This window comes from Mesorhizobium sp. M1E.F.Ca.ET.045.02.1.1 (assembly GCF_003952485.1).
Classification (GTDB): Bacteria; Pseudomonadota; Alphaproteobacteria; order Rhizobiales; family Rhizobiaceae; genus Mesorhizobium.
Genome location: NZ_CP034447.1, coordinates 5,016,052 through 5,128,776, shown reverse-complemented (window position 1 = coordinate 5,128,776; position 112,725 = coordinate 5,016,052). Strand labels below are relative to the sequence as shown.

Sequence of the window (112,725 nt, the reverse complement as noted above, 5' to 3'; positions counted from 1 at the left end):
GGCACCGAGATCCTGACAAAGGGCGACCGTTGGACGAAGGCCAAGGAGGCGGAACTTTCCGCGGCGCTCTCGAAGCGGCGGCGCGTCGTCCTGGTGATGAAGAACGGCACGGAGACGCCGGATTACTTCCGCCTCGCAGCTGACGGGGTAGTCGAAGTGGGGCCGATCCCGCCGCGGCACGTCATCGCGGGGGCGAGGCTCTGTCTCAAGACGGAGATCACGCCGGAACAGGCCAAGTTCATCGCCACAATGCCCTTGTCAATCATCGGCGCCACGCTGCGCCCGGGCAGGTCCGTCGCTCAAGCGATCAAGCTGATGGCGCAGGCCAATGCGCCAAGGGCGGCCAAAGACATTTCTGGCCCGACGCTCGACGACCTCCACGGCCTCGGCGAGGCGGGCGAATGGGGCCGCGAACTGGCGATTGACCTCGCCGACTGGCGGGCCGGAAGGATCGGCTGGGCGGACGTGGATCGCGGCATTCTTGTGTCCGGGCCGCCCGGAACGGGCAAGAGCACGTTCGCGGGCGCTCTCGCCCGCACCTGCAACGTCCACCTCGTCCTTGGCTCCCTCGGCCGTTGGCAGGCAAAGGGCCACCTCGGTGACCTTCTGAAGGCCATGCGGGCGGCGTTCGACGACGCAAGAAAGAATGCGCCGTCAATCATCTTCATCGACGAGATCGACGCCGTCGGCGACCGCGAGAAGTTCAACGACCACAACGCACAGTACTGCACGGAGGTGGTGGCCGCGCTGCTCGAGTGCATCGACGGCGCGGAGGGCCGCGAAGGCGTCGTCGTGGTCGGAGCCTGCAACTATCCTCACAAGCTCGATGCCGCGATCGTCCGTGCCGGCCGCCTCGACAGGCATGTCCGCATTCCCCTGCCGGACCAGAAGGGCCGCGAAGGAATCCTGCGCTGGCACCTGCAGGGGCTGCTTGCCAAGGCCGACCTCTCGCAAATCGCCGGGAGAACCGAAGGCTGGACTGGCGCCTCCCTCGAGCAGCTCGTCCGCCAGGCGAGACGGCGGGCGAGGCGGGCGCGCCGCGACATGACGCTCAACGACCTTATGTCCGAGCTTCCCGCTTTGGTTCCCATTCCGCCGGAAATGCGCCGCCGGGTGGCCGTCCATGAGACCGGACATGCCATCGTCGCGCTCGCGCTGGCGTGCGGCGAACTCGTTTCGGTTTCGGTCGAGAGCGCCATCGTCCGGAATCCCGAACTGTTCCAGAACGGCGGCGGGGCCCTCATCAGGGATAAGGGATTCAAGGAACGCACCCAAGCCCAGCTGCTCGACAGCATCGCCGTCAGGCTTGGGGGCATTGCGGCCGAGGAAGTGGTCTTCGGGGAGCGGTCGGCGGGCGGCGGCGGCGGCAGGGGTTCCGATCTCCACACGGCCACGCTTTCGGCGTTGGCGTTCGAGGCATCCTACGGCCTTGGCGAAGGCTTGGCTTACCTCGCCCCTGACGACGAAGAGGAACTCTTCTCCGCATTACGGCTCGACCGCCTCCTGCACGTACGTGTCGACAAGACGCTGCTGGAGCAGTTTCAGCGGGCGAAGCGGATCATCGAACGCGAGCGGCTGGAGGTTGATCGCGTCGCGGAGGCTTTGCTCGTCAAGGGGACGCTCGATGCCAGCGAGGTGGTCGAGCTGATCGCGCAGCAGCCGCGGCTCAAGCTGGTAGACGGTGATGACAGGAAAACAGGATAGATGCCGCGTAGCATGGCCCGGCTCTATATTGGCAGCGAGCCATAGAGTGCGGCCTATAATGCGCGAGCGCCGGCGGTCGCGCGCCTGGGACGGGACGAGTGGCTCGGGTGGCGGTCGGACAAGGATCGAGGAGTGGGGAATTGAAGGATTTCATTGGACGGGTTCGCCGTACGTCGAAACTCGGCATCCTCGAAGAAATCCTGGCTTCCTCGAAAAAGTCCTGGCTGCGGAGGCTCTCGTCCGAAACGGGCTTCAGAGCGTCGCGTCATTTCGCGGAAGCCAAGAACGAAAGGAGTCGCTGGCTGTGATTGCACGATGTCGGCAATCGGTTTAATAACGGGTCGAGTGGTTTAATATTAGATCGATTGTTTTGATATCTGAACGATCGACCCGATGTGAAATATGGGTCCTCCGTGGCGAGAACGGTTCCACAGAGCGCGATCAGAAATCCTCTCGACCTTGTCTTCGGGGTCGACTCGAACGTGCGGGTCTTGCGCGTGCTTGTCCGCCATGGCGGGTACCTCTCCAGTTCGGATATCGGTCGTCGCGCCGGGATATCGAAGAGCAGCACACGCCTGGGCCTTATCTCGCTCGGGGAAGCGCGCGTCGTGTCGGCAGAGGGGTCAGGGTACAACCGACTGTACCGCTTGAATGCCGAACACTACTTCTCCAAAGCAATCGAGGACCTCTTTGCTGCCGAGGAACGTCGGTTCGCAGCCATCATCGATGCCGTTACCGATAGTCCTGGTGACAAGAAGCAGTTCGTCAAGAGCCTGTGGGTGTACGGCAGCGTTGCGCGCGGAGAGGACCGCCTGGGAAGTGATCTGGATGTCGGGGTAGTCACGGGATCTGCTGACCTCGCGGCGGTTGTCGAGGTCGTTCGGGACAGCCTTGCCATTCATTCCGAGCGTCTGGGCCTCACCCCAAGTGTCGTTGGCCTCGATATGGAGGATGTCAGCCGTCTTGCCCGTGACGACGATCCTTGGTGGGCGAGCGTGGTCAAGGATGCTATCGTGCTGGCAGGCAGGCAACCCGAGGAACTTCCGTCGCTGGCTGGAGCGGACGCACACGGTTAGAACCGGATCCACCAAGAGAAGGATGCTTCCTACGCGTGCCAGGTCACAATGCGCGGACACCGGATGACGGACTGATCTGGGACAGCGCCGTCCGTACGTCGAGACGCCGACGATGCCCGGCCAGAAGACGGCGATGCCGCTCCCGGCAAGCATCTGACGTTACTTTCTCTCGAACGTCCGTGAGATGATCGCTGCCAATTTGTCGGCCAGCCGTCGAGGCCTTGCGACGAGCCGCTGAGCACCAGATCCGTTTCGCCTAGCTGCGACAGCTTCTGGTCCGCCAAGGCACCTTGCCACCCTGCTTAAGCGCGCGCAGCTGGGCGTGTTCCACTACATTGGTGCGATCCAGCCAGGATTGCCGTTGGTAGCGTAGGCTTGTCCAACTCAGCCGAAGCCTTTCAGCGGGAGCGGTGGTCATGGCATGGTTATTGGATGAGGCGCCACGAATCCTTTGATACGACGGGTCCAATAACGAAACCGCAAGATTTCACAGGCTATCGGTTGCGAGATGTAAGTCACTAAGGGGAAGCTTGATTATGCCTTTGCAACATCCTGAATACGAGAAAGAAAACGACGAGGCCGCCAACGCCCTCCAGTACGAAGAGCGCTTGGTTGATCAGGGCGCGGATGGCGAAATCTATTATGTCACAGGTACATATGAGACGCCGGACGCGGAGAAGGGAACCTTCATTTTGATTCCCGACAATACCAAAGAGCGGCACACATTCGTCGGCAAGCAAGGCGACGCTCACAAGAGGCTCGGAGAACTGAACTCGCGCCCGGGATGAGCGGCGGCGTACGCCTCCGCATTCCCGATACGGACCGGATTCATCTCGCCTCGCGCGCGCATGTCGACGAAGATCGGATCATTTAGGTCGAGGAGTGCGCCCTCGCCCCATTCGGCTTCGATCGCCAGTCCCGTCCGGGCTACTTCCAGCCACCGTGCGTACTTCGCCCTGACCTCTTCGGAGGTGGACGTCGCCAGGACGGCATAGCTGGACCTGAGGAGGCGATCCAGGGTGCGGACGCTTCCCGACAATTCGAGCGAGGCAAGAACTTCGAGCTTCTCCGCCTCGCTCGTAATGTAGAATTTCCGGCTGCCGTCGGTCATTTCTCTCGCTCCCCTTAACGTGTGAACTCGCCAAGGGTCGTGCGTCGTTTCGCAGACGTCAACGGTTCCTGTCGCTGTCGTTCTCGACAGACCCGGGTCACCAGCCGATCAGAATTTGGTTGCCATCCATTGACGCCCCTCGCGTTTGCGGAAACGCCGTTAACCAAGTTCGCCAAAAAGACAAATCAGTTCTCAGAAAGCGTTTGCACCTTCCTTGTCGACGCTATATCCGCCTCCCACTCGCGGGCCTGTCTCACCAGGTCCGCCCAAGAGGAAAGATGACTATGACGATGAACATATCGATAGCTGTGCGGAAGGTCCGCGAAGCTCAGGGCTGAGGCCCCGGTATGTTCTGCCGGGCGTCAAGTCCGGCTTTTTGGTCCCTTCACTATCGAGCGACGGCGAAGCGGTCAAACCGCGGCTTCGCGCGTGAGGCTTCGCGACTTAGCGGTCGCGCAGTCCCCGCCGCTGCCCGTGTTGGTTCGCCCTTCCATCGGCTAGCGGGCGCTCGCCGCCCGCTGGCATGCGCACGCCGACAAGAAAGGGAAACTGAAATGCGTTGCCATAACCTGCTGCTAACCGAAGCGTTGAAGAACTACAGCCACGGATTCAAGATCGGGCACGGGCCTATCCTCGCCCACCCGTTGAAGAGCATCCGTAGCTCGGGCGGGGGCTTGTCCATACCGATGACGCTTCACGTGATTGGGGGCGGAACGCCCCTGCCCTGGAAATTGAGGACGGCGTTGCCAACCGTGTGCCGCAGCCGAAGAAGCGCGACTCCAAGGTCGGCTTCGTCGTCGACCCGTTCCGCAAGCGGAGGGTCTGGTACGAGAGTGGCCTCGAAGAATCGGTAGCGTACTTTCTTCTCGCAAAACCCGAGACGCTGGAGCTGCGCGAGCAGCAGAAGGTGCAATTTTTCCAGAATGGGCAGAGACGCACGTGCTGGATCGACTTCATCCAGCGGGCGCCGGGCGGCAGGATCGCGTATGCCGTGAAGTACAAGATCGACGTCGATGAAGACCTGCGCGAGACCCTTCGGCTCGTGTGCGAACAGGTCGGCGACCGCATTGCCGACGAGTTCCGCATCTTCACCGAGGAGGCCCTGACCCTCGCACAGATCGAGAACGCCAAGGACATCGTGGCGTACGCAGCGGACTACGACTTCGAAGCCCAGACGACCGTGGCCGCTGCGTTGCCAAAACTGCCCGCTCGAACTTCGCTCCGCGAGATTGCCCAAGCAAGCGGACTTGGCGAGCGCGGCCGGCGTGCGGCCGTCACCTTGATCCAGAAGGGCCTGCTGGCGGTCCCTGCCAACGTCCGGCTTGAGGATCAAGCAATCCTTGTCAACCACGGCGCCCGCGAAGGGCGCCGTTAATCGATTCATCACGGAAGCTTGATAGTGCAAAAGAAAAACAACAAGAGGGGGGAGGCGTGAAAGTATTGAATCCTGCCTCGGCAACAAGAGCCGAGAGAGCCCATCTGTTTGGCCGCCACGATCGGCTGCTCATCGATGGCCAGTCCTTCAGGGTCGAAAGGAAGGTCAAGGACACGCACGTGCTCCAGCCCGTGACAGGTGACCTGATCGCGGAAGACTACTTCGTCGTGAAGTCCGACAACGAGATCAACGCGTTGATCCGGTCGAAGCGTATCCGGATCGACGAGGGCTACTATTCGAAGGCCTTGGCTATCTTGCGAGTGCGGTTCGACGACTCCGACTTGACCGACCTGTCGGAGGAAGAACTCAGGACTCTTGCGTGGAAGAAGGAATGGTGCATCCGTTTCCTAGATGCCGCCACGAACCTGCAAGGGCGTTGGCGCCCGCGCCGTATCATTGATGACTTCGCCCGGTTCGTCGAGGAAAACCGCGACCTTATGGATCGGTGGTACCTCGACACGTTCGGAGAACGCAGGCGGCCTGGGCGAAGGATTAAGGGCAAGGTGCGCAAGGCCTTTGACTATCCCAGCCCTTCCGCCCTGAAGAAATGGCTGGCGCGCTTTATCAACGGCAACTGCCGTATGGAGAGCCTGCGTCCCCACTACTCCGAATGCGGCAACCGGAACCAATTGGACCCTCGCGCAGCCGACGTGATCGCGATCGAGGTCAGGAAATACGCCAGCCTGCTGCAGCCCAGAATGGCCGACATCTGCGAGGACGTGGACCTTGCCTTGTACAACATCAACAAGAACCTGCCCGAGCACCAGCAGGTGTACGCGAGCCACAATGCCGTCCGACGCAAGATCCACCTGCTCGATCCGTTCATGGTGGACGCCGGGCGCAAAGGGAGCGACTACGCTTTTCGGAAATACACGCCCGTCGGAAAGGGATTGCAAGTCACGCAGGCTTTGGGACGTGTCGAGATGGACGACTGGGAGGTCGATCTCCACACGCTCGTCGCCAAGTCAAGTTTCTGGAAATCGTTGACGCCCAAACAGCGTAGCCTGGTGCCGCGCATCCGAACGACCCTCACGGCGGGGATCGACTGCGCATCGAGAGCCATCGTCGGCTTCAACCTCGCCTTCGGCCCTCCCTCCACCGCCGCGACGAAGAGCGCCCTCAGGTCGGTCATGATCGACAAGAGCGAGCTCGCCGAGGCTGCGGGAGCAATGGCGTCCTGGCACATGCACGGCCGCCCACTCAACCTGGCCACGGACGGCGGCCCGGTATTTCGCAGCGAATTCGACACAGCCGCCTCGCGAGTCAGCGTCCCGCGCGTCGTCCCTGAGCAGGATCCGCGCAAGCGAGGCACGATCGAAGCGTTCTTCAGGATCATCAAGCGGCTCTGCCGCTATTTCGCGGGACGCTCCTTCTCCAACGTCGTCAAGCAAGGCGACTATCCGGCGGAAGAGCTTGCCTCGCTGACCGTCGGGGAGTTCTACAGGAGCCTGATCAGGTTCATCGTTGACCACTACCACATGAGGCCGCATCGCGGCCTCGAGGGGCGAACTCCTTACGCACAGTGGGAAGAACTTGCCAAACAGGGGCTGCCACCTGCTCCCTCGGATGAACAACTGGCCGTCGCCTTCGGGCTGACGCGCAGGGAAAGGTCGATCACCAAGCACGGGATCGAGTCTGTCGGCATCTCGTACAACTCGATGGAACTGGCTGAGCTTCACATGAAGGTCGGTCAGAAGAAGGTAGACGCCATCGTCGAGCCGGAGGATCTCGGCCATGTGTACGTCTTGATCCCCAAGCACATCCGGGGACGAATCGAGGGCATCCCTGAGAGCCGGCACTTCCTGAGAGTTCCTGCTGTCGATCCCAGTTTCAAGGGCAGGACGCTGGCCGATCACCTGCTCGCCAAACGCGCTGTCCGTGAGCTCTTGAAGCAAGAGGAGGCGTTGGGAAGGCCTATCCGCATCAGCGCGCACCGGGATCTCCTGGACCTATCGAGGGGTGTCATGGACAGAGCGGCGGTCCCGAGCCATGTCGTCACGGAGAAGACCTTGGATATGCTAGAGAAGCGGATCCGCTTCGCCGCCCAGGCTGCGCTCGGTCCTGACCAGTATGCAGACGAAGAAGCGGACGGCGGCCAGCCGGGCGAACTCGTCGCAACAGCGACCCGGCGCCGCGGCAAACCTGACGACACTGACCAACCTCGCACGATCCGAGATCACGAAGCTTTGCCGAAACGCAAGCCGTTCGGCGGAAGCTTGAACCTCGATGACGGAGAAGACGCATGAAGCGGACCACGAAACCCGCCGAGCAGGAACCGGAATGGGATGATTCGACCTCCGACGACGACTTTCTCGACGCCATTTCCGCGCGCATGTCCGATCAGGAGAAGCGCGCCAAAGCGGTGCTGGAACTGGCCAAGAGCGTCTATGTCCCCTGCAGGCGCGACCGGGTCGCCAAGAGCCTTCTTTCCCGCTTCGTGACGATGATGCTCGCGAAGAAAGCTGGCCGGCGAGACGACGGGCGCATCTTCTTCGTCACCGGGGACAGCGGGGCGGGCAAGACAGAACTTGTCAAACGTATGCTTGCGGAGAACAAAACCCTGGGTCCGATTCAGAGATCGTACGGCCTAATCAACCCGGTTGTCCGCCACACGCTGATGGGACCTGCGACGCTCAAGTTTCTGGGGCTGAATATCCTCAAGCAGGCCGGATACAAGATCACCCGGAGGTACGAGCAGGGCGAGGTCTGGGACATCATGCCCGAGCAACTGCACCTGCGGAAAGTCCTGCTGATCCATATCGACGAGACGCAGCACCTGCTGAAGCTGACTGAATCGGACAAGGAACGCGATGCCGTCAGGAAGGCACTCAAGGGAGTGATGAATTACGAACCATGGCCGGTGAGCTTTCTCATGTCGGGAATGCCTGGCATCACCGCGCTTGGCAAGCTTGACCGGCAGATCGAACGGCGCTCACGGCATTTGCACCTTCCGGGCGTGACCCTTCCCGGTGAGCGTATCCTGGTCCTCAACATCGTCACTGCTATGTGCGAGGCAGCGGGGCTCAACCATGGCGCAGTCACAGAGAGCGACCTTCCAGACCGCATCGCCCATGTCGCCAGGTATCAGTACGGGCGCATCGCGCAGGTGGTACTCGCCGGGATCGAGCAGGCTGCATTTAGGGAGGCGTCCACCCTGACCCGCGAACACTTCGCCCACGCCTATATCGACCATTCGCAGGCCAGGGGATACGACCACATGAACCCATTCCTTGTCGACGACTGGATGAGCCTCGAGCCGGGCCTCTTCCTGATCGAGGAGGACGAGTAATCGTGAGTTTGAACAGTCGGACTCTCGAGCCGCTAGGATTCGCCTACCAGCTTGAAGAGCTGGAGCCGGCGGCTGGGTTCGCATCACGGCTCGCCGCGCTGAATGGCCAGTCGCTGAAGAGCCTGCTTCGCGACATGAGCATCAGGCAGCGAAACCTCGACCTCGGGCTCGCCGCTACCGTGAGCGACATCGCGCTCCTCGGGCGAGCCGACCCGGTGCGCTTGCTTCGGTACACTCCTGTCCGCAAAACCGACAAGCTGTACGAAGTCGCAGGCGAAACCTTCATGCGGCTGACGGTCAACCGGACGTACTTCCGCTACTGCCCGCGGTGCACCCTCGAGGATATGGGCCAATACGACGGACCTGTCCGCAGCAGGCCCTGGCTTCGGCTTCAATGGACCATTTCCCATTTCCGCTCCTGCCCCCGGCATGACGTCTTCCTCACGCAGGCGAATCCTGCGCGCACTCCCTTCGCCCCGTTCGATTTCAGCAGCACCATGGAAAACCTGTTCCCTACCCTGCGGCAGACGGCCGACCAGGCTGTGACCGTGGCCGCCTCCCCTTTCCAGGCCTGGATTCAAGACCGATTGTGCGGGAATGGCTTGTCCGACAACTGGCTCGACGACCTCCCCCTCTACGTCGCAGCTCCTTTTTGCGAGGCGCTGGGCGTATCGTCGCTCCACCCGCCGAAAGTCCGGGTAGCAAGGTTCGCGGCATCTGACTGGGCGCAAGCTGCCGACGAAGGGTTTCGGATCGCCAGCGCTGGCGAGGCGTCCCTGAACGAGCTCCTCGAAAGGCTCAACCGAGGACAGGCCTCGACCCGCGGAGTCTGGGGGCCACGAGACACGTATGGCTACGCATACGGACTCCTGCAAAAGACCGTTGACGATCCGGCTTACGCCAAGCTGCGGGACGCCGTGCGACGGTTCGCGCTCGAGACGATGCCGATCGAGCCGGGAACAGACGTGCTTGGTCAGCCAGCGGGCAAACGCAAAGTCCACACCGTCCGGACCGCAGCGCGCGATTCCGGAATGCACGCTTTGAGCATCCGTCGCCTTTTCAAGCGAATGGGCGTCGACGAGGCTTCGGATCATTCAGGGGTGATGGACCACCGTATCCTCGTCACATCCGATGACTTCAGCCACGTAGTCGCCGAGTTGAAAGACGCGCTCACGGCGCCAGAAGTCGAGCGACTGCTTGGCGTTCCCCGGATTCACCTGAAGGAACTGGTCGCTCACGGACACCTAGACGGGCTTGCCGGGACAGGCAGTAGGCGGAACGCGAAGCGCCGCTTCTCGAAGGTCGAAGTCGAGCGGCTGAGGGAGCGACTGTTCGACGGCGCCCAGGAGGTTTCCGAGCCGACCGAACGTCAAGTTGACATCACTGACGCGCGCCGCGCGGCCACCTGCACCATTCCCGACATACTCGACATGATCATCAACGGAAAGCTCGCCTGGAAAGGACGGCTGGCCGGCAGGCATGACTATATGGCGTTGCTGCTCGACGCCGACGAGGTAACGAGGCTTGTGCGCTCGGACGGAATGCGCACCAACCTCACCAAGGCCGAAGCAGAGGGGTTCCTTCCCGGTACGCATGAGCGTGTTGTGAGCAGGTTGATCGATGCAGGCTACCTTACGCTCGTCGAGGAATTCAGCCCCGATGCGAGGCGGATGATCCCCGTGGTCTCGCGGGATAGCGCCGAGGCGTTCAAGTCTCGCTTCGTCTCGCTTGGTGAGCTTTGCCAAAAGACCGGAATGCATCACAAGAAAGTACGCCTGATCCTGCGCGTAGCCGGCATCGAAGCAGCGCTCGATCCGGGAGTCGTGGGCGCCTTCTTCTACAGCCGTGACCTGATCGACCAGGCCGAAGGCCAGTCACAATCGATGTGGACTTATGAAAAATCAGCGCTGCAAAGAAAATCCCGATCGCTCAGTGGGCAATCCCAGGGAGGCTCATCTGTTTCGCATACACAGTAGCGATCCGCGTGCGGTCGTCCTTGCTAGCTAGGAACCGACGCAATGTCTGCGCATCCCCGAACATGGGCAGGAAAGTCCGTTTGCCGCGCTTGATCTCCTCTCGAATGAGGCCCTGAAACCCATCGTCGTCGAGATGCTTCTCTATGAACGCTCTCAGCTTGGGGCCCGGTTCCAGATCCCATGCGAGAATCCGTTGAACAGCCCTGTACAGATTTCCGAGATAGGAGGGGTTGGGCAGCAGACAGATATCCATTTTTCCCCGACGGACGCCGTCCAGATAGGAGTCTCCGCAGATTACTTTCCGCTCTTTCAGGTCGTAAAGGATCGCATCCCAATCAAAGAAGGTGCAACGTGTGATGTCCTCCAGACACTTGACCTCGACGTGCCCTTCCCTGGCCGCCCAAGTCGTCTCCAAGGCCCAAAAATCCAGCTTCCACCCCTCCTCAACGAAGGAATAACCACCGAATTGATTGCGCCGAGCGCCGTTCTTTGCCGCCATCTCGGCAACGGCGGCGGCTGGCGCCTCTATCACCAAGTCGATGTCGGAATGAAATCCTCGCCCTCCGGCTCGGGCAATGTCCCTGACCATCCCGCCGACGATCGCAACGCGCTCGAAATCAAGGAAATGCCTCTTAAGCAAGGAGCGCAGACGCACGTTTGCGGCGGATTTTTCCCACCAAAGGTACTCATCCATTCTCCGCTTCACGATCCGCTGCTCTGCTGCGACCGTCACTCCGGGATTTCCTTTATCTGTTTCCACAACTTCAAAGCGAACGAATCGGTCATGCCCGACACCATATCCGTCAGCAAGCGCAATTCACGATACCGCATCGCCGATGCGTCCCCTGAGCCTAAACCGCTTCGGCCTGCCTCTTCAATATAGTTCGAACTCACAATGGACCAACCGTATTTTGCCAAGGCGCCATTCCGCCGTGACGCAATGTCGTCAAAGTCTTTTCGGTCGCTGATCGAACGCCAGAAGAACGTCATCAGGCCGTCTAGCGCCGCAGCTCCGATAGCCTCCATCTTGAGGACAGACGGGTTTGCAAACGCGTGCTTTTTTGCCACGTCTTTGAGCGCGCTGCAAAGCGCCACGCCCTCCATAAGCGGCGTATTATGGGTTTTGGCCAATATGGCGTCTGACGATGCCACGAAACTCTTGCTCGCCTCCTGTATCAGCTCCTCTATGAGGTAGGCCCGGAGGTAACCGATCTTGATGTCCCGCGCCACGTCGGCGTCTCTCCCGCTCGCCTGGACATTTGCAAACCTGTCTCGGGTTTTCATAACCGCCCCGGAGGATGAGCTGCGCGGGTCGTGGAGGAGGATCGCCAAGACGTCATCAGGAGATATGATCTTCTTTTTCATAACGTCGTCCACATCAAGGATGCTGTACGCGATGTCGTCGCAAGCCTCCATGATCCAAGTGAGCGGATGACGTTCCCCTTCGGCCATTCCGGTTTCGGCACGGACCCAATCCACAATCTCGCGTTCGGATTCAAAGTATCCAAATTTCTTGTTCACCAGGTGGTCCGGGTCGACGTTGCTGGCACTCACCGGGTATTTCAGCAGAGCGGCGAGTGTACCTGCAGTTAGGTGGAGACCCGCATGATCGACGTTCGTCTGGAGGCGTGTCACCAGGCGGAACCCTTGTGGATTGCCGTCGAACTTGAGGAATTCCCGATGTAAGTGGGGTGGTACTGGTTTCTCCAGTTGCGCTTCATGGCCCTCCATCTCGTGAGTGAAGATCCAATCCGAGCGTTGGGAGAACCACTTGCCGATGGCGGCCTCCCCTTGATGGCCAAACGGTGGGTTGCCCAGGTCGTGCGCTAATCCAATTGCCAGAAGGACGGGTTGGACGTGCGTATGTAGGTCTGCGCCGAAGAAGGAGCTGCCACGATCAGCCGTTATTCTCGATCCTATAGACCGGGCGAGATTGGCCACCTCGTGCGAATGGGTAAGACGGGTTCTAACCCCGTCATTTTCCTCCATTGGCCAAACCTGCGTCTTGTCGGCAAGCCGGCGAACCGGCGTGGAAAATAGAAGTCGATCATAGTCTTGTTGAAAGAACGACCGCCACCCTCGCGGATCAGAATCCGGGGAACTTGCGCGCCCCCAGCGCGCGGTGGACCAAATTGAACTCACTTCCCACCCTCCAGCTTGATTTTCTGGAAAGGGGATAGCTCAGATTTGGTTGTAAAAAGGTTCGTGACAACTAGCCGGTCTCGCCTGCCGCCATCATCCGACATTTGTCGAACGACGAAGCACTCTGCCGAAAGGGCCGCCGTTAGAATTGACGGTCGCTTTGAAACTTGCAGCCGGGCCCGCGACAACGGCTGGGACGAGCGAGTGGACAGGGCGAACAATGAACCAGAGGGGCAACAACAATGGGGTAGAGGGCCTCGAGGGGACCCGACATACTCCTAACTTCGTCGTCCACTTCCGGCGCAACGAGTTCTACGATCCGAGGTTTCCGCCTTTCTGGGAGCTGACGGTGTCGAACTCCAGGCATTCGTACCGGGTCATGGTCGGCATCCCTGCCGATCAGCTCGACCTGGCAATCAAGAAACTGCCGGAGCCATCAGCCGAAAGGCAGGGAGTCGACTTCATGCAAGCCTACAAGGAGGTATACCTCCCCGACGACATCAGGCGGCTCACCGGCGAGAGCTTGTTGGGGTTCCTCATCTACAAGGTGAAGTTCGCGCCGCCAGAATCGCCGTTCGAAGAGGGGCGATACTACAACGATGCCGACCTTGCTCGCCCGATCACCCAAACCGAGGCGGACATCGCCGCTAACGACAGGCGCAAGGAAGCTCTGTTGAGAAGGCTTGACGCGGAGAGAGCCGCCCGGCGAATGCGCGATCATCGCGCGAAGATATCTATGTGAAGGGCCGCCCAACGCTCGCTCGGCAAGCTTTGGAAACGTGAACCGGCCTCAGCCTCGCGGTTCGAATAGTCTTGTTGCGATCGATAATTTCGTCCCTTGTTGGAGTACGCATTGGCCACCGTCGCGGTCATCGGCGCCTAAGAGAACCCGGCAACAGAGCTAGGCAGGCAGCCAGCGTAGCATCGTCCACGCAATACTCTTCCGGCTTTGTGCCGCTCAAGCCTTTGTGGGGCTGCCGCACCCAAAGGTCGGCGTAGTCGTCCCTCTTGAAGTCGGCGCGGGCAGCCTTGCGAAGCTTCGCCAAGGAATCCGCCTTGAGTTCCTCGCGCTCGATTTCAATCCGTTGGGCTTCGCGCCAACGGTCGAGTGCATCGACGGCTTTCCAGAAGTCAGCCTCGGATCGGCGCGCCATCGCCCTGGGCGACACCCCCTGGAGATCGTCCCGGGGGAGATCCATCCATCCTCCGGCCGCTTCCGCACCCATCGCGGCCGTTGCTGGCCTAAGCAACCTCGACTCCCTGTCGTCAGCCTCCCGTTTAACCGTCTCGGCCGCTTCCCGGTCCCTGCGATCTTCGGATTCGCGCCGCGACTTCTCCCTGTCGGCAACCTCGTCGAGCACCGGAAGTCCCAATGTCATGCCGTCTGGCACGTGAGGCGGGTACGAGGACATGCCCTTGCTCAGTGTGGAGAGTCTCTCCACCAGCAGATCGAAGCTGTCCTCGGTTTCGGAAGCGACGGTGGCAGCCGGGATTGTCCCGTCGCCGATGTCCGAGGTGAGCCAGGTGCGGAAATCGAAATTTTCCTTGTGGGCCTTCCTGACGCGCAGGAGGATTCGGTCGACGAGCTGATTCAATTCCTCTGTCCGCCGGGCCGGACGTTCCCTTGTCTCGATCGCGAAGCGTATCGTCGTGCGGAGCAACCGCCCGCCGTGGAGCCTGCGACCTGGACCCGACACCATAAGCATGCCGGCCTTCTTCATCTTCTCAATGAATTCGGCCAATGCCTCCCAAGGAGTCACGATGTCGCCGGCCACGCGACGCAGTCCGTCAGCGACCTCGTCGCTCACGAATGCCAAAGGACGCGCGACCCAGCCTTCTTTCTTGATAGCCGCATAGGCTTCCTTGACGGTGAAGCCATTCTCCGCGACCAGGCCGAACTGCAGAAGGACTAAGGACTTCCACTCCTGTTCCCTCACGGCGAATCCGATAGCCCGCCGCCCCGGGGAAACGGCGTCCGCCAGGCCACGCAGGGCTGCGGCCTCCTCCCACGCCCCCACCGTGCTGGCCGGACCCGGCAACGTCGGTAGCTTTGCAAGCAGCTCACGCGCCTTTTCATCAATGGCGGCCAGTCTCTCGCGCTCAAGTTCCGCCAGTCGGTTCCTGGCAGCTGGAATCTTTGGATTGTGGAGCCAGACCCGTGGCGCTTCAGTCAGGATTGCGTTCCCGAGCTCCGCCAGCGGGCAGTCCCGGTAACGGGAAAGATCGATCTCAATCGCACCCACGCCCAGGCGCCTGAGTTTCTCCAGCTTCTCCGAGTCGCAACCGTGCGTGACCTTGAACTCGACATAGAGAATGCGGTCTCCTTTCCGGCAGACCACGTCAGGGACGATGTCACCTTCCCGCTTTTCGAGCACGGCGTCGTCGAACTCGAACTCTTGTTCCTTCACCACTACAACTGAGTGCCGGCCATCGCTCTCCGTCAGGCCCTCTAGTCGCAACTTGAGTGCCCGTTGAAGTGTCTCCTTGGCGAACTTGTGGAGCGCAGTCTCGCCTGCGGAACTGCAGGTCGCCCCATCCGCTTCGGCCGCATGCTGGAAATGTCGCCTATAGGGTCCCTTGTGCGCGATCACGCGCCTACCACAACCAGAGCAAACGCATCGGCATGCAAGACCTGATTCAACATCATCGATATGGACTGGCAAACCTGTGTCGATGAGTTCCGCGACAAGTCGCTTGCCGTCCGCTGTGCAAGACACCAATTCGGCAAGGGTGATCGGAGTCTCCCGCCGAGCGCCCACAATTTCTTCGCTGCTACCTCGCTCCATCCCCGACATGGCGCCACGCTTCCTAATGCGATTGCTCGCGATCGAGGCTGGGGTTTCTTTCTGCAACGGCCGAATTCAGCCGTGCTGATCGAACAATCCTCCCGCGACCGCCCCGATCTCTTTCCCTATGTTCGCGCGCGCCTTGGCCCATAGCCTTCTCAAAAGTGGCTCAGGGACCATTCCGTCGAACCTCGCCGTCTCGAGGTTCTCGACGAACTCCGAAACGGACTGAATATCTGGTGGGCGCTCGGCTACCTGGCGAAGGACCGCTTCGGCTTCTTCAGGCGTAGTCTCCAGAACTGTCACGCCCACTTCGTGCGGCGCGCATTCAAGACCTGCCGAAACCAGCGTGAAGGCGAGAACGGCATTGGCTTCAGTACCTCTCCAGGTCAGGACGTGCGTATCGTTCCCTGCCGGCAGGAATCGGGTCTGCCGCAATCCGAGCTCCAGATAGGCTTCCCTCCCCTGGCGCAGGAAGTCGGCGGCGGCCATGTCGAGATACGCTGGAACGTCGTCACCTTCCAGCACCGCCCGCATCTCGGCCGATAGCCTGTCGTGGACGGGTTCGCTCATCACGTTGTCGAACTGAGGAATCTTTCCGGACCGATGCCGCTCGACCTCGAGCACCTTGCTGCGGTCGTCCACCGATGCGATGCGCCAGCGCTGCCCGGCGAACGCGATCACCACTCCAACAGCGACCGGGTTCGAGATCGGGATGGCGCCAAGCGTTCGCCCGCCGCAGACGATCCGCCACTCCTCGTCCGTCGAAAACACGGCATAGAAGTCACGGCCAGCCGTAAGCCGCTCCCCGATTTCACCGAGCATGACGGTACCATCAGGCGCCTGCTCCAGCAGCCGATTGTCCGCCGAAGCCATGCCGCGCAGCAGATCGACATAGTCGCCCTTTCCCAAAACGGAAAGCGGACCGCCCGAGCATATCGTCTCGAAAAGGCGATCAGCGCGCAGCCCGCCCTCCTGTGCGATCACGGAGAGCGTCTGGTGAAGCGCAACCGTCGCAACGGCGTCGACGACGGAAGGTGGCTCGACGAACTTCGCGACGAGCAGGCGCACGGCGGCAACTGCACGTACCGTCTCCAGCCTCAGATGATCGAGTGGGTCGGAATCCTGTCCGAGATTTCGTTCCCGCACGTACATGCGAAGGATTGCAGGAACGCCGCGCCGCCGGCCGCTGCGTCCCAGACGTTGGCGAAGCGACGCGAGGGATCGCGGCGCCCCGACCTGGGCCACGGACTTGATCGATCCGATATCGATGCCGAGTTCCAGCGTCGTCGTCGCGACCGCCGTCGTGGGCAGGTTGGACTGCTTCAGCCTGTCTTCGAGCTCCTCGCGCAATTCCTTCGAGAGGCTGCCATGATGGGGAAAGAACTCGTTCGGAACACCGCCATTCTCGGATCGCGTCCGCAATCTGTCCGCCAGGGCTTCCACGCGCCTACGCGACCCGGCGAATACAAGGTTGTTCGCTCCGCGAAGCGTCGCGAACATATGGTCGGCGATGAAGTCGAGCGCGACTGGCTTCTCCTCCGCCTCCAGCCCGTCGATCTCTTCGGCGTCCTCGCCATCCGCGTACGCCCGCACCTGGAGCCTTAGCTCAGGAGCGTCGGCCGAGGACTCCACGATCGAAACGGACGATGGCGATGCCGGGTTCAGCCAGCCGGCGGCAACGGACAGGTCGCCTATCGTGGCCGACAGCCCGATCCTCCTTGCTGGTTCCACGGACAAGGCATCGAGCCGCCGCAGCAAGGTCGCCAGGTGGAGGCCGCGCGGCCCGCTCAGAAAGGCATGCAGTTCATCGATGACGATGAAGTCCAACGTGCCCAGCATCCTCCTCGCATCGCCAGGACGACGCAGGAGCATCGCCTCAATGGATTCCGGAGTTATCAGGACCACGCCGCGCGGATCGCGTCTCGTCCGCTGCTTGGCACCTTGCGGCGCATCCCCATGCCATCGGACGACATCGATCTCCATTCGCTCGCAGAGGTCGTCCAGGCGCCGGAACTGGTCGTTGATCAACGCCTTGAGCGGGCTCACGTAGAGCACCGACACTCCCGGCTCCGTCCGCGCCGCCACTTTCGTCAGGATTGGCAAGAAGGCGGCTTCCGTTTTCCCAGCCGCCGTGGCGGCCGCGATCAGGACGTCGTTCCCGCCGCCCAGGATCGCGGCGATCGCCTTGTCCTGGACATCGCGGAGTTCCTCCCACTTACGCTCCCAGATCCAGCGCCGGATCGTTTCGTGAAGCCTGTCGAATCCGGAGGGCGCTTCAGAGCCTGACGGTGGCAAGATCCTCATCCCCACCCGCGGTTTCGCCCTCGCTCTCGTCCGCCGAAGAGCTTTCGGCATCCGGCGCGATATCGACGCCGCCCACCAGGCTCGCCCATTCGGTTCCAGGATTCTGCTCAAGGATTGCCAGAAACTGCACGAACGCCTTTATCGTGTTCCGCGGCGTCCTGAAGTAGGCGTCGCCGACGTGCTTGTTGCAATGCTCCATGAACGCTGGAAGGGCTTCGTCCGGAACGAGATTCTTGGCCGGGTCGCCGGAGGCAAACACGCCTCGGATATTTGAAAGAAGGATCAGAAGGTCCTCGGGCGTGAGGCTTTGGAGGCGCAGCACCGGACCGGAAAGATCGACCAGGCCGCTCGTCGCAAACGCATTCTCGGAAAGGCGGGACTGCAGGGCGGAGTAGCTGTAAAGGCCCCGGCGGGTGTCCATGAGGAACTCCGGCGTGCCGCCGAACGCGAAACCGAAGCCGCCGAAATTGCCCTGAAGCACATCGTTGAGCATGCGCAGGACCTGCTCGAAATTCTGGTTGCGAGCCTGGGCGCTCTGAAGCTTGTACAGGTTCACCATTTCGTCGAAGACGACGAACAGTCCAGCGTATCCTGCAAGCTTCACGAACGCTGCCAGCAGCTTGAGGGAATCATAGACGTTGTCGTCATCGATGATGTTGCGGACGCCAAGCGCCTGGCGCGCCTCTGTCTTCGTGGAGTACTCTCCTCGCAGCCACCGGAGGGCCGAGGCCTTGAGGACCTCGTCGCCCTCCTCGCCTCCTTTCCAGTAGGCCTTCAGCACCGTCGCGTAGTCATAGCCGCCGACGTGTTCCTGCAGGTGCGCGAGACGCTGGTCGATGATGCGCTCGACAGGTACACTCGCTTGTCCCGCCTCCTGGATGCAGTCCGTCACGAAGCGCTCGACCACGCTCGGCAGTGCGCCGCCGTCGGGCCGGGTCCGCGTCGCCATGTTTCTGACGGCTTCGGCATAGAGTCCCCTCGCCTGGCCTGCCGTCGCATGAATCCTGCGGTCCGGCGCGAGGTCGGCATGGATCGTGACGCATTTGCGCTCGAGTGCAACCAGGCGCACGAGGTTGAGGAAGAACGTCTTGCCTGCCCCATATTCTCCGATCACGAAACGGATCGCGGCTCCGCCATCGCAGATGCGGTCGATATCGCGGACCAGAGCCCCCACCTCGGCCGCGCGGCCCACCTGCACATGACGAAGTCCCGTCTTGGGGACGACCCCGGCGGCGAGCGCCTGCAGAATGGCGTCGCGATCCCGCGTCTTGATAGTCGTCGAAGCCGTCATGCTTCCACCCTCACCTGTTGCAGTTTGTCCCTGAGATGCTCGGCGACCGAAACGCGTTCGTCGCCATCGACTAATGGTTCGTCGAACCTGTCGAAGCCCCATTCGTTTATCGTTTCGATCGCTCCGTCAGGCAACAGCCGAAGCTTCCGTGCCTCGTCTTCGAACGCCTGCCGGTCAAGTCCGCCGCTCTCGGCCAGAAGGCTCAGCAACGTGGCATGAGCGCCATCGAGACCGGCGAACTTCCCTTCCGAAGCTACAGGTTCCCTGACCTGAGGCGGAGAGGCTGTCGGCTCCTCTTCGATGAAGATGCCCGCGAGAAGCTCCGACACGGCCGAGGTCTCCGATTTGATCCGCTCCAGGCGACCATGATCTATCCTGACACCGCCCGAGGGGGATGCAGGAGGCTGCGCGGGGATCGGAACGCCGGTTGCCCGCGTCTCCGGAGCGACGGCGACGGGCTCGTCCAACGCGACCGACCCGCGATGGAGGGCGGAATACAGATCGTCCACCGGGTAGCCGAGCGCCTTGTACAGCCGCTCGAGGAACTTGACCTCGTCAGGAGCCGCGTGGCCATCCGCCAGGACTGCCGACAAGGCCGCCCGGACGACGCTGGCACGGGCATCCGCACCGATGTTGCCCAATTTCTTGATGGCGGATTGCTGCGCTGCCGGGTCCCTGAGAAGCGTGCTGGCGTACGCCATGAGCCTTCCGCGCTCGACGCCGCCCACGCCGGGGAACGAACGGATGTCCGCCTTGATCGACTCGAATTCGCTGGGCTCGACCTTTCCGTCGGAAACGGCTGCCAGCGCCGCCACCTCCACCATCGCTCTGGCGGCACCATAGGCGGCGGACTCGCCGTCCACGGGCGCTCCTTCCTTCGCCTTGAACAGCAGGATATAGCCGTCGGCTTCCAGGCCGCGCGAGCCGTACCTGCGGTCCGGCTCGAACCCGACATCCAGCTTGTCCATCAAGGCGCCGATCTGGTTGCACAGGCCGGCGCCGAGTTTTCCCTTGGGCGGGATTTCCATTCCCAGGGCTTGCGCCAGTCGCGCCACCTTGACCCCTGCGATCCTGTGATCGCCAAAAAGACCGTCAACGCGCTTGAGCGCCGCGGCTCCGGTCCCCGAGCCGGACGTCAGGATCTCCTTGGGCAACAGGAAAGCTGCCTCGACGGTGTCCTTTGCCTCAGGTTTCTTCCCAAGAAGACGGCTGTAGGCGGCAAGCTCGTCGGTACAGGCGTTGAGAAGGTCTCTCAGTCCATCGATTGGCGCGGAAAGGGCAGCGACATCGGGAAGCGGTCCGAGCTCGCTATCCGACAGGTCCACCCTGCCCCCGAAGCCTCCGCTCGCCGCTCTGTATTCGACTTTGATCTTGGTCCTTGGCGAATTGACCTTCAGCCCGTCCGGATAGCGCGACGCGAACCGCACGTGCCACAGTTCGGCGAGTTCCTCGAAGCATCTGGATGCGGGCGTGCGGAGCTGCGTGTCCGGAAGGGACAATACCCACAGAAGCGCGTCGGTGCTGTCGAAAGGAAGCTTGGAGCCCAGCTTTCGTCCGAGATGCAGCCTTACGGACAGCGGCATCTCGTAGCCGCTCCTCAGATCCGGCGAGAGTGCCGGGCGGGAGATGTCCGGGTTCGCCATCAAATCCGCCACGTCCAGGAACTTCGACGCGTAGCCCTTAAAGGAGTAGTTCTCGCCATGGAGCGCGAGAAGGCGCCGGACCTCCGCTGCCATCGCCGACGCCTCGTTCCTCGCCTCGTCGATGAAGAGACGACGTTCGAGGCCATAGAAGAATATGAAAATGTAGCCTATGCCGATCGAAGGATCGTTCCTGCCCCCTGCAAGCCATTCGAGGTAGGTCCGGCGCGCCCCCGGGGAGATCGAATGATATGATGGCCAATAAGGCAACGTGTTGCCTTCAGGGTCACCTCTTATGGAGCCGACCTGACAAGTTGGATCAACCAGGCAGTTTTCTGCACCGGGTTTTCCGGCGAAGGATCCGCCGAGATAGAACATGCCGGAGTTGATTGAGACTCCGGCCACCCGAACGCCTTCTCCAGAAGCTATCCATTTCGCCGGAAGCTTGGGCTGGCGGCCGCTATCGCCTGCGAGCATGCTAGCCGTGACCGGGCGCCGTTCCCACTGGTTGCTTCCATCAGTGAAGCGCCTGTCGGGGTGAGATCGAGGGTCCTGCCAAGGCTGCTTCGGGGGGTCAGCGCGATCGTTCTTCGAAGCAAGCCTTTCCGCAGCAGGTTGGCGCAACCTCTGTGGTGTCGCCTCCGCGAGATTTTGCTTGCTTCCCCGATAGATCAGCCACGCAACCAACGCCGCGCCGATCAGGAACCAGCCCATAGTCGTCCCCCCGGACCCTCAGGATTTTACGTCGATATCATGGCATGGTCTGCGGGTATCGGACAATCTTCGAATGAAGATTGCTAACGACGGCAAACAACTTCGATGACGAAGAGCACCTTCCTTGGTCATCACCGCAAAAGAGAGCCGGACAATAGGGCTGCGTGGCGACCACGCGAGTACCACGCATCCCATTATCTTGCGGCTTCCGTGTGCCGCTACGTGGCGAAAGTTTCTCCCGCTAGGGTTTATTGACGACAGGGAATGGAAATAGGCTCCGCAGCAGCAATGGGGGACGCGGGTATGCAGCTGGTTGCAGGCGAACTTCGACTTAGCGCGAGTGACTTGGTAGGCCATCTAAGTTGCCATCATCTGAGCGTCCTTGACCGGGCCGTTGCGGAGGGACAGCTCGCAAAGCCAACCTACTGGGACCCGCAACTGGAAGTTCTGCGGGAGCGCGGTGCTGTGCATGAACGGAACTTCGTGCAGCATTTGATCGACAGCGGATTGGAGACAACACGAATCGTTGGCGTCGATATCTCCGACGCAGCCGTTGCAGCGACCCTCCGGTCTATGGCAGCAGGCACCGACGTCATCGTCCAGGGAGCGCTACGCCACGGTCGCTGGGGCGGTCGAGCCGACATCCTGCGGCGTGTGGAGAAGCCGAGTAACTTTGGCTCCTGGTCGTACGAGGTGCTCGATACCAAGCTCGCACGGGAAACCAAAGCGGGAACGGTGCTCCAGCTCTGCCTCTATTCTGACCTGCTGGAGCAGGCGCAAGGCCTAGCGCCGGATCACATGCATGTGGTCGCCCCGTGGTCCGATTTCCTGCCGCAGACTTTCCGCTTCGCCGACTATGCGGCCTACTATCGCCAGGCGAAGCGTCGGTTCGAGCAGTCGCTCGAGCAGGAGGATGTCCCAGCCACGTATCCCGACCCGACCGCTCATTGCGACATTTGCCGCTGGCACGACACTTGCGATGGCAAGAGGCGAGAGGACGACCATCCCTCCCTGATTGCGAGCGTCACGAAAGTGCAGAGCAACGAGTTCGCGCTTCACGGAGCCTCGACGATGGCGGGCATAGCAGCGCTCCCCCTCCCCCTTCCCTGGCGTCCCGAACGCGGGTCGGTCGGCTCTTACCACCGCGTGCGGGAACAGGCGCGCATACAGGTCGAGGCCCGGGAAACCGGAACGCGAAGATTCGAGATGCTTGAGATCGAGCCGGGGTTCGGACTGGCGCGCCTTCCTGAACCGTCGGACGGCGACATCTTCCTGGACCTCGAAGGTGATCCATTCGTGGGAGAGCACGGCCTCGAATATCTCTTCGGCTACCTGTTCAGCGACGAACAGCGCCAAAGCGTCTATCGCGGCGAGTGGGCTTTAAGCCGCGCTGAAGAACGGCAGGCTTTCGAGCGGTTCGTCGATTTCGTTATGGCGCGCTGGGAGATGCATCCGGACCTGCACATCTACCATTACGCGCCATATGAGCCAGCGGCCCTCAAGCGCTTGATGGGGAGGTACGGCACGCGAGAAGACGAAATTGACCGGATGCTACGCGCGGAGCTCTTCGTCGACCTCTATTCGGTGGTTCGCCATGCCATTCGCGCCAGCGTCGAGAGCTACTCCATCAAGCGTCTTGAACCTTTCTATGGCTTCGCAAGGCAAGTGCCGCTCCCGGAGGCGAACAGCGCGCTCACGAATTTTCAGGCCAATCTCGAGCTCGGCGATGCCACGTCCATCAGCGAGGAAACCCGTGTGGCCGTGCGAGGTTACAACGAGGATGACTGCCTCTCGACGGCTGCCCTCCGCTCATGGCTGGAGGATCGACGGGCCGATTTCATCGCCGCCGACGTGGATATCCCACGGCCCGCACGCGGGGATGACGGCGCCCCGAACGAGAACGTCGCCGCCTGGCTTGCGCGCATCGCTCCCGTTATCGAGCAGCTTCTGCAAGGGATCCCTGAGGATCCTGCCGATCGCTCGGAAGAGCAGCAGGCGCGTTGGCTGCTTGCCAACTTGCTGGATTGGCATCGGCGGGAAGCCAAAGCGACCTGGTGGGAGCTCTTTCGCCTTGCGGCCGTATCAGCCGAAGAGCTCCTCGACGAACGGGCGGGGCTGTCGGGGCTTGTGTTCGTCGGGGAAGCCGGCGGAACGGCTCGGGCGCCCATCCATCGCTACAGTTACCCGAAGCAGGAGACTTCCTTGCGCGGTGGCGAAGACCTTCGCAATTGCGGCGGCGAGAAGCTCGGATCAGTCGCAGCGATTTCGCTTGAGGAGCGGACGGTCGACATAAAGAAGCGGCAAGACAGCGCGACCCTCCAACCTCAAGCCGTTTTCGCCCACAAGGTCGTGGGGGCCGAGGTAATTGCGAAGGCGCTCCTCCGCATTGGCGAGCACGTTGTGGCGAACGGGATCGAAGGCCCCGGCCCGTACCAGGCCGCGCGGGATCTTCTGTTGAGGCGGCCGCCTCCCGTCGGCGGGCAGCTCATCAGGGAGGCCGGCGAGAGCACGCTGGATGCCGCGTTGCGGCTGGCAGGGCATCTCGGTGAAGGGGTCTTGCCCGTCCAGGGACCGCCGGGCGCTGGAAAAACCTTCACGGCGGCTCGAATGATCTGCGCCCTCGTGCGGCAGGGCAAGACGGTCGGGATCACCGCAAACAGCCACAAGGTCATCCGGAACCTCATCGACAAGGTCATCGAGGAAGCCGATAGCCTCGGCGTCGATCTCCAGTGCTGTCACAAGGCCGACGAGGAAGAAGAAGAACACCATCGCCTGACCATCGCCCGCCGCAGCGAAGACCTCATCGCGGCGATCGGCCATGGCGTACACCTCGGAGGAGGAACGGCATGGCTCTGGTCGCACCCCGACGCCTTTGAGGCGGTCGACGTGCTTTTCGTCGACGAGGCGGCCCAGATGGCCCTCCCGAACGTGCTCGCCGTCTCGCAGGCTGCGAAGACGCTTGTCCTCGTGGGTGACCCGCAACAGCTCGACCAGCCGATTCAGGGCAGCCACCCTGACGGCTGTGATGTGTCAGCCCTCGACCACATCCTCGACGGCGCCCAAACCATTCCGGCGGATCGCGGCCTGTTCCTCGACGAAACGTGGCGGCTGCACCCCGACATCTGCAGGTTCACGTCCGAGCTTTTCTACGCGGGGGAACTCCATCCTCGCCAAGGACTCGCGGGCCAGCTAATTAGTGGCTCGACACGCTTGTCTGGCGCGGGTCTGCGGTGGCTGCCCGTAGCGCATAGCGGCAATCAGAGCAATTCGGCGGAAGAGGCAGAGGCAATCGCGGGCCTAGTGATGGAAGTCACCGCCGCCGGCATTTGCTGGACGGATCGCCTCGGGAACGTTCGTCCGCTCACGCTCGACGACATCCTCATCATCGCGCCCTTCAATGCCCAAGTGTTCGAGATCCAAAAGCGCCTGCCCGGCGCGCGGGTCGGTACGGTAGACAAGTTTCAGGGGCAGGAGGCGCCGATCGCCATCTATTCCACGGCGACTTCAAGCCCGGCCGACGCACCGCGCGGCATGGAGTTCCTATACAGCCTCAACCGCTTGAATGTGGCGACGTCCCGGGCGAAATGCGTGTGCGTCCTGGTGTCGTCTCCGATCCTCTTCCAAGCCGAGTGCCGAACGCCTCGCCAGATGCAGCTGGCAAATGCCATGTGTCGGTATCTGGAGCTCGCAAGGCCGATTTGATCTTGGCATAGAAGGCCAGAGAGAGGCATAGCAAGTGGACATAGCAGCTTGGATCATCGACGCCCGGCGATCCACCGAGGCAGAACCGGACAACGAACTCTGAGACATTGCGTATGCATGACAAGCCGGTTGTCCGACCCGCCGAGCCGCAAGCCATGCGACACCGGCTGAAGTCGCGCTCAGGGGCTAGGAAAACATTTCCCAAACTCGGAGACCGCCCCTGCGCGAGTGTCCGAAATGGGGCCGTTACCGGACCGTCCAGCTTGGATCCAAAAGATCTGCAAGCTGCCGTTCGGCCGTGACCCCGCCATGCGCCGGGTTTTCTGGTGGCCTACGCCGCAGCCGATCTTCGAAGGGCTAGTCGTAATCGCGTCGTCATATCGCTCAGCGCAGCCCGCTGAAACGCGTAGACGATAATCGAGGAGAGAGGGCGGTTCCTCTCTCCTCGAGTTCTTACGGACGAACGCGGATGACCGTCTTCCCCGCGTGTCGCTCGCTCGCGTTGAAGGTTGCGACGGCCTCGTCGAGGGCCGAGACCTTGCCGATGTTCGTCCGCAGTCGTCCGTCCCGCACCCGCTGGACGATCTCACTCAGTTGGGCGCGATCCGCCTCGACGACGAAGTCGATTGTCAGGCCGTCTGCTGGCCTCACTGTGGTAGGCCCGACGACGGTCACCAGCGTTCCTCCGGCCCGGATCAGAGCTGCGGACCGCTTCTGGATGTCGCCGCCGATGACATCGAACACCAGATCGACACCGCCGACATCCTCCAGGGTGTCGTTCCCGAGGTCGACGAATTCATTTGCACCGAAATCGAGCGCCTTTTGGCGGTCGGCGGCGCGTCCGGTGCCGATGACATAGGCGCCGGCTTCCCGCGCAAGCTGCGTCACGACCGAACCGACGGCGCCGGCCGCGCCATGCGCCAGCACGCTCTGTCCCGCCTGAAGGCGGCCGTGCTGAAACAGGCCCTGCCATGCGGTCAGGCCCGAGATCGGCAGACTCGCGCCCACAGCGAAGTCGACATCGCCGGGCAATGGCGCGAGATTGCGTGCTTCCATTGCGACGTACTCGGCAAGTGTGCCGTCGCGATGCCAGTCCGACAGGCCGAACACCCGCTGACCGATCGACAGCCCCGTGGTGCCGTAGCCAAGCGCGGTGACCACACCGGCCAATTCATGGCCGAGGATCGATGGCGTCCGGTCGCGAAAGGCCCGATCCGCCCAGGTCGAAGGCCACTCCAGTTCGGTGTTGACGAATCCCGCCGCATGAACCTGAACGACGACGTCGTTTATCGCTGCCTGTGGTTCGGGCCGCACCACCAGCTTCATTCCGGCCGTTCCCGCAGTCTGGTCCGTCACAACGATTGCTTTCATGGGAATTGTCTCCTTGTTGGTTCGAGGTGAATTGCAGGCGTGGGAGGTCTTTTCGATCTCTCACGCAGTTGGCTATCGGTTCGGCACCTTGCGCGACGGACTTGATGTTGAATCGCTGCGTGATGCCGGCGATGGCGGGCGCTTCATCGTCAGAAGCTCCGTCACATCGTTCAACTCATCTGCCGATGAGACGGCAATCGTCAGCCATTTTCCGTCGATGTATGTTTTGGCTTCATCGTAGAGCTTGACCAATTGCGGGCGCCAGACATAACGCCGCTGCTCAAACTTCTCTCGTTCTGCTCCGCCCATGACCACGACAGCCGAAAACCGCCGGTATTCCGGCACCAAGGTGCAGAGCGCCTTGGTCTTCTTGTAGCGCAAGGACCAACCGCGGTTCTTGCCGCCGTAGAGCCAGTCCGGCGTAAAAACTCCGGGGTAGGATTCGTCGATCCAGTTCCGCAGCCCGGCCCAACGCTCGAACGCCTCCGGTCCGATCCATTCGCGGACGGCGCCGTCATCGGGCGGTGCTGATTTATCGGTGATCCTGTCGCCGATTTGGGGAGGCGTGCCGCCATCCGCGGCTATTGCTCTCGTAGGTGACATCATCAAAAGACCTCGTGCTTATAGTCCGGCGGACGCCAGAGGGTTCAGACGCGGGCGTGCCAAGAGTTTGCGGGCGCGCCCTCAGAATGCTGCTGCGACCCTCCCCAGAGCAGGGTGTGCATCGCGATATGGTCCACCGGCGCTTGCGAGCAATGCAGGCCAACCATCGACGCCTCGAAGCTCTCGCACGACGGTCAGATCGATCGCCGCCAAGGCCTTCTCTCTCGCCAACGCGGCCTTGTCCCCGTCAAGAAACGCGGTGGCCTGCACCGAGGGGAATTGCAGGGTCTTCAGCCCAATGGAGTTCAACGCCAGCGAGAGATACGGCGTGAGAAAATCGGGTTGGTTCGCTCGCTCGCCGGAGAAAACGCCACCGGAAGCGACACCGATAAACACCGGACGATCCCGGAGCATTCCCACCTTTCCGACCGGTGTCGACTTCATCGTGCGACCGACGCGCAGGATTTGATCGATCCAGGCCTTGAGGATCGAGGGAATGGTGGAGTTGTACATCGGCGTTCCGATGACAATCACATCGGCCGTCTCGACTTCCCGAATGAGCGCCTCGGAAACATCCACAGCGCCGTTTGGAGGTACCGCCAACGTGGCCGGCGTCGACAACGCAAATGCGTAGTCGGCCGCGGTGTGGGGCAACGGATCCGCTCCCAAATCACGTCGACTGATGTTCGCCCCGGGCATAACCTTGAGGAGCCTTTCGACGATCGCCGCCGAAAGCCGGCGGCTATGCGATTCTTGTCGCGGACTGACATCGATATGAAGAATGTTCATGTGATTGTTCCAATGGGTTCACGAGGTTGCGAGAGGACCGAGCTCAGATCGAGCCGGCCGGTATCACGGCGGGAAAGTCCTTCTCGTGATCGAACACGTTGTTGAAGAAGTTGGTCAGGGAATACATCGCCACCAATGCGACGATCTCGATGATGTTCGCATCCGTGTAGCCAACGTCGCGGACCGCTTGCAGGTCGGCATCAATGACGTGCCCCCGGGTCTCGATGACTTTGCGCGCGAACTGGAGAGCCGCGTCCCGCTTCGGGTCCTTGGCATGACCCTTGCGAGCGAGAATGACGTCATCCGCCGGCAACTTGGCCATATGTTCGGCCGTGAAGCTGTGAACCGTGAGGCAATAATTGCAACCGTTCACCTCGGAGACCGCGAGGCCGATGCTGTCACGCGTCTTCACGTCCAGAGCCTTGCTCAGCGAGCCGAGCAGAGTGGCCCAAGCGTTGAACGCGATCGGGCTCTGAGCGAAGGCCGCCATCATATTGGGTGTGAAACCGATATTCCTGCTGAAAGCGTCGATGGTCGGTTTGGATTCGGCCGGCACCTGTTCCGGCATCAGAACAGCAGTTCTTGCCATCGTAGTCTCCATAAGGTTCTGAAATAATTGGGAATTATGCAAAGTCCAGGACATCGGCCACGGGCATGCGCGGCTTCTGCGGCCAGTTGCCAGCTCGCTCCGGCCCGACGGTCAGCAGCATGACCGGCACTTCGTCTTCGGCCAGGCCGAACTCGCTGTGCACGTCCTCGGCGTCGAAGCCGATCATCGGCGTCGAACCCAGGCCCAGCGAACGGGCCGCGTAGATGATCGCCGCGGCGCCGAAGGTCGCGGAGCGCACGGCTTCGTCGCGCTGGCGCTGCGGCTGGTTGTCATACAGACCGCGAGCGGGGATTTCCCAGTCCGGCACCAGACGCGCCGGCATGATGCCTGCTTCCACCACGGGTGCCAGGCGGTCGGGGACGGTGCTGGCATCGGCCAGCTGGCCGATGATGATGAAGGTCACCGCGGCGTCGGTGATCGCGGGCTGATTCCAGGCGATCGGACGCAGCCTTGCCTTGGCTTCAGGCGAGCGTACGGCGATGAAGCGCCAGTTCTGCAGGTGGAAGGAGGTTGGCGCGGACGTGCCGATACGCACCAGGTCGCGGATCTGGTCGTCGCTCAGGGTGGCGGTAGCGTCGTAATACTTGGCGGCGCTGCGACTCAGGATGGTTTCGATGACGGCGTTGGTCGCGAAAGCGTTTTCGCTCTTCCCGGTCTCCCCGAAGATTTCGGCGGCTATGCGGGTCGCGATTCCGGTGATGGCAACGCTGGTGCAGTTCATTGGATGGCTCCCTTATCAAGTGATTACGGAAGCCAATTTACGGGCAGGAGTGATAAATTCGAGACTGAATCAGCTCAATATGATGCGCGAAAGGATCAAACTGCGCCTTCCAGATCCCAGACCGCGTCTTACCTGCTCTTGTGCGCCAGCCGCCGCCACTCCCCCGGCGTCATCCCCATCCTTTCGGCGAAGACATGCCGGAATGCCGAAACGGATTGATACCCAACTGTCTCGGCCACGGCCTCGGTGCTGATCGCTGGCTTCTTCAACTCGTTTGCGGCCAGACTCATGCGGAGATCAGTCAACAAATCGAGGGCGGAGCGACCCAGCTTATCCTGAAACTGGCGCATGAACGTGGCTCGTGACATGCCGCACAAATCGGCCAGATCGGGCAGCTTCCAAGCCCGTGCCGGATTGGCGAACATCGCGGCCATGGCTGGAGCAAGGCGCGGATGGCCGGCCAGGGCCAACAAGCCCTCCGGGGCCTTCCCCGATTGGCTCGCCGCGCGCAGGACCAATGTGAACATGGCCGATGAAAGCGCGTTGAGAATGGCGCGTCCTCCGGCTCGGTCGCCGGCTGACTCCATTCGCATCAGCCCGACAAGACCGGCAAGTTGATTGGAAGCGGACCCGATGCCTTCTTCCGCATGGCCGTCCGTTGCCCGCGCCACTAGATTTGTGGGCAGGTAGTTGCGGATCAGCCGGTCATGAGGCGGCGCGACGAAAAATCGCCCACACAGCAGATCCAGTTGCTCGCCCTGGCTGTCGTTCTCGCTCAGCATCCATCCGGCGGAGCCCACGCTTTCGTGCGTCCGGATTGGTGTTTGCCCGCTACCATCGTGCAGCACATGCGGCGCACCATGGGGGAGCAGCACGATATCTCCGGTCACCAGCTCCCGCGTCGTTTTCGACTCCGGATCCTCGAGAATGGCCCGACCATTGACTATGACGTGATACGGGATCTCGTTCGCCGCCGCTCGACCCCAGGCGACACGCCACGGCGCACCGTAGGCGCAGCGGACCTCGAGCTGGCCGCTAACGGTGATGATTTGCAAGAGATGGCTAAGCCAGTCCACTTCAGACATTTGACCTCGGAAACCGGAAACGGTGAAATATCTTATCGCAATTGTGCGTCGGTTCTACTTGTCCTTGTCCCTCACGTTTCCAAACCTGGCTCCAACCGCGCCTAGATCGTGAGCGAGCTGCGATGGAAACAAGGGGCCCGTATCAGACGCCACCATAACGTCCGGCTATCGACTCTATCGGGGTTTCGTTACGCATCGGAACGATCGGGAGTCGACAGGGCCGCCCAGCGGATCGACAGCTTTCAGGAAATCGCCGAGGTGACTTGAATGACCGAAATGCTGAAGGGTTTCGGGTGCCGTCAGGCGTACGAAAGCCTCTCATGCAGGAACCCGCGGGCAGCGGGCGGTGAGCTATGGGGATTTGTGTTTCGAGGTGTGCCAGCGGCTGTCGCGAACGTCCGCGCGCGGTGCTGTCGGCGCGTTGAGGAAGCAGCTTTCCGGCCAGGTCGGGGAGCCTGTCACGATAACGACGGTGGGGTTTGGGTGCCGGGAGACCGGCGCCACAGCGAAGCGCACATGTGTTTCCGTTGACCAGCGCCGACGCAGCGCGGTCGTGTAGCCAAACGGGCCATGCCGGGTCATGGGGCGGTCTCCCGGTTCGTCGTCCGTGCGCCCGGCGGTCCGCGCGGCTGTCTGCAGCGCTTGAACACCTCGATGACGATCATGCGTCCGCCGCAGCACCGGCACGGCGGGCGGAAGTCGTCCGGTTCCGCCGGCGGATCGTTCGTGATGGCAGGCGCGGCCGCAAGCAGTTGGCGGGCGAGCGCGAGGCTCGTTTTGCGAGAGCCGCCTGCAAGCAAGCCATAGTGGCGGATGCGATGGAAGCCGCGCGGCAGGACATGGAGCAGGAAGCGGCGGATGAACTCGTCGGTGGCGAGCGTCATGACCTGCTGCCGGTCGGCGCCGTCGCGGCGATAGTCCTTGTAGCGGAAGGTGACGCCAGCCTCTTCGAAGGCGATCAGACGGCGGTTCGAGATCGCGACCCGGTGCGTGTAGCGCGACAGATAGGCGAGCACTGCCTCCGGCCCGGCGAACGGCGCCTTGGCGTAGACCACCCAGCGCTTCTTCCGGACCGGCGAGAGATAGTGCAGGAAGGCCCGTCGCTCGGCGAGATGGACCATCGATCCGAAGAAGGCGAGCCGCCCAGCATCGTGAAGCGCGATCAGCCGGGTGAGGAACAGGCGGCGGAAGAGCTTGCCGAGCACGCGCACCGGAAGAAGGAAGGCCGAGCGCGACGAGACCCAGCGCGTCCCGTCGAGCGCGATGCCACCGCCCGGCACGATCATGTGGACGTGGGGATGGTGCGTCATTGCCGAGCCCCATGTGTGGAGCACGGCAGTGATGCCGATGCGCGCGCCGAGATGCTGGGGGTCCGCTGCTATCGTCAGCATCGTCTCCGACGCCGCACGAAACAGCAGGTCGTAGACCAGCGCCTTGTTCTGGAAGGCGAGGTCGGCGACCTCGGCCGGCAGCGTGAAGACGACGTGGAAGTAGCCGACCGGCAGCAGGTCGGCTTCCCGCTCGGCGAGCCAGGTCCGCGCCGCCGCGCCCTGGCACCTGGGACAGTGCCGGTTGCGGCAGCTGTTGTAGGCGATGCGCCACTGGCCGCAGTCCTCGCAGGCCTCGACGTGACCGCCAAGGGCTGCGGTGCGGCAGTTCTCGATCGCTGACATCACCTTGAGATGCTGCTGGCTCAGGTGCCCTGCATGGGCGGCCCGGTAGGCGGGCCCAGCAGCACGGAAGATGTCGGCAACCTCCAGGTCCGCGCGCACCGGTTCAGCCGGGAGGCGACTTATCCTCCATCAGCGCCATCAGCCGGTCGAGCGGCCCTGCGACCGCGTGGATCGTCCGGGTCGAGACCTTGGTGTAGAGCGCTGTCGTTTCGAGCTTGCTGTGCCCGAGCAGCACCTGGATGACGCGGATGTCGACATCCTGCTCGAGCAGGTGGGTGGCGAAGCTGTGCCGCAGCGTATGCGGGCTGACGCGCTTGCGGATGCCGGCGACTTCGGCGGCTTCCTGAACCGCGCGATGGAGTTGCCGCGACGAGATCGGATCGGTGCAACTGCGCCCCGGGAACAGCCAGCCATGCGGAAGCATCACCCCGCGACGCCTGCCTTCGCGCCACCACAGCCGCAGCAGTTCCAAGAGTTGCGGCGAGAGCATGGCGTTGCGATCCTTGCGCCCTTTACCCTGTTCGACGCGGATCAACATGCGTGTAGAGTCGATATCATCGACCTTGAGGTGCGCGACCTCCGACACGCGCAGGCCCGCGCCATAGGCGACACCGAGCGCGGCCTTGTATTTGATGCCAGGTGCTGCTTCGAGCAGCCGCGCCGCTTCCTCCACGCTCAGCACGTCCGGCAGCTTGCGTGGATGGCGCATGATCACCAGCACACGTGCCAGATCCCGCCGCTTCAGCGTCACCAGGAACAGGAACCGCAACGCCGAGACCGCGCCGTTGATGGTCGCAGGCCCGATGCCGCTCTCATGCTGATACAACTGGAAGCGACGGATGTCCTCGGGCGTCGCAGTATCGGGAGAGCGTCGGAGGAAGGCTGCGAAGCGCCGGACGTGACGAACGTAGTCCTGCTGGGTATGGCGGCCCAAGCCCCGCATGAGCATGTCTTGCTGCATGCGCTGGCGAAGTGGCGTGATCGGTGCATCGGTCGACAGAGTATCCATGGCAAGTTCCTATCGTTGAAGGAACTCCATGGTCAGATCGCAGCTTCTACCTGCTCAAGACCAATGCCTGTCGCGCCATCTCAGAACGAGGCGCCCCTCCCGCGAAGCGGGTTCGTGCATGTGGCGCAAGGCTGCCATTCGCGCGCCCTGGAACATGTCGGCCTTAGGGCGAAGGCGACCTTTGCCGACGGATCCAATTAAACGCCGTGCAACGATCGCAACCCGGAAGGCTGACTGAAAGCAAGGCATAGTCGGCTCTGTCTTTCGGGCGATGAGCATCTGCGCCAGAGGTACACTTCCCCGGCCGAAAGCCGACGACACTCTTGAAGGGCGAAAACCGCGCCCGAAAAACCTTCCCGAGACACTCAAGGTTACAACTTTGCGTCTGGGAGAGTCACAACTTTGGGTGTGGAATTTCTTCCTAAAAAATCATCCAATGATTTCAATGGCTTCCAGAGGAGCAGAGCCACAACTTTGAGTGTGGGATCACTAGACGCAACGACATTATCGGCCCGATCGCAAGATCGGGCCGATTTGCTTAGACGACCAGCGAGCCCCATCATGCTCGACCACATCACCATCGAAGTGAGCCACCTCGATAAGAGCAAGCTCTTCTACGAAAAGGCTTTTGCGCCCTTGGGGTATCGTCTCTCCTTCGGCAAGGAAGGCGTGTTCTGGGCTTTCGATGTCGGCAATGGCTGCCTGTTCGAGATCCAGCGCACCGGCGAGAAGCCGCCGCTCACTCATCTGCATGTCGCCTTCCGGCTGAAGAGCAAGGCAGAGGTCAATGCTTTCCATCGGGCAGCGCTCGAGGCGGGTGCCGCGGACAATGGCGCGCCCGGCCCGCGCCCGAACTATGCGGAAAATTACTACGCCTGCTTCGTGCTCGACCCCGATGGGTACAACATCGAGGCGATGATCAGCGAGGCGTAGCGCGCGCCCTCTCCTTCTCCCCTTGTGGGGTGAGAAGCGGTCCGCGTAGCGGGCGAAAAGCCAACTGCTTGGCTTTTCGAGCTTCGAACGCACGGAGCCTGCGACGGGCCGGGTGGTGGATTGGCGCGCAGCGCCAAGACGGATGAGGGGTGTTGGACGGAGTGAGACTGCGGCGATTTCGAGCATATCGCCAAGCTGGAGCACCCCTCATCCGGCCGCTTCGCGGCCACCTTCCCCCACAAGGGGCTAGCGTGCGCACACATTTGCTTCGTGCTGTGGTCAAGCGTGAAGAGGCGCCGTCGGAAAATGGCTTGAAGCGGTTGAATTGTATGTGATTCTGTAGCCGCCATTGTTGATTCTGGAGGTTTTGACGATGGCTTCGTTGCTTGGCTACTTCGGCGACCTGCGCCTGCAAAAAAGGGGAGCATGGTTCTGGAGCGCATGTTTGCGCGTGTCAGCACGGGCATGCGCCGGCTGGCCGACACGCGCGCCGAGAAGGTCGCATTCACACGCCTGTTTCGCAATCGCCACGTGAGCACGCAAGAGATCATCCGCACGGCGGCGGCGCGAACCGCCGAACTGGCCGCCGGCCGCCACGTGCTGATCATCGAGGACAGCAGCGAGATCAACTATGAAGCCAAGGCTTCGCGCAAGCGCGGCCTCGGTCGTGTCGGCAATGGCACCGATATCGGGCTGTTCGTGCATCCGGCGTTGGCCGTGGATGCCGTGGACGGCTCGGTCCTTGGCCTTGCAGGCGCCACGATCTGGCGGCGCGAGGCAGAGAAGGCGGATGACTACCAGGCGCTGCCGATCGAAGCCAAGGAAAGCCACAAGTGGATCGGCACCGCCAAGGCGGCATGCCAGGCGCTGACCGACGCGCCGCAGATGACGGTGATCGGCGACCGCGAGGCCGACATCTACGAAGTGTTTGCAAGGCTGCCCGACGAGCGCACCCATGTGCTCATCCGCGCTGTACGGGATCGGGCCTTGGGCACGCGGGGCGAGCGCCTGTTCGGCGCGATCGCCAAGACGCCGGAAGCCGGCCGCATTGCCTTCGAACTGCAGGCCCGACCCGGCCGGCCGGCCCGCACCGTCGAACTGGCCGTTCGCTTCACCGCGGTGAGCTTGCGCCAGCCCCGCCTTGGCGCCGACAGCCGCGATCCGCGCGAACTCACGCTCAACATGGTGGAAGTGCGTGAGATCGATCCACCTTCGGCCAAGGACGCGGTGATCTGGCGGCTGTTGACCACCCACAGCGTCGAAACGCTCGCCGATGCCTGCCGCATCGTCGACCTGTATCGCTCGCGTTGGAGCGTCGAACAGCTGTTTCGGACCGTGAAGTCGCAGGCCATCGATCTGGAGGAAAGTCTCATCGCCGACGGCGATGCACTCGAACGTCTGGCCGCCACCGCTCTGGTCGTCGCCACCAAGGTCATGCAACTCGTACACGGGCGTGGTTCGCCGGGCCAGCGCTTCCAGGCCGCACACCTCTTCGATCCCACCGAGATCACCGTCCTGGAAGTGCTCATCGCCAAGCTCGAAGGCAAGACCCAAAAGCAGAAGAACCCGCACCCCATGCACACGCTCGCCTGGGCCGCCTGGTGTATCGCCAGGCTCGGAGGCTGGAACGGCTACGAAAAGGAACGCCCGCCAGGGCCCATCACCTTCAACCACGGCCTCAGACGCTTCAACGCCATCACAGACGGCTTCGTTCTGGCCTCGCAAAAATGAGCCCGAAGCAAATGTGTGCGCACGCTAGCCCACAAGGGGAGAAGGGAAGAAGCGGTTTCCGGCCGGTTCTCATGGAACTCCGGACCGAGAACGCAGTTCACTAGTGCGTGGAATCGCAGGAACTTCACATTCACCGCACCCGCGAGGAGCCGGAAGCGAATGAACGCGGTGCCGCCGAAGGAAATGGACGTCGTCCTGCAGCAACTGCCGCTGAGGATCGGCGCCTATGTGCCCGACGATCTGCTGGAGGACTGGTTCGCGCCGGGAACGGGCATGCGGCCCGTCAGCAAGGCAGCGCTTGCTGCCGCTGCCAGCTACGGACGACGGTTCGAATGCGAATTCAAATACTATCCCGAGAGGATGGAAGGCGTGTTCTGGAAATGGGTTCCAGCGATCTGATTTGGACATGTCTGCGGAGCAAGAGGAGGTTCGCGAGGCAACCGCCTTGGAGCTTGAGCGTCAATCGGAATCCGATCCTTCGAGACTGCGGATCGAATTGGACGGAGATCGCCTTACTGCAAACGGCAACATCGACCTGCTGGCACTCGCCAGGCTTTCGTCGGCGCCGTGGCGGGCGCGCCTTAAAGTATGTCTCCCGAAAGTGGGAACCAGTTTCGGGACATATGCGTCAAACCAGAAACCTAAAGCGCATGGAGCAAATCTGAAAAATCGCGACGGGCTTTAGAGGCGACGCGCGAGGAGCATCGATGAAGGTAGCTGTGTTCGGTGGGACCGGATTCCTCGGCCGCAGTATCGTCGAGCGGCTGCTGGACAAGGGCTTTGAAGTGCGGGCAGTGTCCCGCCAAGCGCGGCGGGTAACCGGCTCGGAAGCGAAAGCGCCCGAACAGGTCAAAGCGGATATTCTGGACAGATCATCGATCGGCCCGGCAATTGCCGGATCAGACGCGGTGGTGAACGCGGTCAGCCTCTATGTCGAGCATGGCGGCTTGACGTTCGAAAGGATGCACGTGACGGCGGCAGCCGATTTGGCGAGCGCCGCGCGGCAAGCCGGGGTCGAACGGCTCGTCCATATCTCGGGGATAGGCGCAGATCCGCGATCCACATCAAGGTATATCAAGGCACGCGGGCGCGGGGAGGACGCGGTCAGGAACTCGTTTCCCGACACGATTGTCTTGCGCTCGGCCGTCATGATCGGACCGGACGACGCTTTTCTCACGACGCTTGTTCGGCTGGTCCGGCTGCTGCCCGTCTATCCGCTGTTCGGCCAGGGAGCTACGCGGCTTCAGCCCGTCTATGTCGGCGACGTCGCCGAAGCGGTGAGCCGCTTGCTCGCCGATCCTAGCCAGGATGTGTCTACGTTCGAGGTCGGCGGTCCTCGCATTTTGCGTTACCGGGAGCTGGTTCGCGAAATCGCCCGAAGGTTCGGCGCTCATCCGATCCTGGTGCCTATGCCGTTCATCGCCTGGAGCGCCCTGGCGGGAGTGGCGGAATTTCTCCCGACGCCGCCTTTCACGCGCAACCAGGTCGATCTCATGCGCCAGGACAACGTGACGACAGGCGGCATGCCGGGGCTGCCGGAACTCGGCATCGAGCCACGGGACATCGAGCAGGTCATCCGCATGATCGAAGGAAGCGGCATCAAAACAAGGACGTAAAGCGCGTCGCCTGAATCCGTTTCGTCGCGACGCGCTTCAACGCCACCGCTACGCGCGGAACTCTTCTGCCGTCGGCCTGGGAAATGTCGGCTCCTCCGGCGGAATCTCAGGTGGCACGTCCGGCGGGATATCTGGAGGTCCCCTTCCCGGTCCCGGGATGGGATCGGGTGAAGGCGGAGGAACGCCTGGTGGTTCTCCGGGCGGGTTTTCCGGCGGAGCAGGAGGCCGGGAAGGCTCAGGATTGGGATCGCCCGGCATCGGTTCGGGATTGTTCGGATTGTTCATTGCGGGCTCCCGAGTGATGCGGCCGGCGCTGCCTGACCGCAAAAGGCCTTCGCCACTCAGGCGGAATGTTCGTACGTGCCCACGAGTTCCGCCGCCTCAATGGCGTGGCGCCGGGCCTCCTTCCAGATTTCCTTGACTCCGGTCTGGCCTGGAATGCCGAGGCTCGGCACATCAAGAGCCGCCAGCCGGAAATGATAGTGGTGAACTCCGTGCCCGACCGGCGGGGCCGGGCCATCGTAGGAGGCGTTGCCGAAGTCGTTCTTCCCCTGCTGGAGCGCTTCGGTTCCCGGCTTCCCGTCTTCCCCTTCGGCAAGTTGCTCGACGTCGGGCGAAATGTTGAACACCGCCCAGTGGCCGAACGTCCCGCGTGGTGCATCGGGGTCGTCCACGACGAGAACCAGACTCCTGGTCCCGTCAGGGATCCCAGACCATTTCAGAGGCGGGGAGATATTTTCACCATCGCGGGCAAAACGCTCGGGGATGGGATCGCCGTCGGCGAACGCCGGACTTGTCAGTGTCAGTGGCATGTTGGTCCCTTCCGCTTTTGATGCCGCAAGGCCCACGCCCCGCGACGACCCACGGACCGGCTTCGATCGCAGCCAAGGTCCTCTTCCGGCTGGACAACACGTGCGGTTCGGTCATTCGCCTGATTTTCGGAGAGCGTCTGCCTAGCCGCACGACGTCCCTGGCCGATCATCCAACGAATGCCGCGCCGGATCGTTCCGCAGCGCCAGCGAGTGGCGGCATGTGTTCGTCCTGTCGAACATCGCCGCCAGGGGCGCGTTGCCGCTCATGCGTTGATGCACGTCAAAGCCAAGCTATCCATGATGCGTACTATGGCCGCCTTCATAATTAATTTTGGAGGCGATGATGGACAAGGAGATCAAAACCAAGATCCAGACGCTCTTGGATCAGCATCGGGTCATGACCGTTGCAACGCTGAGGCCGGACGGTTGGCCGCAGGCCACGACGGTCGGCTACGTCAACGAAGGCCTCACCCTCTACTTCCTCTGCGGTCTGGACAGCCAGAAGGCGGCGAACATCGCGCGGGACGATCGCGTGTCCCTGACCATCGACCACGACGCGCCGCAAGTGATGGAGATTACCGGACTTTCCATGGCGGCGCGCGCGCAGCCGGTCACCGACAAGGCCGAGGCCGAGAAGGTTCTGCGGATGCTGCCGATGAAATATCCGCCGCAAACCTCGCTCCCGGGCCCGATGCCGACGCCGGACGAGGTGCGCATCTTCCGCGTGGTGCCTTCGGTGATTTCCGTGCTCGATTACTCGAAAGGCTTTGGCCACACGGATCTTGTCACCGTCTGAGCGGCACCCAACGTTCGCCCCTCAATCCTTGAACGTGATCCCGTATTTCGCGGCCTTTTCCTTCGGCATGTCGGCGAGCGCCTGGCGGACCGTGTAGCCGCCATAGACGTCGCCGCCGTTGCGGATCATCCAGTCCTCGACGTCCACCTCGGCCACCGTCATGCGGTCGCCCATCTTGTACTGGTTGCCGTTGACCGGCTTGTCGGCAAGCAGGCCGACGAAGTGGCCGCCGCTGTAACCCACAAGCTGCAGCCAGATATGCTCGGTGGCGCCGTTCTGGGTCAGCGGGAATTTCACCGTGTAGGTGCCCGGTGTGCCGGCCGCCATCAGCGCATGGAAGCGCGGCAGCGTCGAATGGCCCTTGGCCTTGGCGTTCTGCATCGCTTTGTCGCCGGTATAGTAGGCGACGACGTTTTCCTTCACCGGACGCGGCGCCGTCGGCGAGGCGCCGGGCGCGGCCTCAGGGATGGCGATCGGCTTGTTGCTGTGGCCGGGCGTGTTGAAGAACCCGTAGCCGACAGCGGCTGCGAAAACGATTGCCACGACTGGACTGCGCATCGACCCCTCCAAAACCCGATCACGGATACGTTACCGGAAGGCGGTTGCCGCACCGCCAAGGGACAGGGTGAGCGGGTGGTTAGCGAAATGCTGAAATTGCCGCCGATGCGCCGGCCAAATAAAACGGCAAATCGCTTGATCCAGGTCAACGCATCGCGGCTCTTCCTGCAGTCTCCTTGGCTGTTTATTCAAGGAGACTGGATGTGCCCACCGAGACCCTGATCGTCCTCGCCGTCGTCCTGGCCTATTTCGCGATCTTCATGGGCGTGCTGGCCTACGCGACATACGCAGAATCGCGGCCGCGACCGCGTGCACAGAGGTTCGAAAGCGGATCAATCCGCGTCGGCGACCATCTGCCCGCCGTCCAGCCAGTTGCGCCACTGCCGCTCGTCGCCGTGAAAGACGTTGAGGTCGATGCGGCCGCTCACTCCGCGTGACAGGCCGGAGCCGGAATACTGCCAGAACAGCCACTTGCGGCCGGGATAGACCTTTGACGGGTGCGCGGCGACCGCGCGCAGCCAGAACGGATAATCCGGGAAGGCGCCGCGCAGATTGTCGCGATAGAAATCAGGGCTGGTATAGATGATGGGCCGCTGGCCGTAATAGCGCTCCAGCTTGTCCATGAACACCTGCATCTTCTCCAGCACCGTTTCACGCGAAGGCCTGCGCCTGCAGGAGGACTCACCGTTCCACTCGACGTCGATGACGGGCGGCAGCGCGCCTTCGGCCCTCGGCACGTTGCGGATGAACCAGTCGGCCTGCTCGCCGGCGGTGCGGCACCAGTAGAAGAAATGATAGGCGCCGCGCTTCAGCCCGGCGGCGTCGGCATTGCGCCAGTTCTTCATGAACATCGGATCGAGATGGTCGCCGCCGTCGGTCGCCTTGATGTAGGCGAAGTTGGCGCCCTGCGCGCGAAGCTTCTGCCAATTGATGTTGCCCTGCCAGCGCGAGACGTCGACGCCGTGAACGGCGAGATGACGAGGCGAGGAGCGGCCGAAATTGATCGGCTTGGCATCGCGGAAAGCATAGCGGGTGACCGGGCTCGCCAGCATGGCGGGTGCCGCGCGCGACAGCCGCTTCGGCGGCGAGACGAGCGCCGCCTCCTGGACCGGCGGCTCGACGCTGTCCGGCAGGTCCTGCGCGGGAAACGCCACCGTCTCTTCCTCGGCCAGGCCGAAGGGACGCGAAGTCTCGCCGTCAGGACGCGAAGTCTCGTCGTCGGTTCGCGCATTGTCCGCCTCAAGCACCGGCGCCGGCGGCCTCATACGCGCGGCGCCGGACATCGACATGGTCTCGACGGTTGTCTCGGTTTCAGCCGTCCTGATGGCCTTGGTCACAGGGGCGCTGGGTCTGACAACCGAACTCGTCGTCTCGCTGGACGGTATCTGCAAGGCATCGACGCCCGCCGTCGAGGAACAGCCGGCAAGGCCAAGCGATGCGAGCACGAAACTGACGACGCCAAAAATCCGCATCTTGACCTGTACGCAAAACAAAACAGACCGAGGGCAGGAACAGCGCCGCCGGAAGCCCCATTCCTAATGAGAAATTACCAACAAAGTTTGAATCAAAATTTACTTTTGGTCCGGCCGGGCGATTCGCGGCCGGCGTCGGACGCGGTTCTCGGCTAGCGCCTGAACACGCCGATCATCGGTCCGAGATTCCAGAAATCGTCGTTGCGGCCTATTGCCGGCGCATAGAGGCTCGATATCGAGCCGTCGAGGAACAGCGCGTTCGCGCAGCCGAGCTTGTCGCGGAACAGCCGGGCGAATTCATGGAAGGTCACGACGTCATCCGAGATTGCGAAGACGGCGACGCCGTCGGCGCGCACGCCGACGCCGTCGCGGATTTTTCGCGAGGGGCTGTCGGCCTGGAATTTCGGATGCAGCTTGCCGTCGATGACCAGCATCGGCCCGGACTGGGTTGCGTAATCCACCCGCGGCGGACGCTTCAGATAATCCTTCGTCGCGCGAACGCCGGCCTTGTTGCCGCTGAGATAGAAGATGCCGTTCGGCTGCATCGAGAAATTGCCGGTGCCCGATCCGATCTTCGCCGAGGTGATCTGCTGCCCTCGCTCGACGTAGAGCCCAACCGGCGCGAGATCGGGATGATACATGCCGGCATTGATGCCGAAGAGCATGGTGCGCCCCGCAGCCTGTTGGGCGCTTCGAAGATTGTGCAGCGACTGGTAGAGCTTGCCGCCCGGGTCCCTCCAGAACAATTCGATCGAATAATGCTTCGGATCGGCCTCGCAGACGAGATAGCTGGCTGTTTCGAAGGTCAGGTTGCGGCAAGGCGGCAACGCCGCCAGCCATTGGCCAAGACCCATGCCCGCGCCGACTGCGGCCGGCAGCGCCGCTTTCACCAGCGTAGCCAGCAAGGGCACCGATTGCAGCAGCGTCGCAAGATCCATCAGCACACCCGAAGCGAAGGTTCAGGTGCCGGTATAGCGGATTCGGTGAACGGCTCTAACAGGCTGTTGAAGAAGTCCACTTTCGGGCGGTGAAGTCGGCTTCGTCGCCGTTGTGAAAGCAGATTTGGCCCATGATGGAGCCGTCTGGTTGGATTTCGGCCCAGCCGTCGCCTTGGGCTTCGTCCATTTCATCGTTGCCTTGCCAGGAGAAGGCGACATGATTTCCATCCGCTCCGCCGAAGATCTGCCCGGTGACGCAGCCGAAGGCGAATTCGCCGGAGCCGCTGGCCGCGAACTCGATGTAAGCGGGCTCCATCATGTCGCGATAGTCCTCGACATAGTCGGGCATCGCGACGATCCGCCAACGGCCGGCGAGGCTCATGGCTGTACCGCCAGCAGCTTGGGCAAGCGGACCAGATTGTAGGCCGCCAGGTTCAGGGTGAAGGCCGCGCCCACACGGGCGCATCCTCGCAGCTTGACCTTGGCCATGCCGGCCGATGACTTGATCCAGCCGAACACCTCTTCGATCCGCTTGCGGCAGCGCTGGCTGGCTTCATAGCCCGGATGGCGCTTCGTGCGGCCATCGATGGCCGTTACGCGAGGCTTGCCGGTTTTGCTCAGATGGCCGTCGACGGCGATGTGCGGCGTGACGTTGTGCTCGCGCAGATCCTTGACGAACTGGCGTACGTCATAGGCCTTGTCGGCCCCAAGCGTGATGCGCCGCCGCGATGGCCGGCGTTTCAACATGGCAAGCGCAGCCTCGCGCTCGGCTTTGCCCGTGGCCTGGGTGACGCCGCCATCCACGACCAGCCCGTGGCGGTTCTCCATCAGCGCATGGCCCATGTAGCACAGCTTCGCTGGCTGACCGTCGCCCTTCTTGTAAAGCCGCGCCTGCGGATCGCTCGTGCTCTGGTGGGTATCGTTGGAGCGCTTCTCCTTGTGGAAGCCGCGCTCGGCGTTGCGGCCAGCGCCATCCGGATCGTTGTCGCCGCCGTCCTTGCGGCGGAAGCTCTTGATCGAGGCCCAGGCTTCGATCATCGTCCCATCCACCGAGAAGTGATCCGACGACAACAGCCGCTTCACCCTTGGCTGCGCCAGCACCGCGCGCAGAAACTTTGCCGCGATCTCACCTTCCAACAGCCGATCCCGGTTCTTGGTGAAGCTCGAATGATCCCAGGCCGGCTCGTCAACGCCGAGCCCCACGAACCAGCGGAACAGAAGATCGAACTCCATCCGCTCCATCAACTGACGTTCCGAGCGAATGCCGTAGAAGGCCTGCAACAGCATCGCACGCAGCAAACGCTCCGGCGCGATCGAGGGCCGGCCGAGCCCGGGCGGATAAAGCACCGCAAAATCGCTGTCCATCCCTACGAGAGCCGCGTTCACGATCTCCCGTATCACCCGAAGCGGATGATCCCGCCGAACCCGCGCCTCGAGGTCGACATAGGAAAACAGCGAGCCCGACCGTTCGTCCAATCCGCGCATTCACCGTCCCCAAATCGTTCGGGGAGCAGTGAATCACGCTCCAAACAACCGCGCCAGTACTTCTTCAACAGCCTGCTAAGTCAACCAGCCGACGGCGACGCCGATCAGCAGCACGACGCCGAGCAGGCCGCGATAGATGACAAAGGGCCAGGCGGAAAAGCGCTCGAGCACGCGCATCAGCCCCCATATGGCGAAGAAGGCCGAGATCGAGGCGACGACGAGGCCGACGGCCAGGACCGACCAGCCATAGGCGCCGAGGTGGATCTTGTGCAGTTCCCAAAGCTCCTTGAGCCCGGCGAGCGCGATCGCCGGCAGACCGAGCAGGAAAGAGAGGCGCGCCGCCTCCGGGCGGGCGAAACCCAAACCCAGCGCGGCTGTCAGCGTCGATCCCGAACGCGAAACGCCGGGGATCAAGGCACCGACCTGGGCGACGCCGACAAGCAGCGCGTCGAGTATCGAAGCCTGGTTGAGCGTGAGCATGTGCTTGGCATAGATCTCGGAAAGCGCGAGCAGGATCGCCATGACGATGCAGGCCCCGCCGATGACGCTCAGGCTCCGCAGCGGCGAATTGCAGGCGTTGAGAACGCCTGAAAGCGCAAGGCCGGCGATGACGATCGGAATGGTCGCCAGCACGATGCTGATCGCCAGGCGGAAATACCGGTCGCCGAAATCGCGGCGGACGATCGCCGACAGCGAACCCAGCGTGACATCCCGGACATCGCTCCAGAAATAGCTGACGACCGCGGCCAATGCCGCAAGCTGCATGGCGGCCGAGAAGGCAGAGCCGGGATCCTGCCAGCCGAGCACGGCGGGCACGACGCGCATATGCGCCGTCGACGAGATCGGCAGCAATTCGGTGATGCCTTGAACGATGCCGAGAAACGCCACTTTGGCATAACCCAGGCCGACAAAGCCGGTATCCAGTCCCTGCGTGCAGACGTCGGTCATCCCGATCCTTTCCCCAGAACAAAGTGAATCGTCATTGGCAAAGCCCCTCAAGGACAGCCTTAACCGCGCGATACCAGGAATCCAACTCACGGATTTGTAAGGTGCCGCTAATCCTGCTTGACAATGGGCCCTTCCATATTATCATTCGCTAATCTTACGCTGTAAGGTAAATCGGAGGAGGACTACCATGTCGACCGCCGCCCTCTGGGAACTGCAGGCCGTCGTGCCACCGGAAACCCACATTCCCGAAATTTCGATCGAGGAGGTCTCGCGCGATCTGAGCCGTGCCATCGAGCGCGCCGAGGTCAATGCCTGGCTCGACCTCTACGACGCTGCGCCCGCCGATTTCGCCGCGCGGCATGGCCTGGCGATTGCCCGCGACGGCGACCTCGTCTGGACCACTTGCGCGACGATCCCGTTCATCCATTTCAACTGCGTCAAGAACATCGGCGTCGACGGTCCCGCCTCGGAGGAACAGGTCGACGCGCTGCTCGCGCACTACCGCGCCGCCGGCATCTTGCGGCCGTGGTTCTATACGAACCCGCATACCGAGCCGTCGCGGCTGAGATGCTGGCTGGAAGCCCGCGGGCTGCAGCATCAGAGCGGCTGGGAACGCATCTTTCGCGATGCGACGCCGCCGGCGGCCGAACCGCTCTTCCCAACCGACGATGTATCGGTCGAAGAGGTCACCGCCGAAACGGCTCCGCAATGGGCCTCCTTCATCGACGGCAAGTACAGGCTGCCCACCTCTCCTTGGCTCGTTGCACTGGTCGGCCGCAAAGGCTGGCATCACTACATGCTGAAACGTGATGGCGCGGTGGCTGCTGTGCGCTCACTGTTCATCTCAGACGGCGCCGCCTGGAGCGGCATCGACGCGCCGGTGCCGGGCATCATGGCGCCGAGCTTCGACCTCGACGCCATGCTTGGCGAAAGGCTGGTCCGCGACGGCATCGCCGCCGGCGCGAAACTGTTCGTCGCAGACATCGAGGCGCCGCGCCCCGACCGCGACGGTCCGGCCTACCGCAACTACGCCCGGCTCGGTTTCAGGATCGCCTATTTCCGCAGCCATTACAGCTATTTGCCGGCAAATTCGAGCTGACACGGGTTATGGCCAAGCCAACCAACCTAGCGGTGCAGCCACTGCTTTATGCAGCTTCTCGCCACCACGTGCGCCGGCGGCAAGGCCGGCTGGTCGATGCGGGAATCGTCGGCCGCCCGGTCGCGAGCCTTTTCCAGGAGCAGGCGAAGCTCGGCCGGACGCACCCGGTCGCGTTCCATCACGAGCTGGATCATCGGGTCGTTCAAAAGCTCGTCCAGGGTATTGATGCTCTCGCTCATCCGTCGCCTCCTCGATGCCTCCCGCATGGCGCTTAGATAAGCAGCCAAAGATGGCCCGCCAATGACGCTTTGCCGGCTATCTCGTGAATCGAAGATGAAATTTTTGTGCAGTTTTCCCCTTCTCCCCTTGTGGGAGAAGGTGTCGCCGAAGGCGACGGATGAGGGGTACTGGACGGAGTGAGGGGATGGAGGTTCAGGCGCGATAATCGCCCGTGCCCCATTCCTTCCAACACCCCTCATCCGTCTCGGCGCTGCGCGCCGATCCACCTTCTCCCACAAGGGGGAGAAGGTTAGACTGGCGGCGCGCCCTCAAATTGCGGCAACCCATCATCGAGCTGCACCCAGGGCTGTTTGGAAGTCGTCCAGAAATGCATGTCGGGCTTGAACACGGACGGATCGTCGAGCGAACCGGAGGTGACGCCGAGGATGCCCCGTGAATCGCGCCGCGAAAACATCGTCGTGCCGCAGGCTGCGCAAAAACCGCGCTTGAGGTCCGGCGATGAATTGACCGTCGTCAAAGGCCCTTCGACGGTCACGTCGTCGATGCGGAACAGAAGGCGCGCGTTGAAGGCCGCGCCGATCGCCTTCTGGCAGATCCGGCAATGGCAGACGCGCTCGTTGATCGGTTCAGCCTCGGCGCGGTAGCGCACCGCTCCGCATAAGCATCCGCCCTGGTATTTCGTCATGGCAACACCTGCTTCGTGGAAATCCAAGCGTGGTAGTAGCGGCCGGCATCGCAGCGTCAATTGAAAAGCATTGATGGAATACGATCGGTTGCCGTGATGCGGTGACGCTGCTGCGGTAGAGACCCAAGCGACAAGAATCAGTGGCGGCGCGCCTGAACGAGATAGGCATCGATGGTGGTCTCGCCGAGCCATTTGGCGGCTTCGAGCCGGTGTAGTCCCTCGACCAGCACATGGCGCTTGCCGTCGTGACGCACCTGGATCGGCGTCTTCATGCCGTTCTCGAGAATGTCTTCGGCGAGACGGCGCACGGTCTCGGGATGCAGCGTCTTGCGCCGCGCCGCGGGCACGTAGATGTCGTCGACCTTGACCTTTTGCACGTACAGCATGTCGGCTCCCGGCGTTGAAACATCGCCTGAGAATGAAATAGTCCGTCTGCCGGATATCGCCAAGCGTAAGCGCTCGCTGGCCCGATCGTTTCCATTTGACGCTTGGCCAGCCAATGGTCTCAATGGCAGCGTCTTGGCTTCAGGTGTTCTTTGACGCGATTGCCCGCTGAATTCCCCGATTTCGGGCTGACGCCCGAGCAGCGCCGCGAGGCTGTGCGCGGCCATTATTACGAATGGCCGGGAATGGATGGCCGCCGCGGCGAGATCTGGTGCTACAGCGACCGTTTCTCCTATCGCCCCGGTGAAACGGTGGCGCTGCATGTCAGCTCAACGGCGCCGCGATTCAGCATCGTTGTCGTCCGCGATGGGAGAACCGAGACGAAGGTCTTCGAGGAAGTGGGCCTGTCGGCGCGATGGCAGGACACGCCGGACCAATGCTCGGTTGAAGGCTGCGGCTGGGAAGCGTCGTTCGAATTTCGTATCGGCGAGGATTGGCCGTCGGGGGCCTATCGCGTCACGCTCTCGGCCGACGGCGGTGATGGTGAGCCGATCCTTAGCCACCATCTGTTCATCGTCGCGCCCCTGCCCGGCCGCAGGCCCAGTCGCCTGCTGCAGGTCGCCGCGACCGGCACCTGGACGGCCTACAACACCTGGGGCGGCTCCAATCATTATCAGGGCATCACCGGCCCGAACCGCGATCAATACGCAACTATGGTGTCGACACAGCGCCCCTGGTGCCGCGGCTTCGTGGTGCTGCCCAAGGAGGCGCCGCGCGTGCCGATCGAGGTTGCGATACCGCCGAAGACCGTGCCGCGCTATCCGCATATGGAATGGGCCTTCGCCACCGGCCATTCGAAGAAATACGCCTCTTCCGGCTGGGCGAGCTATGACAGCCATTTCTTCCGCTTCGCCGAGCGCGCCGGCTATGCAATCGATCTTGCCAGCCAGCACGAATTGCATTTCTCGCCCGAAATCCTCGATGGCTACGACTGCGTCGTCTTCAGCGGCCATGACGAATACTGGACCTGGGAGATGCGCGACGCCGTCGACCAATATGTCGAGCGCGGCGGACACGCGGCCCGCTTCGCTGGCAACTTCATGTGGCAGACCAGGCTGGAGGACGAGGGCCGCCGCCAGGTCTGCTACAAATACCGCGCCCGCGCCGAGGACCCCGCCTATCGCGGCGACGTGACGCGCGCCACCAACTCCTGGGAGGCGCCGGAGATCGGCCGCCCAGGCAGCGCCACCTTCGGCCTCAACGCGACGCGAGGTGTCTATGCCGGCTGGGGCGGCTGCGCGCCGCGCGGCGTGCGCGGCTTTCCCGTCTATCGGCCGGAGCATTGGGCGTTTGCCGGCACCGGCATCTATTATGGAGACCTGCTCGGCGCCGACAGCCATGTCTATGGCTATGAGGTCGACGGGCTCGACTTCGAAATCCGCGGCGGCCTGCCCTACCCGACGGCGACCAGCGGCGCGCCGGATGGCCTGCAGGTGCTGGCCGTCGGCATGGCGAGCCAGGTCGAGGAAAGCGCCGACATCCCGATCGAGGATCAGTTCCTTACCGACGAGGACGGGCGCTTCACCGCCGAGACGCTTTTCGGCGAGGCGAGCGATGCCAATCTCGACAAGGTCAAGCGCGGCAACGGCATGATTGTCAACTTCCCCCGCGGCAAGGGCGAAGTCTTCCATGCCGGAAGCTGCGAATGGGTCGCCGGCCTGCTAAGGCAGGACGCGATGGTCGAACGCGTGACCAAAAATGTTCTCGACCGCTATCTCGGAAAGACCTGACATGCCGAAACTGGAAGTGCAGCCCTCTCCGCAAGCCGAAGCGCGGCCGACGTCGCATCTGTTCTATCTCTCCAGCCTGCGCCGGCCGCTGGTCGACCGCGCCGAGGGCATCTATTTCTGGACCAAGGACGGTCGCCGCTTCATCGACGGCTCGAGCGGGCCGATGGTCGCCAATATCGGCCACTCCAACCGCAACGTGCTCGAAGCCATGAAGCGGCAGATGGACAAGACCACTTTCGCCTACCGGCTGCATTTCGAGAACGAGCCGGCGGAAGAACTCGCGCGGAAGCTCGCCAGCAAGCTACCGGCCGGCATGGACCGTATCTTCTTCGTCTCCGGCGGCTCCGAGGCGACCGAATCCTGCATAAAGCTTGCCCGGCAATGGGCGGTCGCCACCGGCCGGCCGAAGCGCTGGAAGGTGATCGCCCGCTTCCCCTCCTATCACGGCGGTACGCTCGGCTCCCTTGCTGTCACCGGCGATGACGCGCTGGCCGAAAGCTTCACCCCGATGATGCGGGTGATGCCGGCTATCCCCGCACCGACCGCCTGGCGCGACCGTGACAACCTTTCCATGGAACAGCGCGGCATCCGCTACGCCGACATGCTCGAGGAGAAGATCCTCGCCGAAGGGCCGGAAAGCGTTTTAGCCTTCATCATGGAGCCGATCGGCGGCGCAGCCACGGCAGCCCTTGTAGCGCCCGACAGCTACTATCCGCGCATCCGTGAAATCTGCGACCGCTACGGCATTCTTCTCATTCATGACGAAGTGATGTGCGGCTCCGGCCGCACCGGCAAATTCCTGGGCGGTGACCACTGGAACTGCAAGCCGGACATCGTCGCGCTGTCAAAGGGGCTGGGCTCGGGCTATGCGCCGCTCGGCGCGCTGGCGGCTCCGATGCGCCTGGTCGAGCCGCTGCTGGCTGCCGGCGGCTTCCAGCATGGCCACACCTATGCGGGTAATCCGCTGGCCTGCGCGGCAGGGCTTGCGGTGCTCGGCGAAATGGACCGCCTCGATCTGATCGCCAACGCTGCCGCCATGGGCGACGTGCTGATCGGCGAATTGAAGGAATTGCAAAAGCGCTTCCCCTTCATGGCCGACGTGCGTGGCAAGGGCTTGCTCCTCGGTGTGGAAATGGTCGCCGATCCGGAGACGCTGAGGCCCATCGATCCCGCCCGCAAGGCGACGCAGCGCCTGCTCGACCTCGCCTATGCGCGCGGCCTGATCATCTATGGCCGCAGGGTCAAGGGCGGCGTCGACGGCGACAATTTCATGGTGGCGCCGCCGATGATCATCACGCGCGAGCAGATCGGCGAGATGATCGCCATCATCGGCGACTCGCTTGCGGCGCTCGCCACCGAACTCGACCTGCCGGTGGAAGGCTGAGGGACGACAATGGCGCCCAGGAAAGTCATCATCACCTGCGCCGTCACCGGATCGGTGCACACGCCGTCGATGTCGCCGCATCTGCCGGTGACGCCAGACCAGATCGCGACCGACGCCATCGCCGCGGCCGAAGCCGGCGCCTCGATCCTGCACCTGCACGCCCGCGACCCGAAGGACGGCAGGCCGACGGCCGATCCGGACGTGTTCATGCAGTTCCTGCCGCGCATCAAGCAGGCGACCGATGCGGTGATCAACATCACCACCGGCGGCTCCTCGCTGATGACGCTCGACCAGCGGCTGGCGGCGCCGCTCCGGGCGCAGCCCGAAATGTGCTCGCTCAATATGGGCTCGATGAATTTCGGTCTTTTCCCGATGCTCGACCGGCCGCGCGAATGGCAACACGAGTGGGAGCCGAAGCTGCTCGAGGCCACCCGCGACACGATCTTCAAGAACACCTTCGCCGACATGGAGTCGATCCTGGACAAGCTCGGCAAAGGCTGCGGCACGCGCTTCGAGTTCGAATGCTACGATGTCGGTCACCTCTATTCGCTGGCGCATTTGCGTGATCGTGGCCTGGTGTCGGGGCCGCTGTTCCTCCAGTTCGTGCTCGGCATTCTGGGCGGCATCGGCGCCGATCCCGACAATCTCGTCCATATGAAGCGCATCGCCGACAAACTGTTCGGCGACAGCTATCAGTTCTCGGTGCTCGCCGCCGGCCGCCAGCAGATGCCGCTGATCTCGATCGCCGCCGCCATGGGCGGCAATGTCCGCGTCGGGCTCGAGGACAGCCTCTATGACGGGCGGCAGTTGGCGAAATCGAATGCCGACCAGGTGCGCCGTATCCGCGGCATTCTCGATGGGCTGTCGCTGGAGGTCGCCACACCTTCGGAAGCGCGCGAGATGCTGGCTCTGAAGGGCGGCGACCGGGTAGCGTTTTGAGACAAAGTCAATCTCAGATGCTTGCGTTCATTCGCACCCCCCTCTGGCCTGCCGGCCATCTCCCCCGCAAGGGGGGAGATCGGATGTCGCATAGGCTTTCGCTAATCTCGGACTTTGCAAGATGGGCGGCAAGGTCGACGCTGCCAATCTCCCCCCTTGCGGGGGAGATGTCCGGCAGGACAGAGGGGGGTGCCTTGGCGCCCTGCCTATCGTGAGCAAAGCAATCACCCTCCGCCCCGGCCGCGCCGACGACGCCGAAACAATCCACGCCGCGCTGCTCAAGCTCGGCACCCACATCGGCGCGCATCAGGAGATCACCTCGACGCCGGACGATCTCCGCCGCTACGGCTTCGGCAAGAATCCCGCCTTCTCGACCTTGATCGCCGAGGTCGGCGGCGAATTCGCCGGCCTTTGCCTGCATTTTCCGATTTTCTCCACCTGGATGGGCCGTCCGGGCGTCTATGTGCAGGACCTCTATGTCGAGGACCGTTTTCGCGGCCTGCGGATCGGTGAAAAACTGCTGCGGCGCGTGGCCAGGGAATGCCGCGCGGCGGGCGGCGTTTATTTGAGGCTCTCCGTCGACACGGACAACGAGACCGCCAAGGCTTTCTATGAAAAGCTCGGCATCGGCTGGTCGAGCTACGAGCAGGTGCAAAAGATCGTCGGCGAAGCCTTCCTCAGCTTTTCCGACGCGCCGGAGGAAGAACGATGAAAGCCTTCTACGCCGAAGAACAGAAGCACCACGATCCGAAAGCCTTCCTCTCCAGCGGCGCGCCGCAGCCCAACCCTGAAAAGCCGGAACGGGTCGAGAGACTGTTAGCCGGCGCAAGATCGGCCGGCCTGACGATCGAGAGGCCGAGGGAGCATGGCCTCGGCCCGATCGCGGCGGTGCACACGCCCGAATATCTCGACTTCCTCGAGCACATCTTCGCGCGCTGGCAGCGCATCGAGGGCGCTTCGGCCGAAGTCATCCCGAACATCCACCCGATCGCCCGCGGCGGCTCCTATCCGGCCTCGGCGGTCGGTCAGGCCGGCTATCACATGGCCGACACCGCATGCCCGATCTCGGCCGAGACCTGGAACAGCGCGCTCTGGAGCGCCTGGAGCGCGGTGGAGGCCGCCGAAGCCGTGATGGCCGGCGCGCATTCGGCCTATGCGCTCTGCCGCCCGCCGGGCCATCATGCCTTCGCCGATGTCGCCGGCGGCTTCTGCTTCATCAACAATTCGGCGGTCGCAGCGCAGGTGCTGCGCAAGAACGCTGCGTGCGTCGCCATCCTCGATGTCGACCTGCATCACGGCAACGGCACGCAAGGCATTTTCTATGCGAGGTCCGACGTGCTGACGGTCTCGCTGCATGCCGACCCCGTACGCTTCTATCCCTTCTTCTGGGGCCATGCCGACGAACGCGGCGAAGGCGCAGGTCTCGGCTACAATCTCAACCTGCCGCTGCCGCGCAAATCCGGCGACGCGGCATTTCTCGAAGCGCTGGGAACAGCCTTCCGGCGCATCCGCGCCTTCGCGCCGGAAGCGCTGGTGGTGGCACTCGGTCTCGACGCATTCGAGGGCGATCCGTTCGGCGGCCTGTCGGTGACGACGCCCGGCTTCTCGCGCATCGGCGAGGCGATTGCCGGGCTCGGCCTGCCGACGGTCATCGTCCAGGAGGGCGGCTATCTCTGCGAAGCGCTCGGCGACAACCTCACTGCGTTCCTGACCGGCTTCGGCGGCAAGAAGGGTTAGCTCAAGAGCGTTGCTGCCTTAGCATCGCGATCACACGGTGCACGCTTTCCAGCGTCTCATCGATCTCCGTCGCCGTGTTGTAATGCGCAATGCCGATGCGCACGACGCCCTGTTCCGGCGGAATGCCGAGCTGGTGGACGATCTCCCACGCATAATTGTGGCCGGACCACAGGAAGATGCTTTCGGCGTTCATCTGCCGCACGATCGTCTCCGGCGCGATGCCTTCGACCGTGAAGGAGACCGTCGGCACGCGTTCGGCGAAACGCTCCGGGTCGGTGATGCCGCGAATGGCCAAACCGTCGATCTCCGACAGTCCCTCGATCAGCTGCCGGGCCAGCGCATTTTCATAGGCGATCGACACTTCGAAGGCCTTGGCGATCCGTTGCCGCCGCGAACCGCCCTCGCCGGCGGCAGCACCCAGATCGGCGAAATAATCGACGGCAGCGGTGAGGCCTGCCATCAGCTCGATCTGCGGCGTGCCGAGCTCGAACCGCTCCGGCAGGCCGTTCGACGAGCACCTGCATTTGTACGGCTTGAGCGCGTCGATGACGTCGCGGCGGCCCCACAATATGCCCATATGCGGCCCGAAGAACTTGTAGGCCGAGCAGATCAGGAAATCGCAGCCGAGCTCCTGCACATCGATCAGCCCGTGCGGCGCGAACTGCACGGCATCGACACAGACCAGCGCGCCGGCCGTTTTGGCAATCGCCGTCAGCGCCTTCACGCGGTTGATCGAGCCGGTGAGGTTCGAGGCATAGTTCAGCGCCACGAGCCGCGTCTTTTCCGATAGCAGCGCCTGCAGCGCCGCCTCCTCGATCTGCCAGCTCTTCTCGTCGAAAGGCAGGAAGCGCACGACCAAACCGAGATCCTCGGCAAGCTGCAGCCAGGGCGAGACATTGCCCTCATGGTCCATGCGGGTGAGGATGATCTCGTCGCCGGGCTTCATCGCCCGGCCGAGCGTGCGCGACATATGATAGGTCAGCGTCGTCATGTTGGCGCCGATGATGATCTCCTCGACGCTTGCCGCGCCTAGGAAATCGGCCATCGCCGCATGCGCATCGTCGACCACGGCCTGCGCCGCAATCGTCGTCTCGAAGAAGCCGCCGAGATTGGCGTTGGTCGTCAGCAGGCAGCGTGACACCGCGTCGGCCACCGCCTGCGGCACCTGCGTGCCGGCGGGATTGTCGAGATAGATGCGGCGGCGGCCTTTGTCGGTCAGCGAAAGCGCCGGAAATTTCCCGCGCACGGCCTCGATCGGAAAGCCTGCCATCGTCTCCATCCCTTTTCTTTTCTCGTTGATTTCCCGATCACGGGCACGGATTGCCGACGCGCTGGTGGATGACGTCCACCGCCTTCTGCATCTCCTCCGTCCACCTGACCTCGACCGAGGACAGCGCCGTGTCGAGTTGCGCGACGCTGGTGGCGCCGACGATGTTCGTGGTCACGAAGGGCCGGCTCGAAACATAGGCGTTGGCAAAGAGCGCCGGCTCCATGCCGAAGGAGCGCGCCAGCTCATTGTATTCGAGCAGCACTTCCGCCGCATTCGGCGTCTCGTAGCGCTGGCCGCGATTGAAGAGTTGCGAGCGCGAGCCTTGCGGCCGCGCCCCATGATCGTATTTGCCGGTCAGATAGCCCTGCGCCAGCGGCGAATAAGGAAGGAAGGCAACCTGCTCGCGCTCGCAGACCTCGGCCAGGTTCACCTCGAACGTGCGGTTGACCAGATTGTAGGCGTTCTGCAGCGAGGCAACGCGCGGGCCGATGCCCTTGTCGGACTCAGCGAGGAAACGCATGACGCCCCATGAGCTTTCGTTCGACAGTCCGAGATGGCGAATCTTGCCGGCTTTCACCAGTTCTTCGAAGACGGCGAGCGTTTCGGCGATCGGCGTCTCGCCGGCCGGCGCGCCGTCAGCATCGGCGCGACGCGCTACCGCGCCGATGCGCGTCGGGTTCGATCCCCACGGGATGTCCCGATCCGGCCAATGGATCTGATAGAGATCGATATAGTCGGTGCCGAGCTTGGCCAGCGACTTCTCGACCGCATCGAATATATCGGCACGAACCAGCTTCGAAGGGCGGTCGCCGCGGAACCAGGTGTTGGCGGTGCGGCCGACTACTTTCGAGGCGATGACGACCTTGTCGCGATTTCCCTTCTCCTTCATCCAGCTTCCGATGATCTTCTCGGTCCGCCCCTGCGTCTCGGCCTTCGGCGGGATCGAGTAAAGCTCGGCGGTGTCGATGAAATTCACCCCGCGCGAGAAGGCCAGATCCATCTGCGCATGACCTTCGGCCTCGGTGTTCTGCTGGCCCCAGGTCATCGAGCCCAGGCAGATTTGCGAAACAAGGAGATCGGTCCGACCGAGGCGGCGTTTATGCATGGAATTTTCTCCGGCGGGAGGTTTTGCGCGGCTGCGCGGCGAGGAATTCAAGCATAAAGCAAAGGCTTGGGGTTCTCCAACCCTGCCGCCGCCGACTTTTGCGTGAATTGCTAGCGACGCGCCGCAGCCAGAGCGCGCCGCTTGGCCTCGTCGATCAGCATGTTGGCGACCTGCATGCGGATCATGGCGCGCTGGCGCAGATGCGGGGCAACACGGTCCGGATGGTTGGCGAAAGCGAAGTTGCGCCGCATGCGGCCGAAATCGGCATTCTTGCCTGGACGGTCCAGGCCGAGCTCGCCGGCAATCGATTCCGGATCGATCGGCGGCAGCTTTTCCTCCGGCCGCGGCTCTTCGCCGGCAAGCGCCAGCTTGGCCTGGTCGAGAATCGCGGCGAACTCGGCGGCAAGATCAGTGCCCGCTTCACGGTATTCTGCGGCGACGCTCTCGCCCGCAACCTTGATGCGACCGGAATGAAGCTCGTCCGCCACCGACAGATAATCGAACGGTATAGAGGGCCTGGCGCCCCCGTCTTCGCCCTTCTCGGAAGCGATGATCAGGTCGTCGAGCAACGAAGCGAAATCGAGCTTGTTCCCGGTGCCGATCTCAGCCTCCCCGTATTGCGACGGCATTCACCGTCGCCGCCGACCATAGAGCGCTCTCGTTAAGAATGAATTCCCATGACGTTAACAATTGCGGGCTTTTCAGCTTCCGGAAACCCGACGCAGTCGCCGCCGAAACAAAAAGCCGGACCGCATTTTGTGCAGCCCGGCAAGGTCGCCAGGAATGGCGAGGAAAAGCCGGCCATGGAGCCAGCATCGAGGCCTACGATCGAGCTTCTGCAAAAGTTTCAAAAAAATCGATTGTGGCGGAAAAAATTCGCAAAGGCATGGCTGCCATGCGATTGCTGCACTGCACAATTGTAACAAATCGCCTATATATTAGACGTGTGGAGGACAAATTAGGGGCCTGGGATATGGGGTTCTTCACTGAAATGTTCGCGCGGCCACGCCCGCAGGAACAGCAGCGTTACCGTTCGGCGCTCGCGCTTCTGAACGCGATGAGCAATGCCGACCGCGCCGATATCGGCATCAAGCCGGCGGATTTTCCGCGTATCGCCCGCGAAATGTCGATACGCTGATCTGGCGCTCGGGCAATTCCAGGGCAAGTGTGCCGCGGCTCCGTCCGGAATTGCGCGAAACCAAAAGCAAAGAGGCTTCCCGGTGGTGGCCGGGAACCCTCTCGGTTGTTAGCGTCCCAGGAAAATCGCCTTGCCCAGCGGCACGCCGTTATGCCGCAGGATGTCGTAGGCCGTGGTGACGTGGAAGTAGAAGTTCGGCATGGCGGCATGAAGCAGGTACTGCAGCCCGCTCATCGACACCTCGCGCCCGGCAAGCCTGAGCTCGATCGTCCGCTCCTCCGAGCCCGCCAGGTCTGCGGCCGAGAATGTCGCCAGATGATCGAGCGTCTTGGCGATTCGGGCGTGCAGTTCCTCGAAGCTTGACTCATTGTCCTCGAATTTCGGCACTTCGCGGCCGGCGAGCCGCGACGGCGCGCCCTTGGCGTGATCGGTGGCGATCTGCACCTGCCTCGTCAGCGCGAACATGTCGGGCGCCAGCCTGGCGGTCAGGAACACCTGCGGGTCGATCTTGCGGTCGGCAGCGTTCTGCTCGGCCAGCGACAGCACGCTGGCCAGCGCCTTCAGCCGGGCCGAAAAGACGGCCACGGAAATATCGTACATGGATATGGTCACGTGAGTAATCTCCCCAGGCGGCCTCAGCGCCGCGGGTCGTGAGGTAGCGCCTCCCGGCCCGATTCTTCAAGCAGTGTCCAGGCCGCGTCACCGCGCCGCCGCAATCGCCGTGGTAGTATTTTCGTTATCGAGCGGAGATTCCCGATGATACGTGCCCTTCTCGCAGCGACTGCCTTGCTCTCCCTTGTTGGCATCGGCCAGTCGGCGCTCGCAGCCGAAGTGCCTTATATCGACGATAGATCCAGCGCAGAGGCGGTCGTCCGCTCGCTCTACAGCGCCATCGGCCGGCATGAATTCGCTCGCGCCTGGGGTTACTATGGCGATACGAAGCCAGCAAAAGATTTCAACGCTTTCGTCAAAGGCTACGACAACACCGACACGGTCGAGGTCAAGACCGGCGCCGTTTCCGACGAGGGCGCGGCCGGCAGCATCTATTACAGCGTTCCCGTCGCCATCCAGGCGACCGACAAGAAAGGCGAAGCCAAGGTCTTTGCCGGCTGTTACACGCTTCGCCAGGTCAACGCGCAGATACAGGAACCGCCGTTCCAGCCGATCTTCATCGACAAGGGCGCGCTGAAGCCGTCGACCGAAGATTTCGAAAGTGCCGTGCCGGCCAGCTGCGGCGACGGCCCGCCGCCCCCGAAGACGGACGAGGCGCTTGAACAGGCCAGGAAGGCGTTCCTCGCCACCTATGGCGAACAGTGCGACAAGGAGAATCCGGAAGGCAAGCCAGCCGGCGAGCCGGACGCCTACTCCATCCGCTATAAGGACAAGGACGCCGGAGCCGACGAGCCGGAGCGCGAGACTCGGCTTTTCCGCTTCTTCTGCTCGCTGGCCGCCTACAATGAGAGCGCGGTCTATTACACCTATGACGATGTCGCCGGCGTCAGGCAGCTGCAGTTCGCCTCGCCGGAGCTGGACATCCGCTACGAGAACAACAACAGCGAGGGCAAGGTCGAGGGGATCCACATCATCGGTTTCCAGACCGACGACCAGTTGGTCAATTCCGAGTTTGACGACAAGACCAGGACGATCACGTCCATGAACAAATGGCGCGGTGTCGGCGACGCCTCGTCGACCGGCACCTATCTGTTCCGCAACGGCAATTTCTCGCTGGTGCAGTACGATGTCGATGCGTCCTATGACGGCGAGATCAACCCCGAGACCGTACTGGACTACAACACCCCACCTTGAGTTGAGGGCGCCCTTGTTCAAGGCGCTTTCGTCAGCATCCAATTGAGCGTGCCGCGCCAGTCGACCATACGGATCGGCGTCCCGTGCGTGCCGGTCTCGAAGCGCACGAAACGGGTCGGATAGGCCTTCGACTTGGCGAGGATCGAGCGGAAGAACGCCTCCTGCTTCTCCACCGGGAAAACCACGTCGTGGCTGCCCTGGCCAAAGAACACCGGTACCCGGCGCTTGAAGGCGGGGCTGGTCAGGAAGCTGTCGTCCCAGAGCGAGCCAAGCAGCAGCAGGCCGTTGATGCGGGCTCCCGTGTCCTTGCGATCGGCCAGCTTCCAACACAGCATGCCACCCATCGAGCCGCAGGCGACGAAGATCTTCGCGCTGGGCGATGTCTCGGCATAGTGATCGATCAGGGCCGAGACCTGCGCCGCGCCCTTGTCGCCGAAATCGGGAAAATCCGGCGAAAGATAGAGCCCGCCATTTTCGGCCATCAGGTTTTTGATGCGGTTGAAATTGCCGCCGAAGGTGAAGTCGTCGACGCCCTGCTTACGGCTGCCGCCCTGCCCGTGCAGGTAAAGCACGATGATGGCGGCTCCTTCCGTCTTGCCGACCGCGACATGCCTGACGTCGCCGGCATCCGTCTTCAGCATCAGATCCTGCTGCACCTTGCGCACGCCGGGTTCGGTATATTGCGCATGCACGCGCTTTTCGGGCACTTCGTCGCGCTGGTTGATGTCGCGCATCTCGCGGTAGTCGAGGACGGTGTAGGCACCGTTGTCGCCGCTCGACAGCGTCGCCGGGTAGCCGAACAGGTCGTCCTTGAAGGGTTTCAGCGACAACGTCTGCGCCACGGCGGCCGAGAGCGAGATCGCCGTTGAGGTGAGCAGGGTGAGGAAAATTCGGAGGCGGAAAGACATGCCGAAGCCATGCGAAATTCGGCTTCGGTTTGTCAATCCTGAAGGACGCCGCCCGCCCCTTCCAGCGCCTCGCGCGTGTCGACGTCGATCGAGGCGCCCTGCCCGATCTCGACATCGATGACGTCGAGCCCCTCGGCCTCGACCAGATGGCGCGCGCCGGTGTCGCCCTCGAGATGAGAAACGGCCAGGAACAGAGACCGTGGCAGCAGCACGGGATTGCCGCGCTTTCCCAGATGCGCCGCGCGCACCACGGCGCGACCGCCGGACCGGCGGAACGCATCGATCAGGCTGTCGAGGTCCTTCGATGACACGCCCGGCATGTCGCCGAGCACGATCATGGCGCCGGCGGCGTCTGGCGCGACCTGCGCGATGCCTGCCTTCAACGACGAGGCGAGACCGTCAGCGAAGTCCGGATTGTCGGCGAGCCTCACATCGAGGCCGGAAAGCACGGAGCGCACGCGTTCGCGCTGATGTCCGGTGACGACGATGGTGCTGGCCGCCTTCGAACCCAGTGCGCGCTCGGCTGTGCGGCGCACCAGCGGCTCGCCGTCGAACAGCGCCAGGAGCTTGTTCGGCCCGCCCATGCGGCTGGAGCGGCCGGCGGCAAGAAGCACGATATCGACCCTGGGCTCCGATCTTGCCGACTGTGGGGCCGGCAGCGGCTCGCGCGGCTGCGGCCTGGTCGGGATTTCCATGAGCAGCCCGCCAACACCCATGCCGGCAATATCGCGCGCCGTCACGTCGAGCCCGGCAATCAGCCGATCCAACACCCAGTCGAAACCGTTTTCCTTGGGGCTGCGGGCGCAGCCGGGCGCGCCAATGATGCGTTTGCCGGCAAGCGTGCCCAGCACCAGCAGATTGCCGGGATCGACCGGCATGCCCGCGCGGATGACGGTACCCCCTGCGCGCTCGATCGCCGCCGGCACGACATCGGCGAAATCGCTCATCGCCGATGCCCCGAAGATCACCACCATGTCGTTGCCGCGCGCCAGCGCGGTCGCGGCTTCCGCGACGGGCGCCACTTCATGCGGCGTGCGCCGCTCCGCCGTCAGGCGGCCGCCGGAACGCGACAGCCGCGCCTCGGTGACGCGCAGCGTCTTGTCGAGCACGCTCGGCTTCACGCCGGGGAGCGTTGTCTGGATGACGCCGACATTGACCGGACGATAGGCGTTGACGGCAAAGATCTCGCCGCCGGCGCAGATCTTGACCACCGCATCGACCAGGCTCGCGGCGACAGCAAAGGGAATGATCTTCACCGTCGCCACCATCTGGCCCTTCTCGACCGGCGCGTGCTGCGCCAGCGTGGCGACGGTGATGGCCGGATCGACGGCGTTGATGGCGTCGATCATCTTTGCCTCGACGGTGAAGATGCCCGCGGTCGCGGCATGGAGATTGACCCGCCCGGTCGCGGCGGGTTTCACCTCGACGTTGCGGTGGCGCATGCCGGCGGCGATCTTCGCGGCCGCCGTATCCTCACCGAGATCATCGGAGGACAAAACGGCGGCGACAACTTCCCTGACGCCGGCCGCTTTCAGCGCCATGACATCGTCGCTGCTCAGCCGATGCGCCTTGCGGAACCGGCGTTCGCCGGCTGCCGTCGCATGCGCCAGCACCGCGCCTTCAGCCTGCTCGATTGGAACCGGGCCGAACTTCACGCCACGGCACCTTTCACTTCGAGGCCGCGCGAGCGGAACGCGTGGATGGTCTGCGCCAGCACCGCAACGGCGATCTCGGCCGGGCTCGCCGCGCCGATGTCGAGACCGATCGGCGCATGGATGCGGGCGATCTGGTCGGCGCTGGCGCCCAGCGCCAGCAGCCGCTCGACCCGCTTGGCGTGGGTCTTCCTGCTGCCAAGCGCGCCGACATAGAAGCACCTGGCATCGAGCGCCGCCTTCAGCGCGAAATCGTCGATCTTCGGATCGTGGGTGACGGCGGCCAGCGCGGTGTAGCTGTCGAGCGGTTTGCGCTTCAGCACATCCTGCGGCCATTCGGCATGCAGCGCCACATCTGGAAAGCGCTCGGGCGTGGCGAAGGCGGTGCGCGGATCGACGATCTCGACCGGATAGCCGGCGATCCTGGCCATCGGCGCCAGCGCCTGGCTGATATGGACCGCGCCGATCACCACCAGGCGCGGGCGCGGCAGATGCGCGTTGAGAAAGAAAGTCCGGCCCTCCGCCTCCACCGATCCCGAATTGCCGGTCCGGAACGCCCTGGCGATCGCCGCCCCGAGATCGCCCGCTACGTGATCGCCCTCGCGCACGATGCGGTCGCGGCCGTCACCGAGATCGGTGACCAGCACCGCGGCGCGCCGGGCGCGGCGCTCCTCATTCAATGTTTTGAGAACGTACGGATCCATCCGCAGTCAGCCCAACCGTTCGACATAGACCTTGATGCGGCCGCCGCAGGACAGCCCCACCTGCCAGGCGGTTTCGTCAGCGACACCGAACTCGAGCATCTTCGCCTTGCCGCTGCCGATGACATCGATCGCTTCGGTCACCACGGCGCCCTCGACACAGCCGCCGGAGACGGAACCGTGGAAATTTCCCTCGGCGTCGATGACCAGATGGCTGCCGACCGGGCGCGGCGCCGAACCCCAGGTTTCGACCACGGTTGCGATGGCGACATCCTTGCCATCCTTCATCCAGCCTTCCGCTATGATCAGCGGATCGCGGGCCTCATCGAGATAGATGCTCTCGTCCATCGTCGCTTCTCACAAAGTCTGTTTTTCCGAGGAATATCCCCAAGAAACAGGAACATCCCCAAGAAACATATGGCTACGCGGCACGTCTGTCGCCAGTTTGGATCCAGCGGCGCGGGTCGACGGAAGTCGCCGGCCGCCGGTCGAGCGAAGCGCAAAGATCGGCCAGCGCGTCGAGATTGTGCACCGCGCGGAACTCGTCGACATACGGCAGCATCGCCTTCACGCCGCGGGCGCGAGCCTCGAAACCGTCGAAGCGCAAAAGCGGATTGAGCCAGATCAGCCGCCGGCAGGATTTGTGCAACCGCTCCATCTCCTCCGACAGGCCGGTGACGTCGTCACGCTCCAGCCCATCGGTGATCAGCAGCACCACGGCGCCCTGTCCCAGCACGCGGCGCGACCACAGCCGGTTGAATTCGGCGAGCGTGTTGCCGATCCGGGTGCCGCCCGACCAGTCTTTCACGGCTGTCGAGCATTCGGCCAGCGCTTCATCTGGATCGCGATGGCGCATTTGCCTTGTCAGGTTCGTCAGCCGCGTGCCGAAGACGAAGGCATGCACGCGCCTGCGCTTCTCCGTCAGCGCGTGCAGGAAATGCAGGAAGATCCGCGTATATTGGCTCATCGAGCCGGAAATGTCGGCAAGCACCACCAGCGGCGGATGCACTTCGCGCGGCGATCGGAATTTCGGCAGGATCAGCGCGCCGCCGGTGCGCGCGGCGGACCGCATCATGGCGCGGGGATCAATACGGCGCCCCTGTGCATCGGCCTTGAAGCGACGGGTGCGCGCCAGATCGAAGGGCAGCCGCAAGGCCGCGATCGCCTTTTTGGCTTCGGCCATCTCCGCTGCATCCATCTGGGCGAAGTCCTTGCCGCGCAGCACCTCGTTGCCGGAGAAGGTGAAGCGCGCATCGACCTCGATCTCAGGCACTTCCCTCACCGGCCGGTTCTTCTGGTGGCCATCGAACATCGCCTGGCTGACGCGATTCTCGGCCGCGCGAGGCTTCTGTTTTTCGGCGGTGTCCAGTGCCACTGGCGAAAACATCGCAAGCAGCTTCTCGATCAGTTCGCGCGACTTCCAGAACAGGCGGAAGGCTTCGTCGAAGACGGGATGATCCTCGTGCCGCGAGACCAGCACCGCATGCAGGGTCCAGTAGAAATCGTCGCGCGAGCCGATGCCGGCGGCGAGCACCGCCTCGATGGCGTCCTTGACCGATGCCGGTCCGACGGGCATGCCGGCCTTGCGCAGTGCCCGCGCGAAATAAACGATGTTGTCGGCGATGCGCCCCTCCGCCGTCGCTTCTCTGGGTTCCGGATGCGTCGAGGGCATCGCGCTTACTCGGCGGCCGAAAGCTCGGCCTTCACCTCATTGAGGATACGCCGGCCTTCGCCCTGTTCGATGCGGGCAATGTCGTCCTGGTATTTCAAAAGCACGCCGATCGTGTCGGACACCGTTTCCGGATCGAGCGCCACCTTGTCGAGCTCGGTGAGCGCGCCGGCCCAGTCGATGGTTTCGGCGACGCCGGGCGCCTTGAACAGCTCGACCTGGCGCAGCTTCTGGATGAAAGACACCACCTCGGCCGACAGGCGGCGATTGGCCTGCGGCACCTTGCGGCGCACGATCTCCAGCTCGCGCTCGGCATTCGGATAGTCGACCCAGTGATAGAGGCAGCGCCGCTTCAGCGCGTCGTGGATCTCGCGGGTGCGGTTGGTTGTGATGATGACGATCGGCGGCTCATCGGCCTTGATCGTGCCGAGTTCCGGGACGGTCACCTGGAAGTCCGACAGGATCTCGAGCAGGAACGCCTCGAAGGCTTCGTCGGTGCGGTCGAGCTCGTCGATCAGGAAGACCGGCGCCGCGCCCGCCTTGCCGGTCAGCGCGTCGAGCACCGGGCGGCGGATCAGGTATTTTTCGGAAAAGACGTTGCGCTCCATGTCGGAGCGCACGACCTTGCCTGCCGCCTCCTCCATGCGGATCTCGATCATCTGGGCGGCATAGTTCCACTCGTAGACGGCTGAAGAGACGTCCAGCCCCTCATAGCATTGCAGGCGGATCAGCCTACGGCCGAGCGCGTCGGCCAGCACCTTGGCGATCTCGGTCTTGCCGACGCCCGCCTCGCCCTCGAGGAACAGCGGCCGCTTCATGCGCAGCGATAGGAACAGCACCGTCGCCAGCGAGCGATCGGCGACATAGTCCGCGCCGGTCAGGAGATCGAGCGTCTCGTCGATCGACTTCGGCGCGGGCCGCGGCGCGGTCATTTTGTCTCCGTGGACGCCGCGCACCCGTTTCACAGAACGTGGTAACCGCGGTTGTGATAGATCAGCGGCCGCAAATTATCGCCGATGCGCAGACCTGTCACCTTGCCAAAAAGCACACGGTGGGTGGCGAGATCCTTGGCGTCGACGATCTGACAATCGAACACGGCAAGCGCACCTTTCAGCGTCGGCGCGCCGGTCGAGATCACGTCCCATTCGGCGAGCGCGAAACGCTCTTCGGACGGCAGGCCGGTCATGCCGGAAAAGCCGACCGAAACGGCCTCCTGGTCCGAGGCGAGCGTGTTCAGCGCGAAGTTGCCGTTCCTGATGAACGCTTCGTTCTTGGGATTCTCGCGGTTGAGGCAGACGAGCACGGTGGGCGGCGTGTCAGAGACCGAGCAGGCGGCAATCACCGTCGCGCCTCGCCTCCCGGCGGGGCCGTCCGTCGTCACCACATGCACATGGCCGGCAAAATGCGCCATCGCGTCGCGATAGTGCTGTGGCCCGATGTCATTGATCTTCAGCACCTGATGATCCACCTGTCAAAACCGAGTCCGTTATATATGGCGGCATATTGCATGCCACAAGTTGCTTAACACGGGGCGAAGTGCTTGACCGCAATCCCGAAATTCGCGTGTTGCACCGGGATTAGCCAGCCTTTAGGTCTTTGCTGGAATAGTGCCGGAACCATACTCCCGGCACGGAGGACCTCTTCGCCCGAATGCGCCTTCTCACGACGACTTTAGCCGCGCTGATTTCGCTGGCCGCGAGCGTCCATGCCGAGACGCTGGTTGGCGTCGCAGCGCCGCTGTCCGGACCATCGGCGATCCTCGGCAAGCAGATCGAGGCCGGAACAGGCCTGGCGGCGGAGGCCCAAGGTCTTCCCATCAAGACCGTCGACGATGCCTGCACGGCCGACGGCGGCGCAGCGGCCGCCAGGCAGTTCGTGGACGCCAAAGTCAATATCGTGGTGGGTTTTCTCTGCACCGAGGCGATCGAGGCGGCGCTGCCGATCCTGAAGGACGCCAATATTCCGGTCATCACCGTCGGCGTGCGCACCGAAAGCCTGACCGATCGCCGCGCCAAGACCGGCTGGCCGGTTTATCGGCTCGGGCCGCGCGGCGACGACGAACGCAATGCGGTGGCCACGATCCTCACCCGGCTCTGGCAGAACGAATTGTTCGCCATTGTCGATGACGGCACCATTTATGGCCGCGAGATCGCCGAGACCTTACGCGCGGCCGCCGAGCAGGCAGCGCTGAAGCCGGTCTTCGTCGACACGTTCCGGCCGCAGCTCGACAATCAGATCGGGCTCATCGGCCGGCTGAAGAAGGCAGGCGCGACCAAGGTGTTCGCCGGCGGCGACGGCGACGACATCGCCATCATGGGGCGCGACGCAGCCCAGCTCGGTGCCGGCATCACCTTCGCCGGCGGCGAAAATCTGCGCGCCCCGCCCGGAGATGTGCCCTATGCCGCCGGCACGCTGATGGTCGCGCCGCCCGAATGGGCCGAAATCGCCGACCCCAAGGTCGTGCAGGCTTTTGGCGAAAGGAACATTGTGACGGACGGCTATACCTTGCCGGCTTATGCCGCGGTTGAGGTCGCGAAGGCTGCGATGGCCGATGCGGAAAGCTCCGGCAAGCCGCCCGCCGAGGCCCTGACCGACCATGACTTCGCAACCGCGATCGGCCCGATCCGCTTCGACGAGAAGGGCGATCTCAGCCAGAATCCGTTCCGCGCCTTCCGCTTCGACGGCACGCGTTTCGTGCCACTGGAGGAAAAGTGATGTTCCGCGCCGGACCGCGTAACCTGATCACCGATGTCGCCGGCATCAGCGTCGGCAATGCCGCCGATGCCAGGCTGAAGTCCGGCGTCACTGTGGTGCTGTGCGAGGAACCGGCGGTTGCCGGGGTCCAGGTGCTGGGTGGCGCGCCGGGCACGCGTGAGACCGATCTGCTCGAACCGCAGAACTCGATCGCCGCGATCCATGCCATCGTGCTGTCCGGCGGCTCGGCCTTCGGCCTCGATGCGGCTTCCGGCGTGCAGGCGGCGTTGCGCGAAAGGAACATCGGTGTCGAGGTGGGCGGCTTCCGCGTGCCGATCGTTCCGGCGGCGATCCTGTTCGACCTGCCCAATGGCGGCGACAAGGACTGGGGCCGTTACCCGCCCTATCGCGAGTTGGGCTACGAGGCGGTTCAGGCTGCGGCAGCCGACTTCCCGATCGGCACTGTCGGCGCAGGCACCGGCGCTCTGACTTCCGGACTGAAAGGCGGGCTGGGCTCCGCCTCGACCGTGCTCGACAGCGGCGTCACCATCGGCGCGCTCGCCGCCGTCAACCCGACCGGTTCGGTGACGGTTGGCCGCAGCCGCCATTTCTGGGCGGCCCCCTTCGAGATCGGCGACGAATTCGGCGGCCTGGGTTATCCCGATCCGATGCCGGAAGACGCCAGGAAAATACTCTTGAAATACCGAGATAGACGCGTCGGGGCGCGGCCGGAAGGCAGCAGCACGACGATTGCCGTCATCGCCACCGACGCGGTTCTGACCAAAGCTGCGGCCAAGCGGCTGGCGATTTCGGCGCATGACGGCTTCGCCCGCGCCATTTGGCCGACGCACACGCCGGCCGACGGCGACCTGGTCTTCGCGCTGGCGACCGGAAGGAGCGGCATCGAGCTCGAAGCGGACGCCGCAATCGATCTCTACGCGACAGCCGGCGCCACCATGGCGCGGGCCATCAGCCGCGGCGTCTATGCGGCGACGCCCGCCGACGGCGATCTGTTTCCGGTCTGGTCCTCGCGCTAGAGCAATTCCAGGAAAAGTGTGTAGCGGTTTTCCGTCCGGAATTGCGTTAAAGCAAACCCAACGTTTCCGGTCAGGTCGGGTTGGACTTCTCTTCCTCGAAAGTCACCGCGACATCCGAATTCGCCGACAGCCAGACCTTATTTCCATCGATCTCCGCGACCAGGCTGAGCGGAATGTAGTGGTGATGGCCCCTGTGCCTGCCCATGCCGCTGTCGGCCTTGGTCAGCTTGATGCGCTGACCGTCGACCTTGTCGACGGTGCCGATATGAACGCCATCGGCGCCGATCACTTCCATATGCTCGCGTATCTTGCTGATGTCGGTGGTCATGCTGGTCCTCCGTTGGATGGCCGCGCCCCCTGTCGATGTGAGACGGCCGACAATAACAAACGAGCGCCGGATTGGATGCATCGAGCAGCACGTCTCATTCACCATGCCGTGATAGGCATGACGTAGTCCCAGTCTGATGGAGCGAACGGTCCGTGCGAATTCCTGTCCTGATGTGGATCTGGCTGCTTGCGCAGCTTGCGACGCAGTCCACGGCCACGGCCGGCGATGTCGCCGACCTTGAAATCCTGGGCTTCAGCCAGGATGGCGGCATCTTCGCTTTCGAGGAATACGGCGTTCAGGACGGTTCGGGGTTCCCCTATTCCAACCGCTATTACATCGACACCGCGACCGACATATTCTTTAAAGGCACCCCGATCAGGATCCGCCTCGACGACGAGGCTGCAACGCTTGATGCGGCACGTCTTCAAGCCAAGCAGAAAGGCGAGGCTATCGTCAGCCAGGCCGAACTCACCGCCAATCGCGGCATCACAGCCGGTTTCAACGCTGTGACCGAGCTTTCAGCCGATCCCTACCGGATGGCAGTTAACCCGCGGCCGATCTTTTCCCCGGTCGACGATCCGCTCGAGTTTCGTCTCGACGAGATTCCCATGAACGACACCGAGGGCTGCCAGAGCCAAGGCGAGATTAACGGCTTCCGGCTGCTCCGTATCGAGGCCAAGGATGGGGGCAAGACGCAGCTCCTGCACGAGGACAAGTCCATTCCGAAAAGCCGAGGTTGCCCGAACGGCTACCGGATCGGCGCGGTGCAGACCTTCTCGATGCAAGGCCTCAGCGCCTATGCGGTGCTGATCGCGGTTCGCCAATACGGCTTCGAAGGGCCGGATTATCGCTGGATCGCAGTGACTGGCCGCCTGTGACACCGCTCGAGCGAGTTTCCCTGCGCCGCCGCCCGGGGCCCACGTGAGGCGCTGCCAGCGCCGCGCACGGCAGTCTTAGGCGCGCTGCTGTGGGGCCTTGCGATGGCGGCCAGCGCTTGCGTCAATCTCTACTACTGGGAGACGCCTGACAGGATCCGCTTCGTCGTGCTTTTGTATTTCATCGGCGGCGCGCTTGCCTTTCCGGTCGGGCTGACGCTCGCCAGGCTGGTATCGCGCGGCCGCCACTGGGAAACCGCGCTTGCCGCCGCATTCGTGTGCCTGCTCGGCGCCACGCTCGCCTTCACCGCAGGCCTGTTCGCGTTGCAATACCGCTCCTATTATGCCGAGTGGCACGCGCCTGCCTTCACGCTGACCTGGGCCTTCGAGTTCGTCTTCACCGTGCTGACGGCGCTCTACCAGTTCGTCGTCCTGGGTGTGCGGCTCTACTTTCCGCTCGGTTTCGCGGCACTTGTCGCTGCCAGCATCTGGTTTGCGCGACGGCGGCGTTGAGCATTGGGCCGGCCTCTGTTAGGACGCGGCCGAAGCTTCTCCCAGCAGGACTCAGAAACGATGATCCCTCGCTATTCCCGGCCGGAAATGGTCGCCATCTGGTCGCCCGAAACCCGGTTCCGCATCTGGTTCGAGATCGAGGCGCATGCCTGCGACGCGCTGGCCGAACTCGGCGTCATCCCGAAAGAGGCTGCGAAGACGATTTGGGAAAAGGGCGGCGCCGCCAAATTCGATGTCGACAAGATCGACGAGATCGAGCGCGTCACCAAGCACGACGTCATCGCCTTCCTCACCCATCTCGCCGAATTCGTCGGACCGGACGCCCGCTTCATCCACCAGGGCATGACGTCGTCCGACGTGCTCGATACCTGCCTTGCGGTACAGCTCACCCGCGCCAGCGACATCCTGCTTGCCGACATCGACGCGCTGCTCGCGGCCCTCAAGCGCCGCGCCTTCGAGCACAAGGACACCGTCACCATCGGCCGCAGCCATGGCATCCATGCCGAGCCGACGACTTTTGGGGTCAAGCTGGCGCAAGCCTATGCCGAATTCTCGCGCTGCCGCGAGCGGCTGGCGCATGCGCGGGAAGACATCGCCACCTGCGCCATCTCGGGAGCGGTCGGCACCTTCGCCAACATCGATCCCTATGTCGAAGAGCATGTGGCCAAGAAGCTCGGCCTGAAGCCGGAGCCGGTGTCGACGCAGGTCATCCCGCGCGACCGCCACGCCATGTTCTTCGCCACGCTCGGCGTCATCGCCTCGTCGGTCGAGCGCCTCGCGATCGAGATCCGCCACCTGCAGCGCACCGAGGTGCTGGAAGCGGAAGAGTATTTCTCGCCGGGACAGAAAGGCTCGTCGGCAATGCCGCACAAGCGCAACCCGGTGCTGACCGAGAACCTGACCGGCCTTGCCCGCATGGTTCGTTCTTACGCCATGCCGGCCATGGAGGACGTGGCGCTCTGGCACGAGCGCGACATCTCGCATTCCTCGGTCGAGCGCATGATCGGCCCGGACGCGACGGTAACGCTCGACTTCGCGCTGGCGCGGCTCACCGGCGTCGTCGACAAGCTGCTCGTCTATCCCGACAACATGCTGAAGAACATGAACAAGTTCCGCGGCCTTGTGCATTCGCAGCGCGTGCTTTTGGCGCTCACGCAAGCCGGCGTGTCACGCGAGGACGCCTACCGGCTGGTGCAGCGCAACGCCATGAAAGTGTGGGAACAAGGCGCTGATTTCCTTGAGGAACTGCTTGCCGACAAAGACGTCACAGCGGCGCTTCCCGAGGCCGATATCCGCGAAAAATTCGACCTCGGCTACCACACCAAGCATGTCGACACGATCTTCAAGCGGGTGTTCGGAAAGGCTTGAGGTCGAGCAAAGGCGTCCGTTAGCGCCAAGCTGGAACACCCCTCATCCGTCTTGTCGCTGCGCGACAATCCACCTTCTCCCACAAGGGGCTAGCGTGCGCACACATTTGCTTCGTGCTGTGGTCAAGCGTGAAGAGGCGCCGTCGGAAAATGGCTTGAAGCGGTTGAATTGTATGTGATTCTGTAGCCGCCATTGTTGATTCTGGAGGTTTCGACGATGGCTTCGTTGCTTGGCTACTTCGGCGACCTGCGCCTGCAAAAAAGGGGAGCATGGTTCTGGAGCGCATGTTTGCGCGTGTCAGCACGGGCATGCGCCGGCTGGCCGACACGCGCGCCGAGAAGGTCGCGTTCACACGCCTGTTTCGCAATCGCCACGTGAGCACGCAAGAGATCATCCGCACGGCGGCGGCGCGAACCGCCGAACTGGCCGCCGGCCGCCACGTGCTGATCATCGAGGACAGCAGCGAGATCAACTATGAAGCCAAGGCTTCGCGCAAGCGCGGCCTCGGTCGTGTCGGCAATGGCACCGATATCGGGCTGTTCGTGCATCCGGCGTTGGCCGTGGATGCCGTGGACGGCTCGGTCCTTGGCCTTGCAGGCGCCACGATCTGGCGGCGCGAGGCAGAGAAGGCGGATGACTACCAGGCGCTGCCGATCGAAGCCAAGGAAAGCCACAAGTGGATCGGCACCGCCAAGGCGGCATGCCAGGCGCTGACCGACGCGCCGCAGATGACGGTGATCGGCGACCGCGAGGCCGACATCTACGAAGTGTTTGCAAGGCTGCCCGACGAGCGCACCCATGTGCTCATCCGCGCTGTACGGGATCGGGCCTTGGGCACGCGGGGCGAGCGCCTGTTCGGCGCGATCGCCAAGACGCCGGAAGCCGGCCGCATTGCCTTCGAACTGCAGGCCCGACCCGGCCGGCCGGCCCGCACCGTCGAACTGGCCGTTCGCTTCACCGCGGTGAGCTTGCGCCAGCCCCGCCTTGGCGCCGACAGCCGCGATCCGCGCGAACTCACGCTCAACATGGTGGAAGTGCGTGAGATCGATCCACCTTCGGCCAAGGACGCGGTGATCTGGCGGCTGTTGACCACCCACAGCGTCGAAACGCTCGCCGATGCCTGCCGCATCGTCGACCTGTATCGCTCGCGTTGGAGCGTCGAACAGCTGTTTCGGACCGTGAAGTCGCAGGCCATCGATCTGGAGGAAAGTCTCATCGCCGACGGCGATGCACTCGAACGTCTGGCCGCCACCGCTCTGGTCGTCGCCACCAAGGTCATGCAACTCGTACACGGGCGTGGTTCGCCGGGCCAGCGCTTCCAGGCCGCACACCTCTTCGATCCCACCGAGATCACCGTCCTGGAAGTGCTCATCGCCAAGCTCGAAGGCAAGACCCAAAAGCAGAAGAACCCGCACCCCACGCACACGCTCGCCTGGGCCGCCTGGTGTATCGCCAGGCTCGGAGGCTGGAACGGCTACGAAAAGGAACGCCCGCCAGGGCCCATCACCTTCACCCACGGCCTCAGACGCTTCAACGCCATCACACACGGCTTCGTTCTGGCCTCGCAAAAATGAGCCCGAAGCAAATGTGTGCGCACGCTAGCCCACAAGGGGAGAAGGGGGAACCTGCCGCCTGCATCCAGGCTAATCACCAGCGTCTGCGATTGGCCGTAACGCCGGCGCAGCCTTCCTTCTCCCCTTTGTTTGGACCGGGGACATCGCGAACAGGTGTGCGAAGACATCGCGAACAGTTTTGCATGCTATCGGGCGAGGGCATTGAGGTCGATGGTTTCTATTTTCTGATGTCTGAACCAGGCGTCGAAGACGCCGTCGGTGGCGGTGGGGCGGAAAGCGACGGACTTTCCGGCGAAGGCCCGGCACAAGCGTATGGTTCGGCCGAGAATGGAGACGAAGCCGTGCTGCTGAACGCGGCGGATGAGATCGTCCTTGGCATATTCGAACGGCTCGACTGTTTCGCGATACTGGCGCGGCGAGGCCTGGTAGCGATCGAGCGGCACGCCGCCGCCCAAGGCATCGTGGGGACGCTGGGCGTTGTAGACGTGGCGCCACTGGTCGAATGCATCCTGAGCCTCGGCGAGATTGGCGAAGGGCGGTCCCTGCAATGCCTCGGCCTTGAGCGAACGATGGAAGCGCTCGTCCTTGCCGAGCGTCTGCGGGTGGCAAGGCCTGGAGTGGCTGACGGCGATGCCAATCTCGATCAGCCAGACGGTGAGCAAGGTGAAGTCGTTGCGGCCGCCATCGCCCCAAGGCGGACCATTGTCTGTGGCGATGCGCCACGGCAGGCCATAGCGACGGAAGGCGGCGATCAGCCGGGCTTTTACGGTTTCGGTGGTCTGGTCGGCGCAGGCCGACAGCGCGATCGAGAAGCGCGAATGGTCGTCGAGCACGGTAAGCGGATGCAGCCGGCCGGCGCGCAAGGCAACGTGGCCCTTGAAGTCCATCTGCCACAGGTGGTTGGGGGCGGCATGCTCGAAGCGAATGAAAGGCTGGGCTCCGCCGCCCAAAGCCCCCAGCTCGATACCGTTGCGGCGCAGGATGCCGGTGACCGTCGAGGCCGCCGGCGTGCCGATGCCTTCGCGGGCAAGCACCCGCGCGATCTTGCGCCCACCCCAGGCTGGATGCGCCACACGCACCGAAACGGCTGCCGCCTCCACCTCCGGCGCGCTGCGTGCCGGGCTCGACAGTGGTCGCCGAGACTGCTCCGCCAGGCCGGCCGCCCCTTCCATCCGATAGCGCGAAAGCAACTTGTGGCCACAGGTCCGGCCAATGCCGAAGCGCCGGCACAACGCGCTCACATTGGCGCCAGGCGCCAGCGCCAATCTCACGAACTCTTCTTTCTGGCTCATCACGCTTCTGGCCTCGAATGGCATCCCGAACCCCCTCGCGCAAAACGCGCAAAACTGTTCGCGATGTCTTCGCACACCTGTTCGCGATGTCCCCGGTCCAAACACCCTTGTGGGAGAAGGTGGATCGGCGCATTAGCGCCGAGACGGATGAGGGGTGCTCCAGCTAGGCGCAGCCGTTGATCACGCCTTGCCCGGCACAGTCCTGATCACCGTGCCCCAGGGATCTTCGCGCGCAGCCTCGGCCGTCACATTGTCCGAGCGCATCTCGACCCAGGCGAGCCCGGAGCGGCCCGGATCGCGGCGGCCGGCGCCGGCGCTGCGCCAGGCGTTGGCGCCGATATGGTGATGGTAGTGGCCTGACGACAGGAACACCGCCTGGCTGCCATACTTGGCCACGGTGTCGAAACCGAACTCGTCACGCCACCAGGCCTCGGCGTCTTCCGGGCGGCCGACGCGCAGATGCACGTGGCCGACGATGGTGTTTTCCGGCGCGCCCTGCCAGCCGGCATCACCCGCCGGCACGCTAGCGACGACCGCGGGCAGGTTCAGCCGCTCGGTCGCCATGGCTATTGTGTCGCCATTCCATTTCCAATCCTGCGGACGGCGGTCGGAATAGATCTCGATGCCGTTGCCCTCGGGGTCGGTGAGGTAGAGCGCCTCGCTGACCAAGTGGTCCGACGCGCCCTCGATGGCGATCCTGCTGGCCGCGGCATGGTTGATCCAGCGGCCGAGATCGGCGCGCGACGGCAGCAGGAACGCCGTGTGGAAAAGGCCGGCGCTGCGCGGATCGTCGGGCTTGGCCGACGCATCCGGCTCCAGCACCAGCAGCGGACGGCCGGCGGCGCCAAGCGTGATCGCGCCATCGGCGCGGCTCAACTCCTGCAGGCCGACGACGGCGCGGTAATAGGCAGCAAGGTTTTCCGCATCGCGCGCCTTCAACCCGACGCGTGAGACGCTGACCGGGGTGGTCGCGGCAAAGGGCAGTTCACTCATCAAACTCTCCGTTCGGGCGGCATCTGACGGGCTCCGATTGGAGGAGCCCCGTGCCACGATCATCTGTTCTTGTCTCCTGCATGAGATCGTCGATTGAGATCGTTCACACAAGATGGAAAGAATCGAACAGGTTGTTCACACTTGTGATCTACCGCGCCCCACAGGCATGGTTGCATGAGGCAAGGCCGCTCGCTACATCCGCGCCATGAAAGTCAGAGACGCAGATATTCTCATCGTGCCGGGCTACACCAATTCCGGCCCCGAGCACTGGCAGACCCGCTGGCAGTCGAAACTGTCGACGGCGCGCCGGGTCGAACAGGCCGAATGGTCGAAGCCGGTGCGCGAGGACTGGACGGCAAGCGTGGCCAGAGCTGTCAACGAGGCCGATCGGCCGGTGGTGATCGTCGCCCACTCGCTGGGCGTCGCGGCGGCGGTGCAGGCTATCCCGCAATTCCAGAAACCGGTCGCCGGCGCCTTCTTTGTGGCGCCGCCCGATGTCGCAAATCCTGAGATAAGGCCAAGGCACCTGATGACCTTCGGGCCCTATTCGCGCGAGGCGCTGCCCTTCCCGTCGATCGTAATCGCCAGCCGTAACGATCCGTTCTGCGCCTTCGACGTCGCCGAGGATATCGCCGCCGCCTGGGGGTCGCTGTTCATCGACGCCGGCGAGGCCGGCCATCTCAACGCGGACTCAGGCTTCGGGCCATGGCCCGAAGGCTCGATGACCTTTGCCAAGTTCCTGACCGAACTGAAGGAACCTTGAGTTTCTTTTGTTCGGCGGTTCAGGAGCCGATCGAATCCCGCATGCTCTTCAACAGAGTCTTCGCGCCCAGCGAAATCAGCGTGTGGTCCGAACCCATGGCGAGCAGCCGGTAGCCCATCGACACGACGCGGCCGGCAATGGCCGGCTCGATGACGTAGATCGCGGCATGCTTGCCGGCCTTGCGCGTCCGTTCGGCGATCGAGGCGACCGTCTCCATCATGCTTTCCAGCGTCGAATTGACAGTGGTGCCGTTCGACCAGGCGATCGAGAAATCCGACGGGCCGACAAAGATGCCGTCGATGCCGGGCGTGTCGAGGATGCCGTCGAGCGCCTCGAACGCGGCCCGCGTCTCGACCATGGCGAAGGCCATGGTGCGCTGGTTCGAGTCGCGCAGCCATTCCGCATGATCGCCCTTGCCGTGGCGCGGAAAGGCATAGGTCGGGCCCCAGGAGCGCTCGCCCATCGGCGGATATTTCATGGCGGCGGCGAACAGCCTGGCATCGGCCACCGAATTCACCATCGGTGCGATCACCGCCTCGGCGCCGAAATCGAGCGCGCGGCTGGCCATGTCGAAACGGCCGACCGGAATGCGCACCAGCGCCGGCTTGTTGGCGGCAAGCACCGGCACGAGGCCGCGCAGCACGCTGTCCTCGTGATGGCCGCCATGCTGCATGTCGAGCGTGACGGCATCAAAACCCTGCTTGGCGATGATTTCGACCGTCAGCGCGTCCGGTACTCCGGACCAGGCGGTGAACAGCGTTTCGTTGGCGGCCAGGCGGGATTTGAGCGACATCGGAACTTTCCTTGTTAACAATCCGCAGTTTTCAGCCGGAAACGGCGGCAAGGCAAAGAAAAACCGCCTGGCTGAGCCGGGCGGTCGATTGGTCCAGCTAGAGCATGATGCCGAAAAGTGTGAAGCAGTTTTCGGACGATACCATGCTCATGAAGGTTCAGGCGTTCTTGATCTGCTCGATCGCCTGCGCCATCAGCTCATCCATGGTGCGGCGGATCTGATGGTCCGACTGGTTGACGCCGGCCGCGTCGAAATCCTTGCGGATCTTGCGGAAGACGTCGTGGTCGCCGGCTTCCTCGATATCGGAGACGACCACCTCCTTGGCATAGGTTTCGGCATCGGCGCCGGTTTTGCCGAGCTTTTCGGCGGCCCACAGGCCGAGCGCCCTGTTGCGGCGCGCGGCGGCCTTGAAGCGGAGCTCCTCGTCGAAGACGAATTTGCGCTCGAAGCCCTCTTCGCGGTCTTTCATGCTGCTCATGACGTCCCTCCGGTCAAATCGATTCGCTTGGCGATGAATATGTGTGCTTACCCAGCACAAACCAAAAGGCTGCCGGCCGGTCAATACGCTACATCGCATGCTGCGCTGCGGCATTTCAGTCCTGAAACCGGTTGATCGGCTGGATTTGCCGATTGAGCAAACATTACGATTGCTATAGACACCGGCATTGAACGCCACCGTCGCCGCAACTAATTTAGGCAGACGGACAGGAACCGGTCGCTTGCCGCCTGCCCGCCAATCCAGAGAAAAAAATCAGATGAAAAATCGCCGCCGCATTTACGAAGGCAAGGCCAAGATCCTCTATGAGGGACCTGAGCCCGGGACGCTGATCCAGTTCTTCAAGGACGACGCCACCGCCTTCAACAAGAAGAAGCACGAAGTGGTCGATGGCAAGGGCGTGCTCAACAACCGCATTTCCGAGCACATTTTCAACCATCTGAATCGCATGGGCATCCCGACCCACTTCATCCGCCGGCTCAACATGCGCGAGCAATTGATCAAGGAAGTCGAGATCATCCCGCTCGAAGTGGTCGTGCGCAACGTCGCCGCCGGTTCGCTGGCAAAGCGCCTGGGTATCGAGGAAGGCACGGTGCTGCCGCGCTCGATCATCGAGTTCTACTACAAGGCCGATGCGCTCGACGATCCGATGGTGTCGGAAGAGCACATCACCGCCTTCGGCTGGGCAAGCCCGCAGGAGATCGACGACATCATGGCTTTAGCCATCCGCGTCAACGACTTCCTGTCCGGCCTGTTCCTGGGCGTCGGCATCCAGCTCGTCGACTTCAAGATCGAATGCGGCCGGCTGTTCGAGGGCGATATGATGCGCATCGTCGTCGCCGACGAGATCTCGCCCGATTCCTGCCGGCTGTGGGACGTCGCGACCCAGGACAAGCTCGACAAGGACCGCTTCCGCCGCGATATGGGCGGGTTGGTCGAGGCGTACCAGGAAGTCGCCCGCCGTCTCGGCATCATGAACGAGAACGAGCCGCCGCGCCCCACGGGGCCCGTGCTTGTCGCCTCTTCCGAGTCGCCGAAAGGCCTGAAGCACTGATTAAGCGGCCTGCCGGCAACGGCAGGTCCGCCGCCCCGCACCAGGATCATCCAGGAGTATTGATGAAAGCCCGCATTACCGTGACCCTCAAGAACGGCGTCCTCGACCCGCAGGGCAAGGCGATCGAGCACGCGCTGTCAGGTCTGGGCTTCGACGGTGTCGGGCAGGTGCGGCAGGGCAAGGTGTTCGACATCGAGCTCACCGGCACCGACAAGGCCAAGGCCGAAGCCGATCTCAAGGCCATGTGCGACAAGCTTCTGGCGAACACGGTGATTGAGAACTATAGTGTGGCCATAACCTGAGGTTGTGCTAGAGAGGCCGATGGCGGAAGTCACAAACGAGTTGATTTACGCGCTTTTGAAGCGTGTGGATCAGCAACGCGGTGAGCTTTCCCAGGACTTCTCGGAGGTCAAATCTGAGCTTGGGTTCTATCCACGGGCACATCATTGCCACTGCGGGTGATGTGAAGAATATCCATGGCATGCTCGCCCGTTGCGACGATCGGCTCGACCGTATCGAACATTTCCTAGATGGCGCTTAAGACAACCGCCACATTGTAGAGCCCATGAACTACGAAGGTAAGCAGAAGGCCTACGAACACCAGCATCGAGAATGTCCATGGCGGCTTCTTCAGCCTCTGATTCACTGCGCCGTACTTTGAGCGAATTGCTAGTATTTCAGCGCGAAGCTGTGGATTTTCTGGCAACTCATCGTAATTTCGACGGAATAGTATCGCCCGAAAATATAGAAGCTCCATAAGAATGAGCATCCAGGAGCCGAAAGCAAGCCAGACACTCATCACGTAGAGACGAATGAAATTGGTGTTGTGGCTTTGCACACAAGCATCGACAAAACTCAAACGTCGCCCGAAAGATCTGCGACTTGTGGAGCTAAGCCAAAATCCATCGTCATTCATCGCAAACGCGAGCAACAAGAGCAGGAACGCCAATGTTGCCAGGAGAAGCTTGAGGTACCTCGACCTGTTGGGGGTGTCGGTGATGGCGGCGACACCCATCGCAATCGCAAGCCCCGAAAGCACGAGACAGGTCGCCAGTGCATACACGATCTGTGCCATAATTAGATCTGCAAAGGACGAAGAGCATCGGCCGAGATCGGCTTTCAAAGAAAATGTCTTTGAGAATGCCGTCGCAAAAGTGGCGTCCGCCTGGGAGAAGAACGCATATACAAATGCGGAAATAAGCAGAACAATTGCCCCGGCGATCCCAGAGGCCCAGCGTCGATCGTCGAACTTCAGTTCCCAGCCGCTTTTCAAGTGCGTCGCCCAATTCAACGCGCCAAATAGCTTAAAAGCCTTAACCTTCGCTTGACCCGCAATTGCGCTGCCGGTACGCCAAAGTTGGATACGCCTCTTGAGTCAATTGGACATCCCATGAAATCAGCCGTCGTCCTCCTGCCTGGCCTCAACCGCGACCGCGACATGATCGCGGCGCTGACCAAGATTTCCGGGCAGGCGCCGGCGACCGTCTGGCAGACCGACACCGAAATCCCCGACGTCGACCTGATCGCCATCCCGGGCGGCTTCTCCTTCGGCGACTATCTGCGCTGCGGGGCGATCGCCGCGCGCATGCCGGTGATGCGGGCGGTGGCTGAGAAGGCCGCCAAGGGCGTCATGGTCATCGGCGTCTGCAACGGCTTCCAGATCCTGGTCGAGGCGGGGCTGCTGCCTGGCGCGCTGATGCGCAATTCCTCGCTGAAGTTCGTCTGCCGGCAGGTGAAGCTTCAGGTCGCCAACGCCAACACCATGTTCACCCGCCGCTATAAGCCGGGTGAGATCATCCGCTCGCCGGTGGCCCATCATGACGGCAACTACTTCGCCGATGCCGAGACGCTTGCGCGCCTCGAAGGCGAAGGCCAGGTGGTGTTCCGCTACGCCGAAGGCACCAACCCCAACGGCTCGATCAACGACATCGCCGGCATCGTCAACGACAAGGGCAATGTGCTCGGCCTGATGCCGCATCCGGAGAACCTGATCGAGGCGGCGCATGGCGGCAGCGACGGACGGGCGCTGTTCGAAGGCGCGCTCGGCATCGCCGCTTGATCCTTCCCAGACAATTCCTTCAAGAACGCGGGGGCGGACTGACCATGAGACTGACGATTGCTCGCCTTGCTCTCGTGGCCGCCGCCGGGATTGCGCTGACATCGTGCCAGTCCAGCTCGAAGTCCACGCCGGCGCCGTCAGGCAAGAGCGCCTCGCTCCTTGCAATGGAGCAGGTTGCGATCGCCGCCCATAAATGCTGGATCGCCAGCAAGGATCCAGCCTTCAAATCCTATCAGATGGCCAATGAGCTGAACTCCTACAGCGGCACGCCGCGTTTCCTGCTGGTGCCGGCCAAGCATTATGGCGGCAAGCCGCTGCTGGTCGTGCAGGCGCAGGGCAATTCCAGCAAGGTGGACGTGTTCGGGCCGCTGATGGCCGAACCGCTTGGCGCGCGCATCGGCGCCGACATCGCCCGCTGGCAGGCCGGCAATCCGTCCTGCGCCGCCGCCGCGTGAGCCTACCATGGGCCGGTTCCTGCAGACGGCGGGACTGGTCATCGGGCTGATAGGGCTTGTCCTGCAATTCGCCATCACCATCCCGGCGTCGATGGCGGCGGGCCGCAGCCTGTTTGGCTCCATCGTCTTCTATTTCAGCTTCTTCACCATCCTGACCAACATTGCGGTGGTGCTGGTGTATGCTTCGCTGCTGTCACCCGCCGGCTATGCCTGGTTCCCAGCGTTCGCCGGGCGGCGCATGCGGGCCGGCGTCGCGGTAGCCATCACCCTGGTCTTCATCGTCTATTCGACGGTACTGGCGCGCCTTTGGGCGCCGGAAGGCCTGTTCCTGCTGTGCGATATCCTGCTCCACTATGTGACGCCGCTCGTCTTCGTGCTGTGGTGGCTGATCGCGGGCGCGGACGGCAGCACGCGCTGGCGCGACATCTCCTGGTGGATGATCTATCCGCTGGCCTATCTCGCCTATGCGTTGATACGGGCCCCATTCGCCGGCGAGGTGCCCTACCCCTTCCTCGATGTGGCCAAGAACGGCGCGGCCAGCGTCGCCATATCGGCGCTGACCACGACAGCTTTGTTTCTCGTGCTGTGCGCGCTCGCCGTGCTTGTCGATCACGGCATCGCCCGGCTGCGGAAATGATCCGCAAGCCGGCGCGGTCACTCCCAGAACGGCCTGATGCCTTCGTGGTGAGCATCGCAGCGCGAGATGCCGATATCCTTGAGCTGCTCGTCGGTCATCTCCAGGAGTGCCAGGCGCCCGCGGCGGCGCTCCAGCATGCGGTCGATCTGCCTGGCGATGGAGCCGAGCACGAAGACGATACGGTCGATGAACCCGCGGCGGACCGACGGGCGATTGTGCAATTCGGCGCCGCCGTGGTGGAATGTATCAATTGTATTCATTTTCCGATCTGCCAGACTGATGAATTGTACCTTTTCTGCGCGCAATCTCATATCGATTGACTCATCATACGGTGCAATATAGAAAATTGTTACCATGACAAATTGGCTCCCCGATCTCTCCTCCGGCTCCGGTCCGCTGTATCAGCGTCTTGCTGACAGCATTGAGTCAGATATCGACAAGGGCGTCATCGATGCCGGTGCAAAACTGCCACCCCAGCGCGACCTCGCCTACGACATCGGCACGACGGTCGGCACGATCGGCAGAGCCTACCAGTTGCTGCGCGAACGCGGGCTGGTGAGCGGCGAAGTTGGGCGCGGTACCTACGTGCTCGCCCAACGCGCCGGAGATTCGAAGCCGGATCTGGAGCCTGCCGTCCTGGGCACACGCCCCATCGATGCGCCGACGGGCAAGCTGCGCTTCGACAGCACCGCCGCGCCCGATGTCGGCCAGGGCGCAGTCATCGCCGAAATCTTGGCGCGGACGGCGCAGGACCATCCCCACGACATTTCGAGCTACACCAGGGATTTTCCCGAACGCTGGTACGAGGCGGGCAGCCATTGGCTGGCGCGAAATTCCTTCCGCCCCTCGCCCGATTCAATCGTGCCGACGCTGGGCACCCACGCCGCCGTGATGGCGGCGATCGCCGCGCTCACCATGCCCGGCGACTATGTCGTCTTCGAGCATCTCACCTATTCGCAGATCTCGCGCAGCGCCGGACTGATCGGACGCCGCACCGCTTTGGTTGCAGCGGACGATGGAGGCATCGACCCCGACGATTTCGAGCGCGTCTGCGCGCAAAAACACCCCAAGATGATGTTCGTGATGCCGACGGCGAAGAACCCGACGCTGGTGACGCTTTCGGCGGAACGGCGCCAGGCGATCGCGCGCATCGCGCGCGCGTACAATGTCGTGCTGATCGAGGACGATCTCTATGGCGAGCTGACCGACGATCCGACGCCGCTGCTTGCCGAGTACGCGCCCGAGCGCACGATCGTCGCCGGCGGTCTGTCGAAGTCGGTCGCGGCCGGCGTGCGTGGCGGTTGGCTGTCCTGCCCGCCGGCCTACCGCCACCGCATCCGCGTCGCCCACAAGATGATGACCGGCGGCCTGCCTTTCCTGCTGGCGGAGGTGGGTACCAGGCTGGTGACATCCGGCCAGGCGGGCGAGATCCGCAAGCGCTGCATTGCCGAAATCCAGGCCCGTCTCCATATCGTGCGCGAGACGCTGGCTGGGTTCGATTTCAAGACAAGAGACAATGTGCCCTTCGTCTGGCTGACCTTGCCTGATCCCTGGCTCTCCGGCACCTTCAAGAATGCCAGCCTGGCGCAAGGCGTGCTCATCGACGACGAGGACGAGTTCAAGGCCGGTCGCTCCGAGCAGGTCTTCCACAGCGTCCGCTTCGGCGTGTCGCAACCCCGGCACAGCAAGGATGTCGCCGGCGGCGTCGCGGTCATCCGCCGCCTGCTCGACGAAGGCCGCGCCGGCTACGACAGTTTTTCCTGATCCGCCCGGCACTGTCCGTCGGGCAGTCGCCGACGCAGTGGTTTTCCGGCGTTTTTCGTCATCCGGTGGGGTGTATCGCGCGAAAGCTTGCGATAAGAGGAGACTCAGAAAATCCCCCTCCCACGGATACCAATCGCTGCTCATGACCATTTCCAATTCCGTGCCGATCACTCCCGAACTCGTCGCCGCGCACGGGCTGAAGCCCGATGAATATCAGCGCATCCTCGACCTGGTCGGCCGCGAGCCGAGCTTCACCGAGCTCGGCATCTTCTCGGCGATGTGGAACGAGCACTGCTCCTACAAGTCCTCCAAGAAATGGCTGCGCACGCTGCCCACCAGCGGCCCGCAGGTCATACAGGGACCGGGTGAGAATGCCGGTGTGGTCGACATCGGCGACGGCGACTGCGTCGTCTTCAAGATGGAGAGCCACAACCATCCGTCCTACATCGAGCCCTATCAGGGAGCGGCGACCGGCGTCGGCGGCATCCTGCGCGACGTCTTCACCATGGGCGCGCGGCCGATCGCGGCGATGAACGCGCTGCGCTTCGGCGCGCCGGACCATCCCAAGACCCGGCATCTGGTCGCCGGCGTGGTTTCGGGCGTCGGCGGCTACGGCAATTCCTTCGGCGTGCCGACGGTCGGCGGCGAGGTCAATTTCGATCCGCGCTACAACGGCAATATCCTGGTCAACGCCTTCGCGGCCGGTCTCGCCAAGACCAACGCCATCTTCCTGTCGCAGGCCAAGGGTGTCGGCCTGCCGGTCGTCTATCTCGGCGCCAAGACCGGGCGCGACGGCGTCGGCGGCGCCACCATGGCCTCGGCCGAATTCGACGACAAGATCGAGGAGAAGCGTCCGACCGTGCAGGTCGGCGACCCCTTCACCGAGAAATGCCTGTTGGAGGCCTGCCTCGAGCTGATGGCCTCGGGCGCGGTCATCGCCATCCAGGATATGGGTGCGGCCGGCCTCACCTGCTCGGCCGTGGAGATGGGCGCCAAGGGCGACCTCGGCATCGAGCTCGACCTCGACAAGGTGCCGGTGCGCGAGGAGCGCATGAGCGCCTACGAGATGATGCTGTCGGAAAGCCAGGAGCGCATGCTGATGGTGCTGCGCCCCGAAAAGGAGAGAGAAGCCGAGGCGATCTTCCACAAATGGGGCCTCGATTTCGCCATCGTCGGCAAGACGACCGACGACTTGCGGTTCCGCGTGTTGCATCAGGGCGACGAGGTCGCCAACCTGCCGATCAAGGAACTGGGAGACCAGGCGCCGGAATATGACCGCCCCTGGGTCGAGACGAGGAAGCCCGCGCTGCTCGCCGCCAATGACGCGCCCAAGGCCGATGTCGCCGATGCGCTGCTGAAATTGCTTGGCGGGCCGGATCTGTCCTCGCGCCGCTGGGTGTGGGAGCAGTACGACACGCTGATCCAGGGCAATTCGCTGCAGCTCCCCGGCGGCGACGCCGGCGTGGTGCGCGTCGAGAGCCATCCGACCAAGGCGCTCGCCTTCTCCTCCGACGTCACGCCACGCTATTGCGAGGCCGATCCCTATGAAGGCGGCAAGCAGGCCGTGGCCGAATGCTGGCGCAATCTCACCGCCACCGGCGCCTTGCCGCTTGCCGCCACCGACAATCTCAATTTCGGCAATCCGGAGCGCCCCGAAATCATGGGCCAGCTCGTCGGCGCGGTGAAGGGCATCGGCGATGCCTGCCGCGCGCTCGAATTCCCGATCGTCTCCGGCAATGTCTCGCTCTACAACGAAACTAACGGCCGCGGCATCCTGCCGACGCCGACCATCGGCGGCGTCGGGCTGATCGCCGACTGGTCGAAAATGGCCCGCATCGGATTTGCCGCCGAGGGCCAGATGATCGTGCTGGTCGGCGCGCCGCCGAGCTGGGGCAGCCATCTCGGCCAGTCCGTCTATATGCGCGACATCCATGGCCGCGCCGACGGCCCGCCGCCGCCGGTCGACCTCGTGCACGAAAAGCGCGTCGGCGATCATGTACGGGCGCTGATCGCCTCCGGCATCGTCACCGCCGCGCACGACCTCTCGGACGGCGGGCTTGCCGTGGCGCTGGCCGAAATGGCGATGGCTTCCGGCATCGGCGCCACCATACCGGGTCTTACCGGCACCGACCCGATCCCGGTCTGGTTCGGCGAGGACCAGGGCCGCTATCTGCTGACGCTGTCGATCGACCCGCAAAGCGGCGAATGGGACAGAATCCGCGAGGAGCAGGGCAAGCTCGGTATCTTCGCGCCGTGGATCGGCACGACCGGCGGTGACACGCTGAAACTCGGCGATGCCCGCGCGATCCCGGTCAACGAATTGACCGCCACCCATGAGGGCTGGTTCCCGCGCTTCATGGATCAGGCCATTTGACCAGGCTGGCGGCCCGGGCGCTGCTTGCAGTCGTCTTCTGGCCGTCGCTGTTCTTTTTCTGGTTTCTCGGCCCGTTCGTCTTTCTCCTGCTGTCGACGACCTCGAGCGAAGTTTGTCCGCGGCTGGAAACGCGATCGGAATTCGTTGCCGCGGCCAACGGCACCCTTCCAATGCTGGCCGTTCAGAGCCTCGTCTATGCGGTTCCGATAGTGTGCCTGGTCCTGTGGGGGCGGCTTTTGCCGGAGCTGGCTCGGGCAAGGCAGATCGTCACCTGCGCCAAGCTCTTTGCCGTTACGATCGTCATCGGAGTGCTTTGGGCGTATGGTTCCTCGCTTATGTGCGATGGCTACGGCCAGCCGTTTTTCTCCCCGGCCTGGCAATGGACGAGTTACTTGCCGGTAGTCGGTATCGCGATCAACGTCCCGCTCTATGTGCTGACCTTCAGCCTTGGCCGCGCCTTCTTGACGCGTGAGGACGCGCCCGCCGACGATGCGGCTCATCCGCACCAGGATGTCCCATGAGCCCTCGGTCATGGATGGAACGGCTTCAATCCGGACCGGAAAGGTTCTACGCTCAGTACCGACTCTCATCGCACGGGCTGCTGCACCGCTCCCCGGCGAGAAAACAGGATTTTTTCATGGCAATGGACGCGCACGACATCGAACGGCTGATCAAGCAGGGCATTCCGGACGCCAAGGTGACGATTCGCGATCTGGCCGGCGACGGCGACCACTACGCGGCTGAGGTGGTGGCCGAAAGCTTCCGCGGCAAAAGCCGGGTGCAGCAGCACCAGATGGTCTACGACGCGCTGAAGGGCAATATGGGCGGCGTGCTGCACGCGCTGGCCCTGCAGACCAGCGTTCCGGACTGAGACCTATCGCCACTCTGCCTTAGCCCAAAACCGCGTTATCCCTTGCGCCATCGCGGTAGCGTCACGGCTAACGTCTTGTTTCGGCCAACCTATGGGTTTATTTGATGGACATGTTTCGAGCCTGGCTCCCACAGGCGTGAAAGGATCGTCCATGACCGGCATCAACGACTACATCGACAACGAGGTGAAGAGCAACGACGTCGTGCTTTTCATGAAGGGCACGCCCGGCTTCCCGCAGTGCGGGTTTTCCGGCCAGGTGGTGCAGATCCTCGATTATATCGGGGCCGACTACAAAGGCGTGAACGTGCTCGACTCGGCGGAACTGCGCCAGGGCATCAAGGACTATTCCAACTGGCCGACCATTCCGCAGCTCTACGTCAAGGGCGAGTTCGTCGGTGGTTGCGACATCGTGCGCGAGATGTTCCAGGCCGGCGAGTTGCAGGACTTCCTGGTCGAAAAGGGCGTCAGCGTCAAAGGCGCCGCCTGAGTTGAGCCCGCGGCGGCCGGCAATTTAGCCGGCGGCCACGGGCGCCCGGGGCCGCCCCCACCTCGGCAATGCAGTTCCCGACTCCGGGAACGAAACGAACTGATGCGCCGGTCCACCGGCGCATCTTCGTTTGAAAGATCGGATTTTGCCGTGGACAAGCAGATAGAAGCGTCGCAACGGGCTCTGCCCATTCCGCGCTGGGAATTCATTGCGCTCTGCGCGGCGCTGATGGCGCTCAACTCCCTGGCTATCGATATCATGCTGCCTGCCCTGCAGCAGATCGGCGCCTCGCTCGGCGTCGAGAATGAAAACCATCGCCAATACGTCATCACCGCCTACATCCTCGGCTTCGGCGGCGGGCAGCTTTTCTTCGGTCCGATCTCCGATCGTTTCGGGCGCCGTGCGCCACTGGTTGCCGGCCTTATCATCTATGTCGCGGCAGTGGCTGCCGCGGCGATTGCCCCGACCTTCGCCGCGCTGCTTGCCTGCCGTGCCGTGCAAGGCGTCGGCGCCGCCGCGACGCGCGTCATCGCCGTCTCGATCGTACGTGACACGTTCGAGGGCCGCCGCATGGCCGAGGTGATGTCGCTGATCTTCATGGTGTTCATGGCGATCCCTGTCGTCGCGCCCGGTATCGGTCAGTTCATCATGCTTTTCGCCACCTGGCACTGGATCTTCGTCACCATGGCCGTCGGCGCGCTGATCGTGTCGACATGGTCGCTGCTGCGCCTGCCGGAGACGCTGCATCCGGAATACCGCCGCCCGCTTACGATCAACGCGGTTGTCGGCGGCTTCCGCATCGTGCTCACCAACCGCATCGCGCTTTGCTACGCCTTCGCCAGCACCTTCATCTTCGGCGCCATGTTCGGCTTCATCAATTCGGCGCAGCAGATCTATCTCGACGTCTTCCATGTCGGTGAGCTGTTCCCGCTGATCTTCGCGGGCGTCGCGGGCGTGCTCGCCTTCTCGAACTTCCTCAACGCGCGGCTCGTCGGCCGGATCGGCATGCGCCGCCTGTCTCAGAGCGCGCTGCTCTTGTTTCTCAGCATCAGTTTGATCTGGCTCGTCGTCTCGCTGGAGATTGAAATGCCGCTCTGGCTGTTCATTGCCTTCTTCGCCGGGGCGATGGTTCCGTTCGGCTGCCTTGGCGCGAATTTCAACGCTTTAGCCATGGAGCCGCTCGGCGAGCTCGCCGGCACGGCGTCCTCCATCCTCGGCTTCATGCAGACTTTTCTCGGCGGCATTCTCGGCACGTTGATCGGCCAGGCTTATAACGGCACTGTCACGCCTTTAGCCGCCGGCTTCTGCAGCGTGTCGGTCGCGGCGTTGCTGATGATCCTGGTCGCCGAGCGCGGACGGCTGTTCCAACCGCACAACCCGCCGGTGTGAGGTTTTAGCGCTTGGGTCAGTCGGCCCAGAGCTCGCGGCGCAGTTCGTCCCAACTTTGCTTGTCCGGCGCGACAAGCAGCCCGCCGTCGACATGCGACGGCAGATAGGCGCTGCCGTCGACGCGCGCGGCATGGCCGCCGGCCTCTTGGTGGATCAGCACGCCCGCCAGGTGATCCCAGGGCATCAGCTTGTTGTAGACGACGAAATGCGCATGCCCGCTCGCCAGCAGCCGGTATTCATGCGCCGCGCAGCGGTAGCCGAACTGCGACAGCGCCTTGGTATGGTTGCGCGCGAGCCGCGAGCGCTCCGGTTCCTTCAGATACTGCCACGAGACCGCGCCCGTCATCTGCGAGATGGGCACAGGCGCCGCAACCCGCACCTTTTCCAGCGCGCCATGCGCATGGCGGATATGGCTGCCCGCGCCTTTGGCGCCGATCAGCCAGTCCTTGCCGATGGGGTCGTGGATGATGCCGACGACCGTCTCGCCATTGACGACGACGCCCAGCATGACGCCGAACAGCGGCACGCCGGAGGCGAAATTGAAGGTGCCGTCGACCGGATCGATGACGAAGGCAAGTTCGGCATCGCCCAGACCGGCGAGCAAGGCCGGATTGTCGGAGCAGGCCTCCTCGCCGACGATCATCGCCGAAGGGTAACGCTCGCGCAGCCTGGCGGTGATCAGCCGTTCGGCATTGACGTCCGCTTCGGTCACCAGATCGGCGGCCGAGGTCTTCTGGCGGACATCGCCCTCGCCCAGCCGCCGGAAGCGCGGCATGATCTCGGCCCTGGCTGCATCGGCGAGAAGATCGGCCAGCCAGTCGATCGCACGGTCGTCAAACGTCATCGGAAATGTCTTGCCCTGTGGTGAGACGCGCATCGAGCGCGGCGAAGTCGAACAGTTTTCGGTCAAGCAGGTGCGAAGGCCGCACATTCGTCATGGCGCGGATCATCGTGTCCTTGCGGCCGGGCATGCGCTTCTCGATGTCGTCGAGCATCGCCTTCATGGCGTTGCGCTGCAGCCCTTCCTGGCTGCCGCAGAGGTCGCAGGGGATGATCGGGAAATTCATCGCGCCGGCGAATTTCTCGAGATCGGCCTCGGCGCAATAAGCGAGCGGGCGCAGAACCATGACGTCGCCCTCGTCATTGATCAGCTTGGGCGGCATGGCGGCGAGACGCCCGCCATGGAAGAGGTTCATGAAGAAGGTTTCGAGGATGTCCTCTCGGTGGTGGCCGAGCACCAGGGCGGCGCACCCCTCCTCGCGCGCGACGCGGTAGAGGTGCCCGCGCCTCAGCCGCGAGCAGAGCGAGCAATAGGTGCTGCCCTCGGGCAGCTTGTCTGTGACCACCGAATAGGTGTCCTGGTACTCGATGCGGTGTTGAATGCCGTTGGCGTTGAGATAGTCCGGCAGGATGTGCTTTGGAAAGTTCGGCTGACCCTGGTCGAGATTGCAGGCGAGCAGCTCGATCGGCAGCAGGCCGCGCCATTTGAGGTCGAGCAGCAAGGCAAGCAGGCCGTAGGAATCCTTGCCGCCGGAAAGCGCCACCAGCCAGCGCTCGCCGGGCTTCACCATGGCGAAGTCTTCGATCGCCTGACGGGTGAGCCTCAACAGCCGCTTGCGCAGCTTGTTGAACTCGACCGAGGACGGCACATCGCGGAACAGCGGATGAAACCCGCCCTCCGGCTCGTCGGCGATCGGTTCAAGCGATTTGATGCCAAGTGATTTGGTATCTGGCAGCATGTTCATGGTGCAAATGCCCCACGGGGTCCTGGTTGCCGCCCGGCTTAGCGGACCTGGCCGACAAAGAAAAGGCCGCCTCGTGGGCGGCCTTCGATCGCGTTGCTGACCGGCTTTCGATCAGCGCGAATAGAATTCGACGACCAGGTTCGGTTCCATCTGCACGGCGAACGGCACGTCCGACAGGCCAGGAACGCGGGCAAAGGTCGCGGTCATCTTGTTGTGGTCGGCCTCGATGTAGTCCGGCACGTCACGCTCGGCGAGACCCACCGATTCCAGCACGATGACGAGCTGCTTCGACTTCTCGCGCACCTCGATGACATCGCCCGGCTTGCAGCGGTACGAACCGATGTTGGTGCGCTTGCCGTTGACGTTGACGTGGCCGTGGTTGACGAACTGACGGGCGGCGAAGATGGTCGGCACGAACTTGGCGCGATAGACGATCGCGTCGAGGCGCGATTCCAGCAGGCCGATCAGGTTCTCGGAAGTATCGCCCTTGCGGCGGTTGGCCTCCTCATAGACCTTACGGAACTGCTTTTCCGAAACGTCGCCATAGTGGCCCTTCAGCTTCTGCTTGGCGCGCAGCTGCAGGCCGAAGTCGGAAAGCTTGCCCTTGCGGCGCTGGCCATGCTGGCCGGGGCCGTATTCACGCTTGTTGACCGGAGACTTCGGGCGGCCCCAGATGTTTTCGCCAAGACGGCGGTCGATCTTGTATTTCGCGGATTCGCGCTTGCTCATCGCATTCCCTTTCAAAACAATATACCCGGAACCCCATGGCTCCGGGTGAAGGAAACGCGCCCTCCTCTGGCCTCCGTTTTCGAGACCTGACAGGGTTTTCCACGCAACGCGACGGAAAAGCCCACGGGACACGTCAGTTCGAACAAGACCGCCGGCACGCCGGTGAGATCTTGCCCATGCAAAAGAAACCACCGGGCGTCGCCACCCGGTGTTGATGGCCTGTTAAACAGAGATTTAACCGCTGTCAAGCTTGTGACTGGCGACGCAACGGCCGACCCTATACCATTCTGCGTTGCATGCGGTGCCGGATGTGGCGGACGCCGACGGCATCAGGGTGGGGGCGCAACCATTTCGGGACGTAGCTTTGCCCTGACACTTGATGAAGGGACTGAAGCAGAGGAGTCCGAATTCCCATGAAGAAGTTCTTCCTTACCTTGACCGGCGCCGCGGTGTTGGCGGGGTCGATGGCGATCATGACGCCGGCGCCCGCCATGGCAAGGCACTGGCACAGCCACACGCAGGTGTGCCGCGTCGTGGTGAAGAAAAGAGTCGTATGGCGTCACGGCCACCGCTACGTCGTTCGTTACAAGGTACGGCACTGCTGGTGGCGCCGGTAAGTTGGTTGCTTTGAGCCCAACAAGGCGAAGCCCGCGGCTATCCCGCGGGCTTTTTCAATCCGGTGCCCGACTCCGACCTGGCGGCAGCTCACGACTTCTTGCTGGGCAGGCCCTTGCGCTTGGTTTCGGCGAATTCCTCGAGCTGCTTCTCGCTCATCGATTCATACATCTCGCGCGATGCGCCTTTGAGCTCGCTTTTCTTGATCTCGCCGCGTTTGGCCGCGAGTGCCGCGCCGGCCGCCTTTTGCTGAGCTTGTGATGTGGCAGGCATGGTGGATCCTCCTTTGCTGTGAGGAGAACGCTGCGGCACAGGCCGCAGTTCCAGCGCTAACGCGTATCTCCCGAAAGTGGGAACCGGTTCGGGGCAATCAAAAACCTGAAGCGCAAGGAGCGAACCTGAAAGATCGCGATGCGCTTTAGCCTGCGGTCAATCCAAAGCCCTGGATGAGCCGTTTCGTGGCGAAATCCACCTTGCCCGAGGTGAAGACCGCGATGTCGGCCTCGTTCTCCCCCGACGGTTCGCTGACGGGTTCGAGCAGCGACATGGCCCGTCGCGCGATGGCTTCCGCCGGATCGATCCAGTCGACCGGCCAGGGCGCCGTCTTGCGCATGCGGTTGGCGAGGAACGGATAATGCGTGCAGGCGAGCACGACGATGTCGGTGCGCATGCCGTCGCGCTCGATGAAGCAGGGCGCGATCTCGGCGCGCACGGCCTCCTCATCGACAAAGCCCTCGCGCATGTAGATCTCCGCCAAACCCGCCAGCCTGTCGCTGCCGACCAGCCGGACATGGCACTTCTGCGCCCATTTGCTGATCAGGTCGCGCGTGTATTGGCGCTTCACCGTGCCCGGCGTCGCCAGCACCGAGACCAGGCCGGAACGCGTGCGCTCCGCGGCCGGCTTGATCGCCGGCACGGTGCCGACGAAGGGATGGCCGGGGAATTTTTCGCGCAGCGCATCGATCACCAGGGTCGAAGCGGTGTTGCAGGCGATGACCGAAATCGCCGGCTGCAGGCGGTCGAGCAATTTGCCGAACAGCGAAAGGATGTGTTCCTTGAGCGCCGGCTCTTCCCAAGCACCATAAGGAAATGCCGCGTCGTCGGCGACATAGATGAAGCGACGGTCCGGCATCAGGACGCGTGCCTCGCGCAGCACCGTCAGCCCGCCGATACCGGAATCGAACATCAGGATCGGGCTGTGGCTTGATCGATCATTCATTGTCATCGGACCAAAAGCAGACCTTGGCCCGTGATTTGGCCAAGGCGCTTCTATCTTGAACGATCATGGTGTTGAAGTGGCAAATGCCAGCAGCTTTTGCGCAGTCTTGAAATTGCTCAGAGCCCGCGCTTGCCGAACCCCGCGGGCTTCGGCCGGCCAAACGGCTGCGGCGCCGGCGCGGAACGCGCGGCAGCGCGCGGCGCAGCGGTAGCGACGCTCGTTGTCGTGCGCTCGGCGCGAGTTGGTGCCGGCAACGAACCTTCGAAATCGAAAACCTCTGTCAACTCATTGATATTGCTGCCGGCGACAGGCTTCGCCCACAGGATCGTGCACCAGAGGCCGAAAATGGAGAGGCCGAGCAGGTTCAGGCCGCTTGGCGTGCTTTCCGGATTGCCGAAATCGATCACCAGCAGCGTGCCGGCCTGCAGGAAGGCGTAGATGGCGGAAAGGACGATGTAGGCCCAAAGGATCCACTTGGCCCCGTTGGCATCGCGGCTGCGGCGCCAGGCGATGTTGCCGCGCAGCGCAACGAAGAGAAGAGACACAATAAGCGCGGCGCCGGCCAGGCCCTGCCGCGACGAACCCGGCATCGAATCGATCAATCCCGCAAAGCCGATCGTTGCGGCAATGCAGAGCACGATCGCCACCGCCTCCGCTATGAACAGAGCGAACGAATAGAAGAAGAAACGCAGACGGCCGATATTGGACGTGAACATATGCCACCCCACCGTTGCAATAACGATGGATCAAAACCGAATAATATTCGGTTACTTCGAAGGCTCAGGGCTTACAGATTTTAACTTTCTTTGTCCGCCACTCGTTTCCGTGCGGCCGGCAGCCGCCTCGGATCGTCTCCCGGCGAGCCGTCGCCGCGCGGCATTGCCGGAGAGAACCGGTCGAGCGACGAGATGATGCCGCGCAGCACCTTCAGTTCCGGCTCGGCGAATCCTGCCCGCGTCAGCACGGCGCGCAGATTGTCGACCATCTTCGGCCTCTTCTCCTCCGGCCGGAAATAGCCGCGCGCCTCGAGCGCGCCTTCCAGATAGGTGAACAGGCTGTGCAACTGTTCCTTGGTCGCCGGAACCAGCTCCGGTCCGGAGAAATTGGTCGCGGTCTCGTCGGCAAGACCGGACTTCATCCACTCATAGGACATCAAAAGCACCGCCTGCGCGATGTTGAGCGAGGAAAAGCCTGGATCGACAGGAAAAGTGACGACCTCGTCGGCAAGGCCGACCTCGTCATTATAGAGGCCGAAGCGCTCGCGGCCGAACAGGATTCCGGTGCGCAGCCCGGCCTCGACGCGGGCTCTCAGCGCCCTGCCCGCTTCCACGGGACCGCGCACCGGTTTGAAGCCGTCGCGCTCGCGTGCCGTGGTGGCGAAGACGAAGTTGAGATCGGCGACCGCCGAGGCCAGATCGTCGAACACCTTCGTTGCATCGATGACATGGTCGGCGCGGCTGGCGGCGGCCCGCGCCTTCTCGCTCGGCCAGCCGTCGCGCGGATTGACCAGGCGCAGCTCGGAAAGGCCGAAATTCGCCATGGCGCGGGCGACCATGCCTATGTTCTCGCCGAGTTGCGGCTCGACGAGGATGATCGCCGGTCCGGTGGTCTTGGCGGGGTCTTTTGCGGTTGGCATGGCTTTCGGTAACCGGGGTTTGCGGCGTTTCGGCGTCCCCTGCCATATCCGGCCCGGAAAATGAAGCACTCACAAGCGCGGCACTCGTCCATAGTGGTAGGGATCGCGGTTTGCGCGCTCAAAAAGGCTTTGATATACGCTCCGCAACCCCGGCCGAAACCATGCGGGCAAGGCCGTTAATATCCTCCAGCAACGAGGCATTCTTTCCATGGCGAAGATTAAGGTGGCGAACCCGGTCGTCGAGCTCGACGGCGACGAGATGACCCGCATCATCTGGCAGTTCATCAAGGACAAGCTGATCCACCCTTATCTCGACATCAAGCTCGACTATTACGACCTCAGCATCCAGCACCGCGACGACACCAACGACCAGGTGACAATCGACTCGGCCAACGCCATCAAGAAATACGGCGTCGGCGTGAAATGCGCGACGATCACGCCCGACGAGGCCCGCGTCGAGGAATTCAAGCTGAAGAAGATGTGGAAGTCGCCGAACGGCACCATCCGCAACATCCTCGGCGGCACCATCTTCCGCGAGCCGATCATCATGAAGAACGTGCCGCGCCTGGTGCCGGGCTGGACCAAGCCGATCGTCGTCGGCCGTCATGCCTTCGGCGACCAGTACCGCGCCACCGATTTCCGCTATCCCGGCAAGGGCAAGCTGACGATCAAGTTCGTCGGCGAGGACGGCACAGTGATCGAGCATGACGTTTACGACGCGCCCTCCTCCGGCGTCGCCATGGCCATGTACAATCTCGACGAGTCGATCCGCGAATTCGCCCGCGCCTCGCTGAACTACGGCCTGCTGCGCAACTATCCGGTCTACCTCTCGACCAAGAACACCATCCTCAAGGCCTATGACGGGCGCTTCAAGGACATCTTCCAGGAAGTCTACGAGAAGGAGTTCGAGGCCGAGTTCAAGGCGAAGAAACTCTGGTACGAGCACCGGCTGATCGACGACATGGTGGCCTCTAGCCTGAAATGGTCGGGCGGCTACATCTGGGCCTGCAAGAACTATGACGGCGACGTGCAGTCGGACACGGTGGCGCAAGGTTTCGGCTCGCTCGGACTGATGACCTCCGTGCTGATGACGCCGGACGGCAAGACCGTGGAAGCGGAAGCCGCGCACGGCACGGTCACCCGCCACTACCGCCAGCACCAGAAGGGCGAGGAGACCTCGACCAACTCGATCGCCTCGATCTTCGCCTGGACGCGCGGCCTCGCCCATCGCGCCAAGCTCGACGACAACGCCGAGCTGAAGCGCTTCGCCGAGACGCTGGAAAAAGTTTGCATCCAGACCGTCGAGTCCGGCTTCATGACCAAGGACCTGTCGCTGCTGATCGGCCCCGACCAGCCCTGGCTGTCGACCACCGGCTTCCTCGACAAGATCGACGAGAACCTGCAGAAGGCCATGGGGTGAGAAGTGCCGAGCATTGTTGCCAGCGAAAGGGTCCGCCTTTGCGCTGGCAATAACGCCGATCTCTGTCAGGCTATTTTCAAGGCGCATGGGCTAAGTGATCTGAGGAACGACTTCGTCTGGTCGAGCGACCGGCAAGCACCTCCTTACTACCCCAATGTCGCTACTCTGGATGCCGATGCCGTAGCGGTCCAACTTGCGGAAATAGCCAGACTGACATCCGTCCTTGCTACCAGCTTTTCGGTCAAGGACGGGTTCTGCCGTCTCGATCTCCAACCGCTCGGGTTCAGTCAGCTCTTCGAAGCAAGCTGGATCTGGACGGACCTAAGTCATCCGACGAGGACGCCTTCCGGTTGGGAGCGTGTTGAGGACGCTGCCAGCTTGGAGATGTGGGAATTTGCCTGGGCGGATCGCGCAAGTCCCTCCAACGGCCGTGTCTTTCCAGCGGCAGTCCTGGCCGACCCCGCAATCGCTATCCTTGGCCGACGGACAGCTGACGGCTTTGCCGCCGGCTGCATAGCCAATAGATCCGAGTTGGTGACTGGGTTGTCAAATGTCTTTGCCACGGATGGCAGTCCGACATATCGGGATGCAGTGCGGGCAGCAGCCAATGCGTTTGCTGGATGTCGCGCGCTGGTAGCGTATGACCGCGACGCCGGGTTGGATGAAGCACTGACCTGCGGCTTTCAGGCCGCCGGCCCGCTGCGTGTCTGGGTACGGGACAGCCAAGACAAAGAGGAATAGCAAATGGCAAAGCCGATCCTCTACGGCGCCGACTACAGCGTCTATGTCCGCATCGCCCGGATGACGCTGGAGGAAAAGGGCGTCGACTACGAGCTCGCCCCTGTCGACATATTCGCCGCCGACGGCATTCCGGCCTGGTATCTCGAGCATCACCCGTTCGGCCGCATCCCGGCCTTCGAGCATGACGGTTTTCGGCTGTTCGAGACCAGCGCGATCGCGCGCTATGTCGACGAAGCCTTCGACGGTCCGCCCCTGCAACCGGCCGACCCGCGCGGCCGCGCGAGGGTGGACCAGATTATCGGTATGCTCGATGCCTATGGCTACCGCGCCATGGTCTGGGACGTCGCGGTCGAGCGGCTGGAAAAGATACCGGCCGATGAGAGCCTGATCGCCGGCGGGCTCGGCCAGGCCGAGACCGTGTTGAAGGTACTGACGTCGCTGAAGGCGAAAGGCCCATGGCTGCTTGGCGACCAGTTGACGCTGGCCGACCTGCACGCAGCACCGATCATCGCCTATTTCGTCAAGGTTGCCGAAGGCCGCGATCTGCTGGCGCGCTTTGCGGATATCGAGGAGTGGTACATGCGCGTCGCCGCCCGCCCGAGCTTTGTCAAGACCGAGAAGGCCGGTTGACGCAGGCATCTCGGCCTGCAGCGGGTGGCCGGCTCTAAAACCCGATCTCGGGCCTGGTTACCATCAGCCAGAGGATCGCAACCACGGCGCCAAAGGCAGGAAAGCCGAAGGCGAACCAGATGCGGAAGAGGCGCTTTTCCTCGTCCGGCAAAGGAGCCCGTTCACGCGTAGCCTGCCGTGCCAGATCGCGTATACGCATCTGGATCCAGACGACCGGCAGCCAGAATGCGCCGGCAACGGCATAAAGCAGCAACGAAAGCACGATCCAGCCTTGGCTGAGTGGCCATCCCATCTCGCGCGCCAGCAACGCGCCGGTGATCGGCTGGACCACGACAGCCGTCGCCGTGAAGATGGCGTCGGCAATCACAACTGTCCCGGCGACATGAGCGACGATCTCGGGCTTGCCGGTCCGCTGCGCCATCAGCATGAAGAACGCTATGCCGGCACCGGTGCCGAACAGCACCGTGGCACCAATCACGTGCAGCCAGCGCAATATGTCGGCCCACAGGCTCATCGCTCTTCCAAAATCGCCAAGGCCACCAGGACGAGGCAAAGCATGGGTACGGCCTTGACGATGGCCCCGAGAGGATCGAGCCACAGATCGGGGGCAAGCATGGTCGCAGCCGCAAGATAGAGCAAAGTGATGGCGACCATCGCCAGCAGCACCAATCGTGCGAGGGGTCGCACGACAACCGCGGCGCCGACAACGATGTCCGCTACGCTTCCCGCAAGAACCATTCCAAGCGCAGCGGCGGGCGGCAGGCCGCGCGAGACGAGAATGTCGGCGGCCGCATCGTGCCGGGCGAGCCCGACAACGCCTGAAGCCAGCCAGAACGTCGACAGGATGGCAAACACGATCGGCTTCAGCAGCCAAAGACGCGCGAACCACCGCTCCTGAACATGCGCCGGCATTACCGCCAGCGTTGCTTCCAAAGGCTGCGGAGGGCGGCCCGTGATTTCGGCCCAGGGTTTCGGGTTACCGGTCACGCCCTTCTCGAGCGCGGCAAGCGCCGCGCTGCGCAAGGGAGATCGCCACCCGAGAAGGCCGAGTCGATCCGCGACTATGCCAGCGAGCCGGCCGACAATCGCCGGCACTGCCACGACCGGCGCCTTGGGCAGGCCGAGCCAGGCTCGGAATTCAAGGAGGACGGCGCCAAGAGGTCTGGCCCGTTCCTCGACGAGATCGATGATCTGCCCGCGCGCCAGGGACCCGCCAACGGCGCGCGATACCGCCTCGGCGACATCCGCGACAGACACCGTCTGGATCGGTCGATCCGCAAGCACGGCTGGCACGAACCATGGAAACGCAGCCAGCGCACGCAACAAAGCCGTTCCGCCATAAGCGCCCTGCGCGATGACCAGGCCTGGCCGCAGGATCGTCCATTCCAAGGAGGATGACGCGACAGCGCGATCACCTTCGGCCTTGGTCCGAAAGAATGCGTTGTCGGAATCGAGATCGGCGCCGATCGCCGAAATCTGCACCAGTCGGCGTACACCGGCCTGTTCGCAAGCAGTAACGAGAGCAGCGACCGACCGCCGATGGATGGCGTCCAGATGATCGCGCGAGCCGTCCTGCAAAGCACCGGCGGCGTTCACAACCGCCTCCACGCCGGCCAGCAAGGGAATCCAGTCCGCCGCCGCGAGCAATCGCGACATGTCCGCTGCGATCCATTGGGCACGAGGCTTGCGCCGCCGCGCCTGCACGACGTCACGGCCAAGCCCGACCAGGTCGTGGCCGTCTTCAATCAATCGTTCAAGGACGGCTTCTCCGATCAGGCCGTAGCCGCCAAGAACGAGGACCTTCATCGGGCCGTCACGCGGCTTCGAGCGCCGCCCTTACCGCCGCGATAGCGTCGTCCGCTTTGGACGCGTCGGGGCCGCCGGCCTGCGCCATGTCGGGACGCCCGCCGCCGCCCTGCCCGCCTAGCGCGGCAGAGGCGACGCGGACGAGATCGATGGCGCTGAAACGGCCTGTGAGGTCCTCGGTGACGGCGACCACCACGCTCGCCTTGTTGTCCTCGCCGGCGCCGACGAAGACCACGACACCGGAGCCAACCGTCTTCTTGCCGGCATCGGCAAGCGGCTTCAGGTCCTTCGGCGCAACGCCGCTGACGGCCTTGCCGAGGAAGCCGACGCCGGCGACCGTCTCGTTTGCGGCCGGGGCATCGGACACGGCCGTGCCGGCGCCAAGCGCCAGCTTCTTGCGCGCCTCGGAGAGATCCTTCTCGAGCTTCTTGCGCTCCTCGAGCAGCGTCTCGACGCGGGCCGGCACATCGGCCGGCGAGATCTTCAGGGTCGCGGCAGCCGCCTTCAGGCGTCTGTCCTGTTCGTCGAGGTGCCTGCGCGCCGCCTCGCCGGTCAGCGCCTCGATGCGGCGCACGCCGGCCGCGACTGCGCTGTCCGACAGGATGCGCACCAGGCCGATATCGCCGGTCGAACGGACATGCGTGCCGCCGCAGAGCTCGACCGAATAAGGCCGGTTGGCCCTGGCGCCATGCAACCCAGTTCCCATCGACACCACGCGCACTTCGTCGCCGTATTTCTCGCCGAACAGCGCCATGGCGCCCTCGGCGATCGCATCGTCGACCGACATCAGGCGCGTCGTCACTGGGCTGTTCTGCACGACGATCTCGTTCGCCATGCGCTCGACATCCTCGAGCTCTTCCGGTGAGATCGGCTTGTTGTGCGAAATGTCGAAGCGCAGCCGTTCGGGCGCGACCAGCGAGCCCTTCTGGGCGACATGGGTGCCCAGCACCTCGCGCAGCGCCTCGTGGATGAGATGCGTCGCGGAATGGTTGGCGCGCAGCTTCGAACGGCGCGCATGGTCGACCTTGAGCTCGACGGCAGCGCCGGTTTTGACCGTGCCGCGCGTCACCTTGCCCAAATGCACGAACAGGCCGTCGGCTTTCTTCTGCGTATCGGAAACCTCGATCGAGAAGCCGTCGCCTAAGATTATGCCGGTATCGCCCATCTGGCCGCCGGATTCGCCATAGAACGGCGTCTGGTTGACGATCACGGCAACGGCGTCGCCTTGACCGGCGCTGTCGACAGTCTTGCCGTCCTTGACCAGCGCCTGGATCAGACCTTCCGCCTCTTCCGTCTCGTAGCCGAGAAAATCGGTCGCGCCCACCTTCTCGCGCACCGGAAACCAGACCGTCTCGGTCGCCGCTTCGCCCGAGCCCGCCCAATGCGCGCGCGCCTCTGCTCTCTGCCGCTCCATCGCATTGGTGAAGCCGGCCAAATCGACGGAGATGCTGCGCTGGCGCAGCGCATCCTGCGTCAGGTCGAGCGGGAAGCCGTAGGTGTCATAGAGCTTGAAGGCCGTCTCGCCGTCCAGCATGTCGCCGGCGCCGAGCGTCTCCGTCGCATCCGCCAGCAGCCCGAGTCCGCGCACCAGGGTCTTGCGGAAGCGCGTCTCCTCGAGCTTCAGCGTCTCGGTGATCAGCGCTTCGCCGCGGCTCAGTTCGGGATAGGCCTGGCCCATTTCGCGCACCAGCGCCGGAACCAGCTTCCACATCAGCGGCTCCTTGGCGCCCAAGAGCTGCGCATGGCGCATGGCGCGGCGCATGATGCGGCGCAGCACATAGCCGCGGCCTTCGTTGGACGGTAGCACGCCGTCGGCCACCAGGAAGGAGGTCGAGCGCAGGTGATCCGCGATCACGCGGAAGGACGCAACGTTCTCCTCATTGGGACCGTGGCCGAGCGCCGAGGACGCGGCATCGATCAGGTGCTTGAACAGGTCGGTCTCGAAAACGCTCTCCACCCCCTGCAGGATGGATGCCATGCGCTCCAGGCCCATGCCGGTGTCGATCGATGGACGCGGCAGGTCGATGCGCTCTTCCTTCGTCACCTGCTCATACTGCATGAACACCAGGTTCCAGAATTCGAGGAACCGGTCGCCGTCCTCCTCCGGGCTGCCGGGCGGTCCGCCCCAGATGTGCTCGCCGCGGTCGATGAATATCTCCGAACAAGGGCCGCACGGTCCGGTGTCGCCCATCGCCCAGAAATTGTCCGAGGTCGGGATGCGGATGATGCGATCGTCGGAGAAGCCGGCGATCTTCTTCCAGTAGCCGGCCGCCTCGTCGTCGGTGTGATAGACGGTGACCAGGAGCTTGTCCTTCGGCAGGCCGAATTCCCTGGTGATCAGGTTCCAGGCAAGCTCGATCGCGCGCTCCTTGAAATAGTCGCCGAACGAGAAATTGCCGAGCATCTCGAAAAAGGTGAGATGGCGCGCGGTATAGCCGACATTGTCGAGGTCATTGTGCTTGCCGCCGGCGCGCACGCTCTTCTGCGCGGTCGAAGCGCGCGAATAAGGCCGCTTCTCCAGCCCGGTGAAGACGTTCTTAAACTGCACCATGCCGGCGTTGGTGAACATCAGCGTCGGGTCGTTGCGCGGCACAAGCGGGCTGGAGGCGACGATCTCGTGACCCTCCTTGCGGAAGTAGTCGAGGAATGTCGACCGGATGTCGTTCACGCCACTCATGAGTACTGCCTTTTCGCGAGAACCGCCGGCTTAGCCGGCGGCAAATGGGCTTTCGGTTCCGAAGATAGATTGGCCTTTTAGCCGTAGCTCTTGACCCTGTCCAGAAACACGGAATTGGGCCAAATCAGACGTCGCCGGCGGCCCTGCGCTGCCCGCAAACGCAAACCGCCGACACGAAGGCCGGCGGTTCGGAACGCAGTACCAGGAACTCAATTACATAAGCATATTCAGATATAATAAGATTATGGCCAAACTCCGGCCGATTGCCTCGCGCAATTCCGGACGGAAAACCGCGACGCACTTTCCTGGAATTGCTCCCGCCTACACGGCACCGGCTTCGTCCTCGAAGCCGTCGTCGCCGCCTTCGGAGCCGCCATTCTCGAGGAATTTTTCCGCGATCAGCCCGGCATTCTGCCTCAGCGCCAGCTCGATCTCGCGCGCCGTGTCCGGATTGTCGCGCAGGAACAGCTTGGCGTTCTCGCGGCCCTGGCCGAGACGCTGCGAATTGTAGGAGAACCAGGCGCCCGACTTCTCGACCACGCCGGCCTTGACGCCGAGATCGACGAGCTCGCCGGTTTTCGACACGCCCTCGCCATACATGATGTCGAACTCGACCACCTTGAAGGGCGGGGCCAGCTTGTTCTTCACCACCTTGACGCGGGTCTGGTTGCCGACCACCTCGTCGCGGTCCTTGACCGAGCCGATGCGGCGGATGTCGAGCCGCACCGAGGCGTAGAATTTCAGCGCGTTGCCGCCGGTGGTCGTCTCCGGCGAGCCGAACATGACGCCGATCTTCATGCGGATCTGGTTGATGAAAATGACCATGGTGTTGGAGCGCGAGATCGAGGCGGTCAGCTTGCGCAGCGCCTGGCTCATAAGGCGGGCCTGCAGACCGGGCAGCGCGTCGCCCATCTCACCCTCGATTTCGGCGCGCGGCGTCAGCGCCGCGACCGAATCGACCACCAGCACGTCGATGGCGCCCGAGCGCACCAGCGTGTCGCAGATCTCCAGCGCCTGCTCGCCGGTGTCGGGCTGCGAGATCAGCAGGTTCTCGAGGTCGACGCCGAGCTTGCGGGCATAGACCGGATCGAGCGCATGCTCGGCGTCGACGAAGGCGCAGATGCCGCCCTTCTTCTGGGCTTCCGCGACCGTGTGCAACGCCAGCGTCGTCTTGCCCGAGCTTTCCGGTCCGTAGATTTCGATGATGCGGCCGCGCGGCAGGCCGCCGACGCCGAGCGCGATGTCGAGGCCCAGCGATCCCGTCGGCACGGTTTCGATCTCGACCACCTGCTCGTTGGCGCCGAGCCGCATGATCGAGCCCTTGCCGAACGCGCGCTCGATTTGCGACAGCGCCGCATCCAGAGCCTTTGATTTGTCCACTGCCTTATCCTCTACAAGCCGCAAAGTGTTCTGAGCCATGATACATCACCCCTTGGTCGTCAATGAAGGCCGGACAATCCGTGATCCCTGCCGTTTTGTACCTTTTTTGTTCTCGCTTGGCAAGAGGCAGCAACTGACTGAAAAACAATCAATATCTGGATTTGTTCTAATTTTGTCTCACTAAACCTGGAGCGCGCCGGCGCCGCTGGCCCAAAAGAGACTTCGATATCCAGCCGACTCGAATCGCGGGCCCGATTGCGGGGCGATGCGTGGAAACCTAGTGTGCGCACGCGAACAATCAACGAAGGTATGACGCCTGCATGCCGACATCTCCAAGAATCCTGGCGCTGGGCGGCGCCCATATCGACCGGCGCGGCCAGGTGTCGGGTGCTTACGTGCCCGCCGCCTCCAACCCCGGCGTCATGCGCGAGGATGTCGGCGGCGGCGTCTTCAACGCGCTGCGCAGCGTGGTGAAGCGCGGCGTGTCGGCCTCGCTGCTTTCGGTGCGCGGCGGCGATGCGGCGGCTGAGACGGTCGCCTCGGCGATCGCCGGGGCCGGTATCGCTGACCTGTCGGTGGTATTCCTCGACCGCACGACGCCGAGCTACACGGCGTTGATCGACAGCGAGGGCGAACTGATCGTCGGCTTTGCCGATATGGGCCTCTACGACCTCGCCTTCCCCAAGCAGATCCGCCGCGCCAAGGTCCGCGAGGCGATCGCTGAGGCCGACGCGATCCTTTGCGACGCGAACCTGCCGACGGCGGCGCTGGAACGACTGGTGGCGCAGGCTGGCGACAGGCCGATCTTCGCCATCGCCATCTCGCCGGCCAAGGTCGTACGGCTGGCGCCGCTGCTCGGCAACCTCTCGCTGCTGTTCATGAACCGCCGCGAGGCGGCGGCGCTCGCCGGCGCTGACATGTCGGGGCTGGAGCTTGTCAACGCGCTCAGGCGGGTGGGGCTGACGGCGGGCGTGGTCACTGCCGGCGGCGCCCCAGTGCTGGGCTTCGACGAGTCCGGCGTCTTTGCCATCGACCCGCCCGCCCCGCGACGGGTCGCCGACGTCACTGGCGCCGGCGATGCGCTGACGGGCGCTACAGTCGCGGCGCTGCTGCGCGGCCAGCCTCTGCGGGCGGCGCTGCGCGAAGGCGTTGCCGCGGCGACGCTCGCCATCGAGAGCGCCGAGGCAGTGCCAGCCTTCACCGCCTCCAGTTTCGCGCAGGCGCTGGCCCTTGTGCCGGAGGCACGGGAGGTGGCATAGGGCCACCAGATCATCTTGCCGGAGCATTTTTTTCGCTTCGATCGGAGACAGACATGACGCCTGAGACCGCCCGCCCCTTCATCGACATCCATCCGCCGGTGGCTGAGGCGCTCGCCGCCGGCAGGCCAGTGGTGGCGTTGGAAAGCACCATCATCACCCATGGCATGCCCTACCCCGACAATGGCGCCATGGCGGCCAAGGTCGAGCAGATCATCGTCGATGGCGGCGCGGTGCCGGCGACGATCGCGGTGGTCAACGGCCGCATCAAGATCGGGCTGTCCGATGGCGAGCGCGAATCGCTCGCCATGACCGGCGACGCCATGAAGCTGTCGCGCGCCGATATCGGTTTTGCCGTCGCGCAAGGGCGCACCGGCGGCACCACCGTTGCCGCCACCATGATTGCCGCGCATATGGCGGGCATAAAGGTTTTCGCCACCGGCGGCATCGGCGGCGTCCACAAGGGCGCCGAGAAGAGTTTCGATATCTCGGCCGACCTCGACGAGCTGGCGCGCACGCCGGTCATCGTCGTCTCGGCCGGTGCCAAAGCGATCCTCGACATCGAAAAGACGCTGGAAGTGCTGGAAACGCGTGGCGTCCCGGTCATCGGCCATGGCAGCGAGACCATGCCGGCCTTCTGGTCTAGGCAGTCGCCCTTCCGCGCGCCGCTGACGCTGCACGCGCCGGAAGACATCGCGCATTTCTACCGGACGCGCCAGGCACTCGGCCTTGGCGGCGGCATTCTCGTCGCCAATCCGGTGCCGCAGAATGACGAGATCCCGGCCGCCGAGATGGATGGCTACATCCAGGCCGCGCAGAAGGCCGCCGAGGCGCAAAGCGTCACCGGCAAGGCGGTGACGCCCTTCCTGCTGTCGAAAATCCTGGAATTCACCGGCGGCCGCAGCCTCAAGACCAACATCGCGCTGGTCGAGAACAATGCGCGGCTGGCGGCGGAGATCGCGAAGGCACTGTAAAAGCTACTCGAACGTCCAGCAGCCCGGCTAATCGCGACAGCCGAGTTCCTTCGCACCCTCCTCTGGCCTGCCGGCCATCTCCCCCGCAAGGGGGGAGATTGGACGTCAACGCCGATTTCGCCAATCGCCAACGCTGCAAGAAGAGCGTCGGCGGTAAAGCTGCTGATCTCCCCCCTTGCGGGGGAGATGTCCGGCAGGACAGAGGGGGTGGGCGGGAACTCGGCGTTTCCAGTAGTCCGACACAAGCCGCGACGCTCGAAAGTTGCCGCTTCACTTCCCCGCCCTTCGCCCAGCCTCATAAGCCCGGCGCGCCCAGACCGCCATCTCGTCGGGATCGTCGAAGGCGCTGTCCGGAACGCTCCAATAGGGCATCGCCACCTGCTTGCCGTGCCGCGAACCGGTATAGGTCCACTGGCTGCAGCCGGCAGCTTCGAAATCGGGGATGGTTTCCTCGTCCGCCTTCAGCAGCAGTTCGCCGCGCACGACGACCGCGACGATGACGCCGTGGCAATAGATACCCTTGCCGCCGAACAGTTTTCGAATGCTGATCGGTCCGAGGCTCTCGAACAGGTCTTCAAGGCGGTCATTGTCCATGCCGCAATCATCTCATCCGGCATGGGCCTTGTCATCGCCGCAACCAAAAGCATGCTGACAGGTTGAGAACCTGAAAACGGAGTTCCCGCCATGCCTGTCCTGCTCAAAGGCTCCTGCCGCTGCGGCGCCGTCCGCTTCGAGGTGGAAAGCCACACGCCGGTGCCGTTCATGCTCTGCTACTGTTCGATCTGCCGCAAGCAGCAGGGCGGCGGCGGGTTTGCGATCAACCTCGGCGCCGACTACGACACGATGAAAATCCGAGGCAAGCGCGGCCTCGGCGTCTACCGCGCCGAGATCGAGGACGACGAGCATCCGCGCTGCGAAGTCTCGACCGGCGAGCGCAATTTCTGCAAGAAATGCGGCGCCGCGCTATGGCTCTACGACCCGACCTGGCCGGACCTGGTCCATCCCTTCGCCTCGGCAATCGACAGCGACCTGCCGAAGCCGCCGGAAAAGGTGCATCTGATGCTGAAATACAAGGCGAACTGGGTCGAGCCTGTGATCGGCAAGAACGACAAGGTGTTCGACGTCTATCCGGAAGAATCGATCGCCGACTGGCACAAGCGGACAGGGATGTGGGTGGATTGAGGCCGGCCGCCGGCCAATCTTAGTCGCCGGCCTTTGCCAGATCCGCCAGCGCCTCTCCGGTCAGCCGGAAGAACTGCTTCTCCGACTGCCTTATGCCGCCAAGGCTGTCGTAGAAGGTGAGCAGCCGCTGGTTCTCGCGATCCGCCGTCCAGTCGACGCGGCCATGGCCGCGCTCAAGGGCGGTGCGCGCCAGAGCCTGCATCAGTAGGCGTCCAGCGCCGCTGCCTCGACTGGCTTTCGAAACGAACAGCTCCTTGAGAAAGAAGCCGCCTCGCAGGCCCGGCCCCGGATAAATCGTCGAGAAGATTGCGAAACCGACGATCCTGTCCGTTTCCGCGACAAGGATCTCCACGCCTGCCGGCAGGCCAGCGAGATCGGCAAGGATTGTTTCGAACGATGGGCACGGCACATGATAGTGCCGCTGCATCTCCACGAAAAGCTGTGCCAACCCCGCATTGTCGGCGACGACATGTGGCCGCACTGCAAGTGGAGCCGTCACGGTTTCGCACTCGACTGCCATCCGGTCACTGTCTCGAAGAAAATGGTCGCGATTGGCCGCTCAGGCCGAGGCACGCGCCTCGGCAAGCGCCTTGAGATCGGCCGGCTTCAGTTCGACGGACTCGCCGCAGCCGCAAGCCGAGCTCTGGTTCGGGTTCTTGAAGGTGAAGCCGGTGCGCAGCGTCGTCTGCTCGAAATCCATCTCGGTGCCGAGCAGGAAGAGAGCGGCCTCAGGCGCAACATAGACATGCGCGCCGTCGCGCTCGACATGGTCATCCTTGGCGCTCGGCTCGGTGACCAGGTCGATCGTGTATTCCATGCCGGCGCAGCCGCCTTTCTTGATGCCGAGGCGAATGCCATGCGCATTCTCGCGCGTGGCGACGATCTCGCGCACGCGGTCGGCGGCCTTGTCGGTCATCGTGATGACGGCGAAGCGTCCCATGTCATTCTCCACGTTCGCGCGGGTTCAAGGCCCGCGGAATGAGTCTGTCCTTAAGATGGTGAAATTTCACCTCTGCTGCAAGCCAACCAGTCCTTGTCGGGTTGTCGCTTAATACCACCCGACCGCGACCTGCGCTTCTTCCGACATGCGGTCCGGCGTCCACGGCGGGTCGAACACCATGTTGACTTCGACGCCTGAAACGCCCTCGACGGCGCCGACGGCGTTCTCGACCCAGCCCGGCATTTCGCCGGCCACCGGGCAGCCCGGCGCGGTCAGCGTCATGTCGATCTTGACCGAGCGGTCGTCCTCGATGTCGATTTTGTAGACGAGGCCGAGCTCATAGATGTCGGCGGGGATTTCCGGATCGTAGACCGTCTTCAGCGCCGACACGATGTCGTCGGTCAACCGCGCCAGCTCGTCGGCGGGGATCGCCGAGGCCGAGACGACGCCGTTCCCGGCGGTTTCCGCTGCGGTCTCTGCGGTGGTGCTCACATCGTCCATGGTCGTCACCCGAAGAACTTTCGCGCCTTTTCCAGCGCATCGGCCAAAGCGTCGACTTCGGCCCTGGTGTTATACATGCCGAACGATGCCCTGCATGTGGAGGTCACGCCGAAGCGTTTCAACAGCGGCTGGGCGCAATGGGTGCCCGCCCGCACTGCCACGCCCTGCCTGTCGATCACCATCGACACGTCATGGGCATGGATGCCCTGCAATTCGAACGAGATGATGGCGCCCTTGCCCGGCGCGTCGCCGAAGATGCGCAGCGAGTTGATCGCGCGCAGCCGCTCATGCGCGTAATTCTTGAGGTCCGCCTCATGCGCGGCGATGCGTTCGCGGCCGACCTTCTCCATGTACTCGAGCGCCGCGCCCAGCCCTATCGCCTGCACGATCGGCGGCGTGCCGGCCTCGAAACGGTGCGGCGGCTCGTTGTAGGTGACGATGTCCTGCGTCACCTCCTCGATCATCTCGCCGCCGCCCATGAAGGGGCGCATCTCTTCCAGCATATGCTTCTTGCCGTAGAGCACGCCGATGCCCGACGGGCCGTAGACCTTGTGGCCGGTAAAGACGAAGAAATCGCAGTCGAGATCCTGCACGTCGATCGGCATGTGCACGGCGCTCTGGCTGCCGTCGACGAGTACGGGAATTCCACGCGCGTGGGCGATGCGCACGATCTCCTTGATCGGCGTCACCGTGCCCAGCGCGTTGGACATGTGGGTGATGGCGACGAGCTTGGTGCGGTTGGTCAGCCGCTTCTCGAATTCCTCGATGTGGAAGGCGCCGAGATCGTCGACCGGCACCCAGACGAGCTTCGCGCCCTGCCGCTCGCGGATGAAATGCCAGGGCACGATGTTGGAGTGGTGCTCCATGATGGAGAGCACGATCTCGTCGCCCTCGCCGATCCTCGGCATGCCCCAGCCATAGGCGACCGTGTTGATCGCCGAGGTGGTGTTGGAGGTGAAGACGATGTTGTCGGTGCTCGGCGCATTGAGGAAGTGGCGCACCGTCTCCCGCGCCTTCTCATAGGCATCCGTGGCGGCATTCGACAGGAAATGCAGGCCGCGATGGACGTTGGCATATTCCTGGGAATAGGCATGCTGGATCGTGTCGAGCACCACCTGCGGCTTCTGCGCCGAGGCGCCGTTGTCGAGATAGACCAGCGGCTTGCCGTAGACCTGCCGCGACAGGATCGGGAAGTCGCGGCGGATCGCCTCGACGTCGTAGGGAGTGGTTTCGATCTTCTGGTCCATTTCGAAGTCCTTGCCGGCCGTGGCCGCGATCCTTCCAACACCCCTCATCCGACCGAGCTTCGCTCGGCCACCTTCTCCCACAAGGGGAGAAGGTCTAGCGCCTTACCTTCTCCCCTTGTGGGAGAAGGTGGATTGGCGCGTAGCGCCAAGACGGATGAGGGGTGCGGTCGAGGCCAAGCCTCGACCGCTTTTCACCCGTGCGTCAAAAACCAGCCGTCTAGCCGCGCCTCCAGCGCGTCGACCAGCGCCTCGTCGTCCAGTTCCTCGATCACTTCAGCCACGAAGGCCTTCACCAGAAGGCCCCGCGCCGTCTTCTCGTCGATGCCGCGCGCCATCAGGTAGAACAGATGGTTGTGGTCGATCTCTGTGACGGTGGCGCCATGGCCGCAGACGACGTCATCGGCGAAGATCTCCAGCTCGGGCTTGGTCGAGAACTCGCCGTCGTCCGACAGAAGCAGCGTGTTGCAGGCCATCTTGGCGTTGGTCTTCTGGGCGTATTGATGCACGTTGATGCGCCCCTGGAAGACGCCGCGCGCCTTGCCGGTCACCACATTGCGCATCACTTCCGTCGAGGCCGTGTGCGGCACCGTATGGTCGAGCACCATCGTGGTGTCGGTGTGCGTGTCGCCGGCCAGAAGGTTGATACCGCGCAACTTGAAGTCGGCGCCCTCGCCTGTCGTCCTGACGACGACCTCCTGGCGCACCAGTCTGCCGCCGGCATTCATGATGAACAGCGTCAGCTTCGCGTCCCTGCCGATATGCGCCTTGAACTGGGCGAGATGCGTGGCCGTGTCCGGCTGCTCCTGCACGATCAGCCAGGTCACCTCGGCGCCCTCGTCGAGAACGAGCTGGCTCACTGAGCTGACGAGGGCATCGCCGCCTTCGCCCGCCTGGCGCTCGACGATGTTCGCCTTGGCGCCGGCGCCGACACGCGTCAGCAGCCGCACATGCGCCTGGCCGCCGGACTGCAGATTTTGCAGTTCGATCGGCTTTTCCAGTTTCGTGCCGGCGGCGATATCGACGAAATAGCCGTCGGCGACGAAGGCGGTGTTCAGCGCGCCGATCGCGTCATCGGCTCCATAAGGATCAAGCCCGGGCGCGACACTGCCGTCGGTGAGCTTTTCCAACAGGCGCTGCACCATGACGCCCTCGATCACAGGCAGCTTCGTCTGCGAAACACCGCCCAGCACCGGCAGCACGGCGGAACCGTCGAGAACGGGCTCGAGCGCCTTCGCGACCGCCTCGGCCTCGAAGGCCGGCACCGAGGTCAGCAGCCGGCGCAGATCCGTATAGTGCCAGGATTCGATGCGCCGCGTCGGCAGGCCGTGCTTGATGGCCTCGATCGCGTCGTCGCGCTTCGTCATCACTGCGCCGTCGCCGGGCAGCAGCGAAAGCCGCTCGCCGAAGGCATCGATCAGCGCCGTCTCGGCCAGTGTCCGCTGGGGCTGTGCGTGCATGTTCATTGCTCTCGCCTCACTCGGCCCCATCTCACGCGGCTTCACCGATCACACCGGCATAGCCGTTGGTTTCGAGATCGAGCGCCAGCGACTTGTCGCCCGACTTGATGACCTGCCCCTTGTAGAGCACGTGCACGCTGTCCGGCACGATGTGCTCGAGCAGGCGCTGGTAGTGGGTGATGACGACGATCGCCCGCTCCGGCGAGCGCAGCGCATTGACGCCGTCGGCGACGATCTTGAGCGCGTCGATATCCAGGCCGGAATCGGTCTCGTCCAGCACGCAAAGCTTCGGCTCCAAGAGCTTCATCTGCAGGATCTCGGCGCGCTTCTTCTCGCCGCCGGAGAAGCCGACATTGAGCGGCCGCTTCAGCATGTTCATGTCCATGCTGAGCGAGGCGGCGGCTTCCTTCACGCGCTTGAGGAACTCCGGAACCTTCAACGGCTCCTCGCCGCGCGCCTTGCGCTGCTCGTTCATCGCCACCTTGAGGAACTCCATGGTCGCCACGCCTGGAATCTCCATCGGATACTGGAAGGCGAGAAAGATGCCGGCGGTGGCGCGCTCGGCGGGATCCATTTCGAGGATCGACTGGCCGTTGTAGAGGATGTCGCCTTCCGTCACCTCATAATCCTCGCGGCCGGCCAGGATATAGGACAGCGTCGACTTGCCCGAGCCGTTCGGCCCCATGATGGCGGCGACCTCGCCGGCTTTGACCGTCAGGTTCAGTCCCCGGATGATCTCGGTGCCGTCATCGACGATGCGGGCATGCAAATTCTTGATTTCAAGCATCATTTTTTTCCTGAATATCGTTTGCGGTCAGCCGACCGAACCCTCAAGGCTGATGCCGATCAGCTTCTGCGCCTCGACGGCGAATTCCATCGGCAGTTGCTGGATGACGTCCTTGACGAAGCCGTTGACGATCAGCGCGATCGCCTCTTCCTCGGGGACGCCGCGCTGCATGACGTAGAACTTCTGGTCCTCGGAGATCTTCGACGTCGTCGCCTCGTGCTCGAACTTCGCCGTCGCGTTCTTGGCTTCCATGTAAGGCACGGTGTGCGCGCCGCACTGGTCGCCGATCAGAAGCGAGTCGCAGTTGGTGAAGTTGCGGGCATTGGCCGCCTTGCGGTGCGCCGAGACCTGGCCGCGATAGGTGTTCTGCGAGAAGCCGGCGGCAATGCCCTTGGAGATGATGCGGCTCGACGTGTTCTTGCCGAGATGGATCATCTTGGTGCCGCTGTCGACCTGCTGGTAGCCGTTCGAAACCGCGATCGAATAGAACTCGCCGCTGGAGTCGTCGCCGCGCAGGATGCAGCTCGGATATTTCCAGGTGATGGCCGAGCCGGTCTCGACCTGCGTCCACGAGATCTTCGAGCGATCGCCGCGGCAGTCGCCGCGCTTGGTGACGAAATTGTAGATGCCGCCCTTGCCTTCGGCGTCGCCGGGATACCAGTTCTGCACCGTCGAATATTTGATCTCGGCATCGTCGAGCGCGATCAGTTCGACCACCGCCGCATGCAGCTGGTTTTCGTCGCGCTGCGGCGCCGTGCAGCCCTCGAGATAGGAGACATAGGCTCCCTCCTCGGCGATGATCAGCGTGCGCTCGAACTGGCCGGTGTTCTTCTCGTTGATGCGGAAATAGGTCGACAGTTCCATCGGGCAGCGCACGCCCTTCGGCACGAAGACGAACGAGCCGTCGGTGAACACCGCCGAATTCAGCGTGGCGTAGAAATTGTCGGTGGTCGGCACGACCGAGCCCAGATATTTCTGCACCAGCTCCGGATGCTCACGGATCGCTTCCGAGATCGAGCAGAAGATGACGCCGGCCGCGGCCAGTTCCTTCTTGAAGGTAGTGACCACGGAAACGGAGTCGAACACGGCGTCGACCGCCACGCGGCCCGACTTGTAGACGTTGTCGTTGGCTTCCTCGAGTTCCGAAGCCTCGGTCCTCTGCACGCCGGCGAGAATCTCCTGCTCCTTCAGCGGAATGCCGAGCTTCTCATAGACCTTGAGCAGTTCGGGATCGACCTCGTCCAGCGACTTCGGGCCAGGCGTGCTCTTCGGCGCGGCGTAGTAGTGGATGTCCTGGAAGTCGATCTTCGGATAGTGGACGCGCGCCCAGGTCGGCTCTTCCAGGGTCAGCCAGCGGCGATAAGCCCCCAGACGCCATTCCAGCATCCAGTCCGGCTCGCCCTTCTTCTCGGAGATCAAGCGAATGATGTCTTCACTCAGGCCCTTGGGGGCCTTGTCCATCTCGATCTCTGTCTGGAATCCGTATTTATACTGGTCGACGTCGATCTTTCGGACTCGATCGATCGTCTCCTGCACAGCAGGCATAAGCGTTCTCCATCCACGCCGGGGTCAAGGCCCGGCAGTTTTCAAACTATGGCACCGCCGAAACCCGGTCCCGGAGGAGACCTGCAGCGGAGTAAGCTCCATATAGTGCATTCCGACCGGGAATTCACCCGGCCAAAACGAAACGCACGGCTCTACCAGGCCCGAAGGCCTGAAACTTTCCTTTTTTGGCCGCTAGGCGGCCCTTTCCTTATCGGCCCGGCGCGCGACAATGCCCGCGAGCGCCGTCCGGAACGCCTCGATCTCCTCAGCGCCCGTCGCGCGTCCGATCGAGACGCGCAAGGCGCCAACGCTGTCGCCGTGCCCCATCGCCTTCAGCACATGGCTTGGCCCGACTTTTCCCGACGAGCAGGCCGAACCCGCCGACAACGCCACACCGGCGAGATCGAAGGCGATCTGCGCCGTCTCGGCCTTGATGCCCGCAATAGCGAAGAATGTCGTGTTGGCAAGCCTTGGCGCCGCCGCTCCAAAGATTTCCGCGTCCGGGACGATTTCCCGGACAATCGCCTCGACCTCGCCGCGCCGACGCGCAACGGCGTCGATCTCGCCCAGGCCGGCGAGTGCGGCCCGCGCCGCGGCGCCGAAACCGGCAATGCCGGGGAGATTCTCGGTGCCGGCGCGATGGCCCTTTTCCTGGCCGCCGCCATTGATCAACGGCTTCGGCATCATCAGGTCGGCCGCAGCGACGATGGCGCCGACGCCCTTCGGACCGCCGATCTTGTGCGAGGACAGGATCAAATAGTCGGCGTAACCGGCTGACATATCGATCGGAATCCGTCCGGCCGCCTGCACGGCGTCGACGACGAGCACACCACCCGCGGCCTTGACGATCTCGGCGATGCGGCCGACCGGCTGGATCACGCCCGTCTCGTTGTTGGCGGCATGGATCGCCACCAGCGGTAGGCCATCGGCCATGTCATGCGCGGCCAGCGCCTTCGTCAGCGCCTCGATATCGGCGATGCCGTTCCCATCGACGCCGATCCGCGTCACCTGGCCCGCCGCAAAACGCCCGCCGCTCAGCAGGCAAGGATGGTCGGCCGCCGAGACGTAAAGGTGGCTCATGCGGATAGCGCCGCGCCCCATCTGCCAGTCGGGGGTAAGCAGCGTCGAAGCGGCCTCGGTCGCGCCGGAAGTGAAGACGACGTGCTCCGGCTTGGCATTGACCAGCCTCGCAACATCGCGCCTGGCATCCTCGACCAGGCGGCGCGCCGCGCGACCCTCGGCGTGGACCGACGACGGATTGACGGCATCGAGCGCAGCGACCACCGCAGCGCGTGCCTCTGGAAGCAGAGGCGCGCTGGCGTTGTAGTCGAGATAGGCGCGAGTTGCGGCCATTTTCCTTCAGTCGATCCCGTCAGCAGCCATTCCGCGAGGATAGCGCGTTATTTCCTTGAAATTGCAAGGCAAGCCGTCCTATTTACCCGGCTTGCGGCGCGGGCGGCCGGACCATTGCGTTTCAGCCACCCAGTTTTGAACAATTCTAAACTAGCTTCTAGGAAGACGCTCGCCCGGCGTCAAGGCCACAGAAGATGGGGCCGAAGCAAGAGTTCCGGGCCAGGGAAGTTCCTGACAAG

110 protein-coding genes (1 of these 110 only partly in view) are annotated in these 112,725 nt (G+C 63.2%); 47 read left to right on the top strand and 63 right to left on the bottom strand.

Annotation, left to right across the window (positions count from 1 at the left end; genetic code table 11):
- The 3 genes from EJ070_RS24685 to EJ070_RS24675 form a co-directional block, all read left to right on the top strand.
- A protein-coding gene (locus EJ070_RS24685; RefSeq protein ID WP_126093683.1) for an AAA family ATPase crosses the window boundary here: on the top strand, positions 1-1,704 show its 3' portion. Its footprint begins 255 nt before the window's first position; 1,704 of the gene's 1,959 nt are visible here — the last part of the coding sequence; its start codon lies beyond the left edge, outside the window; it ends in the stop codon at positions 1,702-1,704.
- A gap of 497 nt (positions 1,705-2,201) precedes the next feature.
- Entirely contained in the window at positions 2,202-2,780 is a 579-nt protein-coding gene (locus EJ070_RS24680) for a nucleotidyltransferase domain-containing protein (protein ID WP_245464963.1), read from the top strand.
- Between the two features lie 536 nt (positions 2,781-3,316).
- Entirely contained in the window at positions 3,317-3,568 is a 252-nt protein-coding gene (locus EJ070_RS24675) for a hypothetical protein (protein WP_126093682.1), read from the top strand.
- Here EJ070_RS24675 and EJ070_RS24670 read toward each other — a convergent pair.
- Positions 3,529-3,891 carry a hypothetical protein gene (locus EJ070_RS24670; RefSeq protein ID WP_126093681.1) on the bottom strand — a complete coding sequence of 121 codons (363 nt, stop codon included), beginning with the start codon at positions 3,889-3,891 and terminating at the stop codon, positions 3,529-3,531. The genes EJ070_RS24675 and EJ070_RS24670 overlap by 40 nt on opposite strands.
- A gap of 754 nt (positions 3,892-4,645) precedes the next feature.
- On the opposite strand from EJ070_RS24670, the gene EJ070_RS24665 reads away from it, so the two are divergent.
- Genes EJ070_RS24665 through EJ070_RS24650 form a run of 4 tightly spaced genes read left to right on the top strand, consistent with a single transcriptional unit; the run spans position 4,646 to position 10,591 of the window.
- The gene (locus EJ070_RS24665) at positions 4,646-5,266 is read left to right on the top strand and encodes a hypothetical protein (RefSeq protein ID WP_126093680.1); all 621 of its coding nucleotides are present in this window, start codon (positions 4,646-4,648) and stop codon (positions 5,264-5,266) included.
- A gap of 56 nt (positions 5,267-5,322) precedes the next feature.
- A complete protein-coding gene (locus EJ070_RS24660; RefSeq protein WP_126093679.1) occupies positions 5,323-7,572 on the top strand; it encodes a Mu transposase C-terminal domain-containing protein in 2,250 nt (749 codons plus the stop codon).
- Positions 7,569-8,615 carry an ATP-binding protein gene (locus EJ070_RS24655; RefSeq protein ID WP_126093678.1) on the top strand — a complete coding sequence of 349 codons (1,047 nt, stop codon included), beginning with the start codon at positions 7,569-7,571 and terminating at the stop codon, positions 8,613-8,615. The genes EJ070_RS24660 and EJ070_RS24655 overlap by 4 nt, the downstream gene beginning before the upstream one ends.
- A 2-nt stretch (positions 8,616-8,617) precedes the next feature.
- Positions 8,618-10,591, top strand: coding sequence for a TniQ family protein (locus EJ070_RS24650; protein ID WP_189350028.1), 1,974 nt, complete (start codon positions 8,618-8,620; stop codon positions 10,589-10,591).
- On the opposite strand, the gene EJ070_RS24645 is transcribed toward EJ070_RS24650, so the two are convergent.
- Both EJ070_RS24645 and dgt read right to left on the bottom strand, forming a co-directional pair.
- The gene (locus tag EJ070_RS24645) at positions 10,545-11,324 is read right to left on the bottom strand and encodes a hypothetical protein (protein WP_126093676.1); all 780 of its coding nucleotides are present in this window, start codon (positions 11,322-11,324) and stop codon (positions 10,545-10,547) included. The genes EJ070_RS24650 and EJ070_RS24645 overlap by 47 nt on opposite strands.
- Entirely contained in the window at positions 11,321-12,733 is a 1,413-nt protein-coding gene (dgt, locus tag EJ070_RS24640) for a dGTP triphosphohydrolase (protein WP_189350026.1), read from the bottom strand. The genes EJ070_RS24645 and dgt overlap by 4 nt, the downstream gene beginning before the upstream one ends.
- Positions 12,734-12,953: 220 nt before the next feature.
- Between dgt and EJ070_RS24635 the strand changes: the two genes are divergently transcribed.
- A complete protein-coding gene (locus tag EJ070_RS24635; RefSeq protein ID WP_126093674.1) occupies positions 12,954-13,475 on the top strand; it encodes a hypothetical protein in 522 nt (173 codons plus the stop codon).
- A gap of 127 nt (positions 13,476-13,602) precedes the next feature.
- Here EJ070_RS24635 and EJ070_RS24630 read toward each other — a convergent pair whose 3' ends face one another.
- The 4 genes from EJ070_RS24630 to EJ070_RS24615 form a co-directional block, all read right to left on the bottom strand.
- Positions 13,603-15,324 carry a hypothetical protein gene (locus EJ070_RS24630; protein ID WP_126093673.1) on the bottom strand — a complete coding sequence of 574 codons (1,722 nt, stop codon included), beginning with the start codon at positions 15,322-15,324 and terminating at the stop codon, positions 13,603-13,605.
- A gap of 270 nt (positions 15,325-15,594) precedes the next feature.
- Positions 15,595-17,817, bottom strand: coding sequence for a DEAD/DEAH box helicase (locus EJ070_RS24625; RefSeq protein ID WP_245464665.1), 2,223 nt, complete (start codon positions 17,815-17,817; stop codon positions 15,595-15,597).
- On the bottom strand, positions 17,798-19,117 hold the full coding sequence (locus EJ070_RS24620) for an ATP-binding protein (protein ID WP_126093671.1): 1,320 nt from the start codon (positions 19,115-19,117) through the stop codon (positions 17,798-17,800). Before EJ070_RS24620 ends, EJ070_RS24625 begins: the two co-directional genes overlap by 20 nt.
- Positions 19,114-21,471: a TerB N-terminal domain-containing protein gene (locus EJ070_RS24615; RefSeq protein WP_126093670.1), complete on the bottom strand. Its 2,358-nt coding sequence runs from the start codon at positions 21,469-21,471 to the stop codon at positions 19,114-19,116. Before EJ070_RS24615 ends, EJ070_RS24620 begins: the two co-directional genes overlap by 4 nt.
- A gap of 303 nt (positions 21,472-21,774) precedes the next feature.
- Here EJ070_RS24615 and EJ070_RS24610 point away from each other — a divergent pair, with 303 nt between their 5' ends.
- On the top strand, positions 21,775-25,173 hold the full coding sequence (locus EJ070_RS24610; RefSeq protein WP_126093669.1) for a TM0106 family RecB-like putative nuclease: 3,399 nt from the start codon (positions 21,775-21,777) through the stop codon (positions 25,171-25,173).
- Between the two features lie 453 nt (positions 25,174-25,626).
- On the opposite strand, the gene EJ070_RS24605 is transcribed toward EJ070_RS24610, so the two are convergent.
- From EJ070_RS24605 to EJ070_RS24570, 8 genes are all read right to left on the bottom strand, one after another.
- Positions 25,627-26,544 (bottom strand): NADP-dependent oxidoreductase, encoded by a 918-nt coding sequence (locus EJ070_RS24605; RefSeq protein ID WP_126093668.1) that lies wholly within the window; start codon positions 26,542-26,544, stop codon positions 25,627-25,629.
- A gap of 72 nt (positions 26,545-26,616) precedes the next feature.
- Positions 26,617-27,150: a DUF3788 domain-containing protein gene (locus EJ070_RS24600; protein ID WP_245464962.1), complete on the bottom strand. Its 534-nt coding sequence runs from the start codon at positions 27,148-27,150 to the stop codon at positions 26,617-26,619.
- 78 nt (positions 27,151-27,228) lie between these two features.
- Entirely contained in the window at positions 27,229-27,936 is a 708-nt protein-coding gene (locus EJ070_RS24595) for an NAD(P)H-dependent oxidoreductase (RefSeq protein WP_126093667.1), read from the bottom strand.
- Between the two features lie 43 nt (positions 27,937-27,979).
- Positions 27,980-28,525: a peroxidase-related enzyme gene (locus EJ070_RS24590; RefSeq protein ID WP_126093666.1), complete on the bottom strand. Its 546-nt coding sequence runs from the start codon at positions 28,523-28,525 to the stop codon at positions 27,980-27,982.
- 34 nt (positions 28,526-28,559) lie between these two features.
- A complete protein-coding gene (locus EJ070_RS24585; RefSeq protein ID WP_245464664.1) occupies positions 28,560-29,267 on the bottom strand; it encodes a nitroreductase family protein in 708 nt (235 codons plus the stop codon).
- 128 nt (positions 29,268-29,395) lie between these two features.
- Positions 29,396-30,352, bottom strand: coding sequence for an AraC family transcriptional regulator (locus EJ070_RS24580; RefSeq protein WP_126093665.1), 957 nt, complete (start codon positions 30,350-30,352; stop codon positions 29,396-29,398).
- A gap of 578 nt (positions 30,353-30,930) precedes the next feature.
- Positions 30,931-32,124, bottom strand: a complete 1,194-nt coding sequence (locus EJ070_RS24575) for an IS91 family transposase (protein ID WP_126093664.1) — start codon at positions 32,122-32,124, stop codon at positions 30,931-30,933.
- Between the two features lie 4 nt (positions 32,125-32,128).
- Entirely contained in the window at positions 32,129-33,034 is a 906-nt protein-coding gene (locus EJ070_RS24570; RefSeq protein WP_126093663.1) for a site-specific integrase, read from the bottom strand.
- A gap of 561 nt (positions 33,035-33,595) precedes the next feature.
- On the opposite strand from EJ070_RS24570, the gene EJ070_RS24565 reads away from it, so the two are divergent.
- The 4 genes from EJ070_RS24565 (at position 33,596) to EJ070_RS24550 (ending at position 37,314) form a co-directional block, all read left to right on the top strand.
- Positions 33,596-33,967: a VOC family protein gene (locus EJ070_RS24565; protein ID WP_126093662.1), complete on the top strand. Its 372-nt coding sequence runs from the start codon at positions 33,596-33,598 to the stop codon at positions 33,965-33,967.
- Between the two features lie 426 nt (positions 33,968-34,393).
- Positions 34,394-35,698, top strand: a complete 1,305-nt coding sequence (locus EJ070_RS24560; RefSeq protein ID WP_126093661.1) for an IS4 family transposase — start codon at positions 34,394-34,396, stop codon at positions 35,696-35,698.
- Positions 35,699-35,866: 168 nt separating this feature from the next.
- Complete coding sequence (locus tag EJ070_RS24555) at positions 35,867-36,097, top strand: hypothetical protein (protein ID WP_126089822.1); 231 nt, start codon at positions 35,867-35,869, stop codon at positions 36,095-36,097.
- Between the two features lie 320 nt (positions 36,098-36,417).
- Positions 36,418-37,314: a complex I NDUFA9 subunit family protein gene (locus EJ070_RS24550; RefSeq protein WP_245464663.1), complete on the top strand. Its 897-nt coding sequence runs from the start codon at positions 36,418-36,420 to the stop codon at positions 37,312-37,314.
- 341 nt (positions 37,315-37,655) lie between these two features.
- On the opposite strand, the gene EJ070_RS24545 is transcribed toward EJ070_RS24550, so the two are convergent.
- Entirely contained in the window at positions 37,656-38,126 is a 471-nt protein-coding gene (locus EJ070_RS24545; protein ID WP_126093659.1) for a YbhB/YbcL family Raf kinase inhibitor-like protein, read from the bottom strand.
- A 343-nt stretch (positions 38,127-38,469) separates the two neighbouring features.
- Here EJ070_RS24545 and EJ070_RS24540 point away from each other — a divergent pair, with 343 nt between their 5' ends.
- The gene (locus EJ070_RS24540) at positions 38,470-38,922 is read left to right on the top strand and encodes a pyridoxamine 5'-phosphate oxidase family protein (RefSeq protein ID WP_126093658.1); all 453 of its coding nucleotides are present in this window, start codon (positions 38,470-38,472) and stop codon (positions 38,920-38,922) included.
- Positions 38,923-38,943: 21 nt separating this feature from the next.
- Here the strand turns inward: EJ070_RS24540 and EJ070_RS24535 are convergent, their stop codons facing one another.
- The 6 genes from EJ070_RS24535 to EJ070_RS24510 all read right to left on the bottom strand — a co-directional run bounded on the left by EJ070_RS24535 (position 38,944) and on the right by EJ070_RS24510 (position 44,323).
- Entirely contained in the window at positions 38,944-39,480 is a 537-nt protein-coding gene (locus tag EJ070_RS24535) for a DUF2314 domain-containing protein (protein WP_126093657.1), read from the bottom strand.
- Positions 39,481-39,812: 332 nt separating this feature from the next.
- Positions 39,813-40,952 carry a GH25 family lysozyme gene (locus tag EJ070_RS24530; protein WP_126093656.1) on the bottom strand — a complete coding sequence of 380 codons (1,140 nt, stop codon included), beginning with the start codon at positions 40,950-40,952 and terminating at the stop codon, positions 39,813-39,815.
- A 152-nt stretch (positions 40,953-41,104) separates the two neighbouring features.
- The gene (locus EJ070_RS24525; protein ID WP_126093655.1) at positions 41,105-41,890 is read right to left on the bottom strand and encodes a phosphodiester glycosidase family protein; all 786 of its coding nucleotides are present in this window, start codon (positions 41,888-41,890) and stop codon (positions 41,105-41,107) included.
- A 55-nt stretch (positions 41,891-41,945) separates the two neighbouring features.
- On the bottom strand, positions 41,946-42,272 hold the full coding sequence (locus EJ070_RS24520) for a hypothetical protein (RefSeq protein WP_126093654.1): 327 nt from the start codon (positions 42,270-42,272) through the stop codon (positions 41,946-41,948).
- Complete coding sequence (locus tag EJ070_RS24515) at positions 42,269-43,375, bottom strand: IS5 family transposase (protein ID WP_126093653.1); 1,107 nt, start codon at positions 43,373-43,375, stop codon at positions 42,269-42,271. The genes EJ070_RS24520 and EJ070_RS24515 overlap by 4 nt, the downstream gene beginning before the upstream one ends.
- Positions 43,376-43,450: 75 nt before the next feature.
- Entirely contained in the window at positions 43,451-44,323 is an 873-nt protein-coding gene (locus EJ070_RS24510; protein WP_126093652.1) for an undecaprenyl-diphosphate phosphatase, read from the bottom strand.
- A gap of 187 nt (positions 44,324-44,510) precedes the next feature.
- Here EJ070_RS24510 and EJ070_RS24505 point away from each other — a divergent pair, with 187 nt between their 5' ends.
- A complete protein-coding gene (locus tag EJ070_RS24505) occupies positions 44,511-45,422 on the top strand; it encodes a hypothetical protein (RefSeq protein ID WP_126093651.1) in 912 nt (303 codons plus the stop codon).
- 26 nt (positions 45,423-45,448) lie between these two features.
- On the opposite strand, the gene EJ070_RS24500 is transcribed toward EJ070_RS24505, so the two are convergent.
- The 3 genes from EJ070_RS24500 to EJ070_RS24490 all read right to left on the bottom strand — a co-directional run bounded on the left by EJ070_RS24500 (position 45,449) and on the right by EJ070_RS24490 (position 46,733).
- Positions 45,449-45,661 carry a hypothetical protein gene (locus EJ070_RS24500; RefSeq protein WP_126093650.1) on the bottom strand — a complete coding sequence of 71 codons (213 nt, stop codon included), beginning with the start codon at positions 45,659-45,661 and terminating at the stop codon, positions 45,449-45,451.
- A 290-nt stretch (positions 45,662-45,951) separates the two neighbouring features.
- The gene (locus EJ070_RS24495) at positions 45,952-46,347 is read right to left on the bottom strand and encodes a GFA family protein (protein ID WP_126093649.1); all 396 of its coding nucleotides are present in this window, start codon (positions 46,345-46,347) and stop codon (positions 45,952-45,954) included.
- Between the two features lie 137 nt (positions 46,348-46,484).
- Entirely contained in the window at positions 46,485-46,733 is a 249-nt protein-coding gene (locus tag EJ070_RS24490) for a ParB N-terminal domain-containing protein (protein ID WP_126093648.1), read from the bottom strand.
- A gap of 150 nt (positions 46,734-46,883) precedes the next feature.
- Here EJ070_RS24490 and EJ070_RS24485 point away from each other — a divergent pair, with 150 nt between their 5' ends.
- The 5 genes from EJ070_RS24485 (at position 46,884) to EJ070_RS24460 (ending at position 52,581) form a co-directional block, all read left to right on the top strand.
- Complete coding sequence (locus EJ070_RS24485; protein WP_126093647.1) at positions 46,884-48,521, top strand: N,N-dimethylformamidase beta subunit family domain-containing protein; 1,638 nt, start codon at positions 46,884-46,886, stop codon at positions 48,519-48,521.
- Between the two features lies 1 nt (position 48,522).
- Complete coding sequence (locus EJ070_RS24480; protein WP_126093646.1) at positions 48,523-49,905, top strand: aspartate aminotransferase family protein; 1,383 nt, start codon at positions 48,523-48,525, stop codon at positions 49,903-49,905.
- A gap of 9 nt (positions 49,906-49,914) precedes the next feature.
- Positions 49,915-50,844, top strand: a complete 930-nt coding sequence (locus EJ070_RS24475; RefSeq protein WP_126093645.1) for a 3-keto-5-aminohexanoate cleavage protein — start codon at positions 49,915-49,917, stop codon at positions 50,842-50,844.
- 211 nt (positions 50,845-51,055) lie between these two features.
- The gene (locus EJ070_RS24465; RefSeq protein WP_245464662.1) at positions 51,056-51,556 is read left to right on the top strand and encodes a GNAT family N-acetyltransferase; all 501 of its coding nucleotides are present in this window, start codon (positions 51,056-51,058) and stop codon (positions 51,554-51,556) included.
- Positions 51,553-52,581 carry a histone deacetylase family protein gene (locus EJ070_RS24460; RefSeq protein ID WP_126093643.1) on the top strand — a complete coding sequence of 343 codons (1,029 nt, stop codon included), beginning with the start codon at positions 51,553-51,555 and terminating at the stop codon, positions 52,579-52,581. Before EJ070_RS24465 ends, EJ070_RS24460 begins: the two co-directional genes overlap by 4 nt.
- Position 52,582: 1 nt before the next feature.
- On the opposite strand, the gene EJ070_RS24455 is transcribed toward EJ070_RS24460, so the two are convergent.
- From EJ070_RS24455 to EJ070_RS24445, 3 genes are all read right to left on the bottom strand, one after another.
- Positions 52,583-53,851: a cysteine desulfurase-like protein gene (locus tag EJ070_RS24455; RefSeq protein WP_126093642.1), complete on the bottom strand. Its 1,269-nt coding sequence runs from the start codon at positions 53,849-53,851 to the stop codon at positions 52,583-52,585.
- Between the two features lie 37 nt (positions 53,852-53,888).
- Positions 53,889-54,956, bottom strand: a complete 1,068-nt coding sequence (locus tag EJ070_RS24450; RefSeq protein WP_126093641.1) for an aldo/keto reductase — start codon at positions 54,954-54,956, stop codon at positions 53,889-53,891.
- 110 nt (positions 54,957-55,066) lie between these two features.
- Positions 55,067-55,585, bottom strand: a complete 519-nt coding sequence (locus tag EJ070_RS24445; RefSeq protein WP_189350024.1) for a hypothetical protein — start codon at positions 55,583-55,585, stop codon at positions 55,067-55,069.
- A gap of 344 nt (positions 55,586-55,929) precedes the next feature.
- On the opposite strand from EJ070_RS24445, the gene EJ070_RS37640 reads away from it, so the two are divergent.
- Positions 55,930-56,094: a DUF1127 domain-containing protein gene (locus tag EJ070_RS37640; protein WP_082954041.1), complete on the top strand. Its 165-nt coding sequence runs from the start codon at positions 55,930-55,932 to the stop codon at positions 56,092-56,094.
- A 108-nt stretch (positions 56,095-56,202) separates the two neighbouring features.
- Here EJ070_RS37640 and EJ070_RS24435 read toward each other — a convergent pair whose 3' ends face one another.
- A complete protein-coding gene (locus EJ070_RS24435) occupies positions 56,203-56,706 on the bottom strand; it encodes a DUF1993 family protein (protein ID WP_126093640.1) in 504 nt (167 codons plus the stop codon).
- Positions 56,707-56,850: 144 nt separating this feature from the next.
- Here EJ070_RS24435 and EJ070_RS24430 point away from each other — a divergent pair, with 144 nt between their 5' ends.
- On the top strand, positions 56,851-57,900 hold the full coding sequence (locus tag EJ070_RS24430) for a DUF1176 domain-containing protein (protein ID WP_126093639.1): 1,050 nt from the start codon (positions 56,851-56,853) through the stop codon (positions 57,898-57,900).
- Between the two features lie 17 nt (positions 57,901-57,917).
- Here the strand turns inward: EJ070_RS24430 and EJ070_RS24425 are convergent, their stop codons facing one another.
- The 7 genes from EJ070_RS24425 to EJ070_RS24395 form a co-directional block, all read right to left on the bottom strand.
- Positions 57,918-58,808 (bottom strand): alpha/beta hydrolase, encoded by an 891-nt coding sequence (locus EJ070_RS24425; RefSeq protein ID WP_126093638.1) that lies wholly within the window; start codon positions 58,806-58,808, stop codon positions 57,918-57,920.
- Between the two features lie 32 nt (positions 58,809-58,840).
- Positions 58,841-60,463 (bottom strand): molybdopterin-binding/glycosyltransferase family 2 protein, encoded by a 1,623-nt coding sequence (locus tag EJ070_RS24420; protein ID WP_126093637.1) that lies wholly within the window; start codon positions 60,461-60,463, stop codon positions 58,841-58,843.
- Positions 60,460-61,164 (bottom strand): XdhC family protein, encoded by a 705-nt coding sequence (locus tag EJ070_RS24415; RefSeq protein WP_126093636.1) that lies wholly within the window; start codon positions 61,162-61,164, stop codon positions 60,460-60,462. Before EJ070_RS24415 ends, EJ070_RS24420 begins: the two co-directional genes overlap by 4 nt.
- Positions 61,165-61,170: 6 nt before the next feature.
- Positions 61,171-61,509: an XdhC family protein gene (locus EJ070_RS24410; RefSeq protein ID WP_126093635.1), complete on the bottom strand. Its 339-nt coding sequence runs from the start codon at positions 61,507-61,509 to the stop codon at positions 61,171-61,173.
- A 73-nt stretch (positions 61,510-61,582) separates the two neighbouring features.
- The gene (locus EJ070_RS24405) at positions 61,583-62,833 is read right to left on the bottom strand and encodes a VWA domain-containing protein (RefSeq protein WP_126093634.1); all 1,251 of its coding nucleotides are present in this window, start codon (positions 62,831-62,833) and stop codon (positions 61,583-61,585) included.
- A gap of 5 nt (positions 62,834-62,838) precedes the next feature.
- Entirely contained in the window at positions 62,839-63,762 is a 924-nt protein-coding gene (locus EJ070_RS24400; RefSeq protein WP_126093633.1) for a MoxR family ATPase, read from the bottom strand.
- 29 nt (positions 63,763-63,791) lie between these two features.
- Positions 63,792-64,286 carry a flavin reductase gene (locus EJ070_RS24395; RefSeq protein WP_126093632.1) on the bottom strand — a complete coding sequence of 165 codons (495 nt, stop codon included), beginning with the start codon at positions 64,284-64,286 and terminating at the stop codon, positions 63,792-63,794.
- A 194-nt stretch (positions 64,287-64,480) separates the two neighbouring features.
- On the opposite strand from EJ070_RS24395, the gene EJ070_RS24390 reads away from it, so the two are divergent.
- Positions 64,481-65,545, top strand: a complete 1,065-nt coding sequence (locus EJ070_RS24390) for a branched-chain amino acid ABC transporter substrate-binding protein (protein WP_126093631.1) — start codon at positions 64,481-64,483, stop codon at positions 65,543-65,545.
- Positions 65,545-66,561, top strand: a complete 1,017-nt coding sequence (locus tag EJ070_RS24385; protein ID WP_126093630.1) for a P1 family peptidase — start codon at positions 65,545-65,547, stop codon at positions 66,559-66,561. Before EJ070_RS24390 ends, EJ070_RS24385 begins: the two co-directional genes overlap by 1 nt.
- Before the next feature lie 70 nt (positions 66,562-66,631).
- On the opposite strand, the gene EJ070_RS24380 is transcribed toward EJ070_RS24385, so the two are convergent.
- Positions 66,632-66,889, bottom strand: coding sequence for a DUF2171 domain-containing protein (locus EJ070_RS24380; RefSeq protein WP_126093629.1), 258 nt, complete (start codon positions 66,887-66,889; stop codon positions 66,632-66,634).
- Between the two features lie 152 nt (positions 66,890-67,041).
- On the opposite strand from EJ070_RS24380, the gene EJ070_RS24375 reads away from it, so the two are divergent.
- From EJ070_RS24375 to EJ070_RS24360, 4 genes are all read left to right on the top strand, one after another.
- Entirely contained in the window at positions 67,042-67,767 is a 726-nt protein-coding gene (locus tag EJ070_RS24375) for a DUF2259 domain-containing protein (protein WP_126093628.1), read from the top strand.
- Positions 67,768-67,869: 102 nt separating this feature from the next.
- Positions 67,870-68,277 carry a hypothetical protein gene (locus EJ070_RS24370; RefSeq protein ID WP_245464660.1) on the top strand — a complete coding sequence of 136 codons (408 nt, stop codon included), beginning with the start codon at positions 67,870-67,872 and terminating at the stop codon, positions 68,275-68,277.
- A 60-nt stretch (positions 68,278-68,337) separates the two neighbouring features.
- Complete coding sequence (purB, locus tag EJ070_RS24365; RefSeq protein WP_126093626.1) at positions 68,338-69,645, top strand: adenylosuccinate lyase; 1,308 nt, start codon at positions 68,338-68,340, stop codon at positions 69,643-69,645.
- Positions 69,646-69,914: 269 nt separating this feature from the next.
- On the top strand, positions 69,915-71,219 hold the full coding sequence (locus EJ070_RS24360; protein WP_126090313.1) for an IS4 family transposase: 1,305 nt from the start codon (positions 69,915-69,917) through the stop codon (positions 71,217-71,219).
- Between the two features lie 185 nt (positions 71,220-71,404).
- Here EJ070_RS24360 and EJ070_RS24355 read toward each other — a convergent pair whose 3' ends face one another.
- Positions 71,405-72,535, bottom strand: coding sequence for an IS481 family transposase (locus tag EJ070_RS24355; protein ID WP_126091168.1), 1,131 nt, complete (start codon positions 72,533-72,535; stop codon positions 71,405-71,407).
- A gap of 156 nt (positions 72,536-72,691) precedes the next feature.
- Positions 72,692-73,504: a VOC family protein gene (locus tag EJ070_RS24350; RefSeq protein ID WP_126093625.1), complete on the bottom strand. Its 813-nt coding sequence runs from the start codon at positions 73,502-73,504 to the stop codon at positions 72,692-72,694.
- 205 nt (positions 73,505-73,709) lie between these two features.
- Between EJ070_RS24350 and EJ070_RS24345 the strand changes: the two genes are divergently transcribed.
- A complete protein-coding gene (locus EJ070_RS24345) occupies positions 73,710-74,267 on the top strand; it encodes an alpha/beta hydrolase (RefSeq protein ID WP_126093624.1) in 558 nt (185 codons plus the stop codon).
- Positions 74,268-74,286: 19 nt separating this feature from the next.
- Here the strand turns inward: EJ070_RS24345 and EJ070_RS24340 are convergent, their stop codons facing one another.
- Both EJ070_RS24340 and EJ070_RS24335 read right to left on the bottom strand, forming a co-directional pair.
- On the bottom strand, positions 74,287-75,060 hold the full coding sequence (locus EJ070_RS24340; protein WP_126093623.1) for an HpcH/HpaI aldolase/citrate lyase family protein: 774 nt from the start codon (positions 75,058-75,060) through the stop codon (positions 74,287-74,289).
- Between the two features lie 157 nt (positions 75,061-75,217).
- Positions 75,218-75,538: a DUF1476 domain-containing protein gene (locus tag EJ070_RS24335; RefSeq protein WP_126093622.1), complete on the bottom strand. Its 321-nt coding sequence runs from the start codon at positions 75,536-75,538 to the stop codon at positions 75,218-75,220.
- 277 nt (positions 75,539-75,815) lie between these two features.
- Here EJ070_RS24335 and purC point away from each other — a divergent pair, with 277 nt between their 5' ends.
- Entirely contained in the window at positions 75,816-76,610 is a 795-nt protein-coding gene (gene purC / locus EJ070_RS24330; RefSeq protein WP_126093621.1) for a phosphoribosylaminoimidazolesuccinocarboxamide synthase, read from the top strand.
- Between the two features lie 59 nt (positions 76,611-76,669).
- Positions 76,670-76,912, top strand: a complete 243-nt coding sequence (purS, locus tag EJ070_RS24325; protein ID WP_126093620.1) for a phosphoribosylformylglycinamidine synthase subunit PurS — start codon at positions 76,670-76,672, stop codon at positions 76,910-76,912.
- Positions 76,913-77,136: 224 nt separating this feature from the next.
- On the opposite strand, the gene EJ070_RS24315 is transcribed toward purS, so the two are convergent.
- Positions 77,137-77,883, bottom strand: a complete 747-nt coding sequence (locus EJ070_RS24315) for a hypothetical protein (RefSeq protein ID WP_126093619.1) — start codon at positions 77,881-77,883, stop codon at positions 77,137-77,139.
- A gap of 117 nt (positions 77,884-78,000) precedes the next feature.
- Between EJ070_RS24315 and purQ the strand changes: the two genes are divergently transcribed.
- From purQ to EJ070_RS24300, 3 genes are read left to right on the top strand one after another with little or no spacing between them, the layout of a single operon-like run.
- Positions 78,001-78,669, top strand: coding sequence for a phosphoribosylformylglycinamidine synthase subunit PurQ (purQ, locus tag EJ070_RS24310; protein ID WP_126093618.1), 669 nt, complete (start codon positions 78,001-78,003; stop codon positions 78,667-78,669).
- Positions 78,670-78,713: 44 nt separating this feature from the next.
- Positions 78,714-79,124 (top strand): hypothetical protein, encoded by a 411-nt coding sequence (locus EJ070_RS24305; protein WP_126093617.1) that lies wholly within the window; start codon positions 78,714-78,716, stop codon positions 79,122-79,124.
- A 7-nt stretch (positions 79,125-79,131) separates the two neighbouring features.
- Positions 79,132-79,761 carry a Pr6Pr family membrane protein gene (locus EJ070_RS24300; protein ID WP_126093616.1) on the top strand — a complete coding sequence of 210 codons (630 nt, stop codon included), beginning with the start codon at positions 79,132-79,134 and terminating at the stop codon, positions 79,759-79,761.
- Positions 79,762-79,778: 17 nt separating this feature from the next.
- Here the strand turns inward: EJ070_RS24300 and EJ070_RS24295 are convergent, their stop codons facing one another.
- A complete protein-coding gene (locus EJ070_RS24295) occupies positions 79,779-80,021 on the bottom strand; it encodes a DUF1127 domain-containing protein (RefSeq protein WP_126093615.1) in 243 nt (80 codons plus the stop codon).
- A gap of 94 nt (positions 80,022-80,115) precedes the next feature.
- Between EJ070_RS24295 and EJ070_RS24290 the strand changes: the two genes are divergently transcribed.
- The 6 genes from EJ070_RS24290 (at position 80,116) to EJ070_RS24265 (ending at position 86,646) form a co-directional block, all read left to right on the top strand.
- The gene (locus tag EJ070_RS24290) at positions 80,116-81,525 is read left to right on the top strand and encodes a PLP-dependent aminotransferase family protein (protein WP_126093614.1); all 1,410 of its coding nucleotides are present in this window, start codon (positions 80,116-80,118) and stop codon (positions 81,523-81,525) included.
- A 142-nt stretch (positions 81,526-81,667) separates the two neighbouring features.
- Positions 81,668-83,899, top strand: a complete 2,232-nt coding sequence (purL, locus tag EJ070_RS24285) for a phosphoribosylformylglycinamidine synthase subunit PurL (RefSeq protein ID WP_126093613.1) — start codon at positions 81,668-81,670, stop codon at positions 83,897-83,899.
- Positions 83,896-84,420, top strand: coding sequence for a hypothetical protein (locus tag EJ070_RS24280; protein ID WP_126093612.1), 525 nt, complete (start codon positions 83,896-83,898; stop codon positions 84,418-84,420). The genes purL and EJ070_RS24280 overlap by 4 nt, the downstream gene beginning before the upstream one ends.
- A gap of 116 nt (positions 84,421-84,536) precedes the next feature.
- A complete protein-coding gene (locus EJ070_RS24275) occupies positions 84,537-84,770 on the top strand; it encodes a BolA family transcriptional regulator (protein WP_126093611.1) in 234 nt (77 codons plus the stop codon).
- A 151-nt stretch (positions 84,771-84,921) separates the two neighbouring features.
- Entirely contained in the window at positions 84,922-85,257 is a 336-nt protein-coding gene (gene grxD / locus EJ070_RS24270) for a Grx4 family monothiol glutaredoxin (protein ID WP_059185116.1), read from the top strand.
- Positions 85,258-85,446: 189 nt separating this feature from the next.
- Positions 85,447-86,646 carry a multidrug effflux MFS transporter gene (locus tag EJ070_RS24265; protein WP_189350692.1) on the top strand — a complete coding sequence of 400 codons (1,200 nt, stop codon included), beginning with the start codon at positions 85,447-85,449 and terminating at the stop codon, positions 86,644-86,646.
- A gap of 16 nt (positions 86,647-86,662) precedes the next feature.
- Here the strand turns inward: EJ070_RS24265 and EJ070_RS24260 are convergent, their stop codons facing one another.
- The 3 genes from EJ070_RS24260 to rpsD all read right to left on the bottom strand — a co-directional run bounded on the left by EJ070_RS24260 (position 86,663) and on the right by rpsD (position 89,120).
- The gene (locus EJ070_RS24260) at positions 86,663-87,490 is read right to left on the bottom strand and encodes an inositol monophosphatase family protein (protein WP_126093609.1); all 828 of its coding nucleotides are present in this window, start codon (positions 87,488-87,490) and stop codon (positions 86,663-86,665) included.
- Positions 87,480-88,391, bottom strand: a complete 912-nt coding sequence (ttcA, locus tag EJ070_RS24255) for a tRNA 2-thiocytidine(32) synthetase TtcA (protein ID WP_126093608.1) — start codon at positions 88,389-88,391, stop codon at positions 87,480-87,482. The genes EJ070_RS24260 and ttcA overlap by 11 nt, the downstream gene beginning before the upstream one ends.
- 111 nt (positions 88,392-88,502) lie before the next feature.
- Positions 88,503-89,120 carry a 30S ribosomal protein S4 gene (gene rpsD / locus EJ070_RS24250; RefSeq protein ID WP_126093607.1) on the bottom strand — a complete coding sequence of 206 codons (618 nt, stop codon included), beginning with the start codon at positions 89,118-89,120 and terminating at the stop codon, positions 88,503-88,505.
- Between the two features lie 413 nt (positions 89,121-89,533).
- Here rpsD and EJ070_RS24245 point away from each other — a divergent pair, with 413 nt between their 5' ends.
- On the top strand, positions 89,534-89,737 hold the full coding sequence (locus tag EJ070_RS24245; protein WP_126093606.1) for a hypothetical protein: 204 nt from the start codon (positions 89,534-89,536) through the stop codon (positions 89,735-89,737).
- Between the two features lie 88 nt (positions 89,738-89,825).
- Here EJ070_RS24245 and EJ070_RS24240 read toward each other — a convergent pair whose 3' ends face one another.
- The 4 genes from EJ070_RS24240 to EJ070_RS24225 form a co-directional block, all read right to left on the bottom strand.
- Positions 89,826-90,008: a DUF3008 family protein gene (locus EJ070_RS24240; RefSeq protein WP_126093605.1), complete on the bottom strand. Its 183-nt coding sequence runs from the start codon at positions 90,006-90,008 to the stop codon at positions 89,826-89,828.
- A 145-nt stretch (positions 90,009-90,153) separates the two neighbouring features.
- Positions 90,154-90,954: a glutamate racemase gene (murI, locus tag EJ070_RS24235; RefSeq protein ID WP_126093604.1), complete on the bottom strand. Its 801-nt coding sequence runs from the start codon at positions 90,952-90,954 to the stop codon at positions 90,154-90,156.
- A 116-nt stretch (positions 90,955-91,070) separates the two neighbouring features.
- The gene (locus tag EJ070_RS24230) at positions 91,071-91,670 is read right to left on the bottom strand and encodes a hypothetical protein (RefSeq protein ID WP_126093603.1); all 600 of its coding nucleotides are present in this window, start codon (positions 91,668-91,670) and stop codon (positions 91,071-91,073) included.
- A gap of 80 nt (positions 91,671-91,750) precedes the next feature.
- Positions 91,751-92,590, bottom strand: coding sequence for an RNA methyltransferase (locus EJ070_RS24225; protein ID WP_126093602.1), 840 nt, complete (start codon positions 92,588-92,590; stop codon positions 91,751-91,753).
- Between the two features lie 208 nt (positions 92,591-92,798).
- Here EJ070_RS24225 and EJ070_RS24220 point away from each other — a divergent pair, with 208 nt between their 5' ends.
- The 3 genes from EJ070_RS24220 to EJ070_RS24210 are packed head-to-tail and all read left to right on the top strand — an operon-like array spanning position 92,799 to position 95,381.
- Positions 92,799-94,010, top strand: coding sequence for an NADP-dependent isocitrate dehydrogenase (locus EJ070_RS24220; protein ID WP_126093601.1), 1,212 nt, complete (start codon positions 92,799-92,801; stop codon positions 94,008-94,010).
- Positions 94,011-94,013: 3 nt separating this feature from the next.
- Entirely contained in the window at positions 94,014-94,751 is a 738-nt protein-coding gene (locus EJ070_RS24215; protein WP_126093600.1) for a hypothetical protein, read from the top strand.
- A gap of 3 nt (positions 94,752-94,754) precedes the next feature.
- The gene (locus tag EJ070_RS24210) at positions 94,755-95,381 is read left to right on the top strand and encodes a glutathione S-transferase family protein (RefSeq protein WP_126093599.1); all 627 of its coding nucleotides are present in this window, start codon (positions 94,755-94,757) and stop codon (positions 95,379-95,381) included.
- 34 nt (positions 95,382-95,415) lie between these two features.
- On the opposite strand, the gene EJ070_RS24205 is transcribed toward EJ070_RS24210, so the two are convergent.
- From EJ070_RS24205 to recA, 4 genes are all read right to left on the bottom strand, one after another.
- On the bottom strand, positions 95,416-95,895 hold the full coding sequence (locus tag EJ070_RS24205) for a DUF2269 domain-containing protein (RefSeq protein ID WP_126093598.1): 480 nt from the start codon (positions 95,893-95,895) through the stop codon (positions 95,416-95,418).
- Complete coding sequence (locus tag EJ070_RS24200) at positions 95,892-97,187, bottom strand: SDR family oxidoreductase (protein WP_126093597.1); 1,296 nt, start codon at positions 97,185-97,187, stop codon at positions 95,892-95,894. The genes EJ070_RS24205 and EJ070_RS24200 overlap by 4 nt, the downstream gene beginning before the upstream one ends.
- Positions 97,188-97,194: 7 nt before the next feature.
- The gene (gene alaS / locus EJ070_RS24195) at positions 97,195-99,864 is read right to left on the bottom strand and encodes an alanine--tRNA ligase (RefSeq protein WP_126093596.1); all 2,670 of its coding nucleotides are present in this window, start codon (positions 99,862-99,864) and stop codon (positions 97,195-97,197) included.
- A gap of 321 nt (positions 99,865-100,185) precedes the next feature.
- Positions 100,186-101,283: a recombinase RecA gene (gene recA, locus EJ070_RS24190; protein ID WP_126093595.1), complete on the bottom strand. Its 1,098-nt coding sequence runs from the start codon at positions 101,281-101,283 to the stop codon at positions 100,186-100,188.
- 281 nt (positions 101,284-101,564) lie between these two features.
- Here recA and EJ070_RS24185 point away from each other — a divergent pair, with 281 nt between their 5' ends.
- Complete coding sequence (locus EJ070_RS24185; RefSeq protein WP_126093594.1) at positions 101,565-102,503, top strand: carbohydrate kinase family protein; 939 nt, start codon at positions 101,565-101,567, stop codon at positions 102,501-102,503.
- Positions 102,504-102,556: 53 nt separating this feature from the next.
- Entirely contained in the window at positions 102,557-103,474 is a 918-nt protein-coding gene (locus EJ070_RS24180) for a pseudouridine-5'-phosphate glycosidase (protein ID WP_126093593.1), read from the top strand.
- Between the two features lie 270 nt (positions 103,475-103,744).
- Here the strand turns inward: EJ070_RS24180 and EJ070_RS24170 are convergent, their stop codons facing one another.
- Complete coding sequence (locus EJ070_RS24170; RefSeq protein ID WP_126093592.1) at positions 103,745-104,068, bottom strand: TfoX/Sxy family protein; 324 nt, start codon at positions 104,066-104,068, stop codon at positions 103,745-103,747.
- Between the two features lie 90 nt (positions 104,069-104,158).
- On the opposite strand from EJ070_RS24170, the gene EJ070_RS24165 reads away from it, so the two are divergent.
- Complete coding sequence (locus EJ070_RS24165) at positions 104,159-104,656, top strand: GFA family protein (protein ID WP_126093591.1); 498 nt, start codon at positions 104,159-104,161, stop codon at positions 104,654-104,656.
- Positions 104,657-104,675: 19 nt separating this feature from the next.
- On the opposite strand, the gene EJ070_RS24160 is transcribed toward EJ070_RS24165, so the two are convergent.
- From EJ070_RS24160 to EJ070_RS24125, 8 genes are all read right to left on the bottom strand, one after another.
- Positions 104,676-105,083, bottom strand: coding sequence for a GNAT family N-acetyltransferase (locus tag EJ070_RS24160; RefSeq protein WP_245464961.1), 408 nt, complete (start codon positions 105,081-105,083; stop codon positions 104,676-104,678).
- 132 nt (positions 105,084-105,215) lie between these two features.
- A complete protein-coding gene (gene sufA, locus EJ070_RS24155) occupies positions 105,216-105,596 on the bottom strand; it encodes a Fe-S cluster assembly scaffold SufA (RefSeq protein WP_126093589.1) in 381 nt (126 codons plus the stop codon).
- A 108-nt stretch (positions 105,597-105,704) separates the two neighbouring features.
- On the bottom strand, positions 105,705-106,097 hold the full coding sequence (locus tag EJ070_RS24150) for an SUF system Fe-S cluster assembly protein (RefSeq protein ID WP_126093588.1): 393 nt from the start codon (positions 106,095-106,097) through the stop codon (positions 105,705-105,707).
- Between the two features lie 5 nt (positions 106,098-106,102).
- Positions 106,103-107,344 carry a cysteine desulfurase gene (locus tag EJ070_RS24145; protein ID WP_126093587.1) on the bottom strand — a complete coding sequence of 414 codons (1,242 nt, stop codon included), beginning with the start codon at positions 107,342-107,344 and terminating at the stop codon, positions 106,103-106,105.
- Positions 107,345-107,535: 191 nt separating this feature from the next.
- On the bottom strand, positions 107,536-108,807 hold the full coding sequence (sufD, locus tag EJ070_RS24140; RefSeq protein WP_126093586.1) for a Fe-S cluster assembly protein SufD: 1,272 nt from the start codon (positions 108,805-108,807) through the stop codon (positions 107,536-107,538).
- Positions 108,808-108,832: 25 nt separating this feature from the next.
- Positions 108,833-109,588: a Fe-S cluster assembly ATPase SufC gene (sufC, locus tag EJ070_RS24135; RefSeq protein ID WP_126093585.1), complete on the bottom strand. Its 756-nt coding sequence runs from the start codon at positions 109,586-109,588 to the stop codon at positions 108,833-108,835.
- Positions 109,589-109,615: 27 nt separating this feature from the next.
- The gene (gene sufB, locus EJ070_RS24130; RefSeq protein WP_126093584.1) at positions 109,616-111,133 is read right to left on the bottom strand and encodes a Fe-S cluster assembly protein SufB; all 1,518 of its coding nucleotides are present in this window, start codon (positions 111,131-111,133) and stop codon (positions 109,616-109,618) included.
- Positions 111,134-111,325: 192 nt separating this feature from the next.
- Complete coding sequence (locus tag EJ070_RS24125; RefSeq protein WP_126093583.1) at positions 111,326-112,486, bottom strand: cysteine desulfurase family protein; 1,161 nt, start codon at positions 112,484-112,486, stop codon at positions 111,326-111,328.
- Positions 112,487-112,725 lie beyond the last annotated feature (239 nt).

Coding starts and splice junctions, on each gene's coding strand:
- EJ070_RS24675 (WP_126093682.1), top strand. CDS start 3,317: ATGCCTTTGCAACATCCTGAATACGAGAAAGAAAACGACGAGGCCGCC.
- EJ070_RS24670 (WP_126093681.1), bottom strand. CDS start 3,891: ATGACCGACGGCAGCCGGAAATTCTACATTACGAGCGAGGCGGAGAAG.
- EJ070_RS24655 (WP_126093678.1), top strand. CDS start 7,569: ATGAAGCGGACCACGAAACCCGCCGAGCAGGAACCGGAATGGGATGAT.
- EJ070_RS24635 (WP_126093674.1), top strand. CDS start 12,954: ATGAACCAGAGGGGCAACAACAATGGGGTAGAGGGCCTCGAGGGGACC.
- EJ070_RS24620 (WP_126093671.1), bottom strand. CDS start 19,117: ATGACGGCTTCGACGACTATCAAGACGCGGGATCGCGACGCCATTCTG.
- EJ070_RS24615 (WP_126093670.1), bottom strand. CDS start 21,471: ATGGGCTGGTTCCTGATCGGCGCGGCGTTGGTTGCGTGGCTGATCTAT.
- EJ070_RS24610 (WP_126093669.1), top strand. CDS start 21,775: ATGCAGCTGGTTGCAGGCGAACTTCGACTTAGCGCGAGTGACTTGGTA.
- EJ070_RS24605 (WP_126093668.1), bottom strand. CDS start 26,544: ATGAAAGCAATCGTTGTGACGGACCAGACTGCGGGAACGGCCGGAATG.
- EJ070_RS24600 (WP_245464962.1), bottom strand. CDS start 27,150: ATGATGTCACCTACGAGAGCAATAGCCGCGGATGGCGGCACGCCTCCC.
- EJ070_RS24595 (WP_126093667.1), bottom strand. CDS start 27,936: ATGAACATTCTTCATATCGATGTCAGTCCGCGACAAGAATCGCATAGC.
- EJ070_RS24590 (WP_126093666.1), bottom strand. CDS start 28,525: ATGGCAAGAACTGCTGTTCTGATGCCGGAACAGGTGCCGGCCGAATCC.
- EJ070_RS24585 (WP_245464664.1), bottom strand. CDS start 29,267: ATGAACTGCACCAGCGTTGCCATCACCGGAATCGCGACCCGCATAGCC.
- EJ070_RS24580 (WP_126093665.1), bottom strand. CDS start 30,352: ATGTCTGAAGTGGACTGGCTTAGCCATCTCTTGCAAATCATCACCGTT.
- EJ070_RS24570 (WP_126093663.1), bottom strand. CDS start 33,034: ATGGATACTCTGTCGACCGATGCACCGATCACGCCACTTCGCCAGCGC.
- EJ070_RS24565 (WP_126093662.1), top strand. CDS start 33,596: ATGCTCGACCACATCACCATCGAAGTGAGCCACCTCGATAAGAGCAAG.
- EJ070_RS24560 (WP_126093661.1), top strand. CDS start 34,394: ATGGTTCTGGAGCGCATGTTTGCGCGTGTCAGCACGGGCATGCGCCGG.
- EJ070_RS24545 (WP_126093659.1), bottom strand. CDS start 38,126: ATGCCACTGACACTGACAAGTCCGGCGTTCGCCGACGGCGATCCCATC.
- EJ070_RS24540 (WP_126093658.1), top strand. CDS start 38,470: ATGGACAAGGAGATCAAAACCAAGATCCAGACGCTCTTGGATCAGCAT.
- EJ070_RS24535 (WP_126093657.1), bottom strand. CDS start 39,480: ATGCGCAGTCCAGTCGTGGCAATCGTTTTCGCAGCCGCTGTCGGCTAC.
- EJ070_RS24530 (WP_126093656.1), bottom strand. CDS start 40,952: ATGCGGATTTTTGGCGTCGTCAGTTTCGTGCTCGCATCGCTTGGCCTT.
- EJ070_RS24525 (WP_126093655.1), bottom strand. CDS start 41,890: ATGGATCTTGCGACGCTGCTGCAATCGGTGCCCTTGCTGGCTACGCTG.
- EJ070_RS24520 (WP_126093654.1), bottom strand. CDS start 42,272: ATGAGCCTCGCCGGCCGTTGGCGGATCGTCGCGATGCCCGACTATGTC.
- EJ070_RS24515 (WP_126093653.1), bottom strand. CDS start 43,375: ATGCGCGGATTGGACGAACGGTCGGGCTCGCTGTTTTCCTATGTCGAC.
- EJ070_RS24510 (WP_126093652.1), bottom strand. CDS start 44,323: ATGACCGACGTCTGCACGCAGGGACTGGATACCGGCTTTGTCGGCCTG.
- EJ070_RS24505 (WP_126093651.1), top strand. CDS start 44,511: ATGTCGACCGCCGCCCTCTGGGAACTGCAGGCCGTCGTGCCACCGGAA.
- EJ070_RS24500 (WP_126093650.1), bottom strand. CDS start 45,661: ATGAGCGAGAGCATCAATACCCTGGACGAGCTTTTGAACGACCCGATG.
- EJ070_RS24495 (WP_126093649.1), bottom strand. CDS start 46,347: ATGACGAAATACCAGGGCGGATGCTTATGCGGAGCGGTGCGCTACCGC.
- EJ070_RS24490 (WP_126093648.1), bottom strand. CDS start 46,733: ATGCTGTACGTGCAAAAGGTCAAGGTCGACGACATCTACGTGCCCGCG.
- EJ070_RS24480 (WP_126093646.1), top strand. CDS start 48,523: ATGCCGAAACTGGAAGTGCAGCCCTCTCCGCAAGCCGAAGCGCGGCCG.
- EJ070_RS24475 (WP_126093645.1), top strand. CDS start 49,915: ATGGCGCCCAGGAAAGTCATCATCACCTGCGCCGTCACCGGATCGGTG.
- EJ070_RS24460 (WP_126093643.1), top strand. CDS start 51,553: ATGAAAGCCTTCTACGCCGAAGAACAGAAGCACCACGATCCGAAAGCC.
- EJ070_RS24455 (WP_126093642.1), bottom strand. CDS start 53,851: ATGGCAGGCTTTCCGATCGAGGCCGTGCGCGGGAAATTTCCGGCGCTT.
- EJ070_RS24450 (WP_126093641.1), bottom strand. CDS start 54,956: ATGCATAAACGCCGCCTCGGTCGGACCGATCTCCTTGTTTCGCAAATC.
- EJ070_RS24445 (WP_189350024.1), bottom strand. CDS start 55,585: ATGCCGTCGCAATACGGGGAGGCTGAGATCGGCACCGGGAACAAGCTC.
- EJ070_RS37640 (WP_082954041.1), top strand. CDS start 55,930: ATGGGGTTCTTCACTGAAATGTTCGCGCGGCCACGCCCGCAGGAACAG.
- EJ070_RS24430 (WP_126093639.1), top strand. CDS start 56,851: ATGATACGTGCCCTTCTCGCAGCGACTGCCTTGCTCTCCCTTGTTGGC.
- EJ070_RS24425 (WP_126093638.1), bottom strand. CDS start 58,808: ATGTCTTTCCGCCTCCGAATTTTCCTCACCCTGCTCACCTCAACGGCG.
- EJ070_RS24415 (WP_126093636.1), bottom strand. CDS start 61,164: ATGGATCCGTACGTTCTCAAAACATTGAATGAGGAGCGCCGCGCCCGG.
- EJ070_RS24410 (WP_126093635.1), bottom strand. CDS start 61,509: ATGGACGAGAGCATCTATCTCGATGAGGCCCGCGATCCGCTGATCATA.
- EJ070_RS24405 (WP_126093634.1), bottom strand. CDS start 62,833: ATGCCCTCGACGCATCCGGAACCCAGAGAAGCGACGGCGGAGGGGCGC.
- EJ070_RS24400 (WP_126093633.1), bottom strand. CDS start 63,762: ATGACCGCGCCGCGGCCCGCGCCGAAGTCGATCGACGAGACGCTCGAT.
- EJ070_RS24390 (WP_126093631.1), top strand. CDS start 64,481: ATGCGCCTTCTCACGACGACTTTAGCCGCGCTGATTTCGCTGGCCGCG.
- EJ070_RS24385 (WP_126093630.1), top strand. CDS start 65,545: ATGTTCCGCGCCGGACCGCGTAACCTGATCACCGATGTCGCCGGCATC.
- EJ070_RS24380 (WP_126093629.1), bottom strand. CDS start 66,889: ATGACCACCGACATCAGCAAGATACGCGAGCATATGGAAGTGATCGGC.
- EJ070_RS24370 (WP_245464660.1), top strand. CDS start 67,870: ATGGCGGCCAGCGCTTGCGTCAATCTCTACTACTGGGAGACGCCTGAC.
- purB (WP_126093626.1), top strand. CDS start 68,338: ATGATCCCTCGCTATTCCCGGCCGGAAATGGTCGCCATCTGGTCGCCC.
- EJ070_RS24360 (WP_126090313.1), top strand. CDS start 69,915: ATGGTTCTGGAGCGCATGTTTGCGCGTGTCAGCACGGGCATGCGCCGG.
- EJ070_RS24355 (WP_126091168.1), bottom strand. CDS start 72,535: ATGCCATTCGAGGCCAGAAGCGTGATGAGCCAGAAAGAAGAGTTCGTG.
- EJ070_RS24350 (WP_126093625.1), bottom strand. CDS start 73,504: ATGAGTGAACTGCCCTTTGCCGCGACCACCCCGGTCAGCGTCTCACGC.
- EJ070_RS24345 (WP_126093624.1), top strand. CDS start 73,710: ATGAAAGTCAGAGACGCAGATATTCTCATCGTGCCGGGCTACACCAAT.
- EJ070_RS24340 (WP_126093623.1), bottom strand. CDS start 75,060: ATGTCGCTCAAATCCCGCCTGGCCGCCAACGAAACGCTGTTCACCGCC.
- EJ070_RS24335 (WP_126093622.1), bottom strand. CDS start 75,538: ATGAGCAGCATGAAAGACCGCGAAGAGGGCTTCGAGCGCAAATTCGTC.
- purC (WP_126093621.1), top strand. CDS start 75,816: ATGAAAAATCGCCGCCGCATTTACGAAGGCAAGGCCAAGATCCTCTAT.
- purQ (WP_126093618.1), top strand. CDS start 78,001: ATGAAATCAGCCGTCGTCCTCCTGCCTGGCCTCAACCGCGACCGCGAC.
- EJ070_RS24305 (WP_126093617.1), top strand. CDS start 78,714: ATGAGACTGACGATTGCTCGCCTTGCTCTCGTGGCCGCCGCCGGGATT.
- EJ070_RS24300 (WP_126093616.1), top strand. CDS start 79,132: ATGGGCCGGTTCCTGCAGACGGCGGGACTGGTCATCGGGCTGATAGGG.
- EJ070_RS24295 (WP_126093615.1), bottom strand. CDS start 80,021: ATGAATACAATTGATACATTCCACCACGGCGGCGCCGAATTGCACAAT.
- EJ070_RS24290 (WP_126093614.1), top strand. CDS start 80,116: ATGACAAATTGGCTCCCCGATCTCTCCTCCGGCTCCGGTCCGCTGTAT.
- purL (WP_126093613.1), top strand. CDS start 81,668: ATGACCATTTCCAATTCCGTGCCGATCACTCCCGAACTCGTCGCCGCG.
- EJ070_RS24275 (WP_126093611.1), top strand. CDS start 84,537: ATGGCAATGGACGCGCACGACATCGAACGGCTGATCAAGCAGGGCATT.
- grxD (WP_059185116.1), top strand. CDS start 84,922: ATGACCGGCATCAACGACTACATCGACAACGAGGTGAAGAGCAACGAC.
- EJ070_RS24260 (WP_126093609.1), bottom strand. CDS start 87,490: ATGACGTTTGACGACCGTGCGATCGACTGGCTGGCCGATCTTCTCGCC.
- ttcA (WP_126093608.1), bottom strand. CDS start 88,391: ATGAACATGCTGCCAGATACCAAATCACTTGGCATCAAATCGCTTGAA.
- rpsD (WP_126093607.1), bottom strand. CDS start 89,120: ATGAGCAAGCGCGAATCCGCGAAATACAAGATCGACCGCCGTCTTGGC.
- EJ070_RS24245 (WP_126093606.1), top strand. CDS start 89,534: ATGAAGAAGTTCTTCCTTACCTTGACCGGCGCCGCGGTGTTGGCGGGG.
- EJ070_RS24240 (WP_126093605.1), bottom strand. CDS start 90,008: ATGCCTGCCACATCACAAGCTCAGCAAAAGGCGGCCGGCGCGGCACTC.
- murI (WP_126093604.1), bottom strand. CDS start 90,954: ATGAATGATCGATCAAGCCACAGCCCGATCCTGATGTTCGATTCCGGT.
- EJ070_RS24230 (WP_126093603.1), bottom strand. CDS start 91,670: ATGTTCACGTCCAATATCGGCCGTCTGCGTTTCTTCTTCTATTCGTTC.
- EJ070_RS24225 (WP_126093602.1), bottom strand. CDS start 92,590: ATGCCAACCGCAAAAGACCCCGCCAAGACCACCGGACCGGCGATCATC.
- EJ070_RS24220 (WP_126093601.1), top strand. CDS start 92,799: ATGGCGAAGATTAAGGTGGCGAACCCGGTCGTCGAGCTCGACGGCGAC.
- EJ070_RS24210 (WP_126093599.1), top strand. CDS start 94,755: ATGGCAAAGCCGATCCTCTACGGCGCCGACTACAGCGTCTATGTCCGC.
- EJ070_RS24205 (WP_126093598.1), bottom strand. CDS start 95,895: ATGAGCCTGTGGGCCGACATATTGCGCTGGCTGCACGTGATTGGTGCC.
- EJ070_RS24200 (WP_126093597.1), bottom strand. CDS start 97,187: ATGAAGGTCCTCGTTCTTGGCGGCTACGGCCTGATCGGAGAAGCCGTC.
- alaS (WP_126093596.1), bottom strand. CDS start 99,864: ATGAGTGGCGTGAACGACATCCGGTCGACATTCCTCGACTACTTCCGC.
- recA (WP_126093595.1), bottom strand. CDS start 101,283: ATGGCTCAGAACACTTTGCGGCTTGTAGAGGATAAGGCAGTGGACAAA.
- EJ070_RS24185 (WP_126093594.1), top strand. CDS start 101,565: ATGCCGACATCTCCAAGAATCCTGGCGCTGGGCGGCGCCCATATCGAC.
- EJ070_RS24180 (WP_126093593.1), top strand. CDS start 102,557: ATGACGCCTGAGACCGCCCGCCCCTTCATCGACATCCATCCGCCGGTG.
- EJ070_RS24170 (WP_126093592.1), bottom strand. CDS start 104,068: ATGGACAATGACCGCCTTGAAGACCTGTTCGAGAGCCTCGGACCGATC.
- EJ070_RS24165 (WP_126093591.1), top strand. CDS start 104,159: ATGCCTGTCCTGCTCAAAGGCTCCTGCCGCTGCGGCGCCGTCCGCTTC.
- EJ070_RS24160 (WP_245464961.1), bottom strand. CDS start 105,083: ATGCAGCGGCACTATCATGTGCCGTGCCCATCGTTCGAAACAATCCTT.
- sufA (WP_126093589.1), bottom strand. CDS start 105,596: ATGGGACGCTTCGCCGTCATCACGATGACCGACAAGGCCGCCGACCGC.
- EJ070_RS24150 (WP_126093588.1), bottom strand. CDS start 106,097: ATGGACGATGTGAGCACCACCGCAGAGACCGCAGCGGAAACCGCCGGG.
- EJ070_RS24145 (WP_126093587.1), bottom strand. CDS start 107,344: ATGGACCAGAAGATCGAAACCACTCCCTACGACGTCGAGGCGATCCGC.
- sufD (WP_126093586.1), bottom strand. CDS start 108,807: ATGAACATGCACGCACAGCCCCAGCGGACACTGGCCGAGACGGCGCTG.
- sufC (WP_126093585.1), bottom strand. CDS start 109,588: ATGCTTGAAATCAAGAATTTGCATGCCCGCATCGTCGATGACGGCACC.
- sufB (WP_126093584.1), bottom strand. CDS start 111,133: ATGCCTGCTGTGCAGGAGACGATCGATCGAGTCCGAAAGATCGACGTC.
- EJ070_RS24125 (WP_126093583.1), bottom strand. CDS start 112,486: ATGGCCGCAACTCGCGCCTATCTCGACTACAACGCCAGCGCGCCTCTG.